The sequence below is a fragment of the Streptomyces sp. NPDC101219 genome (assembly GCF_044767675.1).
GTDB lineage: Bacteria > Actinomycetota > Actinomycetes > Streptomycetales > Streptomycetaceae > Streptomyces.
Genome location: NZ_JBIWOK010000017.1, coordinates 55,631 through 151,519, shown reverse-complemented (window position 1 = coordinate 151,519; position 95,889 = coordinate 55,631). Strand labels below are relative to the sequence as shown.

At 73.0% G+C, this 95,889-nt stretch carries 87 protein-coding genes and 2 riboswitches (1 of these 89 running past the window's edge); of the genes, 38 read left to right on the top strand and 49 right to left on the bottom strand.

Annotated features, from left to right (window positions below; all coding sequences use genetic code 11):
- Window positions 1-138: 138 nt before the first annotated feature.
- Together ACIRPP_RS27865 and ACIRPP_RS27860 are read right to left on the bottom strand one after the other, a co-directional pair.
- Window positions 139-504 carry an Rv2175c family DNA-binding protein gene (locus ACIRPP_RS27865; protein ID WP_164347511.1) on the bottom strand — a complete coding sequence of 122 codons (366 nt, stop codon included), beginning with the start codon at window positions 502-504 and terminating at the stop codon, window positions 139-141.
- A 205-nt stretch (window positions 505-709) separates the two neighbouring features.
- On the bottom strand, window positions 710-1,951 hold the full coding sequence (locus ACIRPP_RS27860; RefSeq protein ID WP_403648264.1) for an NAD(P)/FAD-dependent oxidoreductase: 1,242 nt from the start codon (window positions 1,949-1,951) through the stop codon (window positions 710-712).
- 142 nt (window positions 1,952-2,093) lie between these two features.
- A riboswitch (TPP riboswitch) is annotated at window positions 2,094-2,205 on the top strand.
- Here ACIRPP_RS27860 and thiO point away from each other — a divergent pair.
- From thiO to ACIRPP_RS27835, 5 genes are all read left to right on the top strand, one after another.
- Entirely contained in the window at window positions 2,203-3,387 is a 1,185-nt protein-coding gene (thiO, locus tag ACIRPP_RS27855; protein WP_403648262.1) for a glycine oxidase ThiO, read from the top strand. Its footprint overlaps the riboswitch before it by 3 nt.
- A complete protein-coding gene (thiS, locus tag ACIRPP_RS27850; protein WP_403648259.1) occupies window positions 3,384-3,596 on the top strand; it encodes a sulfur carrier protein ThiS in 213 nt (70 codons plus the stop codon). The genes thiO and thiS overlap by 4 nt, the downstream gene beginning before the upstream one ends.
- Window positions 3,597-3,598: 2 nt before the next feature.
- Window positions 3,599-4,393: a thiazole synthase gene (locus ACIRPP_RS27845; RefSeq protein WP_403648257.1), complete on the top strand. Its 795-nt coding sequence runs from the start codon at window positions 3,599-3,601 to the stop codon at window positions 4,391-4,393.
- 150 nt (window positions 4,394-4,543) lie between these two features.
- Complete coding sequence (pknB, locus tag ACIRPP_RS27840; RefSeq protein WP_403648254.1) at window positions 4,544-6,502, top strand: Stk1 family PASTA domain-containing Ser/Thr kinase; 1,959 nt, start codon at window positions 4,544-4,546, stop codon at window positions 6,500-6,502.
- A gap of 54 nt (window positions 6,503-6,556) precedes the next feature.
- Window positions 6,557-7,435, top strand: coding sequence for a deoxyribonuclease IV (locus ACIRPP_RS27835; RefSeq protein ID WP_403648252.1), 879 nt, complete (start codon window positions 6,557-6,559; stop codon window positions 7,433-7,435).
- A gap of 22 nt (window positions 7,436-7,457) precedes the next feature.
- Here the strand turns inward: ACIRPP_RS27835 and ACIRPP_RS27830 are convergent, their stop codons facing one another.
- A complete protein-coding gene (locus tag ACIRPP_RS27830; protein WP_403648249.1) occupies window positions 7,458-8,102 on the bottom strand; it encodes a sulfite oxidase-like oxidoreductase in 645 nt (214 codons plus the stop codon).
- A gap of 181 nt (window positions 8,103-8,283) precedes the next feature.
- On the opposite strand from ACIRPP_RS27830, the gene bfr reads away from it, so the two are divergent.
- Complete coding sequence (gene bfr, locus ACIRPP_RS27825) at window positions 8,284-8,790, top strand: bacterioferritin (protein ID WP_403648246.1); 507 nt, start codon at window positions 8,284-8,286, stop codon at window positions 8,788-8,790.
- A 28-nt stretch (window positions 8,791-8,818) separates the two neighbouring features.
- Here the strand turns inward: bfr and ACIRPP_RS27820 are convergent, their stop codons facing one another.
- The gene (locus tag ACIRPP_RS27820) at window positions 8,819-9,046 is read right to left on the bottom strand and encodes a bacterioferritin-associated ferredoxin (protein ID WP_164333662.1); all 228 of its coding nucleotides are present in this window, start codon (window positions 9,044-9,046) and stop codon (window positions 8,819-8,821) included.
- Window positions 9,047-9,236: 190 nt separating this feature from the next.
- Window positions 9,237-10,592, bottom strand: a complete 1,356-nt coding sequence (locus ACIRPP_RS27815; RefSeq protein WP_403648241.1) for a class II 3-deoxy-7-phosphoheptulonate synthase — start codon at window positions 10,590-10,592, stop codon at window positions 9,237-9,239.
- A 252-nt stretch (window positions 10,593-10,844) separates the two neighbouring features.
- Here ACIRPP_RS27815 and ACIRPP_RS27810 point away from each other — a divergent pair, with 252 nt between their 5' ends.
- Window positions 10,845-12,806 (top strand): anthranilate synthase family protein, encoded by a 1,962-nt coding sequence (locus ACIRPP_RS27810; protein ID WP_403648239.1) that lies wholly within the window; start codon window positions 10,845-10,847, stop codon window positions 12,804-12,806.
- On the opposite strand, the gene ACIRPP_RS27805 is transcribed toward ACIRPP_RS27810, so the two are convergent.
- The 4 genes from ACIRPP_RS27805 to ACIRPP_RS27790 all read right to left on the bottom strand — a co-directional run bounded on the left by ACIRPP_RS27805 (window position 12,758) and on the right by ACIRPP_RS27790 (window position 16,792).
- Window positions 12,758-13,753, bottom strand: a complete 996-nt coding sequence (locus ACIRPP_RS27805; RefSeq protein WP_403648236.1) for a 2-hydroxyacid dehydrogenase — start codon at window positions 13,751-13,753, stop codon at window positions 12,758-12,760. The two genes, ACIRPP_RS27810 and ACIRPP_RS27805, sit on opposite strands and share 49 nt — an antisense overlap.
- Before the next feature lie 151 nt (window positions 13,754-13,904).
- Window positions 13,905-14,609, bottom strand: a complete 705-nt coding sequence (locus tag ACIRPP_RS27800; RefSeq protein WP_403648233.1) for a response regulator — start codon at window positions 14,607-14,609, stop codon at window positions 13,905-13,907.
- Window positions 14,606-15,925 carry a MacS family sensor histidine kinase gene (gene macS / locus ACIRPP_RS27795; RefSeq protein WP_403648230.1) on the bottom strand — a complete coding sequence of 440 codons (1,320 nt, stop codon included), beginning with the start codon at window positions 15,923-15,925 and terminating at the stop codon, window positions 14,606-14,608. Before macS ends, ACIRPP_RS27800 begins: the two co-directional genes overlap by 4 nt.
- Window positions 15,926-15,973: 48 nt before the next feature.
- Complete coding sequence (locus tag ACIRPP_RS27790; RefSeq protein ID WP_403648227.1) at window positions 15,974-16,792, bottom strand: lysophospholipid acyltransferase family protein; 819 nt, start codon at window positions 16,790-16,792, stop codon at window positions 15,974-15,976.
- A 214-nt stretch (window positions 16,793-17,006) separates the two neighbouring features.
- Here ACIRPP_RS27790 and ACIRPP_RS27785 point away from each other — a divergent pair, with 214 nt between their 5' ends.
- Window positions 17,007-17,804 (top strand): alpha/beta hydrolase, encoded by a 798-nt coding sequence (locus ACIRPP_RS27785; RefSeq protein ID WP_403648224.1) that lies wholly within the window; start codon window positions 17,007-17,009, stop codon window positions 17,802-17,804.
- On the top strand, window positions 17,797-18,414 hold the full coding sequence (locus ACIRPP_RS27780) for a hypothetical protein (RefSeq protein WP_403648221.1): 618 nt from the start codon (window positions 17,797-17,799) through the stop codon (window positions 18,412-18,414). The genes ACIRPP_RS27785 and ACIRPP_RS27780 overlap by 8 nt, the downstream gene beginning before the upstream one ends.
- A 10-nt stretch (window positions 18,415-18,424) precedes the next feature.
- Here ACIRPP_RS27780 and ACIRPP_RS27775 read toward each other — a convergent pair whose 3' ends face one another.
- The 6 genes from ACIRPP_RS27775 to ACIRPP_RS27750 all read right to left on the bottom strand — a co-directional run bounded on the left by ACIRPP_RS27775 (window position 18,425) and on the right by ACIRPP_RS27750 (window position 23,785).
- Complete coding sequence (locus ACIRPP_RS27775) at window positions 18,425-19,180, bottom strand: endonuclease/exonuclease/phosphatase family protein (protein ID WP_403648219.1); 756 nt, start codon at window positions 19,178-19,180, stop codon at window positions 18,425-18,427.
- Window positions 19,181-19,409: 229 nt separating this feature from the next.
- Entirely contained in the window at window positions 19,410-20,363 is a 954-nt protein-coding gene (locus ACIRPP_RS27770; protein WP_164335171.1) for an ROK family glucokinase, read from the bottom strand.
- A 150-nt stretch (window positions 20,364-20,513) separates the two neighbouring features.
- Window positions 20,514-21,113 carry a DUF5304 domain-containing protein gene (locus ACIRPP_RS27765; RefSeq protein ID WP_403648217.1) on the bottom strand — a complete coding sequence of 200 codons (600 nt, stop codon included), beginning with the start codon at window positions 21,111-21,113 and terminating at the stop codon, window positions 20,514-20,516.
- A 58-nt stretch (window positions 21,114-21,171) separates the two neighbouring features.
- Window positions 21,172-22,377 (bottom strand): ArsA family ATPase, encoded by a 1,206-nt coding sequence (locus tag ACIRPP_RS27760; protein ID WP_403648215.1) that lies wholly within the window; start codon window positions 22,375-22,377, stop codon window positions 21,172-21,174.
- A gap of 68 nt (window positions 22,378-22,445) precedes the next feature.
- Window positions 22,446-22,889, bottom strand: coding sequence for an SRPBCC family protein (locus ACIRPP_RS27755; protein WP_403648212.1), 444 nt, complete (start codon window positions 22,887-22,889; stop codon window positions 22,446-22,448).
- A 140-nt stretch (window positions 22,890-23,029) separates the two neighbouring features.
- Window positions 23,030-23,785 (bottom strand): metallophosphoesterase, encoded by a 756-nt coding sequence (locus ACIRPP_RS27750; RefSeq protein WP_403648279.1) that lies wholly within the window; start codon window positions 23,783-23,785, stop codon window positions 23,030-23,032.
- Window positions 23,786-24,125: 340 nt separating this feature from the next.
- On the opposite strand from ACIRPP_RS27750, the gene ACIRPP_RS27745 reads away from it, so the two are divergent.
- Window positions 24,126-25,922 (top strand): AMP-dependent synthetase/ligase, encoded by a 1,797-nt coding sequence (locus tag ACIRPP_RS27745; protein ID WP_403648209.1) that lies wholly within the window; start codon window positions 24,126-24,128, stop codon window positions 25,920-25,922.
- 249 nt (window positions 25,923-26,171) lie between these two features.
- Here the strand turns inward: ACIRPP_RS27745 and ACIRPP_RS27740 are convergent, their stop codons facing one another.
- Complete coding sequence (locus ACIRPP_RS27740) at window positions 26,172-27,314, bottom strand: glycosyltransferase family 4 protein (protein WP_403648206.1); 1,143 nt, start codon at window positions 27,312-27,314, stop codon at window positions 26,172-26,174.
- A gap of 119 nt (window positions 27,315-27,433) precedes the next feature.
- On the opposite strand from ACIRPP_RS27740, the gene ACIRPP_RS27735 reads away from it, so the two are divergent.
- The gene (locus ACIRPP_RS27735; protein WP_403648203.1) at window positions 27,434-28,675 is read left to right on the top strand and encodes a glycosyltransferase 87 family protein; all 1,242 of its coding nucleotides are present in this window, start codon (window positions 27,434-27,436) and stop codon (window positions 28,673-28,675) included.
- A 24-nt stretch (window positions 28,676-28,699) separates the two neighbouring features.
- Here the strand turns inward: ACIRPP_RS27735 and ACIRPP_RS27730 are convergent, their stop codons facing one another.
- The 5 genes from ACIRPP_RS27730 to ACIRPP_RS27710 all read right to left on the bottom strand — a co-directional run bounded on the left by ACIRPP_RS27730 (window position 28,700) and on the right by ACIRPP_RS27710 (window position 34,264).
- Window positions 28,700-29,884, bottom strand: a complete 1,185-nt coding sequence (locus ACIRPP_RS27730) for a hypothetical protein (RefSeq protein ID WP_403648200.1) — start codon at window positions 29,882-29,884, stop codon at window positions 28,700-28,702.
- A gap of 33 nt (window positions 29,885-29,917) precedes the next feature.
- Window positions 29,918-30,931: an NlpC/P60 family protein gene (locus ACIRPP_RS27725; RefSeq protein WP_403648197.1), complete on the bottom strand. Its 1,014-nt coding sequence runs from the start codon at window positions 30,929-30,931 to the stop codon at window positions 29,918-29,920.
- A gap of 317 nt (window positions 30,932-31,248) precedes the next feature.
- Window positions 31,249-32,289 carry an NlpC/P60 family protein gene (locus ACIRPP_RS27720; protein WP_403648194.1) on the bottom strand — a complete coding sequence of 347 codons (1,041 nt, stop codon included), beginning with the start codon at window positions 32,287-32,289 and terminating at the stop codon, window positions 31,249-31,251.
- 318 nt (window positions 32,290-32,607) lie between these two features.
- Window positions 32,608-33,957, bottom strand: coding sequence for an NYN domain-containing protein (locus ACIRPP_RS27715; RefSeq protein WP_403648190.1), 1,350 nt, complete (start codon window positions 33,955-33,957; stop codon window positions 32,608-32,610).
- A 67-nt stretch (window positions 33,958-34,024) separates the two neighbouring features.
- Complete coding sequence (locus tag ACIRPP_RS27710; RefSeq protein ID WP_164333726.1) at window positions 34,025-34,264, bottom strand: hypothetical protein; 240 nt, start codon at window positions 34,262-34,264, stop codon at window positions 34,025-34,027.
- Window positions 34,265-34,422: 158 nt separating this feature from the next.
- On the opposite strand from ACIRPP_RS27710, the gene ACIRPP_RS27705 reads away from it, so the two are divergent.
- Both ACIRPP_RS27705 and ACIRPP_RS27700 read left to right on the top strand, forming a co-directional pair.
- On the top strand, window positions 34,423-35,157 hold the full coding sequence (locus ACIRPP_RS27705) for a rhomboid family intramembrane serine protease (protein ID WP_403648186.1): 735 nt from the start codon (window positions 34,423-34,425) through the stop codon (window positions 35,155-35,157).
- Window positions 35,154-35,435, top strand: coding sequence for an Lrp/AsnC family transcriptional regulator (locus ACIRPP_RS27700; RefSeq protein ID WP_030820493.1), 282 nt, complete (start codon window positions 35,154-35,156; stop codon window positions 35,433-35,435). The genes ACIRPP_RS27705 and ACIRPP_RS27700 overlap by 4 nt, the downstream gene beginning before the upstream one ends.
- 55 nt (window positions 35,436-35,490) lie before the next feature.
- Here ACIRPP_RS27700 and ACIRPP_RS27695 read toward each other — a convergent pair whose 3' ends face one another.
- From ACIRPP_RS27695 to ACIRPP_RS27670, 6 genes are all read right to left on the bottom strand, one after another.
- Window positions 35,491-36,945: an aminotransferase class V-fold PLP-dependent enzyme gene (locus ACIRPP_RS27695; protein ID WP_403648183.1), complete on the bottom strand. Its 1,455-nt coding sequence runs from the start codon at window positions 36,943-36,945 to the stop codon at window positions 35,491-35,493.
- Window positions 36,946-37,109: 164 nt separating this feature from the next.
- Window positions 37,110-37,226: riboswitch (SAM riboswitch) on the bottom strand.
- Window positions 37,227-37,301: 75 nt separating this feature from the next.
- The gene (gene trpD / locus ACIRPP_RS27690; RefSeq protein WP_403648180.1) at window positions 37,302-38,366 is read right to left on the bottom strand and encodes an anthranilate phosphoribosyltransferase; all 1,065 of its coding nucleotides are present in this window, start codon (window positions 38,364-38,366) and stop codon (window positions 37,302-37,304) included.
- A gap of 134 nt (window positions 38,367-38,500) precedes the next feature.
- Window positions 38,501-40,138: a cytochrome bc complex cytochrome b subunit gene (locus ACIRPP_RS27685; RefSeq protein ID WP_403648177.1), complete on the bottom strand. Its 1,638-nt coding sequence runs from the start codon at window positions 40,136-40,138 to the stop codon at window positions 38,501-38,503.
- Window positions 40,135-41,193, bottom strand: coding sequence for a Rieske 2Fe-2S domain-containing protein (locus ACIRPP_RS27680; protein ID WP_403648174.1), 1,059 nt, complete (start codon window positions 41,191-41,193; stop codon window positions 40,135-40,137). The genes ACIRPP_RS27685 and ACIRPP_RS27680 overlap by 4 nt, the downstream gene beginning before the upstream one ends.
- Window positions 41,190-42,002, bottom strand: coding sequence for a c-type cytochrome (locus ACIRPP_RS27675; RefSeq protein WP_164338243.1), 813 nt, complete (start codon window positions 42,000-42,002; stop codon window positions 41,190-41,192). The genes ACIRPP_RS27680 and ACIRPP_RS27675 overlap by 4 nt, the downstream gene beginning before the upstream one ends.
- A gap of 80 nt (window positions 42,003-42,082) precedes the next feature.
- Window positions 42,083-42,694: a heme-copper oxidase subunit III gene (locus ACIRPP_RS27670; protein ID WP_164338242.1), complete on the bottom strand. Its 612-nt coding sequence runs from the start codon at window positions 42,692-42,694 to the stop codon at window positions 42,083-42,085.
- Between the two features lie 200 nt (window positions 42,695-42,894).
- On the opposite strand from ACIRPP_RS27670, the gene ACIRPP_RS27665 reads away from it, so the two are divergent.
- The gene (locus ACIRPP_RS27665) at window positions 42,895-43,296 is read left to right on the top strand and encodes a hypothetical protein (protein WP_403648170.1); all 402 of its coding nucleotides are present in this window, start codon (window positions 42,895-42,897) and stop codon (window positions 43,294-43,296) included.
- Between the two features lie 35 nt (window positions 43,297-43,331).
- Here the strand turns inward: ACIRPP_RS27665 and ACIRPP_RS27660 are convergent, their stop codons facing one another.
- The 4 genes from ACIRPP_RS27660 to coxB form a co-directional block, all read right to left on the bottom strand.
- Window positions 43,332-44,594, bottom strand: coding sequence for an Ig-like domain-containing protein (locus tag ACIRPP_RS27660; RefSeq protein WP_403648168.1), 1,263 nt, complete (start codon window positions 44,592-44,594; stop codon window positions 43,332-43,334).
- A 139-nt stretch (window positions 44,595-44,733) separates the two neighbouring features.
- The gene (locus ACIRPP_RS27655; RefSeq protein WP_403648165.1) at window positions 44,734-45,132 is read right to left on the bottom strand and encodes a cytochrome c oxidase subunit 4; all 399 of its coding nucleotides are present in this window, start codon (window positions 45,130-45,132) and stop codon (window positions 44,734-44,736) included.
- Window positions 45,129-46,865: a cytochrome c oxidase subunit I gene (gene ctaD / locus ACIRPP_RS27650; protein WP_192229606.1), complete on the bottom strand. Its 1,737-nt coding sequence runs from the start codon at window positions 46,863-46,865 to the stop codon at window positions 45,129-45,131. Before ctaD (ACIRPP_RS27650) ends, ACIRPP_RS27655 begins: the two co-directional genes overlap by 4 nt.
- Window positions 46,862-47,854, bottom strand: coding sequence for a cytochrome c oxidase subunit II (coxB, locus tag ACIRPP_RS27645; protein ID WP_403648162.1), 993 nt, complete (start codon window positions 47,852-47,854; stop codon window positions 46,862-46,864). Before coxB ends, ctaD (ACIRPP_RS27650) begins: the two co-directional genes overlap by 4 nt.
- Window positions 47,855-48,146: 292 nt before the next feature.
- On the opposite strand from coxB, the gene ACIRPP_RS27640 reads away from it, so the two are divergent.
- A complete protein-coding gene (locus ACIRPP_RS27640; RefSeq protein WP_403648159.1) occupies window positions 48,147-49,532 on the top strand; it encodes a cysteine desulfurase/sulfurtransferase TusA family protein in 1,386 nt (461 codons plus the stop codon).
- Window positions 49,533-49,590: 58 nt separating this feature from the next.
- Here ACIRPP_RS27640 and ACIRPP_RS27635 read toward each other — a convergent pair whose 3' ends face one another.
- A complete protein-coding gene (locus tag ACIRPP_RS27635; RefSeq protein WP_403648157.1) occupies window positions 49,591-50,565 on the bottom strand; it encodes a carbohydrate kinase family protein in 975 nt (324 codons plus the stop codon).
- A 130-nt stretch (window positions 50,566-50,695) separates the two neighbouring features.
- Between ACIRPP_RS27635 and ACIRPP_RS27630 the strand changes: the two genes are divergently transcribed.
- Window positions 50,696-50,905, top strand: coding sequence for a hypothetical protein (locus ACIRPP_RS27630; RefSeq protein ID WP_164346525.1), 210 nt, complete (start codon window positions 50,696-50,698; stop codon window positions 50,903-50,905).
- A gap of 449 nt (window positions 50,906-51,354) precedes the next feature.
- Entirely contained in the window at window positions 51,355-53,097 is a 1,743-nt protein-coding gene (locus ACIRPP_RS27625) for a hypothetical protein (protein ID WP_403648276.1), read from the top strand.
- Between the two features lie 117 nt (window positions 53,098-53,214).
- On the opposite strand, the gene erpA is transcribed toward ACIRPP_RS27625, so the two are convergent.
- Entirely contained in the window at window positions 53,215-53,571 is a 357-nt protein-coding gene (gene erpA, locus ACIRPP_RS27620; RefSeq protein ID WP_164332385.1) for an iron-sulfur cluster insertion protein ErpA, read from the bottom strand.
- 336 nt (window positions 53,572-53,907) lie between these two features.
- Here erpA and nadA point away from each other — a divergent pair, with 336 nt between their 5' ends.
- Window positions 53,908-55,092 (top strand): quinolinate synthase NadA, encoded by a 1,185-nt coding sequence (nadA, locus tag ACIRPP_RS27615; protein WP_164332384.1) that lies wholly within the window; start codon window positions 53,908-53,910, stop codon window positions 55,090-55,092.
- A gap of 143 nt (window positions 55,093-55,235) precedes the next feature.
- Here the strand turns inward: nadA and ACIRPP_RS27610 are convergent, their stop codons facing one another.
- The 5 genes from ACIRPP_RS27610 to ACIRPP_RS27590 form a co-directional block, all read right to left on the bottom strand.
- Complete coding sequence (locus ACIRPP_RS27610; RefSeq protein WP_403648152.1) at window positions 55,236-58,361, bottom strand: efflux RND transporter permease subunit; 3,126 nt, start codon at window positions 58,359-58,361, stop codon at window positions 55,236-55,238.
- 156 nt (window positions 58,362-58,517) lie between these two features.
- A complete protein-coding gene (locus ACIRPP_RS27605; protein WP_403648149.1) occupies window positions 58,518-59,204 on the bottom strand; it encodes a response regulator in 687 nt (228 codons plus the stop codon).
- Between the two features lie 22 nt (window positions 59,205-59,226).
- Window positions 59,227-60,447, bottom strand: coding sequence for a sensor histidine kinase (locus tag ACIRPP_RS27600; RefSeq protein ID WP_403648146.1), 1,221 nt, complete (start codon window positions 60,445-60,447; stop codon window positions 59,227-59,229).
- A gap of 205 nt (window positions 60,448-60,652) precedes the next feature.
- Window positions 60,653-60,934, bottom strand: a complete 282-nt coding sequence (locus ACIRPP_RS27595) for a hypothetical protein (protein ID WP_403648143.1) — start codon at window positions 60,932-60,934, stop codon at window positions 60,653-60,655.
- 59 nt (window positions 60,935-60,993) lie between these two features.
- Window positions 60,994-61,785, bottom strand: a complete 792-nt coding sequence (locus ACIRPP_RS27590; protein ID WP_275404107.1) for a PspA/IM30 family protein — start codon at window positions 61,783-61,785, stop codon at window positions 60,994-60,996.
- A 269-nt stretch (window positions 61,786-62,054) separates the two neighbouring features.
- On the opposite strand from ACIRPP_RS27590, the gene ACIRPP_RS27585 reads away from it, so the two are divergent.
- Window positions 62,055-62,693: a DUF3043 domain-containing protein gene (locus tag ACIRPP_RS27585; RefSeq protein WP_403648273.1), complete on the top strand. Its 639-nt coding sequence runs from the start codon at window positions 62,055-62,057 to the stop codon at window positions 62,691-62,693.
- A gap of 83 nt (window positions 62,694-62,776) precedes the next feature.
- Complete coding sequence (locus ACIRPP_RS27580; protein ID WP_403648139.1) at window positions 62,777-63,514, top strand: class I SAM-dependent methyltransferase; 738 nt, start codon at window positions 62,777-62,779, stop codon at window positions 63,512-63,514.
- A 69-nt stretch (window positions 63,515-63,583) separates the two neighbouring features.
- Here ACIRPP_RS27580 and ACIRPP_RS27575 read toward each other — a convergent pair whose 3' ends face one another.
- Complete coding sequence (locus tag ACIRPP_RS27575) at window positions 63,584-63,796, bottom strand: hypothetical protein (protein ID WP_403648136.1); 213 nt, start codon at window positions 63,794-63,796, stop codon at window positions 63,584-63,586.
- 115 nt (window positions 63,797-63,911) lie between these two features.
- Here ACIRPP_RS27575 and ACIRPP_RS27570 point away from each other — a divergent pair, with 115 nt between their 5' ends.
- Complete coding sequence (locus tag ACIRPP_RS27570; RefSeq protein ID WP_403648133.1) at window positions 63,912-65,111, top strand: bifunctional adenosylcobinamide kinase/adenosylcobinamide-phosphate guanylyltransferase; 1,200 nt, start codon at window positions 63,912-63,914, stop codon at window positions 65,109-65,111.
- A gap of 86 nt (window positions 65,112-65,197) precedes the next feature.
- On the opposite strand, the gene ACIRPP_RS27565 is transcribed toward ACIRPP_RS27570, so the two are convergent.
- A complete protein-coding gene (locus ACIRPP_RS27565) occupies window positions 65,198-66,202 on the bottom strand; it encodes a class I SAM-dependent methyltransferase (RefSeq protein ID WP_403648130.1) in 1,005 nt (334 codons plus the stop codon).
- A 326-nt stretch (window positions 66,203-66,528) separates the two neighbouring features.
- On the opposite strand from ACIRPP_RS27565, the gene cobT reads away from it, so the two are divergent.
- A complete protein-coding gene (gene cobT, locus ACIRPP_RS27560; protein WP_403648127.1) occupies window positions 66,529-67,701 on the top strand; it encodes a nicotinate-nucleotide--dimethylbenzimidazole phosphoribosyltransferase in 1,173 nt (390 codons plus the stop codon).
- Between the two features lie 76 nt (window positions 67,702-67,777).
- Here cobT and ACIRPP_RS27555 read toward each other — a convergent pair whose 3' ends face one another.
- Window positions 67,778-68,542, bottom strand: a complete 765-nt coding sequence (locus ACIRPP_RS27555) for a hypothetical protein (RefSeq protein ID WP_403648124.1) — start codon at window positions 68,540-68,542, stop codon at window positions 67,778-67,780.
- Window positions 68,543-68,602: 60 nt separating this feature from the next.
- Here ACIRPP_RS27555 and ACIRPP_RS27550 point away from each other — a divergent pair, with 60 nt between their 5' ends.
- A complete protein-coding gene (locus ACIRPP_RS27550) occupies window positions 68,603-69,397 on the top strand; it encodes an adenosylcobinamide-GDP ribazoletransferase (RefSeq protein WP_403648121.1) in 795 nt (264 codons plus the stop codon).
- 77 nt (window positions 69,398-69,474) lie between these two features.
- Here ACIRPP_RS27550 and ACIRPP_RS27545 read toward each other — a convergent pair whose 3' ends face one another.
- The 3 genes from ACIRPP_RS27545 to ACIRPP_RS27535 all read right to left on the bottom strand — a co-directional run bounded on the left by ACIRPP_RS27545 (window position 69,475) and on the right by ACIRPP_RS27535 (window position 72,585).
- On the bottom strand, window positions 69,475-69,816 hold the full coding sequence (locus ACIRPP_RS27545; protein ID WP_403648119.1) for a hypothetical protein: 342 nt from the start codon (window positions 69,814-69,816) through the stop codon (window positions 69,475-69,477).
- 28 nt (window positions 69,817-69,844) lie between these two features.
- A complete protein-coding gene (gene ctaD, locus ACIRPP_RS27540) occupies window positions 69,845-71,581 on the bottom strand; it encodes a cytochrome c oxidase subunit I (RefSeq protein ID WP_403648116.1) in 1,737 nt (578 codons plus the stop codon).
- A gap of 215 nt (window positions 71,582-71,796) precedes the next feature.
- Window positions 71,797-72,585: an endo alpha-1,4 polygalactosaminidase gene (locus ACIRPP_RS27535; RefSeq protein ID WP_403648113.1), complete on the bottom strand. Its 789-nt coding sequence runs from the start codon at window positions 72,583-72,585 to the stop codon at window positions 71,797-71,799.
- 250 nt (window positions 72,586-72,835) lie between these two features.
- Here ACIRPP_RS27535 and ACIRPP_RS27530 point away from each other — a divergent pair, with 250 nt between their 5' ends.
- From ACIRPP_RS27530 to ACIRPP_RS27500, 7 genes are all read left to right on the top strand, one after another.
- Entirely contained in the window at window positions 72,836-74,377 is a 1,542-nt protein-coding gene (locus ACIRPP_RS27530) for a leucyl aminopeptidase (RefSeq protein ID WP_403648110.1), read from the top strand.
- Between the two features lie 224 nt (window positions 74,378-74,601).
- Window positions 74,602-75,990, top strand: coding sequence for a dihydrolipoyl dehydrogenase (gene lpdA, locus ACIRPP_RS27525; RefSeq protein ID WP_192232283.1), 1,389 nt, complete (start codon window positions 74,602-74,604; stop codon window positions 75,988-75,990).
- Between the two features lie 62 nt (window positions 75,991-76,052).
- Window positions 76,053-77,825 carry a 2-oxoglutarate dehydrogenase, E2 component, dihydrolipoamide succinyltransferase gene (gene sucB / locus ACIRPP_RS27520; RefSeq protein ID WP_403648107.1) on the top strand — a complete coding sequence of 591 codons (1,773 nt, stop codon included), beginning with the start codon at window positions 76,053-76,055 and terminating at the stop codon, window positions 77,823-77,825.
- A 251-nt stretch (window positions 77,826-78,076) separates the two neighbouring features.
- Window positions 78,077-78,700: a GntR family transcriptional regulator gene (locus tag ACIRPP_RS27515; protein WP_164338890.1), complete on the top strand. Its 624-nt coding sequence runs from the start codon at window positions 78,077-78,079 to the stop codon at window positions 78,698-78,700.
- Between the two features lie 289 nt (window positions 78,701-78,989).
- A complete protein-coding gene (aceE, locus tag ACIRPP_RS27510) occupies window positions 78,990-81,692 on the top strand; it encodes a pyruvate dehydrogenase (acetyl-transferring), homodimeric type (protein WP_403648103.1) in 2,703 nt (900 codons plus the stop codon).
- A 70-nt stretch (window positions 81,693-81,762) separates the two neighbouring features.
- The gene (locus ACIRPP_RS27505; protein ID WP_403648100.1) at window positions 81,763-82,737 is read left to right on the top strand and encodes a helix-turn-helix transcriptional regulator; all 975 of its coding nucleotides are present in this window, start codon (window positions 81,763-81,765) and stop codon (window positions 82,735-82,737) included.
- Between the two features lie 296 nt (window positions 82,738-83,033).
- Window positions 83,034-83,555 carry a DUF4240 domain-containing protein gene (locus tag ACIRPP_RS27500; protein ID WP_403648270.1) on the top strand — a complete coding sequence of 174 codons (522 nt, stop codon included), beginning with the start codon at window positions 83,034-83,036 and terminating at the stop codon, window positions 83,553-83,555.
- A 64-nt stretch (window positions 83,556-83,619) separates the two neighbouring features.
- Here the strand turns inward: ACIRPP_RS27500 and ACIRPP_RS27495 are convergent, their stop codons facing one another.
- Both ACIRPP_RS27495 and ACIRPP_RS27490 read right to left on the bottom strand, forming a co-directional pair.
- A complete protein-coding gene (locus ACIRPP_RS27495) occupies window positions 83,620-83,826 on the bottom strand; it encodes a hypothetical protein (RefSeq protein WP_164337745.1) in 207 nt (68 codons plus the stop codon).
- On the bottom strand, window positions 83,810-84,646 hold the full coding sequence (locus tag ACIRPP_RS27490; protein WP_403648267.1) for a peptidoglycan recognition protein: 837 nt from the start codon (window positions 84,644-84,646) through the stop codon (window positions 83,810-83,812). Before ACIRPP_RS27490 ends, ACIRPP_RS27495 begins: the two co-directional genes overlap by 17 nt.
- Before the next feature lie 288 nt (window positions 84,647-84,934).
- On the opposite strand from ACIRPP_RS27490, the gene ACIRPP_RS27485 reads away from it, so the two are divergent.
- Window positions 84,935-86,119: a MarP family serine protease gene (locus ACIRPP_RS27485; RefSeq protein ID WP_403648096.1), complete on the top strand. Its 1,185-nt coding sequence runs from the start codon at window positions 84,935-84,937 to the stop codon at window positions 86,117-86,119.
- Between the two features lie 26 nt (window positions 86,120-86,145).
- Here the strand turns inward: ACIRPP_RS27485 and ACIRPP_RS27480 are convergent, their stop codons facing one another.
- Window positions 86,146-86,637, bottom strand: a complete 492-nt coding sequence (locus ACIRPP_RS27480; protein WP_403648093.1) for a GNAT family N-acetyltransferase — start codon at window positions 86,635-86,637, stop codon at window positions 86,146-86,148.
- 74 nt (window positions 86,638-86,711) lie between these two features.
- Between ACIRPP_RS27480 and ACIRPP_RS27475 the strand changes: the two genes are divergently transcribed.
- A complete protein-coding gene (locus tag ACIRPP_RS27475; protein ID WP_403648090.1) occupies window positions 86,712-87,614 on the top strand; it encodes a TIGR01777 family oxidoreductase in 903 nt (300 codons plus the stop codon).
- A gap of 212 nt (window positions 87,615-87,826) precedes the next feature.
- Window positions 87,827-89,224: an NAD(P)/FAD-dependent oxidoreductase gene (locus ACIRPP_RS27470; RefSeq protein WP_403648087.1), complete on the top strand. Its 1,398-nt coding sequence runs from the start codon at window positions 87,827-87,829 to the stop codon at window positions 89,222-89,224.
- 582 nt (window positions 89,225-89,806) lie between these two features.
- Here ACIRPP_RS27470 and ACIRPP_RS27465 read toward each other — a convergent pair.
- A complete protein-coding gene (locus tag ACIRPP_RS27465) occupies window positions 89,807-91,273 on the bottom strand; it encodes a regulator (protein ID WP_403648084.1) in 1,467 nt (488 codons plus the stop codon).
- Between the two features lie 222 nt (window positions 91,274-91,495).
- Between ACIRPP_RS27465 and lipB the strand changes: the two genes are divergently transcribed.
- The 4 genes from lipB (at window position 91,496) to ACIRPP_RS27445 (ending at window position 94,630) form a co-directional block, all read left to right on the top strand.
- Window positions 91,496-92,296 carry a lipoyl(octanoyl) transferase LipB gene (gene lipB / locus ACIRPP_RS27460; RefSeq protein ID WP_403648081.1) on the top strand — a complete coding sequence of 267 codons (801 nt, stop codon included), beginning with the start codon at window positions 91,496-91,498 and terminating at the stop codon, window positions 92,294-92,296.
- Window positions 92,297-92,390: 94 nt separating this feature from the next.
- Entirely contained in the window at window positions 92,391-93,356 is a 966-nt protein-coding gene (lipA, locus tag ACIRPP_RS27455) for a lipoyl synthase (protein WP_403648078.1), read from the top strand.
- A 301-nt stretch (window positions 93,357-93,657) separates the two neighbouring features.
- Window positions 93,658-93,858 (top strand): hypothetical protein, encoded by a 201-nt coding sequence (locus ACIRPP_RS27450; RefSeq protein WP_403648075.1) that lies wholly within the window; start codon window positions 93,658-93,660, stop codon window positions 93,856-93,858.
- Between the two features lie 70 nt (window positions 93,859-93,928).
- Window positions 93,929-94,630 carry a DUF4191 domain-containing protein gene (locus ACIRPP_RS27445; RefSeq protein ID WP_205077219.1) on the top strand — a complete coding sequence of 234 codons (702 nt, stop codon included), beginning with the start codon at window positions 93,929-93,931 and terminating at the stop codon, window positions 94,628-94,630.
- 114 nt (window positions 94,631-94,744) lie between these two features.
- Here ACIRPP_RS27445 and ACIRPP_RS27440 read toward each other — a convergent pair whose 3' ends face one another.
- Window positions 94,745-95,212, bottom strand: coding sequence for an RDD family protein (locus ACIRPP_RS27440; protein ID WP_403648071.1), 468 nt, complete (start codon window positions 95,210-95,212; stop codon window positions 94,745-94,747).
- Window positions 95,213-95,422: 210 nt separating this feature from the next.
- Between ACIRPP_RS27440 and glnA the strand changes: the two genes are divergently transcribed.
- Window positions 95,423-95,889: the 5' end (the start) of a type I glutamate--ammonia ligase gene (gene glnA, locus ACIRPP_RS27435; RefSeq protein ID WP_164334883.1), read on the top strand. Its footprint extends 943 nt past the window's final position; only the first 467 of its 1,410 coding nucleotides appear in the window; it begins with the start codon at window positions 95,423-95,425; the stop codon falls past the right edge of the window.

Below are 95,889 nucleotides of genomic sequence, written 5' to 3'. Positions count from 1 at the left end.
CCGGGGGGGCCCGGCCGTCCGTGCGGGCCCGGCCGGCCGTGCGGGCCCGGCCGTCCGGCGCCGCGCGCCGGCGCGGCGCCGGACGGCCTGTCCCGCCGGGTCCGTCGGGAACGGTCCGGCCGGAGGGGTGCGGGCGGGTCAGACGGCGAGCGCCTGGGCGCGGCGCTTCACCTCCGTGCCGCGGTTCTCACTCAGGGCCTGGGCGGGCGTGCCCGGCAGGCTGGGGTCGGGGGTGAAGAGCCACTCCAGCATCTCTTCGACCGTGAAACCGTCGTCCCGCAGCAGCGTCAGGGTGCCCACCAGGCCCTTGACGACCTTGTCCCCGTCGATGAAGGCGGCGGGGACGTGCAGCGCGCGGTTCTCACCACGGCGTACGGCGATGAGCTGGCCCTCCTTGACCAGCTGCCGGACGCGCGTCACCTCGACGCCGAGCTGTTCGGCGATGTCGGGGAGGGTGAGCCACGCGGGGACGAGAGCATCGATGTTTGCGTCAATCTCGGTCACGGGACAAGCCTGCCACCCTGCACCGACAGTCGGAAGCCGGGCCCGCCGCCCGGGCCCGCGGGCGCGTCGCGTCCGGGGCCGTCCCGGAGCGCGGCACCGGGGGTGCGGGGGCCTGTCCCGGGAGCCCGCTGCCGCGCGCGGGCCGGGTCAGCGCGCGGGCCCGGTTCGGCGCGCGCGGGCTCGGGTCAGCGCCCGCGGGCCCGGGTCAGGCCGTCGCCGACTTGAGCGGGCGGGCCGGATCGGCCAGCAGGTCCGGGTCCATGGAGGCGCCCGCCTCGATCAGCCGGCGCCCCTGCGCCAGGTCACGGGGGCGTCCCACCGCCAGCAGCGCGACCAGCCGGGTGCCGCGCAGCCAGCAGACGGTCCAGGCCGGGTCGGCGGGGTCGCCGCGCCACACGGTGCGGTCGGCGTCCGCGTGGTGTCCCGCGTACTGGACGAAGCGGCCGAACTGCTCGGACCAGAAGTACGGCACCGGGTCGTAGACCGCGGGCGGCTCGCCGGTGCGCTCCCGGAGGATGTTCGCGGCCACCGTGCGGGGCCCCTGGAGTGCGTTGTCCCAGTGGTGCACGAGCAGGCGCTCCCCGTAGCGGGCCGACGGGAAGGACGCGCAGTCGCCCACGGCGTACACCTGCGGCGCGCCGGCCCGCAGGTGCCGGTCGGCGACGACCTCGCCCTCCGCCCCGAGCGCGATCCCGGAGCCGGTCAGCCAGCCGGTGGCCGGGCGGGCGCCAATGCCGACGACCACCGCGCCGGCGGGCAGCCGGGTGCCGTCGTCGAGCAGGACGGCCCCGGGCTCGGCGCTCCGCACGCGCGTGTGGGTGCGCAGCGCGACCCCCGCGTCGGCGTACCAGGCGGTCATCGGCGCGGTCACCTCGGCGGGCAGGGCCTGGGCGAGCGGCCGGCCGGCGGCCTCGACGACGGTGACGGCGCAGCCGGCCCCGCGGGCGGCGGTGGCGAACTCGGCGCCGATCCAGCCCGCGCCGACGACCACGACGTCGTGCCGGCGGGCCAGCAGCGGCCGGAGCCGGGCGGCGTCGTCGAGGGTGCGCAGCAGATGGACGCCGGGCACGCCCTCGGTGCCGGGCAGCCGGACCGGTTCGGCGCCGGTCGCGACGACCAGGACGTCGTAGGGGACGGGCCCGGCCTCCGTGTCGAGCACCCGGTCGGCGGGGCGCAGGCCGAGGACCTCGCAGCCGAGCCGCAGTTCGATGCCGAGGTCCTCGAAGTCGACGTCGAACGCGGAGTCCTCGGCCTTGCCGAGCAGCACCGCCTTGGACAACGGCGGCCGGTCGTACGGCTGGTGGGGTTCGGCGCCGATCAGGGTGACCGTGCCGGTGAAACCCTGCTCCCGCAGGGCGACCGCGGTCTGCACCCCCGCCATGCCGGCGCCCGCGACCACCACCCGGCGCGTGTCGGACGGTCCCGGTTCCCGCGTCTGCTCGCTCACCTGATCACCATAGGCACCCGGAAACGTGTCGGTCAGTCCCGTCGCGCCGTGAGCCGCCGCACAGCCCGGAGCCGCGCGCGGGGCGGGCGGCGCGGACCGGGCCCCCTGCAAGCGCGGTGGCCCGGGGACTAGGGTGACCGGCGTAAGCACTCGCGGGAGTCCGGACGCACCGGGCTGAGAGGGAGGCTGGCGGCCTCCGACCGTACGCACCTGATCCGGGTCATGCCGGCGAAGGGAGGGGCTGGACGCCCATGTCGCCCACACACACCTCGAACACCCCACCGACCTCGGACGTACTCGTCGTCGGGGGCGGGATCATCGGACTGGTCACGGCCTGGCGGGCCGCGCAGCGCGGTCTCACCACGACCCTGGTGGACCCCGAACCGGGCGGCGGCGCGGCCCAGGTGGCCGCCGGCATGCTCGCCGCCGTCACCGAACTCCACTACGGCGAGCAGACGCTGCTCGGGCTGAACCTCGCCTCGGCCCGCCGCTACCCCGACTTCGCGGCCGAGCTGACCGAGCTCACCGGCCGGGACCTCGGCCATCGCCGGTGCGGCACCCTCGCGGTCGCGCTGGACGCCGACGACCGCGCGCACCTGCGGGAACTGCACGCCCTCCACGAGCGGTCGGGGCTGGAATCGCAGTGGCTGACCGGGCGGGAGTGCCGTCGGCTGGAGCCGATGCTCGCGCCGGGCGTGCGCGGCGGGCTGCGGGTGGACGGCGACCACGCGATCGACCCGCGGCTGCTGGCGGCGGCCCTGGTGACCGCGTGCGAGCGGTCCGGGGTGGTGCTGCACCGCGCGTGGGCGGACCGGCTGACCGTGGTGCGGGACCGCGCGACGGGCGTGGTCACCGCGGACGGCACGGAGCTGGCCGCCGGGCAGGTGGTCCTGGCGGCGGGCAGCCTCAGCGGCCGGCTCGCGGGCGTCCCCGAGGACGTGCTGCCGCCCGTGCGGCCGGTGAAGGGCCAGGTGCTGCGGCTGACCGTGCCAGGGCACCGCGCGCCGTTCCTGAACCGGACGGTGCGCGCGGTGGTGCGCGGCAGCCACGTGTACCTGGTGCCGCGGGAGAGCGGCGAGCTGGTGATCGGGGCGACCAGCGAGGAGATGGGCTGGGACACCACGGTCACCGCCGGCGGGGTGTACGAGCTGCTGCGCGACGCCCATGAGCTGGTCCCCGGGATCACCGAGCTGCCGCTCACCGAGACGCGGGCCGGGCTGCGCCCCGGCTCCCCCGACAACGCGCCGCTCCTGGGCCCGACCGGCCTGGCCGGACTGCTGCTGGCCACCGGGCACCACCGCAACGGTGTGCTGCTCACGCCGGTCACCGGCGACGTGCTCGCGCACGCGCTGACCACCGGTGAACTCCCCGAGGAAGCCCGTCCCTTCACCCCCCGGCGGTTCACCGCCGGCGCACTCCTGGAGCAGTCCGCATGAACCACCCGGTCACCATCTCGGTCAACGGCGATCCGCTCGCGGTGGATCCCGGCACGGTCCTCGACCACGTCGTGCGCTCGCTCACGGCGGCGCCCTCCGGGGTGGCCGCCGCCGTCAACGAGACCGTCGTCCCGCGGGCGCAGTGGCCCTCCACCCCGCTCGCGGAGGGCGACCGGGTCGAGGTCCTCACCGCCGTGCAGGGAGGCTGAGCGTGGCCGATGATCCGCTCGTCCTCGGCGAAACGGCGTTCACGTCCCGCCTGATCATGGGGACCGGTGGGGCGCCCAGCCTGGAGGTGCTGGAGCGGGCGCTGGTGGCGTCCGGCACCGGGCTGACGACCGTGGCGATGCGCCGGGTGGACCCGTCGGTGCACGGGTCGGTGCTGTCGGTGCTTCAGCGGCTGGGCATCCGGGTGCTGCCGAACACGGCGGGCTGCTTCACCGCCGGGGAGGCCGTGCTGACCGCGCGTCTCGCGCGGGAGGCGCTCGGCACCGACCTGGTGAAGCTGGAGGTCATCGCCGACGAGCGCACCCTGCTCCCGGACCCGGTCGAGCTGCTGGACGCGGCGGAGACCCTGGTCGACGACGGGTTCACGGTGCTGCCGTACACGAACGACGACCCGGTGCTGGCGCGGAAGCTGGAGGACGCCGGCTGTGCGGCGGTCATGCCGCTCGGGTCGCCGATCGGGTCCGGGCTCGGCATCCGCAACCCGCACAACTTCGAGCTGATCGTGGAGCGGGCGGGCGTGCCGGTGATCCTGGACGCGGGCGCGGGCACGGCCTCCGACGCGGCGCTGGCGATGGAGCTGGGGTGCGCGGGCGTGATGCTGGCCTCGGCGGTGACCCGGGCGCAGGAGCCGGTGCGGATGGCCGCGGCGATGCGGTACGCGGTGGACGCGGGGCGGCTGGCCCGGCTGGCCGGGCGGATCCCACGGCGGCACTTCGCGCAGGCCTCGTCCCCGGCTGAGGGCAGGGCGGCGCTGGACCCGGAGCGGCCCGCGTTCTGACCGCCCGTCCCGCGCGCCGGGTGCCGGCGCGGCCCGCGCACCGGCCGGCGCACGGCCTCTCGTGCGTTGCGTCACAGGTCGGCTGCAGTCCCGCCCCGATCGGGGGCGAACCGGGCGGGGCTGTGGGCGGCGGCTCGTAGACTCACCCGCGTGGACACGACCCTTCAGGACCCTCTGGTCGGGCAGGTGCTCGACGGCCGGTATCGCGTCGAGGCGCGGATCGCGGTCGGCGGTATGGCCACGGTCTACCGGGCCGTGGACACCCGGCTGGACCGCGTGCTCGCGCTCAAGGTGATGCACCCGGCGCTGGCCGCCGACGCCTCCTTCGTCGAGCGGTTCATCCGCGAGGCGAAGTCGGTCGCCCGCCTGGCCCACCCGAACGTGGTGCAGGTCTTCGACCAGGGCACCGACGGGGCGTACGTCTACCTGGCGATGGAGTACATCGCGGGCTGCACCCTGCGGGACGTGCTGCGCGAGCGCGGGGCGCTCCAGCCGCGGGCCGCGCTGGACATCCTGGAGCCGGTGCTGGCCGCGCTGGGGGCCGCGCACCGGGCCGGGTTCGTGCACCGGGACATGAAGCCGGAGAACGTGCTGATCGGGGACGACGGCCGGGTCAAGGTCGCCGACTTCGGGCTGGTCCGGGCGGTCGACACGGTCACCAACACCACCGGCACGGTGCTGGGCACGGTGTCCTACCTGGCGCCGGAGCAGATCGAGCACGGCACCGCCGATCCGCGCGTCGACGTCTACGCCTGCGGGATCCTGCTGTACGAGATGCTGACCGGCGAGAAGCCGCACGACGGCGACTCCCCCGCGACGATCCTCTACAAGCATCTGCACGAGGACGTGCCGCCGCCGTCGGCGACGGTGCCCGGCATGGCCTACGAGCTGGACGAGCTGGTCGCCACCGCGACCGCCCGTACCCCGGAGATCCGGCCGCACGACGCGGTGGCGCTGCTCGCGCGGGCCCGTGAGGCCCGCGCCGGGCTCACCGAGGCGCAGCTGGACGCGGTGCCCCCGCAGGCCCTGTCCGAGGAGCACGACAACGCCGACGACCGGACGAGCGTCATCCCGCGCGCGCTGACGATCCCGCGCCCGCTGCCGGTCGACGGGGACGACGAGGGCGACGCCGACGGGCAGGCCGCCGGCGGCGGGGCGGGGCCGGTGCACCGCACCAGCCGGCTGCAGGCGCCGCCGCCTCCTCCGCCCGGGCGCCGTCCGGTGCTGCGGGCCGGCCCGATGGCGATCGTGGTCGCCGTCCTGCTGGTGCTGGGGGTCGGCACGGGCGTCTGGTACATCAACTCCGGCCAGTTCACCAAGGTGCCGCCGCTGCTGGGCAAGACGGAGCAGCAGGCCCGGGACCGGCTGAAGGACGCCGGGCTCGGGGTCGGGCAGGTGGAGGAGGAGTTCAGCGACACCGTGGAGCGGGGCACCGTGATCAGCACGGACCCGAGGACGGGCGCCCGCATCCGGGGCAACGACTCGGTGTCGCTGGTGCTGTCCAAGGGACCGCAGACGGTGCGGGTGCCGGACATCGACGGGTACCGGCTGGACGAGGCGCGGTCGCTGCTGAAGGACGACGGCCTGGAGCCGGGCATGGTGACCCGGGAGTCCAGCGAGGACGTGCCGCGCGGCTCGGTGATCGCGACGAAGCCGGTCAAGGGCACCAAGGTCCGGGCGGGCTCGGCGGTCGCGCTGACGGTGAGCAAGGGCCGGCCGGTCGACCTGCCGGACGTGACCGGTGACGAGCTGGACGACGCGCGCGCGGAGCTGGAGGAGGCCGGGCTCGTGGTCGAGGTGGCACCCGAGCGGGTCCACTCGGAGCACGACGCGGGCGAGGTCGCCCGGCAGTCCCCGGCCGCCGGACGCGAGGTCGCCGAGGGCGACACGGTGACGCTGACGCTGTCCAAGGGCCCGGAGATGGTGGAGGTCCCCGATGTCGTCGGCGACAGCGTGAACGAGGCCAAGGAGAAGCTGACGGGCGCCGGGTTCGACGTCAAGGAGGACCGGGGGCTGCTCGGTCTGTTCGGCGACACGGTGAAGGGCCAGTCGGTGGAGGGCGGCGAGACGGCGCCGCGGGGTTCGACGATCACCCTCCGCATCCGCTGACGCCGCCCGGGACCTCGCGGCGGGCGGGCCGCGGGGTCATGACACCCTGGACGCGTGAAGAATCACCCGTCCGGCCGTGTCCGCAATCCGATCGGCAGCCATGTGCCCGTGGCGGGCGGCCTGCACTCCGTCGGTGTCTCCTACGCCCGTGACCTGGGCGCGGAGGCCCTGCAGGTGTTCGTCGCCAACCCGCGCGGCTGGGCCACTCCCGTCGGCAGTCCGGCGCAGGACGAGGCGTTCCGTGCGGCCTGCGCGGCGGAGTCGCTGCCGGCGTACGTGCACGCCCCGTACCTGATCAACTTCGGCTCGCACACCGAGGCGACCGTGGAGCGGTCCGTGGAGTCCCTGCGCCACTCGCTGCGGCGCGGCAGGCAGATCGGGGCGCTCGGTGTGGTCGTGCACACGGGCAGCGCGACCGGCGGGCGGGAGCGGCCGGTGGCGCTGCGGCAGGTGCGGGAGCGCCTGCTGCCGCTGCTCGACGAGCTCACCCACGACGACGACCCGTTCCTGCTGCTGGAGTCGACGGCGGGCCAGGGGGCCTCGCTGTGCTCCCGGACCTGGGACTTCGGGCCGTACTTCGAGGCGCTGGACGCCCACCCGAGGCTGGGCGTGTGCCTGGACACCTGCCATGTGTTCGCGGCCGGGCACGACCTGGCCGGCCCGGACGGCATGCACCGGACGCTGGACCTGCTGGTGGACACGGTCGGCCCGGGCCGGCTGAAGCTGATCCACGCCAACGACTCGATGGACGTGGTGGGCGCGCACAAGGACCGGCACGCGAACATCGGCGCCGGGCACATCGGCGAGGACCCGTTCCGTGCGCTGATGACCCACCCGGCGACCGAGGGGGTGCCGCTGGTCATCGAGACGCCCGGCGGCAAGGAGGGGCACGCGGCGGACGTGGAGCGGCTGAAGAAGCTGCGGGACTCCTGACGCGACCGTCCGGCGGCGGGCGTCAGAGTTCGGGGCCGTCCCCCGGTTCCTCCTGGTAGGAGTAGCGCTGCTCCTTCCAGGGGTCGCCGAGGTTGTGGTAGCCGCGTTCCTCCCAGAAGCCGCGCCGGTCGGCGGTCATGTACTCGACGCCGCGGACCCACTTCGGGCCCTTCCAGGCGTAGAGGTGGGGGACGATCAGCCGCAGCGGGAAGCCGTGTTCGGCGGTCAGCAGTTCGCCGCCCTTGTGGGTGGCGAACAGGCTCCGCTCGGAGCTGAAGTCGGCGAGCCGCAGGTTGGAGCTGTATCCGTACTCGGCCCACACCATCACATGGGTGACGTCGGGGGCGGGCGGGGCGAGGTCCAGGACGGTCCGGGCGGGGACGCCGCCCCACTCGGCACCGATCATGCTGAACTTGGTGACGCAGTGCAGGTCGGCGACGACGGTGGTGTACGGCAGGGCCGTGAACTCGTCGTGGTTCCAGCAGTGCTTGCCGCCGTCGGCGGTCGCGCCGAACACCCGGAATTCCCAGCGTTCGGGCCGGAACTTGGGGACGGGCCCGTAGTGGGTGACCGGCCAGCCGCGCTGCAGGCGCTGTCCGGGCGGGAGGTCGAGCCGTTCCGCTGCGTGTGCTGTGCGCTCCCTCGGTTCTCGTTCCGGCTGACCCATGCGTCCATCCTGACAGACGGGGGACGATGCGCCCGACCCGGGCCACGCAAGAACGGACAATCAGCTCAAACAGTACTAAGCAAGGCTTTACTTACTAAGTGCGGGCTTACTGGACGATCTTCCCGTGCCGGTGCAATCATGCGCGCAATCTGCCTGTCCCCGCGCGGAAGGAACCCACGCCATGCAGGGCGACCCCGAGGTCATCGAATTCCTCAACGAGCAGCTGACCGCCGAGCTGACCGCGATCAACCAGTACTTCCTGCACTCGAAGCTGCAGGACCACAAGGGGTGGACGAAGCTCGCCGAGTACACGCGCGCCGAGTCCTTCGACGAGATGCGCCACGCGGAGGTCCTGACCGACCGCATCCTGCTGCTCGACGGGCTGCCCAACTACCAGCGGCTGTTCCACGTCCGGGTCGGGCAGACGGTCACCGAGATGTTCCAGGCGGACCGGGAGATCGAGGTCGAGGCCATCGACCGGCTGCGCCGGGGGGTGGAGGTGATGCGGAGCAAGAACGACATCACGTCCGCGAACATCTTCGAGGCGATCCTCGCCGACGAGGAGCAGCACATCGACTACCTCGACACCCAGCTGGAGCTCATCGACAAGCTGGGCGAGGCGCTCTACCTGTCCACGCTGATCGAGCAGTCCCAGCCGGACTCCTCGCTGCCGGGCAGCATGAAGTGAGGCGCGCGCCGACCCGGCCCGGAGCCGGCTAGGCGGCTTCCGGGAGGTCGGCGGTGAGGGGCGGGCGGCCCTGGTCGGCGAGCTGCCGGCGGGGGCAGGAACCCCGGCCCAGCAGCGCCTGGATGCGTCGTACGCAGCCACCGCAGTCGGTGCCCGCCTTGCAGGCGGAGGCGATCTGCCGGGGGGTGCAGGCGCCCGCTTCCGCGTGGCTCCTCACCTGTTCCTCGGTGACGCCGAAGCAACTGCAGACGAACACGCGGATTCACCTCCCGCGGGGTGGCGCTGGGTCATGCCGTCCCCGACCGGGGTCGGTGAGGCAAACCTAACCTTACTCACCGGGCGGGAGTGCACGAAAGGGGGGTGGGGCCCGGATCGGTGTGATCCGGGCCCCACCCCTTCGCGTGGTCACCGCCACGGCACGGCCGGTCACCGGCCCCGTGCGGCGCCTACTGGTCGCGGTACATCTCGGCGACGAGGAACGCCAGGTCCAGCGACTGGCTGCGGTTCAGCCGGGGATCGCAGGCCGTCTCGTAGCGCTGGTGGAGGTCGTCGACGAAGATCTCGTCGCCACCGCCCACGCACTCGGTGACGTCGTCGCCGGTGAGCTCCACGTGGATGCCGCCCGGGTGGGTGCCGAGCTCCTTGTGGACCTCGAAGAAGCCCTTGACCTCGTCGAGCACGTCGTCGAACCGGCGGGTCTTGTGACCCGAGGCCGCCTCGAAGGTGTTGCCGTGCATCGGGTCGGTCACCCAGGCGACGGTGGCACCGGACGCCGTGACCTTCTCGACCAGCTCGGGAAGCCGGTCCCGGATCTTGTCGGCGCCCATCCGGACGATGAAGGTCAGCCGGCCGGGCTCCCGCTCGGGGTCGAGGCGCTCGATGTACTGGAGCGCCTCCTCCGCCGTCGTCGTCGGGCCCAGCTTGATGCCGATCGGGTTGCGGATCTTCGAGGCGAACTCGATGTGCGCGTGGTCCAGCTGCCGGGTGCGCTCACCGACCCACACCATGTGGGCGGAGACGTCGTACAGGTGGCCGGTGCGCGAGTCGACGCGGGTGAGCGCCGACTCGTAGTCGAGCAGCAGCGCCTCGTGCGACGAGAAGAACTCGACGGTCTTGAACTCCTCCGGCTCGGCGCCGCACGCCTGCATGAAGTTCAGCGCCTGGTCGATCTCCCGGGCCAGCTGCTCGTAGCGCTGGCCGGACGGCGAGGACTTCACGAAGTCCTGGTTCCAGGCGTGCACCTGCCGCAGGTCGGCGTAGCCGCCGGTGGTGAAGGCGCGCACCAGGTTCAGCGTCGAGGCGGAGGCGTGGTACATCCGCTTCAGGCGCTGGGGGTCCGGGATGCGGGCCGCCTCGGTGAAGTCGAAGCCGTTGACGGAGTCGCCGCGGTAGGTCGGCAGGGTGACCCCGTCGCGGGTCTCGGTCGGCTTGGAGCGCGGCTTGGAGTACTGGCCGGCGATACGGCCGACCTTCACCACGGGCACGGAGGCGGCGTAGGTGAGGACGGCGCCCATCTGGAGCAGCGTCTTCAGCTTGGCCCTGATGTGCTCGGCGGACACGGCGTCGAAGGACTCGGCGCAGTCGCCGCCCTGGAGCAGGAACGCCTCTCCGCGCGCGACGGCGGCCATCCGGGCACGCAGCTGGTCGCACTCGCCGGCGAACACCAGCGGCGGATACGTTTCGAGCTCGGCGATCACATCGCGCAGAGCCTGGGCATCCGGGTACTCGGGCTGCTGCGCCGCGGGCAGGTCTCGCCACGTCGCCTGAGCGGCGACACTTCGGGAATCAGCGTTCACGGTCACGCCTCAACATTACGGGGTGAAGCCGCCCGCTCCGGGCCATGCCCAGCAAGTGAGACGCACCGTACGCTCCGCGGACATGCGCTAAGGTGCTCGGCATGTTCGCGCACTCGCACCTCACCTGGTGGTGGACCGCTCCCCCGGCGGCCCACTGACTGCGCGTACGCACAGACTCCGCGAAGGCCGCCCGAGGGCGGCCTTCGGCGTTTCGCGGCGTCGGTCGGCCGGCCTCCCGTCACCGAGGGACCCGGACCGATGAAACCGACCGACCTGCTCGCCGACCTCCTTGCCGACCCCCGCCCGTTCGCCCTGCTGCGCCGCCGCACCCCCGGCCACGACCACGGCGTGGTCGAGCTGCTGCTCGGCCCCGTCACCGCGCGCGAGCGCCTGGCGGACCTGCCCGACGAGGGCCTGGCGCTCGTGCCGTTCCGGCAGATCCGCGAGCGCGGCTTCGACGTGCGGGACGACGGCACCCCGCTGCTGGTGCTGACCCCCGAGGAACGCCACGAGATCCCGCTGGAGGACGCCCTCGCCCTGCTCCCGGCGCACGACGTGCGGGTGGAGGACGGCGGCTTCGACGTGGACGACGAGGAGTACGCCGGGATCGTCGGACGGGTGCTCCGGGAGGAGATCGGGCGGGGCGAGGGCGCCAACTTCGTCATCCGGCGGACGTACACGGGGCACCTGCCCGGCTTCGTGCGGGCCGACGCCCTCGCCCTGTTCCGGCGGCTGCTCCAGGGCGAGCGGGGCGCGTACTGGACGTTCGTGGTGCACACCGGACAGGAGGGGCCCGAAGGGCCTTCCTCGGAAGGGCGGGGGTGGGAGACGGGCGGGCGCACGCTGGTCGGGGCCAGCCCGGAGGTGCATGTGCGGGCGTCCGGCGGCACGGTGGTGATGAACCCGATCAGCGGCACCTACCGCTACCCGGCCGGGGGCCCCACCGCCGACCGGCTGCTGGACTTCCTCGCCGACGGCAAGGAGACCGAGGAACTGTCGATGGTCGTCGACGAGGAACTGAAGATGATGTGCACCGTCGGCGACCGGGGCGGCGTGGTCGTCGGCCCCCGGCTGAAGGAGATGGCGCACCTCGCGCACACCGAGTACGAGCTGCGCGGCCGGTCCTCGCTGGACGTGCGGGACGTGCTGCGGGAGACGATGTTCGCGGCGACGGTGACCGGCTCGCCGGTGCAGAACGCCTGCCGGGTGATCGAACGGCACGAGGCGGGCGGACGCGGCTACTACGCGGGCGCGCTCGCCCTGATCGGCCGGGACGCGGGCGGCGCGCAGACCCTGGACTCGCCGATCCTCATCCGCACCGCCGACATCGACGCGGCCGGACGTCTCCGCGTCCCGGTGGGGGCCACGCTGGTGCGCGGCTCCGACCCGGCCGGCGAGGTGGCGGAGACGCACGCGAAGGCGGCCGGGGTGCTGGCCGCGCTGGGCGTGCGTCCGGGGCGGCCCCGCGCCGAGCGGGCCCTGCCCCGGCTGTCCGACGACCCCCGGGTGCGGACCGCCCTGGACGGACGGCGTGCCTCGCTCGCCCCGTTCTGGCTGCGCATGCAGGAGCCGTCGGGCCCGCCGACGGGCCACGCCCTGGTGGTGGACGGCGAGGACACGTTCACCGCGATGCTGGCGCACGTGCTGCGTTCGGGTGGCCTGGAGGTGACCGTGCGGCGCTTCGACGAGCCCGGGCTGCGGGAGGCGGCGCTGGCGCACGGGGGTCCGCTGGTGCTCGGGCCCGGCCCCGGTGACCCGTCCGACACGTCCGACCCGAGGATGCGCTTCCTGCGCTCCCTGACGGCCGAGGCACTCGGCAGGCACCGGCACGGTGTCCTCGGGGTGTGCCTGGGGCACGAGCTGATCGCCGCCGAGCTGGGGCTGGACATCGTCCGCAAGGAGGTGCCGTACCAGGGCGCGCAGACGGAGATCGACTTCTTCGGGCGGCCGGAGACGGTCGGCTTCTACAACAGCTTCGTGGCGCGCTGCGACGACGGGACGGCGGCGGAGCTGGCCGCACACGGCATCGAGGTGAGCCGCGCGGCCGACGGCGAGGTGCACGCGCTGCGCGGGCCCGGCGGCACGCCGGGCGGCGCGTTCGCCGGGGTGCAGTTCCATCCGGAGTCGGTGCTGACGCTGAACGGCGCGGCGGTGGTCGGGGAGCTGATGGCTCAGCTGCGCGGCACCAGCACGTTCTCCGAGCGGCGGCCGGCCGTGTAGTCGAGGACGTTGTCCACCGTGGTCGCGATGATCTGGCCGACGGCGTCCTCGGTGTAGTACGCCTGGTGGGACGTGACCAGCACGTTGGGGAAGGTGACGAGGCGGGCCAGGGTGTCGTCCTCGACGGCCTCCAGGGACTTGTCGAGGAAGAACAGGCCCGCCTCCGCCTCGTAGACGTCGAGGCCGACGCCGGTGAAGCGGCCCGCGCGCAGCTCGCTCACCAGGGCGGCGGTGTCGATCAGGCCGCCCCGGCTGGAGTTGACCAGGATCGCGTCGTCCTTCATCGCCTTCAGCGCGGCGGCGTCGATGAGGTGCTGGGTGGCGGGCAGCAGCGGGACGTGCAGGCTGACCAGGTCGGACTCGGCGAGCAGGCGCTCCTTGGGGACGTAGGTCAGGCCGAGCTCCCGGCAGGCGGGGTTCTCGGTGACGTCCCAGCCGAGCAGCCGCATGCCGAAGCCGTGGGCGATGCGGGCGAACGCCTCGCCGATCTTGCCGGTGCCGAGGATGCCCACGGTGCGGCCGTGCAGGTCACGGCCCATCAGTCCGTCGAGACGGAAGTCGAAGTCGCGGGTGCGGGTGGAGGCGCGGACGATCCGGCGGTTGACCGCCATGGCGAGGGTCCAGGCGAACTCGGCGACCGAGTACGGCGAGTAGGACGAGACGCGGGCGACGGTGAGGCCGAGGCGTCCGGCAACCTGGAGGTCGATGTTGTTGAAGCCGGTGGACCGCTGGGCGACCATCCGGGTGCCGCCCGCGGCGAGCTGCTCCAGGACGCCCGCGCCGAGGTCGCAGTTGACGCTGGTGGAGATCACCTCGTGGCCGGACGCGATGGGGGCGGTGTCCTCGTCGAGGAAGACGCCGAGCCCGCGGACCGCATGATGGCCCTCGAAGGCCCGTTCGATCAGGGGACTCTCGTCGGCCTGCACACCGAATGCCAGGATCTCCACGCGTTCCCTCCGGGGTCGTGCCGGTGCCGGCGACTGCCGTCGCGGCGAATATACGGGCCGGGGCGCGGCACACGCGTGAGCCGGACGGCCCCGGCGGGTGGGCCGGCCGGCCGTGGACACGAGGTCGGGCCCCGGCCCCGCGCGGGCCGTACTAGCCGTCGTCGAGTCCGCGCTCGATGGCGTAGCGGACGAGTTCGACGCGGTTGTGCAGCTGCAGCTTGCCGAGGGTGTTCTGCACGTGGTTCTGCACCGTGCGGTGGGAGATGACGAGGCGTTCGGCGATCTGCTTGTAGCTCAGGCCCTTGGCGACCAGGCGCAGGACCTCCGTCTCCCGCTCGGTCAGCCGGGGCGCCTTCGACTCGCCGTCGTCGGGGGCCGGCGCCGGTTCGGAGGCGAGGCGGCGGTACTCGCCCAGGACCAGTCCGGCCAGGCCAGGGGTGAACACCGGGTCGCCTGCGGCGGTCCGGCGCACCGCCTCCTGCAGTTCCTGCGTGGACGCCGACTTCAGCAGGTAGCCGGTCGCGCCCGACTTCACCGCCTCCAGCACGTCGGCGTGTTCACCGCTCGCCGACAGCACCAGCACCCGCAGGGCGGGGTGGGCGGCGACGACCTCCTTGCAGACCTGCACGCCGGGCTTGCCGGGCAGGTTCAGGTCGAGGACCAGCACATCGGGGGCGGTGGCCTTGGCGCGGCGCACCGCCTGTTCGCCGTCGCCCGCCGTGGCGACCACCTCGAAACCGGACTCCGACAGGTCGCGGGCGACGGCGTCGCGCCACATGGGGTGGTCGTCGACCACCATCACCCTGACCGGTGCCCGCTCCTCGCCGTCCTGCCGCCGCGTCGCCGTGTCCGTCATCGCTGGTCCGCCTTCCCCCCGGGGTCGTCCGTGTCTGTGCCGGGCTCCCGGCCGTCCGTGAGCCCGCTGTCGTGTCCGGGGCCGCCGTCCTTCCGGCCGCCCGCGCGGGTGCCGCCGTCCCCGGCGGTCCTCGGGAGCCGCAGCTCCACCTCGGTGCCCTGCCCGGGGACGGAGATCAGGTCCGCCCGGCCGCCGAGGTCGCGCAGCCGCCCCCGGATGGACAGGGCCACGCCGAGCCGGCCCTCGCCCTCGGCCTCCGCGAGCCGGCCCTCGGGGATGCCGGGGCCGTCGTCGCGGACGGAGACGATCACCTCGTCGGGCTCGTCCTCGACGAGGATCCAGGCGCGTGCCTCCTCCCCGGCGTGCCGGCGGACGTTGTCCAGGGCGGCCCCGACGGCCGCGGCCAGCTCGCGGGCGGCGGCGGGCGCGAGCAGGACCGGGGCCCCCGGTTCGGCCAGGGCGGTCCGGGCGCCGGCGAACGGGGCGAGCAGCGCCCGCAGGTCGACCGGCGCGTCGCCGTCGTCCTCCCGGGCCGTGGCGGGCGCGGCGGCGCCCCGGGCGGTCTCCCGCGGCGCGCGGGCGGCCGGCACCAACCCGCCGGAGACCAGGGTGCGCAGCGCCACCTCCTGTTCCCCGGCCATCCGGCCCAGTTCGGCCGCCTCGCCGCCGATGACGGCGCCGCGCCGCTGCACCATGGCCAGCACCTGGAGCACGCTGTCGTGGATGTCCCGCGCGAGACGCTCCCGTTCCCTCGTCGCGGCCTCGATCTCCAGGGCGCGGGCCAGGGTGCGCTCGGAGGCTCGGGCGACCTCGACGACGTAGCCGATGGCGATGGAGGCGATGCTGACGAGGATCACGTTGTGCACGGTGTCGCGGGCCGGGGTGCCCCGCTCGACCAGGTTGGCGACGGCGACGAGGACGGAGGCGCCGGCCGCCCAGCGCCAGCCGCCCTTGATGGCGAACGCGAGCACGGCCCCGGCGGTCCATATCGACGGCAGGGTGGGGCCGCCCGCGTGGACCCGTTCCGGCGTGTCGGCGAGCGGGGTGAGCAGGATGCCGGTGAGGGCGATGGTGAGGTCGGCGGTGAGGAAGCGCTTGGTGCAGGCCGCCTCGTTCGCGACCTTGGGCAGCGTGGCGAGGGTCCAGCCGGCCAGCACCGCGAAGTAGCCGACGGCGAGCCAGGGGCGGGTGAACTCCTCGTAGGCGGTGGCGAAGAGTCCCACCGCGTAGACCAGGGTGAGCACCCGGTAGCCGGCGAGCGCGCGCCACAGCGGCTGCTCGACCGACATTCTCATGACCTTCTCGCGCCCCGGCATCGTCCCCGTCCCCCCACTTCCGGCCCGCGCCCCCGCCGGCCGGCCCGCCTACTCGGTGCGGTCCCGGCCGGAGCGCTCCGGCCCGGTCCGGTCCTGCCCGGCCTGCTCCATCGCGGACCGCAGCTTGGCCGCCTGCTCCTTCTCCGCGCGGGCCAGTGCGGCCCGAGCGGCCTTCTCGGCCTCCTTGTCGGCCTTGGCCGCCTCCGCGAGCTGCCGCTTCATGGCGGTGGCGTACATGTCGACGTACTCCTGGCCGGACAGCTTCATGATTTCGTACATGACCTCGTCGGTCACCGCCCGGAGCACGAACCGGTCGTGCTCCATGCCCTGGTAGCGGCGGAAGTCCAGCGGGCGCCCGATGCGGATGCCCGGCCGCATGAGCTTGGGCATCACCTTGCCGGGCGGCTGGATCTTCTCCGTGTCGATCATGGCGACCGGAAGCACGGGCGCGCCGGTGGCCAGCGCCACGCGCGCGAGGCCGCCCGGCTTGCCGCGGTAGAGGCGGCCGTCGGGCGAGCGGGTGCCCTCGGGGTAGATGCCGAACAGCTCACCGCGTTCGAGGACCTCTATGCCGCTCTTGATCGCGGCCTCCCCGGCGCCCCGCGTGCCGGACCGGTCCACGGGGAGCTGGCCCACTCCTTTGAAGAAGGCCGCGGTGAGACGGCCCTTCACGCCCGGCGTGGTGAAGTACTCGGCCTTGGCGATGAAGGTGACCTTGCGGTCCAGCACGGCCGGCAGGAAGAAGGAGTCGGAGAACGACAGGTGGTTGCTGGCCAGGATCGCGGGACCCTCCGCGGGTACGTTCTCCAGGCCCTCCACCCAGGGCCTGAAGGCCAGCTTCAGCGGCCCCCCGATGGTGACCTTCATGGTGCCGTACAACAACCGCGTGCCTCCCGTGTGTGTGGCACAGACCTTATCCCGGCGTGCCGCCAATGGGCCCGACGGCCCTGGTCGGTGTCAGTGCGGTCGCGTACGGTGAAGGTCCTGCACGTCGTGCGGTCTCCTGCCCCGGCGTGCCGGCCCCTTTGATCGGCGCTGTACCGCACGTGTGCCCGTCCCTCTCACGAACAGGAGGCCGAAGGTGCCGCTCCTGACCGGAGCCGAGCCGTTCCGCCACGAGGGCGGCGAGACCGCTGTCCTCCTGTGCCACGGGTTCACTGGTTCGCCGCAGTCGCTGCGCCCCTGGGCGGAGCATCTCGCCGGACGCGGCCTGACCGTCTCGCTGCCGCTGCTGCCCGGCCACGGCACGCGCTGGGAGGACCTGCGGATCACCGGCTGGCAGGACTGGTACGCGGAGGTGGACCGCGAGCTGCGGCAGCTGCGGGACCGCTCCGCGCGCGTGTTCGTGGCGGGGCTGTCGATGGGCGGCGCGCTGGCCCTGCGGCTGGCCGCACGGCACGGGGACGCGGTGAGCGGCGTCCTGGTCGTCAATCCGGCGAACCGGATGCACGGCGTGGCCGCGCACGCCCTGCCGGTGCTCCGGCACCTCGTCCCCGCGACGAAGGGCATCGCGAGCGACATCGCCAGGCCGCAGGCCGGGGAGCTGGGCTACGACCGGGTGCCGCTGCACGCCGCGCACTCCCTGCGGACGTTCCTGCGCCTCCTCGACGGCGAGCTGCCCCAGGTCACGCAGCCGCTGCTGCTGATGCGCAGCCCGCAGGACCATGTGGTGCCGCCCGCCGACTCGGCGCGGATCCTCGGCCGGGTCTCCTCGACCGACGTGACGGAGGTCCTGCTGGAACAGAGCTACCACGTGGCGACGTTGGACTACGACGCGGAGCGCGTCTTCGACGAGAGCACCGCGTTCATCGGGCGGCTCGCACCCGGCGCCGTCACGGAGGCCGGTCTCGGCAAGGAAGGGACGACCGCAGGTGGCTGAGCACGACTCGGGCCGCGAGGACCGCGAGGGCCAGGAGGGCCGCGAGCCGGAGGAGAAGGGCGTGCCCTTCGACGAGGACGCCGCGTGGGAGGCGATCGTCGCCGGGTACGGCGACGAGCCGCCGGACCCGCCCGGTGCCAAGCCCTTCAAGTCGGTGGAGGACCTCGCGCTGCTGGAGAGCGGCACCAACGACTCGGGCGACTCCCGTGACGAGGGGGTGCAGACGCAGGCCCCCGCCCCGGCCAAGGCCGACGAGGAGCCGGCCGGACCGCTGGGCAGCTCGGTGTCCTTCGCGCCGGGTGTCGGCCCGCGCGACTACAGCGTGCCCGAGCCCTCCGACGACGACCTCGACGAGACCGACGAGGGCCACTTCGTCCCGCCCGAGCCGCCGCCGCTGCCGGAGACGGACCCCGCGGCGAAGCTGGCCTGGCTCGGCGTGCTCGGCGGCCCGCTGCTGCTCCTGCTGGCGGTGCTGCTCGACTGGTACATGTCCTGGTGGCTGACCACGCTCAGCATCGGCGGGTTCCTGGGCGGCTGCGCCACCCTCGTCATGCGCATGCGCACCGATGACGAGGACGACGACGATCCGGGGCGGGGCGCGGTGGTCTGACCGGCGGCGGCTACGCGGCCGGCACCCTGAGGGCGGCCAGGACGGGAAGGTGGTCGGTGGCCGCCCTCAGGTCCGCCCCGTCGACGCCCGGCTGGTCCAGCGGCACCCCGCAGCCCAGGACCTCGACGCCCCGGGTCGCGAAGATCGCGTCGATGCGGCGGTGCGGCTCGTTGCGGATCCAGGTGTGCTCGCCGCCCCAGGGCGCGGCGGCCCGGCAGTCGGTCAGTGACTCCGCCAGCCGCCGGAAGGTCCGCCCGCCCGGCCGCTCGTTGACGTCTCCCCCGGCGACGGCGTGCTCGACGCCCATCCCGGCGAGCCGGTCCAGGAGCATCCCGCCCTGCGCGTGGCGCTCGTCGCCGTCCAGCGACAGGTGACAGCTGAGCACCCCGAGCCGGGCCCCGCCGAACCGGACGACGGCGGTGGCGAAACCCCGCCGGTGCCGTCCCGGACGGAGCGGCAGCAGGACGTCCTCGGTCCGCTCCACGGTCGCGCGCAGCGAACACAGCAGCGCGGGGCCGGCCGCCGTGGCGCCCCCGGACAGGATCACCAGTCCGGAGTCCGAGGCCAGCCGCGCCAGCTTCTTGCGCCAGCGGAAGAACCGCGGCGCCTCCTGCACGAGGACCAGGTCCGGCGCGCAGGCGGTGATCACCCGGGCCAGGGCGTCCGTGTCGTCGTGCATCGAACGGATGTTGTAGCTCAGCACCCGGATCACGGCCGAACCGTCCGGCTCGGTACGGGAGTCGGGCAGCAGCCCAGTGGTCGCCATGCCGGTCAAGATACGCCGCCCCGCACCGGCAACCCGTACACGCGCGCCGGTACGGGTCCCCGCCGGCCCGCCTCGGCTCCCGGCGGCCGGCTCCGGGGAACGTGACACGCGCGAGTGGGTCAGCAGCGGTCCTCGTCCCTCACGGTCACGCCTGCGCGCGGCGGAAACGGCTGCGCCCGCCGTCCCCCTCGTCGGGGTGGGCGGGCGCTGCCGGGCTGGTGGGGGTCGGTCACATGATGGGGTCGGGCTCCCGGGCCAGGTCGGCCGCGCCGACGAGGCCGGCCTTGTTGCCGAGGCGGGCGCCGAGGACGTCGGCGACGGGGCGCCAGTTGCCGCCGACCAGCCAGCGCTTGTACGACTTGCGGATCGGCTCCAGGACCAGCTCGCCCTCCTCGGAGAGGCCCCCGCCGACGATGAACGCGGACGGGTCGAACAGGGAGGCGAGGTCGGCGAGACCCGCGCCGACCCAGCGGGCCAGCTCGCGGTAGGAGTCGACGGCCACCCGGTCGCCCTGGCGCGCGGCCATGGACACGTGCTTGCCCTCGATGCCGTCGGGGGTGCCGTCGCCCAGCGAGAGCAGCGTCTCCGCGTTCTCGGGGGTGGCGTTGGCGCGCTGCCGGGCGTAGCGGACCAGGGCGCGGCCGGAGGCGTACTGCTCCCAGCAGCCCTGGGAGCCGCAGCCGCACAGGAGGCCGTCGGGCACCATGCGGATGTGGCCGAACTCGGCGGCCACGCCGAAGTGGCCGCGGCGCAGCTTGTTACCGATGATCACGCCGCCGCCGAGGCCGGTGCCGAGGGTGATGCAGATGACGTTGCGGTGGCCCTTGCCGGCCCCGAACTTGTACTCGCCCCAGGCCGCCGCGTTGGCGTCGTTCTCCACGACGACCGGGAGGTCGACGCGGGCCTCGACCTTCGCCTTCAGCGGTTCGTTGCGCCAGTCGATGTTGGGGGCGAAGTAGACCTCGGAACGCTGGCGGTTGACGTAACCGGCCGCACCGATCCCCACGCCGACGATGTCGTGTCCGGCTCGCGCGCCCTCCACCGCGGAGGCGATGGCGTCCACGATGCCCTCGGGTGTACCCGGGGTCGGCACCTTGTGGGTCGAGAGGATGCTGCCTTCCTCGTCGACCACGCCGGCCGCGATCTTCGTGCCGCCGATGTCGACGCCGATGGTGAGTCCCATGAATCCCTCAGTTTCGGTCGAGCCCCGCTACCGCCCACGGTACCCGAGCCGATGCCCCCGGTTACGCGGCGTCCGCACGGTGGGCGGGCTCCGGCCGGGGTGAGGGAGGGTGCGGCGGCCGGTCCGGGAGGGCTCCCGCCGGCCGCCGTGTCAGTCCAGGTCGATGCGCTCGCCGGGGCCGGTCCCGTCGTCGCCGTCGCGGCCTTCCCCGAGGTCACGGGGGTCGGTGTCGCGGATGCCGGTGTCCCGGGCCGTCCAGCGGCGCTCCTGGTCCTGGACCGCGGAGCGGTAGGCGGCGAGGAGTTCGTTGCCGGCGGCGGCGAGGTGGTCGAAGACGTCCGGATTGCGCTCGATGACGGGCTCCACGGCGGCCTTCGCCTGCTGGACGACCTGTCGCACGACCTGCTGCGCCGCGGGCCCGGCGACCGCGCCGAGCAACGGGGACTGCAGACCGGACAGCTTGTCGGCGACGGCGTCGACCAGCTTCCTGAGCTCCTCCGCGGCCGAGCCGGCGGGCGGCCCGTACTGTGCGCGGCGGCGGGCCTTCTCGGCCTCCAGGTCCTCGGCGCAGGCGGTCGCCCAGGCGTCGGCGTCGGGCAGGTCGGCGGTGGTGCGGGCACCGGTGGCGGCGGGGGGCTCGGCCGCCGGGGCGGGCCGGGCGTCCCCGTCGGGCCGGCTTGCGTCCGCGGCCCGTGCCTCGTTCACGGCTTCGCCCCAGGCGTCGTCGGACGGGGGGAGCTGTTCGCTCATGACGGGACTCCTGACTACGGATGGCCCTTCCGACGGTACCCGAACGGGGGTGGCGGCTTCACCGGTCCTGCGGCCACAGTGCGGGATCGGGCCGGAACCTGATGCGCAGCTCGCCCTCGCGCAGCGCGGCGCCGTCGACGGTGCAGCGGCGCAGCGCGGAGGGGAGGGCGACGATGCGGCGGAACGGTCCGGCGGTGACGACGATCTCGTCGCCGCGCCGGATCAGGTCCAGCTCCTCGCGCCGGGCCCCCGGAAGGGGGATGTGCCAGACCAGGACGCCGTCGGCGGCGGTGGGGGTCGCCCCGCTCGAGCGGAGCCGCGAGTGGGGGAGGCCGGTGACGGGCCAGTCGACGGCGGCCGGGGCCGGGCCGGCGCCGGGCAGGGCGAGCGCGCCGAGGTCGTCGGTGCCGCGCGGGTCCCGTCCGAGGTGGGCGACGGCGTCGACGGTGTACGTCTCGCGCCACTCGGCGAGCGTCTTGCGCTGCTGGGCGACGGGGCCGGCCAGCCAGCTGTCCTCGACGTCCTCGGGCAGCACCCGGGTGGCGACGAGGCGGTCGGCCCGCAACCCGCGCAGGGCGAGGCCGAGAGCCGCGGTGCGCACCGCGTCGGCCCCGGCCGGGGAGGGCTCGGCGACCAGGCGCACCGTCGTGGACCGGTCGGCGAGGACGGCCTCGACGGCGGCGAGCTGGAGGTCCCAGCGGGCGGCGGTCTCGTACAGCCGGTCGGCGGGCAGCGGCACCCCGGCGAGGCGGCCGAGCACGGGCCGCAGCGCGCGGGCCGCCTGCCGTTCGGGCGGGAGGAGGCGGCGCAGGTAGCGGCGCAGTTCGCCGGGGAGGGCGAGCAGGGCCAGGGCGCGCTCGGCGGGCGGGAGGTCGACGACGAGGAGGTCGTACTCCTCCGACAGGGCCGCGTCCCGCAGGGCGCGCAGCAGGGCGAGTTCCTCGGCGCCGGGCAGCGGGGTCAGTTCGTCGGGTTCCAGGCGGGAGGCGCCGAGCAGGTCGAGTGCGGCGCCGGCGCGGTCCTGCAGGGCGGTGAGGTCCGCCCGGAAGTCCGCGTCGGCCTCGACGCGGCGGGCGGTGAGCCCCGGGGCGGCCTCGACGGGCGCGGCCCCGACGGGCACCCCCAGCACCGCGCCCAGGGTGTCCGTCCGGTCGGTGCCGAGGACGAGGGTGCGGGTGCCCGCGCGGGCGGCGGCCAGCGCGGTGCCGGCCGCGACGGTGGTACGGCCGCTGCCGCCGGGGCCCGTGATCAGGAGGGTACGCATGAGGGTGAACGCTACCCGTGCGTCACCGGCGCGAACGGCGCGCGCGCCGCGGCGCGGGAGCCGGCGGGCTACTTCAGCCCGGACTCCACCCGCTTCTTCAGTCCCGCGAGGGCGCGGTCGATGATGACCTTCTCGGCCTTGCGCTTGATCATGCCGAGCATCGGGATCTTGACGTCGACGGTGAGCCGGTAGGTCACCTCGGTGGTGTCCGCGCCCGCGGGCTTCAGGACGTAGGACCCGTCGAGAGAGCGCAGCATCTGGGACTTCACGAGGGTCCAGGAGACCTCGTGCTCGCCGGTCCAGGTGTAGGCGAGGGTCTGGTCGTCCTTGATCGCACCGGCGTCCATGACGAGGCGCACCTGCTCGGCGCGGCCCTGGCCGTCGGTCTTGAGGACCTCCGCCTCCTTCACCTCGCCGGTCCAGTCCGGATAGCGGGCGAAGTCGGCGATCACCCCCATGACCTCGGCCGGTGCCGCCTCGATCGTGATGCTCGAGCTGGTGTGTTCCGCCATCGCCGTGGCTCCTCCAGGTGCGGGCCGGTCGTCGGATCGCCGTGCACGGGCTCCCCGCGCACGCCCGTGCAGCGGAAGGCTATCGCGCAGTGCACCGGCACAACGCACCCGACCTGGGACATCCTGGCCGGATCCGGCGGTCACCACTCGAGGGCCCACGGGCGGCCGGTGCTCGCGAAGTGGCCGACGTTCACGCACTCGGTGGCGCCGACCCGCATCCGGCGCACCAGCGGCTGGTGGACGTGCCCGAACAGCGCGTAGCGGGGCCGGGTGCGGTGGATGGCGTCCAGCAGGGCCCGGCTGCCGCGTTCGAAGCGGCGGGCGACGGTGTCGTAGACCAGTTCCGGCACCTCGGGCGGGATGTGGGTGCACAGCACGTCGACCTCGCCGACCGCCTCGATCTTCGCCGCGTACTCCTCGTCGCTGATCTCGTAGGGCGTGCGCATCGGGGTGCGCAGGCCGCCGCCGACGAAGCCGAAGACCCGGCCGCCGATCTCCACCCGCTCGCCGTCGAGGACGGTGACGCCGGGCCCGGCGTACTCCGCCCACAGCGGCGGCATGTCGACATTGCCGTACGTGGCGTACGTCGGCGTGGGGAACGCGGCGAACAGCTCGGCGTACTGCTTGCGCACGGCCTTCTCGATGGCGGCGGCCCGGTCCCCCTCGATCCCCGCCCACAGCCGCGCGCCGAAGGCGCGGGCCTCCTCGAAGCGGCGCGCGGTGCGCAGCTCCACGATGCGGTCGGCGTTCTCGACACCGAACAGGTCGGGGAAGATGCCGCGCGAGTGGTCGGCGTAGTCGAGGAAGAGCACCAGATCGCCCAGGCAGATCAGGGCGTCGGCACCCTCGCCGGCCCGGGCGAGGTCACGGGCGTTGCCGTGCACGTCGCTGACCACGTGGACGCGGGTCCGCCGGTTTCGGTCCTGTGCGGTTGCCATGCCGATCAAGGGTAGGCAGCGTTCGCAGCGGTGAACAGGGGCGCCCCGCGGCAGCCGTCGTTTGGCCCGTCCTACGGCGGGTGGACTACGCTCCGCAAGTAAAGCCCCATCTGTGTGACGCAGCGAACATCTCACCGGGACCCCCTGTCGTAGAAGCCATACCGGCGGGTAACGTCCGGGCAGTCCAGTCGTGCTCGGGATTTCAACCGTTGACTTCGCGAGCACCCTCCCGAGCCTTGGACCGCACCGTCGCATCGCACAACGTCGTGGCGCCGGCGCCCTAAGAGGAGCAGCAGTCTTGCGCGAGTTCAGCCTTCCGGCTTTGTACGAGGTCCCTGCGGACGGCAACCTGAGCGACATCGTCCGCCGCAACGCCGCGCAGCACCCCGATGTCGCGGTCATCGCCCGCAAGGCCGGCGACAGCTGGCTGGACGTGACGGCCACGACCTTCCTCGCCGAGGTGCTGTCCGCCGCGAAGGGGCTCATCGCCGCCGGGGTGCAGCCGGGCGACCGGGTGGCCCTGATGTCCCGGACCCGCTACGAGTGGACGCTGCTGGACTTCGCGATCTGGAGCGCGGGCGCCATCACCGTGCCCGTGTACGAGACCAGTTCCCCCGAGCAGGTGGCCTGGATCCTCAGCGACTCCGGCGCCACCGCCTGCGTGGTGGAGCTCGACGCCCACGCCGCCGCCGTGGAGTCGATGCGCGACCGGCTGCCCGAGCTGAAGCACGTGTGGCAGATCGAGGCCGGCGCCCTCGACGAGCTCGGGCGCCTCGGCCAGGACGTCACCGACGCGGTCGTCGAGGAGCGCAGCTCGGTCGCGAAGGCCGACGACCCGGCGACCATCGTCTACACCTCCGGCACCACCGGCCGCCCCAAGGGCTGCGTACTCACCCACCGCAGCTTCTTCGCGGAGTGCGGCAACATCGTCGAGCGCCTGCGCCCGCTGTTCCGCACCGGCGAGTGCTCCGTGCTGCTGTTCCTGCCCCTCGCCCACGTCTTCGGGCGGATGGTGCAGATCGCGCCGATGGTCGCGCCGATCAAGCTGGGCCTCGTGCCCGACATCAAGAACCTCACCGACGAGCTGGCCTCCTTCCGGCCGACCCTGATCCTCGGGGTGCCGCGGGTCTTCGAGAAGGTCTACAACTCGGCCCGCGCCAAGGCGCAGGCCGACGGCAAGGGCAAGATCTTCGACAAGGCGGCCGACACCGCGATCGCCTACAGCCGGGCCCTGGACACGCCGTCCGGGCCGTCGCTCGGCCTGAAGCTGAAGCACAAGGTCTTCGACCGGCTCGTCTACGGCAAGCTGCGCGCGGTCCTCGGCGGGCGCGGCGAGTACGCCATCTCCGGCGGCGCGCCGCTCGGCGAACGCCTCGGCCACTTCTTCCGCGGCATCGGCTTCAGCGTCCTGGAGGGCTACGGCCTCACCGAGTCCTGCGCGGCCACCGCGTTCAACCCCTGGGACCGGCAGAAGATCGGCACGGTCGGGCAGCCGCTGCCCGGCTCCGTGGTGCGCATCGCCGACGACGGCGAGGTGCTGCTGCACGGCGAGCACCTGTTCAAGGAGTACTGGAACAACCCGGCCGCGACCGCCGAGGCGCTGGCCGACGGATGGTTCCACACCGGGGACATCGGCACCCTCGACGAGGACGGCTACCTGCGGATCACCGGCCGCAAGAAGGAGATCCTCGTCACCGCGGGCGGCAAGAACGTCGCCCCGGCGGTCATCGAGGACCGTATCCGGGCGCACGCGCTGGTCGCCGAGTGCATGGTGGTGGGCGACGGGCGGCCCTTCGTGGGCGCGCTGGTCACCATCGACGAGGAGTTCCTGGGCCGCTGGTGCGTCGAGAACGGCAAGCCGGAGGGGTCCACGGCGGCGGCGCTGAGCGAGGACCCGGATCTGCTGGCCGCGATCCAGGCCGCGATCGACGACGGGAACGCGGCGGTGTCCAAGGCGGAGTCGGTGCGGAAGTTCCGGATTCTGCCGACGCAGTTCACGGAGGAGTCGGGGCATTTGACTCCGTCGTTGAAGCTGAAGCGGAATGTTGTCGCCAAGGATTATGCGCACGAGATCGAGGCGATTTACGCGAAGTAGGGTTTGCGTAGTTCCTCGCGCTCCTGAGGGGGAGGGTGCCCCTGGGGCTTGTAGGTGACCCCCCGTTTTCGTGAGGTGCGCGGTCCTCGCGCCCCTGAGGGGGCCCCCGGGCGGGGTTTGCGTGTGACCCGGTGATTTGCGGGGTGCGCGGTTCCTCGCGCCCCTGGTGGGCGTGCCCCCGGGCTTGTAGGTGACCCCCTGTTTTCGTGAGGTGCGCGGTTCCTCGCGCCCCTGGGGCGGGGCCCGGGGTTACAGGAGGGTTTTGAGGTTTTCTGCCAGGAGGTCCCAGCGCCACTTCTGTTCGATCCACTGTCTGCCGCGCTCGCCCATGCGGTGGCGCAGGGCCGGGTCGGCGAGGAGGGTGACGATGCAGTCGGCGGTGGGTTCCGGGGTGGCGCCGTGGACGACCCAGCCGGTCTCGCCGTCGAGGACGGCGTCGGGGGCGCCGCCGGAGTCGCCGGCGACGACGGGCAGGCCGGTCGCGGAGGCCTCCAGGTAGACGATGCCGAGCCCCTCCACGTCCAGTCCCCCGCGCCGGGTGCGGCAGGGCATCGCGAAGACGTCGCCCGCGCCGTAGTGGGCGGGCAGCTCGGACCAGGGGACGGAGCCGGTGAAGCGGACCGAGGCGGCGACCCCGGTGTCGCGGGCCAGCCGGCGCAGGTCGTTCTCGTAGGGGCCGCCGCCGACGATCAGGAGCACCGCGTCAGGCTCGGCGGCCAGCACGGCGGGCATGGCGCGGATGAGGGTGTCCTGGCCCTTGCGCGGCACCAGGCGGGACACGCAGACCACGACCGGCCGGTCCGTCAGGCCGAGCCGGGCGCGGACCTCGTCGCCGCCCGAGCCGGGGTGGAAGGTCTTCTCGTCGACGCCGGGCGGCAGCTGGACCATACGGGCCGCCGCGTCGGGTGTGAGGGCGCGGGCGATGCGCTCGCGCGTGTACGCGCCGAGGTAGGTGATCGTGTCGGTGGACTCGCCGATGCGGCGCAGCAGCTGCCGGGCGGCGGGCAGCTGGGCCCAGCCCGCCTCGTGGCCGTGGGTGGTGGCGACGATCCGCTCGGCGCCCGCGCGGCGCAGGGCCGGGGCCATCAGGCCGAGGGGGGCCGCCGCCCCGAACCACACCGAGGTGCAGCCGTGCTCGCGCAGCAGGCGGGCCGCCCGGCGGGTGACCGCCGGGGTCGGCAGCAGCATCGTGGTGCGGTCGCGCACGACGGTGAAGGGCTGCTCGGCGTCGAAGGCGGCGGTCGCCTCGACGCCCTCCCGGGAACGCTTCCAGGTGGAGGCGTAGACGACCAGCCGGCCGGGGTCCAGGCGCAGCGCCATGTTGTGCAGGAAGGCCTGGATACCGCCGGGCCGGGGCGGGAAGTCGTTGGTCACGATCAGGGTCTTGTGCATCGCCGCCGACCCTACCGAACCCCCGCGGCACGCCCGGCCGGGCGCCTCGGTGGCACGCGCGGCGGGGTCCGGGACATCATGGCTGCCTCGGGACCCCCACACCGACGGACAGGAACCACGTGAAGACGACGGGCGCGGCACGGTCCCTCACCGGACTGCTGACCGTGTGGGGGCTGACCCGGGCGTTCCTGCTGCTGTGTGTGCTGAAGGCGGTCGTCTTCCCCGGCCCGGACGTCACCACCGACGTGTCGGTGATCTATCACGACTGGTCCACCGTACTGCGTACCGGAACGTTTCCGCTGAACGACGTCACCTGGCAGTATCCGCCCGCGGCGGCCCTGGCGGTGCTCTCCCCCGCGCTGCTGCCGTTCCTGGAGTACACGACCGCGTTCTTCGTGCTGGTGTGCCTCGCCGACCTGGTGACGCTGGCGCTGCTGTGCCGTGCCGGGACGCGGTCAGGGCGGTCGCGGGCAGGCGCCTGGGTGTGGGTGGCCGGGGTCCCCCTGCTGGGGCCGACGGTGTACGCGCGCTACGACGTGATGGTGACCGCGGTGGCGGTGGCGGCGCTGCTCGCCGGGGTCCGCCGGCCGCGGCTGATGGGGGCGCTGGTGGCGTTCGGGGCGCTGCTGAAGGGCTGGCCCGCGCTGTTGCTGCTCGGGGTGCGGCGGCGCTCGGTGTGGGTGTCGGCGGCGCTGACCGGCGCGGGCGTGGCGGCGCTGTTCGCGGTGGCGATGCCCGGCGCGTTCGCCTTCCTGACGTTCCAGCGCGACCGGGGCACGGAGGTCGAGTCGCTGGGCGCGCTCGTCCTGCACGTGGCCCGGCACTTCGGCTGGGACGGGGAGGTGCTGCTCAACTACGGCTCGGTGGAGTTCGTCGGCCCGTACGTGGGGTGGGTGAGCACGGGCGCGCTGCTGCTGAGCGCGGCGGGCTTCGGCTGGCTGGTGCTGTGGCGGCTGCGGGCGACCCGGTTCGCGCCGCACACGGTCGCCGACGCCGCGTTCGTGGCGGTGCTGGTGTTCGTCACGACCAGCAGGGTGATCAGCCCGCAGTACATGGTGTGGCTGGTCGGCCTCGCGGCGGTGTGCCTGGGCTTCCGGGCGAGCCGGATGCGTCTGCCGGTGGGGCTGGTGCTGGCCGCGTGCCTGGTGACGGTGCTGGAGTTCCCGGTGTGGTTCGCGCACGTCGTGGCCAGTGACCGGCTGGGCATCGGACTGCTGGCGGTGCGCAACGGCCTCCTGGTCGCCGCGACGCTCCTGGCGGCCCGCGCCCTGTGGTCCGCGACGGTGGTGCCCCGCCGGCCGGCCCTGCCGTTCGCGCCGCACCCGAGCCGTACGGACGGCACGCGGGTGTCCTCCTCCTGACCGCCCGGCCGCTCCCCGGCGGTCTCAGCCCAGTTCGCTGCGCAGGTGGTCGCGCCACTGGGCGGTGAAGTCGGCGTGGGTGGTGCCCAGGACGTCGCGCAGCGCCTGTTCGACCGCGCCGTCGCGCCGGTCGTGGGCGCCCACCGCCCGGTAGAAGGCGCGCAGGCGGTCCTCGCCCCAGCGGTCGGCGATGAGCCGGCAGGCCGTCCAGCCGCTCTCGTAGGCCCGGGCGAGGCCTTCGGCGTCGCCGGAGAAGCCGAAGTCGTCGTCGGCCGGGAGGGCCTCGGGGACGTCACCCCGGGCGACCGCGCGGGCCAGTTCGGGCGCCGTCTGGGCGGGGGTGCGGGCGCCGTCGCGGTAGCCGATCCAGTCGGCGAAGCCCTCGGACAGCCACAGCGGGGTGGAGGCGCTGGTGTGGGCGCGGGTGGCGACGTGGGTCGCCTCGTGGGTGAGGACCACCTGCCGCCCGGAGTCGCCGAGGAGTCCGAAGGCGTCGGGGTTGACGATGATCCGGTCGGCGGGAGCCCGTTCCCCCGCACCCGTCTCGCCGGTGGTGACCGCGGCGATGCCCCGGTAGGACGAGGCGGGCGAGTTCAGCAGCCCGGCCATGTCCTGGAGGGAGGTGGGCACCAGGACGACGAGGTGCCGGGACCACCGCCGCCCCCACGCGTCGGACACCGCGGGCACCGCCCGGTCGGCCAGCCGGGCGTAGTCGCGCAGCCGGGCGCCGGACTGGCCGACGCCGAGCACCAGGCTGCCGCCGCCGCGGACGGCCCGTACCCGCCCCTGGTCCCACAGCTGCTGGCCCGACGACCCGGCCGGCCGGTCCGCGTCGACGCTCCACCGGCCGTCGGAGTCCCGGCTGAGCCTCAGGGTGCGGGCGGTGGTGACGGGCGACGGGTCGTAGCCGTCGACGCGGTAGCTGAGGTCGGCGTCGGCCGTGGCGGTGTCGCCGGTGCGGTGCACGGAGGTGACCCGGTAGGACCACTCGGCCAGCGGCACGGCACGCACGTTGTCGTATCCGGCACGGGTCCCGGTGCGGGCGTGGGCGGCGGCGTCGCCGTCGAGCAGGGCCCGCGCGCGCCGGTCCAGCAGGGACTGCACCTCGGCCCGGGCACCGTCCGGTGCGCCGCCGCACGCCACCAGGGACGCGAGCAGCAGACACAGCGCCACCACGGACGCCCCCGGACCCCGCCTACGACCTGCCACCTTCCCGAGGGTACGGGCGCGGGGCCGCCGGAGTCAGACCCTGGTGACCGACGAGACGGGCATCATGCCGACCGGGTCGTGGCGCACGGGCGCGCCGGGGTACGGCGCGTGGATCACCTGGCCGTTGCCGACGTACATGCCGACGTGGCTGGCGTCGGAGCGGTAGACGACCAGGTCGCCGGGCCGCGCCTCGGACAGCGGGATCTGCCGTCCGGCGTGCCGCTGGGCCTGCGAGGTGCGCGGGATGGCCACCCCGGCCTGGGCGTACGACCACTGGGTCAGGCCCGAACAGTCGAAGCCGCTGGGCCCGTTGGCGCCCCAGACGTAGGGCTTGCCGAGGGCGGAGCGGGCCGCGGCCACGGCGGCGGCCGCGCGGCCGGAGGCGGCCTCGCCGCCGGGGCCGTACAGGCCGGCGCGGCCGGAGCGGGTGGCGCGGTCGTAGGCGGCGCGGGCGTCGTCGGGGAGGGAGTTGAGCAGGCGCCGGGCCGCGGCGAGTTTGCGTTCGACGGTCTTCTTGTGGCCCGCGACGGCCTTGCGGCTGCGTTCGAGTTCGCCCAGCTTGCGGGTCGTCTCCGCGCGGTCCTGCGCCAGGGTGCGCAGGGCCTTCTGCAGTTCCCGCAACTGCCCGGCCTGGCGGGTGCTGACGCGGTCGAGGACGGAGGCCTTGTCGAGGTAGTCCTCGGGGTCCTCGGAGAGCAGCAGTTCCAGGGAGGGGTCGAGACCGCCGGAGCGGTACTGGGCGCCGGCCAGTGAACCGAGCCCGTCGCGCATGGAGTTGACGCGCTCCTGCTGCCGGGCCAGGTCGTCCTGCGCGGTGCGGACCTGCGCGCGGAGGGTGTCGGCGCGTTCGTCGGCCTCGTTGTACGCCTCGGTGGCCCGCTCGGCCTCCTCGTAGAGGCGGTCCACCTCGGTCCGGGCGTCGTCGTGCGGTGCTGCGGCGGCCGGTACGGCGCTCAGGACGGCGGCGGCCGCCGAGAGCAGGCCGACGGCGACGGTGGTACTCCGGTCGGAGCCGGAGGACGGTGCAAGGCGGCGATGGGACCCCACGGGAAGCCGCGCTCCTTCCGCTGACGGACGGGAAACGCGGCAGACAGTAACCCCGCGGCAGTGGACGGGCCAACGACCGGGGCGGGCACGCACGGTGACGCCCCGCCTCCGACGCAGGTCACAGGCGGGGCACGGGCCGGACGGCGATGTCGTGATTCCCCCGAACGGGGGCACCCCGTCCCGGTGCCGGGGCCCGGGTGCCCGGGCGGGACGGCCGGGCTTCAGGGGCGCAGTGTCCCGGCGGGACAGCCGGCTTCAGGGGCGCGGTGTCCCGGCGGGACGGCCGGGCTTCAGGGGCGCGGGGGGCGTCCCGCGGGTCAGACGCGCACGCCGAACATGAACGGGCCGCCGATGGTGTTCATCGACTCGTAGCGCACGACGGTGCCGGTGCGGGGGGCGTGGATGATCTGGCCGTTGCCCGCGTAGAGACCCACGTGGTGCAGGTCGTTGAAGAAGAAGACCAGGTCGCCGACCTTGAGATCGCCGACCGAGTAGATCCTGGTGCCGGCCCCGGTCTGCGCCTCGGAGGTGCGCGGGATGCCGACGCCGGCCTGGGCGTAGGCCCAGGAGGTCAGGCCCGAGCAGTCGAAGGAGGACGGGCCGGTGGCGCCGTAGACGTAGGGCGTGCCCAGCTTGCTCTGCGCGGCGGCGAAGGCGGCGGCGGCACGGCCGGAGCCGGCCGGGACCTTGGCGGAGAGGGCGTCGCGCGCGCTGGCGCGGGTGGCACGGTTCTCCTCCTCGGCGAGCTGGGCCTTCTGCTCGGCGGTGAGGCTGTTGAGCAGCTTCTGCGCGGAGGCCAGCTTGCCCTGGACCTCCTTCTTCTTCTTGCCCAGTTCGGAGCGGGTGGAGGCGAGGTCCTTGAGCTTCTCGGTGGCCTCGGAGCGCTGCTGGGCGAGCTCGCGCTGCTTCTCCTGGATCTTCTTCAGCCCGTCGACCTGCTGGGTGCTCAGCTGGTCGAGGGTGGACGCCTTGTCGAGGTAGTCGTCCGGGTCGGCGGACAGGAACAGCTGCACCGAGGGGTCGATGCCGCCGCTGCGGTACTGGGCGCTGGCCATCGAACCGAGGCCGTCGCGCAGCTCGTTGAGCTCCTGCTGGCCGCGGGCGACGTTGTCCTGGATGGTGGAGATCTCCTTCTGGAGCTTCTCCTGCTTCTCCTTGGCGCCGTTGTACTTCTCGGTGGCCTGCTCCGCCTGCTCGTAGAGCTTGTCGACCTTGGCCTTCACCTCGTCCTTGCTCGGCTTCTCGGTGGGCGCGGCGTTGGCACCCTGCGAGCTCAGGACGACGGCAGCTGCTGCAGCGGTGGTGAGCACGGTCACACGTGCGCGGTTCGGCTGCTTGGGACGACGGTGGGACGCCACGGAGGCGAGCTCCTTCTTCCTCCAGCCGCCTACCGACACGCCGGTGGGCGGGGGCCTCCGCCGTCGCCACCCCATGTGAACGATCACCCGAGCGGAGGTTCGAGGCCCGACCCTAGTGATTGCCTTGTGATCAGTTCAAATCCCTGGACCCGAAATCTCCGTCACAGCGCGTTTCTTTGCCATGAACTCACGTGCAGTGATATGGAGCTGACACTACGTTGCGTGACGATCCCACCAATTCGGGCAATCGGCGGGTACGTTGCGGTTGGGGCTTAGGGTCCCGATGGGGCGTAGGGGCGCTTTACGGCCCGGCGGGCCTCACGCCCTGGAGAACCGCTTCAGAAGCACCGCGGAGGCAACCGGCCGGGCACCCGCGCGGGCCACCCCGTCGGCGACCTCGCGGTCGGTGGAGACGACGATGACCGGCCGGCCGGGCGGCTCGGCGCGCACCAGCTGGCGGATCAGCTCGTCGGCGGTGACGCCCGGCTTGGAGAACAGCACCCGCACCCCGCGCGGCGGGGCCAGCAGCACCGGCGCGGCCAGTTCGGCCCCGTCGAAGACACAGGTCACCTCCGCGCCGGTCTGCGCGGCCACCTGGGCGAGTTGGCCCAGCAGCCGCAACCGCTGCTTCTCCAGGGGCATCTGGGGATAGCCGGTCTTGGTGACGTTGTAGCCGTCGACGACGAGATGGGCCTGCGGCAGGGCCAGCAACTGGTCGAGGATCGCCGGGTCGTCCTCGGACAGCGCGCGGGCGGCGATGTCCTTGGGCGTCATCCGGCCGGGCTCCACGGCGTCCACGGTCTCGGCGGGCCGCACGGACACCGGGGGCAGGGCCAGTTCGCGCCGGAGCCCCTGGGCGGCCTCCAGGACGGTGTCCAGCAGCAGCCGGACCCGCATGTCCTCGACGCTGCGCCCCTCGCGGGCGGCGCGACGGGCGGCCTCCAGGGCGGCCTCCGTCTCGCCGAGGCGCGCTTTGATCCGCCGGGTCTCGCTCTCCGCGGCCGACACCTGCGCGTGGCTGTCGGAACGGACCGCCTCCAGCTCCGCCTGCACTTTGCGCAGGGCCGCCTGACCCCGTTTGACGTCGCTGAGCGCGGACCGCAGCTTGCGGTGCAGCGACTCGGCCTCTTTGCGCGCCGCGTCCAGTTCCGAGCGCAGCCGCTCGGTCTCGGTGCGGGTGTGCTCGCGGGCGCGCGCGAGCTCGGCCCGCAGCCGCTCCAGCTCGGCCCGGTTCTCCTCGTCGGCGCGCTCGGCGTCGGCGCGCTGGGCCTCCTCGCCGGCCGCGGCGACCAGCTTCACCCAGCCGGCCGGCCGCAGCACGTAGGCCGCAGCCGCCACGTCCAGGGGGTCCGCAGCCGGGGGCGGCGAGCCGGAGTCGAGGGCACCGGTCAGTTCCGGCTGGGCCTCGCGGAGCTTCTCCCCGATGCGCTGCCGGAAGAGCGGGTCGGTCTCCAGGGCGGAGGCCATCGCGTTCCCGGCGAACTTGATCCGGCGGTTGGGCGCGAAGCGGGCGTACTGCCTCAGCTGGGCGGGCAGCTCGCCGACGGTCAGCCCGCCGAAGCCGTCCGAGACGATCTGGACGACCCGGCGGCGCACCCCGTCGGGCAGCGGACGGTCGAGCACCTCAGCGGCGCCGTCCTGCGGCCCCCCGCCCGTGGTCTCCACCATCCGTCACACCCCAATGCCTGTGTGCCACCCCGCGTACGGGGTCACCGTCAGCGGAGCCCGCTCCCGGTCAGGAGCCGGCACCCGGCCTGTCCACGAGTTCCACCTGGTCCACGGCGTTGCACCAGCGGCACCGCACCGACTCGATGGTCTCACTGAGCACCTCGCGCTCCTCGACCTTCGGCTCGCCGGCCAGGTCCAGGTGGACGTACTCGACGACCTTCGAGGAGCGGGTCACGTCGAAGCGCGTGAGGTTGCCGCAGAGGGTGCAGCGCCACCGCGTGGCGGCGGTCGGCAGGGGAACCGTCATCGTGGCTGTTCGCCTTCCTTTCCGGTCTCCGGGGCGCGCCGGGCACCCCGGTGGGTCAGGGTCGTAACCCTACGGCCTGGCGGGTCCCCGCCGCCCGCCCGTCCACGGCGGCGAGGCGGTCTGCGTGGTTGCGTCCCGTTGCGTCATGCTCTGTGACCATGGTCCGCAACTGGAGACCCCCTCTCGTCCGGGCGGTCCGGCTGCCGTCGGCACCGGTGACCCACACCCTCGTCGTCGTGTGCTGCCTGGTCTTCCTGTTCGGCCCGGCCTCCGGGCTGAACCCGGCCCACGGGACCGGGGAGGAGCTGCTGGCCGTGCAGCGGGCGTACTTCCGGCGCTGGGGGGTGATCCCCGCAGACCTGTTCGAAGGGTCCCTCCGGGCGGCCCTGACCCCGGCCACGGCCCTGTTCGTGCACGGCAGCTGGGTGCACCTGCTCGGGAACATGCTGTTCCTCCACGTCTTCGGCACGATGACCGAGGCACGGATGGGCCGCGCCCGGTTCACCCTGTTCTACGTCGGCTGCGGGTACCTCGCCCTGCTCGGACACGCCCTCGCCGACACGGGCTCCCCGCAGTCGGTGGTGGGGGCGTCGGGGGCGATCTCGGCCGTCCTGGGCGCGTTCCTCTTCCTGTTCCCCCGGGCCCGGGTGACCAGTCTCCTGCCGTTCCTGTTCTTCCTGCCGGTCCGCTTCCCGGCCTGGGTGGTGCTGCCCTTCTGGGCGGCCCTGCAGTGGCTGGGGGCGGGGCGGGCGTCCGACGGGCCGGGGATCGCCTACCTGGCCCACCTGGTGGGCTTCGGCCTGGGGCTCGCCTGCGCGTGGGTCTGCTCCGGGCGGACGACTACAGTGAGGGCCACCCCTGCTCCGGCTCCCGAGGGAGAGAACCAACCGTGATCACCGCGATCGTCCTCATCAAGACCAGCGTGGACCGGATCCCCGAGATCGCGGAGCGGATCGCCGCGCTGGACAGCGTCAGCGAGGTCTTCTCCGTCACCGGCACCTACGACCTGATCGCGATGGTCCGGGTCCGGGAGCACGAGGACCTGGCCGAGGTCATCCCCGGCCGGATCAGCAAGATCCCGGGCGTGGAGGGCACGGACACGCACGTCGCGTTCCGCACGTACTCCCAGCACGACCTCGAAGCCGCGTTCGCCATCGGGCTGGACAGCTGACGCACCCGCCGGGCGGGACCGGCCGGCGGGCCCCCGTCCGGTCCCGCCGGCCGGGTCAGGCGGCGGGGGTGTCCGGCACGCAGCGGCCGTCCACCGTGCGGTAGGTCCAGCGGGCCCCGTCCCGGACGAGTTCCCGCACGGCGCGCACGAACCGCTCCACGTGCTCGTCCGGGGTGCCCGCCCCGAGGCTGACCCGGACCGCGTTCAGGGACCGCTCCCCGGGCGCGGCGTCCGGGGCGCCGCACTCGCCCCGGTGCCCCGCCGCGCCGCCCAGCAGCCTGCGGACCAGCGGGTGGGCGCAGAACAGGCCGTCCCGTACGCCGATGCCGTACTCGGCGGACAGCGCGGCGGCGAAGTGGGAGCTGTTCCAGCCCTCGACGACGAAGGAGAGCACGCCGACCCGCGGGGCGTCGTCCCCGAACAGCGACAGCCACCGCACCTCGGGCACGTCCGCGAGCTCCTCGCGCACCCGGCGGATCAGCCGCTGCTCACGGGCGACGAGGGTGTCGAACCCGGCCTCGGTGAGCGTCCGGCACGCCGAGGCGAGGGCGTGGACGCCGATGACGTTCGGCGAACCCGCCTCGTGGCGGGCGGCGTCGGTGTGCCACTCCACGTCCACTCCCCCGTCCGCGCGGCGGCCGACCCTGCGGCTGGCGCCGCCGCCCGCGAGGTAGGGCTCGGCCGTGCGCAGCCAGTCGGCCCGGCCGGCCAGCACCCCGGAGCCGAAGGGGGCGTACAGCTTGTGGCCGGAGAAGGCCACCCAGTCGACGTCCAGGTCCCGCACGCTCACCGGGTGGTGCGGGGCGAGCTGGGCGGCGTCCAGCACGATCCGGGCGCCGTGCGCGTGGGCGACGGCGGCCAGTTCGCGCACCGGCCACAGCTCGCCGGTGACGTTGGAGGCGCCGGTGACGCAGACGAGGGCGGGCCCGTGGGGGTCGCGGTCGGCGAGGGCGCGCTCCAGGGTCTCGACGGCCTGCCGCGGGCTGTCCGGCGCGTCGAGGACGGTCACGTCACGGCGGGGCCAGGGCAGCAGGGCCGCGTGGTGCTCGGTCTCGAAGACGAAGACGCGGCAGCCCTCGGGCAGGGCGGACGCGAGCAGGTTGAGGGAGTCGGTGGTCGACCGGGTGAACACCACCTGGTCGCCGGTCCGGCAGTCGAGAAAGTCGGCGACGGTCCGGCGGGCGCTCTCGAACAGGTCGGTGGAGAGCTGGGACAGGTACCCGGCGCCCCGGTGGACGCTGCCGTAGTACGGCGCGTAGGCGGCCACGTCGTCCCAGACCCGCTGGAGGGCGGGCGCGCTGGCGGCCTGGTCGAGCGCCGCGTAGGTCACCTCCCCGCCGGTGACGAGCGGAACGGTGACGTCCCGTCCGAGGACGGGCAGCGGGGCACAGCCGGCCAGGTCGGCGGCGGTGTCGGCGGTGACGGTCGCGGAGGGGGCGGCGGTAGCGGAAGGGGCGGCAGCCGTGGAAGGGGCGGCGGTCGTGGAAGGGGCGGCGGTGGCAACGGACATGGCGAACTCCCGTACGCGGCAGGCGGATCCCCCGGGCGAGCGACGACGGCTCGAGCCCGGTGGTGAGAGGGAAAGAAGGGCTGCGGAGGCGGGGCTCTGCGGCCCTAGCACATTCGCTTGCTCATGTCCGGCTCCTCGACGACCAGGACCCCTGGTTCGCGAGGGGTCCGCGCTTGCCGTGGACCTTGCTGTCCACGGCCTGGTCCTCACCCGGGGCACCCCGCCACGGACGGAGGGTTGCCGGACAGCCGGCCGGGGCCTGATGGCTGTCACTCATGACCTGGACAGGAACGTACGGGAAGAAATCGGGGTCCCGCAACCCGTGTCCGGATCGCGGGACCCCAGGGGCGGTCCGCTCAGGCGTTGCTGACGGCCACCCAGCGGTCCAGCACGCGCCGGGCGGCCCCCGAGTCGATCGACTCGGCCGCCTGCTCCATCCCGGCGCGGATCTGCTCCGTGAGGGAGCCCGGTGCGGGCTCCAGCGCCACCAGCGCCGCCGCCGAGTTCAGCAGCACGGCGTCGCGCACCGGGCCGCGTTCGCCGTCCAGCAGCCGCCGGGCGACCTCCGCGTTGTAGGAGGCGTCGGCGCCGCGCAGCGCCGACACGTCGACGAGGTCCAGGCCGACGTCGCGCGGGTCGAAGACCTCCTCGGTGACCTTGCCGCCCCGGACCACCCAGACGTGGGAGGTGCCGGTGGTGGTCAGCTCGTCCAGGCCGTCGTCGCCGCGGAACACCAGCGACGAGTGGCCGCGCCCGGCGAACACCCCGGCCATGATGGGCGCCATCCGCCGGTCGGCGACCCCGACCGCCTGGGCCTTCACCCGGGCGGGGTTGGCCAGCGGGCCGAGGAAATTGAACACGGTGCGGATGCCCAGCTGGCCGCGGGCGGCCGCCACGTGGCGCAGCGCGGGGTGGAACTTCACCGCGAAGCAGAAGGTGATCCCGGCCTCCTCGGCGACCTGGGCGACCCGCCGCGGGGTCAGCTCCAGGTTGACGCCCAGCTTCTCCAGCACGTCGGAGGCGCCGGACGCGGAGGAGGCGGCCCGGTTGCCGTGCTTGACGACCTTCGCCCCGGTGCCGGCCACCACGATCGAGGACATGGTGGAGATGTTCACCGTCTTGGCGCCGTCGCCGCCGGTGCCGACGATGTCGACCGTGGCGCCCGGCACGTCGATCACGTTGGCGTGGTCGTAGAGCGCCCGGACGCAGCCGGTGATCTCCTCGACCGTCTCGCCCTTGGCCCGCAGGGACACCGCGAATCCGGCGATCTGTGCGTCGGTGGCCTCACCGCGCATGATCAGGTCCATCGCCCAGGCGGTGTCGTCGGCCGACAGGTCACGGCCCTCCAGCAGGCCGTTCAGCAGGGCGGGCCAGGAGCGGCCCGCCGCGGTGTCGCCTCCAGCGGGGGTCACAGCGCTCATCAGCCGCTCCTGTTGTCGTCCTGCATGTCCGCTCCCACCCTATCCAGCGGCGGGCACGGCGAAGGCCCCCGTCCGAGTACCGGACGGGGGCCTTCGACCGTGGTGTGGCGACTGTCGGTCAGCCGGAGAGGGGATCAGTGGTGGCCGTGGCCGCTGGTGATCTCCTTGTACTCGTCGGCGGTCGGCTTCGGAATCTGGGACTCCTCGCCGTAGTAGGCCTTGCTGAGCTTGGCGCGCAGCTTCTCGGTGGCCTTGACCTTGCGCTCGACGCCGTTCTCGTCGACCGTCGGGCCGATCTCCGCCGGCTTGTACTGCTCGTGCGCGGTGAGCGTGTAGAGCTGCTCCTGGCTGAGCGGCTCGTGCACCTCGATGAACTCACCGTGCGGCAGACGCTTGATGATGCCCGACTCGCGGCCGTGCAACACCTTGTCCTTGTCGCGGCGCTGGAGGCCGAGGCAGATCCGCTTGGTGACGATGAACGCCACGACCGGGCCGAGGAAGAACCCGATGCGCACGAACCAGGTGACCGCGTTGATCGACAGGTGGAAGTGCGTGGCGACGATGTCGTTACCACCACCCACCAGCATGATCAGGTACGCGGTGACCCAGGCGACACCGAAGGCGGTGCGGGTCGGGGCGTTGCGCGGGCGGTCCAGGATGTGGTGCTCGCGCTTGTCGCCGGTGATCCAGGACTCGATGAACGGGTAGAGCGCCAGGACCCCGAGGAAGAGACCGAACAGGACCAGCGGGATGAACACGCCCAGGACCAGCGTGTGGCCCCAGAAGTTGATCTCCCAGCCCGGCATGGCGCGGACCAGACCCTCGGCGAAGCCCATGTACCAGTCCGGCTGGGCGCCCGTCGAGACGAGGTCCGGCCGGTACGGTCCCAGGTTCCAGATCGGGTTGATCGTGACCAGGCCGGCCACCAGCGAGATGAAGCCGAAGACCAGGAAGAAGAAGCCTCCGGCCTTGGCCATGTACACCGGCATCAGCGGCATGCCGACGACGTTCTTGTTGGTCCGGCCGGGACCCGCGAACTGCGTGTGCTTGTGGTAGAAGACCAGGATCAGGTGGGCGACCACCAGACCCAGCATGATGCCCGGCAGCAGCAGGATGTGGATCGAGTAGAACCGGGCGACGAAGTCCGTCCCCGGGAACTCCCCGCCGAACAGGAACATCGAGATGTACGTGCCGACGATCGGCACGGACAGGATCGCGCCCTGCGTGAAGCGGACACCCGTACCGGACAGCAGGTCGTCCGGGAGCGAGTAGCCGGTGAAGCCGGTGAACATGCCCAGCACGAACAGCAGGAAGCCGAACAGCCAGTTGATCTCACGCGGCTTGCGGAACGCGCCGGTGAAGAAGACGCGCATCATGTGCACGAACATGCCGGCCAGGAAGATGACCGCGGCCCAGTGGTGGATCTGCCGGATGAGCAGGCCACCGCGCACGTCGAAGCTGATGTCGAGGGTCGAGGCGTAGGCCTGCGACATCAGCTGGCCCTGCATCGGGACGTAGCTGCCGTGGTACTCCACCTCGGCCATCGACGGGTGGAAGAACAGCGTCAGGTACACACCCGTGAGGATGATGATGATGAAGCTGTAGAGGCAGATCTCACCGAGCATGAAGGACCAGTGGTCCGGGAAGATCTTCCGCATGTTGGCCTTGGCCAGGGAGTAGATCCCCAGCCGGCCGTCGGCCCAGTCGGCGACGCGCTCGCCGGCCGGCGCCTTCCCGCGAGAGCGGGAGTCGGTGGTCGTCGTGGTGCTCATCCGCGCTCCCAGAATGAAGGGCCGACGGGCTCGTCGAAGTCGCTGTGCGCTTCGAGGTAACCCTCGTCGTTCACGCCGATGCGCAGCTGCGGCAGCGCGTGACCGGCGGGACCGAAGATCACCTTGGCGCCGTCGGAGAGATCGAAGGTGGACTGGTGGCAGGGGCACAGCGCGTGGTGCGTCTGCTGCTCGTACAGCGAGATCGGGCAACCGACGTGGGTGCAGATCTTCGAGTACGCGAGGATCCCCTCGTGCGACCACTCGAGAGCGCGCTTGTCCTTGATGTTCTCCGGCTGGATCCGGACGAGCATCAGCGCGGCCTTGGCGATCTCGTTCTGGAACCCGTGCTCGTGCGGGTCCAGGCCCTCGGGCTGGGCGAAGACGAGCGAGCCGACGATGATGTCGGACGGGCGCAGCGGCTCGTTGGTGTTCTGGTTGATGAGCAGCTTGCCCTTCGACCAGGCGGTGTGACGCAGCTTGTCCTCGGGCAGCGGGCCGAGGTCGCGCAGCAGCACGACGCCGGACAGCGGGAAGAGGGCCAGCGCGCCGAACATGGTGTTGCGGATGAGCTTGCGACGGCCGAGGTCCGACTCCTTGGCGCCCTGCCGGAAGTCGTCCATGACCTTGGCCTTGACGTCCGGCGCGGCCTGGATCGGGTGCCGTTCGTCGGTGAGCTCCACGTCCGACATCAGGGTGCGGGCCCAGTGGACGGCGCCCGCGCCGATGGCGAACAGCGCGATGCCGAGCGTCACACCGAGCGCGAGGTTCAGGGCGCTGATGTGGCCCAGCGTCCAGACGTAGACGATCTTGTCGACCGGGATCGCCACGAACGCGGCGATGAAGCCGATGGTCGCCAGCATCGACACCGTGAACAGCAGGGCCACCGTGCGCTCGGACCGCTTGGCGGCCCGCTCGTCGATGTCCTGGATCCGGTGCTCGTGGGGCGGCAGCCCCGGGTCGGCGAACGGGTCCTTCTGGTCCGCGACGCCGACCGCGCCGTGAGCGGTGTCCTGCGCGGTGGGCAGGTTCTCTTCGGGAATGTCTTGGCTACTCATGACTTCTTGGCCTTTGCGGTCCGAGCGGCGACCCACACAGCGACGGCGATCAGTCCGCCGAGGCCGAAGACCCAGCCGAAGAGGCCCTCGGCGACCGGGCCCAGCGAGCCGAGCGCCAGGCCGCCCGGGCTCTCGGAGTCGTCGCTGTTGACCTCCTGGAGGTACGCGATGATGTCCTTCTTGTTCTGCACCGTCAGCACGCTGTCGGGGAACGACGGCATGTTCTGCGGGCCGGTGAGCATGGCCTGGTACACGTGCTTCGGGTCGACGTCCTCGAGGTCCGGAGCGTACTTGCCGTGCGTCAGGGCGCCACCCTTACCGGTGAAGTTGTGGCACTGCGCGCAGTTGGTGCGGAACAGTTCACCGCCCTTGGCGATGTCGGCGCCCTGGGGGCCGTACTCCTCCTCCGTCGGGACGGCGGGACCGGCACCCAGCGAGGCGACGTAGGCGGCCAGCTGGTCGATCTCGGCCTGGCTGTACACCGCCGGCTTGCGCGGCGCCTGAGCGCTCTGCGAGGTGGCGGCCGGCATGCGGCCGGTGGCCACCTGGAAGTCCACGGCCGCGGCGCCCACGCCCACCAGGCTCGGCCCGTCGGAGGTCCCCTGACCGCCGGTGCCGTGGCAGCTGGCGCAGCCGACCGCGTAGAGCTTCTTTCCCTCCTCGATGGTGAGGGACTGGGCGGTTTCTTCGGCCTGCGCCTTGTCCGCGGGCGCGAACACGGCGTACAGCCCCCCGGTGCATGCCAGCGCGAGGAGGAGAACCACGAGCGCCGCCAACGGGTGGCGTCGTCGTGCGGAGAGCTTTTTCACGGATTACCCCGGTGTCAGGATCTTCTGCGTCGATGCTTCTGGTTGGTGCGCGTCAGGAGCGCGCGCGGTGATGAGCCCGGCTACTTGATCATGTAGATCGTCGCGAACAGACCGATCCAGACGACATCGACGAAGTGCCAGTAGTAGGACACGACGATGGCGGCTGTGGCCTGATCGTGGGTGAACCTCCGAGCGGCATAGGTCCGGCCCAGGACCAGCAGGAAGGCGAAGAGTCCGCCCGTCACGTGCAGGCCGTGGAAGCCGGTGGTCAGGTAGAACACCGAGCCGTACGGGTCGGAGCTGAGGGACAGACCCTCGTGCTTGACCAGCTCGGTGTACTCGACGATCTGACCGCCGATGAAGACCGATCCCATGATGAAGGTGACGATGAACCACATCCGGAGCTTCTTCACGTCACCGCGCTCGGCGGCGAAGACGCCGAGCTGACAGGTGAGCGAGGAGAGCACCAGGATCGTGGTGTTCGTCGCCGCGAACGGGAAGTTCAGCGTGTCGGCCTTCTCCGTCCAGAAGTCTGGTCCGGTCACCGATCGCAGGGTGAAGTACATCGCGAAGAGGGCCGCGAAGAACATCAGCTCGGAACTCAGCCAGATGATGGTTCCGACGCTGGTGAGGTTCGGTCGGTTGACCGACGGGTGCGCGTGCCCGGTATCTACTGTCGTTGCTGTCGCCACGCCGACATTATGTCGGTCGCTTATCCCGCCCTCACCCCGGGGGGTGCCGTTCGGAGTGTCCGCCCCTCCTGTACTGCCCGGATGGCCCATCGAAGCCGTGTCCGAACCGGTGTTGACGAGCGGCCCGAAGGGGTAGCATCCGCGCCATCGGGACCCGATGTCCCCGACGAGGCTGCCCTCTCTCGGAGTGTGGAGGAACCATGCAGGCGACCGCCACGGTGCTGGTCTACAGCGACAACGCCAACACGCGGGAGCAGGTGCGGCTCGCCACCGGCCGGCGGCCCGCCCCGGACGTGCCCGTCGTGGAGTTCGTGGAGTGCGCGACCCAGGCCGCCGTGCTCAAGGAGCTGGAGCGGGGCGGCATCGACGTCTGCGTGCTGGACGGCGAGGCGGTGCCCATCGGCGGCATGGGGCTGTCCAAGCAGATCAAGGACGAGATCTTCAACAGCCCGCCGGTGCTGCTGCTCATCGGACGGCCCCAGGACGCCTGGCTGGCCACCTGGAGCCGTGCGGAGGCCGCTGTGACGCTCCCGGTGGAGCCGGTGGAGTTCGCCTCGGCCCTGGCGTCCCTGCTGCGGCAGAAGCGGCTGCAGAGCGCCTAGGGGAGCGTCCGGGGGCGGTGAGGGCCTCCGGGGCCTCACACCGACTGCGGGCGCAGCCGGGCCTGTTCCTGCGGGCCGGCGGACTGCGGGTTGCCGGTCACCAGGGCGCTGCCCTCGCGCCACTGGGCCCAGGTGAGGTTCCAGTCGCCGAAGCCGTTGCCGAAGGGCTCCATGGTGTCGCCGCCCGAGTTCACGACCTCGACGAGGTCGCCCTCCCGGACGGTGTCGAAGAACCACTGGGCGTTGTCGGTGCTCATCCCGACGCAGCCGTGGCTGACGTTGGCGTAGCCCTGGGAGCCGACGGACCAGGGGGCGGCGTGCACGTATTCGCCGCTCCAGGTGACGCGGGTGGCGAAGCGCACGTCGAGGTCGTAGGACTCGGAGGAGCCCTCGGCGATGCCGACGGTGCTGCTGCGCATGCGTACGTAGGGTTCCTTGGCGAGCACCACCTTGACGCCGTTGCGGGTCTCGAAGCCCGGCTTGCCGGTGGTGACGGGGATCGACTTGACCTCTTCGCCGTTCTTGTACAGCGTCAGCCGGTGCGAGGCCGCGTCGGTCACGGCTATGACCCGGTCGCCGGTGCTGAACGTCAGCGGCTCGGCCTTGCCGCCGCGCAGGCGGTCGTTGACCTTGATGCCCTCCAGATTGCTGCGGACCCGCACGGTGGCGTTGGCGGGCCAGTAGTCCTGGGGGCGGTAGTGGAGCTTCTTGTCGTCCACCCAGTGCCAGGCGCCGCTCACCGCGGGCGTGGACTCGACCTTGAGGGCGCGTTCCACGACGGCCCGCTGCGCGGGGTCCTTCACCGGCGTGTTGAGCTCTGCGGTGACGGGCTGGCCGACGCCGTAGGTGCCGGCCTCAGGGCCGAAGGTGACGCCCAGGTGCTTGGTCGTGGTGGGCTTGCCGGTGGTGAAGGTGAGGACCTTGCGGCCGGGGGCGCCGTCCTCGTCCTCCGTGCTCACCCGCACCGTGTAGGCGGCGTCGGCGGCGAGCGGGGAGGTGCTGTGCCAGCGGCTGCCGTCGGCGGCGAGTTCGCCGGCCAGGTAGCGGCCCGAGGAGTCGACGGCGGTGACGTCCGTGATGCGGCCGCCGGAGTCCTCGGCGACGATCTCGAGCGGCTTGTCGGGGTCGGCCGTCCGGTTGTCGCCCTTGGGGCCGTTGAAGGAGATCTGGTCCGCCGCGTCGTAGGGCTCGGCGGACAGCGGGTTGCCGTCGGAGGAGCAGCCGGTGACGCCCGCACCGAGGGCGATCACCAGCAGCGTGCAGCCGACGACGGTGCGGATGCGCGGGTCGTGTCTCATGACCTCACGCTAGGAAGCCGCGTCAACCACGGCGCGCTGGGCGCCTCGAACGAGTGACGTGTATTGCGGCAGACGCAGGGGGCCCGGACGCTCCTGACGGAGTGTCCGGGCCCCTGAGTGCCTCGCGCGTGGTACGGGACTACTGGGTGCGGTTCTCACCGCGGTAGTACTCGAAGGTCCAGCCCCAGATGCCGGCCACGATGAGCGGGATGGAGAAGTACATCAGCCACCAGCCCACGGCGATCGCCGTGAAGGCGAAGGCACCGCCGAGCGCCAGGAACAGCGGCTGCCAGCTGTGCGGGCTGAAGAACCCGACCTCGCCGGCGTCGTCCGCGACGTCCGCTTCCTTGTTGTCCTGCGGACCGGCGTCGACCCGCTTGGCCGTGAAGCCCAGGTAGAAGCCGATCATCACGGCCAGGCCGAAGGCCAGGAAGAGGGCTGTCGTGCCGACCGCTTCCTTGGACCACACACCGTAGACGATCGCCACGATGAGCAGGAAGACGCTCAGCCACATGAACATCTTGCCCTGGATCTTCACTTGCCGGCCTCCTTGCCGCCGGAGAGGGCCTTCTCTCCCTGACCGACGTTCTCGAGCTCGTCGAGGGCGGCGATCTCCGGGTGGTGCAGGTCGAAGGCCGGGGATTCACTGCGGATGCGCGGCAGCGTGAGGAAGTTGTGCCGCGGCGGCGGGCAGGAGGTGGCCCACTCCAGGGAGCGGCCGTAACCCCACGGGTCGTCGACACCGACCGGCTTGCCGTACTTCGCCGTCTTCCAGACGTTGTAGAAGAACGGCAGCAGCGACATGCCCAGCAGGAACGAGGCGATCGTGGAGACCGTGTTCAGGGCGGTGAAGCCGTCGGCCGCCAGGTAGTCCGAGTAGCGGCGCGGCATGCCCTCGGCACCCAGCCAGTGCTGGACGAGGAACGTGCCGTGGAAGCCGATGAACAGCGTCCAGAACGTGATCTTGCCGAGCCGCTCGTCGAGCATCTTGCCGGTGAACTTCGGCCACCAGAAGTGGAAGCCCGCGAACATCGCGAACACCACGGTGCCGAACACGACGTAGTGGAAGTGCGCCACCACGAAGTAGGAGTCGGTCACGTGGAAGTCCAGCGGCGGCGACGCCAGGATCACACCGGTCAGACCACCGAAGAGGAAGGTGACCAGGAAGCCCACCGACCACAGCATCGGCGTCTCGAAGCTCAGCGAGCCCCGCCACATGGTGCCGACCCAGTTGAAGAACTTCACACCGGTCGGGACCGCGATGAGGAAGGTCATGAAGGAGAAGAACGGGAGCAGCACACCGCCCGTGGCGTACATGTGGTGCGCCCACACCGTCACCGACAGACCCGCGATCGCGATCGTCGCGCCGACCAGACCCATGTAGCCGAAGATCGGCTTGCGGGAGAAGACCGGGACGATCTCACTGACGATGCCGAAGAACGGCAGCGCGATGATGTAGACCTCGGGGTGACCGAAGAACCAGAACAGGTGCTGCCACAGCAGCGCCCCGCCGTTGGTCGGGTCGAAGATGTGCGCCCCGAACTTCCGGTCCACCTCCAGCGCGAGCAGTGCCGCCGCCAGCACCGGGAAGGCGAGCAGGACCAGGACACCGGTCAGCAGCACGTTCCAGGTGAAGATCGGCAGCCGGAACATGGTGAGTCCCGGTGCGCGCATGCAGATGATCGTGGTGATGAAGTTGACCGAGCCGAGGATGGTGCCGAAGCCCTGGAAGGCCAGGCCCATGATCCACAGGTCGGAGCCCAGACCCGGGGAGCGGATCGCGTCCGAGAGCGGGGCGTAACCGGTCCAGCCGAAGCTGGCCGCGCCGTCCGGCGTGAGGAAGCCGGCCAGGGCGATCAGCGAGCCGAACAGGTAGAGCCAGTAGGCGAACATGTTCAGCCGCGGGAACGCCACGTCGGGCGCGCCGATCTGCAGCGGCATGATCCAGTTCGCGAAGCCGACGAACAGCGGGGTGGCGAACATCAGCAGCATGAGCGTGCCATGCATGGTGAACGCCTGGTTGAACTGCTCGTTCGACAGGATCTGCAGGCCCGGCCGGGCCAGCTCGGCGCGCATGACCAGCGCCATGATGCCGCCGATGACGAAGAAGATGAACGACGTCGTCAGGTACATCGTGCCGATGGTCTTGTGGTCGGTGGTCGTCAGCCACTTCACCACGATGCTGCCCGGCCGCTTGCTGCGGACCGGCAACTCGCTCTCGTAGGAGCCCTCGGCCGCCGTGACGCCCTGGGGTTCGTTGATGATGCTCACAGGACGCTCACCTCCCGGTTCTTCTCGGGACCCGACTGCTCGATGCCCGCGGGCACATAACCGGTCTGCCCCTTCTTGACGAGGTCGTTGAGGTGCTGCTCGTAGCGCTCGGGCGAGACGACCTTCACGTTGAACAGCATCCGGGCGTGGTCCACACCGCACAGCTCGGCGCACTTGCCGAGGAAGGTGCCCTCACGGCTGGGGGTCACCTCGAAGGCGTTGGTGTGGCCCGGGATGACGTCCTGCTTCATCAGGAACGGCACCACCCAGAAGGAGTGGATGACGTCCCGCGAGGTCAGGATGAAGCGCACCCGCTTGCCCTCGGGCAGCCACATGGTGGGGCCCGGGTTGTTGGTCTGCGGGTTCCTCGTCGAGGGGGTACCGCAGTCGTGGACACCGCCGGCGTCGGCCGGGAAGGCGTCCCGGTACCGGTCCGGAATCGGGTCCAGTTCCTTGGCGGTCTTGGCGTCGCCGGTGGAACCGTCCACGTTCTCGACGTAGTTGAAGCACCAGCTCCACTGGAAGCCGACCACGTTGACCGTGACGTCGGGCTTGCTTTCGAGCTTCATCAGCTCGGATTCGTCACGGGCCGTGAAGTAGAACAGCACCGAGACGATGAGGAGGGGGACCACCGTGTACAACGCCTCGAGGGGCATGTTGTACCGGGTCTGCGGAGGGACCTCCACCTTGGTGCGGCTGCGCCTGTGGAAGAAAGCACTCCACAGGATCAGACCCCACACCAGAACGCCCACGGCGAGCGCGGCCGCCCACGAGCCCTGCCACAGGGAGAGGATCAGCGGAGCCTCTTCCGTGGTCGGGGTGGGCATACCAAGGCGGGGGAAGTCCTCCCAGGTGCAACCGGTGGCGGTCGCCAGGACCAGGCCCGCGGTCGATGCCTGCAGCAGCTTCCGCCGCATCGGGCGCCGCGGCTTGGGGGTACCGCCCACGCCCTTCAGGCGGTGGGGGAGGTCGGAGCCGTTGGGACTCACGTAGCGCCTTCCCGAGAGTCTCGCCCGCGCTGTACGGCTGCGGCCTGGCCTTCTCGCTGGTCGGTCGCCGCCCTGCGTCGGGCAGGGGTTTGGATGTTTATGCGGACCAAACCCTAGCCGACGCTCTTCGGGGGGTCGCGGGGAGGGTGGCATACGCGCCGCGGGTCACCCTGAACGGGTGGGACGAGCCGCCGTCGAGGGCCGGTTCACCGGTCCCGGGCGGGACCCCGCCGGCCCGATCCTACGGCTCCCCGCGCTGCCGGGACACCGGCACACGCTCTACCGTTGCCGTGTGGGTTACTTCGACGCGGCTTCCGCCGCTCCCCTTCATCCCGTGGCCCGTCAGGCGCTGTTGGCCTCCCTCAACGAGGGCTGGGCCGACCCCGCGCGGCTGTACCGGGAGGGCCGGCGCGCGCGGATGCTGCTGGACGCGGCGCGCGAGGCGGCGGCGGAGGCCGTCGGCTGCCGCCCGGACGAACTGACGTTCACCTCGTCCGGCACCCGGGCGGTGCACGACGGGATCGCGGGCGCGCTGGCCGGGCGGCGCCGGACCGGACGCCACCTGATCGTGTCGGCGGTCGAACACTCTTCGGTGCTCCACGCGGCGGACGTTCACCGGGCCGGCGGCGGCGAGGTCACCGAGGTGGTGGTGGACCGCACCGGCGCCGTCGCCGCGTCCGCCTACGCCGCCGCGCTGCGCCCGGACACGGCGCTGGCCTGTCTGCAGTCCGCCAACCACGAGGTGGGGACCGAACAGCCCGTCGCCGAGGTGGCCGGGCACTGCCGGGCGGCCGGTGTCCCCCTGTTGGTGGACGCGGCCCAGTCGCTGGGCCGGCATCCGGTGCCGGACGGCTGGTCGCTGCTGGCGGCGAGCGCCCACAAGTGGGGCGGACCGCCCGGGGTGGGACTGCTCGTGGTGCGCAAGGGGGTGCGGTTCGCGCCCCAGGGGCCGGTGGACGAGCGGGAGTCGGGCCGGGCGGCAGGCTTCGAGAACATCCCGGCGATGGTGGCCGCGGCGGCCTCGCTGCGGGCGGTGCAGGCGGAGGCGGCCCAGGAGGCCGCCCGGCTGCGGGAGCTGACGGACCGGATCCGTACGCGGGTGCCGCGGCTGGTGCCGGACGTGGAGGTGGTGGGCGACCCGGAGCGGCGGCTGCCCGGGATCGTCACCTTCTCGTGTCTCTATGTCGACGGGGAGACGGTGCTGCACGAGCTGGACCGTGCGGGTTTCTCCGTCTCGTCCGGTTCGTCCTGTACGAGCAGCACCCTGACGCCGAGCCACGTCCTGAAGGCGATGGGCGTGCTCAGCGAGGGCAACGTCCGGGTCTCGCTGCCGCCGGGGACGTCCGAGGAGGACGTCGAGCGGTTCCTGTCCGTGCTGCCCGGGGTGGTCGCCGGGGTGCGGGAGAAGCTGGGCGCCCCGCCCGCCGCTCCGGTCCGGCCGGAGGGCGGGGACGACGCGCTGGTGGTGGACGCGCTGGGGCGGCGCTGCCCGGTCCCGGTCATCGAGCTCGCCAAGGTGATCGGCGACGTGCCGGTGGGCGGCACGGTCCGGGTGCTCTCCGACGACGAGGCGGCCCGGCTCGACATCCCCGCCTGGTGCGAGATGCGCGGCCAGGAGTACGTGGGCGAGGAGCCGGCGGAACGGGGCTCGGCCCACGTGGTCCGGCGGCTCGACTAGACACGGCGGGACCGGACCGGGTGGTCCGGCCCCGACGCTGAGTGCGGGGTGCGGGCGGTCAGGACAGGTGCTTCTTCACCTCGGCCGCCGCCTCGTCGCCGTAGGCCTGCGCGAAGCGGTCCATGAAGTGGGCGCGGCGCAGCTGGTACTCCTGGGTGCCGACGGTCTCGATGACCAGGGTGGCGAGCATGCAGCCGACCTGGGCGGCACGCTCCAGGGAGACGTCCCAGGCCAGGCCGGACAGGAAGCCCGCGCGGAAGGCGTCGCCGACGCCGGTCGGGTCCGCCTTGCGCTCCTCGGCCGGGCAGCCGACCTCCACGGACTCCTCGCCGGCCCGCTCGATGCGGACGCCGCGCGCGCCGAGGGTGGTGACGCGGTGGCCGACCCGGTCGAGGATCTCGGCGTCGCTCCAGCCGGTCTTGCTCTCGATGAGCCCCTTCTCGTACTCGTTGGAGAAGAGGTAGGTCGCCCCGTCCAGCAGTATCCGGATCTCCTCCCCGCTCATCCGGGCGATCTGCTGGGAGAAGTCGGCGGCGAACGGGATCTGACGGGCCCGGCACTCCTCGGTGTGGCGGAGCATGCCCTCGGGGTCGTCCGCGCCGATGAGGACCAGGTCGAGGCCGCCCACCCGGTCGGCGACCGTCTTCAGCTCGATGAGGCGGGCCTCGCTCATCGCGCCCGTGTAGAAGGAGCCGATCTGGTTGTGGTCGGCGTCCGTGGTGCACACGAAGCGGGCCGTGTGCAGGGTCTCGGAGATGCGGACGGACTCGGTGTCGACGCCGTGCCGGTCCAGCCAGGCCCGGTACTCGTCGAAGTCGGCGCCCGCCGCGCCGACGAGGATCGGTCCGGTGCCGAGCTGACCCATGCCGAAGGCGATGTTCGCTCCCACACCGCCCCGGCGCACGTCGAGGTTGTCGACCAGGAAGGACAGCGAGACCGTGTGCAGCTGGTCCGCGACGAGCTGGTCGGCGAAGCGGCCGGGGAAGGTCATGAGGTGGTCGGTGGCGATGGAGCCGGTGACTGCGATGCGCACGGCGTGGATTCTCCTGGGGGGAGGGGGTTTGACACTTCACGCTACCGGGTGGGGACCGCCCGTAGAAGCAGCCAAAACTACCCGATAGTAGATCTTTCTTCGTGACCTTCGGCGTGCCTACGGTGCGAACATGACGAACCTCAAGGTCCACACGACCGCGCAGGCCGACTTCGAGGGCGACCTGGCGTCGCTGCGCGGCGACTGCGCCCGGATGGCTCCGCACTGGGCGGTGCCCGACCGGGGCGCTCCCCGTCCGGTGTCCCCGTCCCTGATCCACGGCGTGTCGGTGCCGACGTCGTCGGCCCGGCTGCTGGACGCGATGTCGGAGTACGGCGACTGAGCGGGTCCCGGCCGGGGCGCTACCCGGCCTGAACCGTCCCCGGGGCCCGCAGGGCGGGTCCCGGGGGAACCGTGCGCTCCCCCGCTGCGTCCCATCGCTGTCCCCCGTAAAGGGGATGCGGGATACGACCCTCAAGGAGTCCGGACACGACCGGGCAGGGTCTTCCGGGACAGCTGTGCAGCCGAAGGAGCGATGCGGTGAACACCGAGCGACCCGACAACGACGACGCCGGGGCCGAGGCACGGGCCGCCGGCCACGCGCGCGACACCGGGGGCGCTCCGGCGGGCGACGAGGAGAAGGCCGCCGCTCGGGACCAGGAGCACGGGGAGCGCGAGGAGCGGGACGAGCGCGCGGAGCGGGACGAGCAGGCCGGGCGCGAGGAGCAGGACGAGCGCGCGGGCCGGGAGGGCTCCGGGACGGTCGACGGCTCCGGCGGCCCGCGGGACGAGATGGGCGAGGCCCGGGCCGATGCGGGCGAGGCACGGGGCGACGACGGTCCGGCCGCCGAGGACCCTGCGCGTGCGGACCGGACCGCCGGAGAACCCGCTGGTGAGGCCACGGACGCGGCCGAGGACGGCGCGGACCGTTCGGGCAGGCCCGCCGGGACCCCCGCCGCCGACGACGACGCGTCCGCCGCGCAGGACGGCGCCGACAGCTCCGGCACCCCCGACGGCTCCCACCACCCCGATCACTCGGATCACTTCGACGGCTCCGACGGCTCCGACGGCTCGAGGAGCCGGTCCGGGGCGCGCTCGCGGACGCCCGTGCTGATCGCCTCCGTGGCCGCCGCCGTGCTGCTGGTCGGGGGCGGCGGGGCCTATCTCGCCACGAGCCTCGCGGGCGGCTCCGGGTCCGGTACGACTCCGGGAGCCAACGGCGACCCCACTCCCCCGCCGCTCGCCCTGGACGGCTACGCCGAGGGCGGCGTGCCCGGTATCGCGCCGGGCGAGCCCAACCCCTACGGGGCCACCTACCGGGCCGACGGCTCGCTCCCCGAGGGGCCCGGTTCGGCGCCGGTGTACCGCACGCGCGGGCAGGTCACCCAGGACCAGGTCGCCACGCTGGCGAAGACGCTCGGGGTCGAGGGCACGCCCGTGTCGGAGGACGGGAACTGGCGGATCGGCGGCAAGGACGGCTCCGGGCCCGTGCTGCGGGTGGAGCGGCAGGCACCCGGTGCCTGGACGTACAGCAGGAACGCCCTGGGCACCGACAACTGCAAGGGCGACTCCTGCAAGGTGCCGCCGGTCAATGTGCCGCCGGTGTCCGAGGAGGCCGCCGAGAAGGCCGCCGGGCCCCTGCTGAAGGCCCTCGGCCAGGACGGGGCGAAGCTGGACGCGAGCCGCGCCGTGGGCATCAACCGGACCGTGAACGCCAGCCCCCGGATCGGCGGGCTGCCGACGCACGGCTGGGACACCGTGGTCACCGTCGGCGCCGACGGTGCCGTGGGCGGTGCCCAGGGCCGGCTGCTGAAGCCGGAGAAGTCGGACACCTACCCCGTGGTGGGCGCCGAGGAGGCGCTGAAGCTGATGAACACGGCGCCGGGGGCCGACGGGCGCGGCGGCATCGGCGGCTGCGCCACCCCCGTGCCGCTGGAGGGCGGGGAGACCCCGGAACCGGCCTGCGCGGAGCCCGCGGTGCCGCCCAAGGACGGCGGCGGGCAGACGCTGACCGTCGACGAGGCGGTGTTCGGGCTGGCCCCGCACTCCGTGGACGGCCGGCCGGCGCTGGTGCCGTCCTGGCTGTTCGAGGTGCGCACGCCGGGCGTCCGGGAGACGTCCACGGTGACGTACCCGGCGGTCGACCCCGCGTACCTGGCCTCCGCCTCGCGTTCCGGTGAGGCCAGCCCCGCGCCGTCGCGGCCGGGTGACGAGCCGACGTCGGCGCCCGCCGAGCGCAGCGTCCACGTCGAGGGCTACACCGCCGAGGGCGAGGAGCTGACCGTGACGTTCACCGGCGGCGTGTGCGCCGACTACCGGACGACGGCGCGGGAGAGCAGCGGCGAGGTGACGGTCACCGTCACCGAGAAGCCGTGGGCGGGCAAGGTCTGCATCCTGATCGCCCGGCAGTACCAGCAGACGGTGCGCCTCGACGCGCCGCTCGGCGACCGCCGGGTCGTGGACGAGGACGGCGAGTCGGTGCCGTTGCGGAAGGACGGCGCGCGGCTTCCTGCGCCGCCCGAGCAGACCGGCTGACGCCGGGACGGGCGTCCGGGAACGGACGAAGGCGGCGGCCTCCCGTGGAGGGGGCCGCCGCCTTCGTCGTGCACCGTCCCGGGAGGTCCCGGCCCGGCCGCCCGGCTTCGGGGCGGGTCAGCTGAAGGAGTCGCCGCAGGCGCAGGAACCGGTGGCGTTCGGGTTGTCGATGGTGAAGCCCTGCTTCTCGATGGTGTCGACGAAGTCGATGGTGGCGCCGCCCAGGTACGGGGCGCTCATGCGGTCGGTGACGACCTTCACGCCGTCGAAGTCCTTGACCACGTCGCCGTCGAGCGAACGCTCGTCGAAGAAGAGCTGGTACCGCAGGCCGGAGCAGCCGCCGGGCTGGACGGCGACGCGCAGCGCGAGGTCGTCACGGCCTTCCTGGTCGAGCAGGGCCTTGACCTTGCCCGCGGCGGCGTCGGTCAGAACGATGCCGTCGGTGACGGTGGTGGTCTCGTCCGATACGGACATCTACATCTTCTCCCGGGTTGTACGGAGACTGCTTGCCGACGGTTGCAACCGGCGGGGCCGCGGATTCATTCCGGGCCGGGAGCTCGTTTTCCCGCTCCGTCTTCATGCTCGCACACGCCCCCGCCCGGGGAGAACGGCCCTTGTGCCCCGTTCGTGAATGTCCGCGCAGCCGCCGGGATTCACGTCACATGGACGCTATGGCCGTCGTCAAAGTGACGTGAAGCGGTTATGATAGATAGCGTCAATTCGACGAAAAGTCGAAACGGTGTCCCGCATGTCCCGCCGGATCCGGTCCAGACGGACCCGGCGAGCCGCAGAACAGAAAGGGTGCGTGTCGTGACCACCGCCCAGACCCAGGAGCTCGACGTACAGCCGACGCCCCTCGCCCTGCTGCTCCTCGGCCGTGAGGCCGACCCCAAGAGCGAGCGCGGTGTGGAGTGTCCCGGCGACCTGCCCTCCCCGTCCGACCCGGACCTGGTGGAACGCGCCCGCGCGGCCAAGGAGAAGCTGGGCGACAAGGTCTTCGTCCTCGGCCACCACTACCAGCGTGACGAGGTCATCCAGTTCGCCGACGTCACGGGCGACTCCTTCAAGCTGGCCCGGGACGCCGCCGCCCGCCCGCAGGCCGAGTACATCGTGTTCTGCGGTGTGCACTTCATGGCCGAGTCCGCGGACATCCTGACCGGCGACGACCAGAAGGTGGTCCTCCCGGACCTGGCGGCCGGCTGCTCCATGGCCGACATGGCCACCGCCGAGCAGGTCGCCGAGTGCTGGGACGTGCTCACCGAGGCCGGGATAGCCGAGCAGGTCGTGCCGGTGTCGTACATGAACTCGTCCGCCGACATCAAGGCGTTCACGGGCAAGCACGGCGGCACGATCTGCACCTCCTCCAACGCCCGCCGCGCCCTCGACTGGGCCTTCGAGCAGGGCGAGAAGGTGCTGTTCCTGCCCGACCAGCACCTCGGCCGCAACACCGCGGTGCGGGACATGGGGATGTCCCTGGAGGACTGCGTCGTCTACAACCCGCACAAGCCGAACGGCGGACTGACCGCCGGTGAACTGCGCGCCGCGAAGATGATCCTGTGGCGCGGGCACTGCTCGGTGCACGGCCGGTTCAGCCTGGACTCGGTGAACGACGTGCGCGAGCGCATCCCGGACGTCAACGTGCTGGTCCACCCCGAGTGCCGGCACGAGGTCGTCGCCGCGGCCGACTACGTCGGGTCGACCGAGTACATCATCAAGACGCTGGAGGCGGCCCCGGCCGGCTCCAAGTGGGCCATCGGCACGGAGCTGAACCTGGTCCGCCGGCTGGCGAACCGGTTCGCCCCCGAGGGCAAGGAAGTGGTCTTCCTGGACCGCACGGTGTGCTTCTGCTCCACCATGAACCGCATCGACCTGCCCCACCTGGTGTGGGCCCTGGAGTCCCTTGCCGAGGGCAACCTGGTCAACCGCATCGAGGTGGACAAGGAGACCGAGTCGTTCGCCAAGCTGGCACTGGAGCGCATGCTGGCGCTGCCGTAGCCGACGACCGGGCCGCGCGCCCGGCCGCCCATGAGGAAGGCCCACCCGGACCTCGGTGCCGGGTGGGCCTTCTCTCGTACGGACGCGACGGACTCTCGTACGGACGCGTACGGACTCTCGTACGGACGCGTACGGACGGCCGGTCAGACCTGCGCCGGTTCCGCCTCGTCCGAGGACGGGGCGGCCTGCTCCGGCACCGCCGTGCCCTTCTTCAGCTCCCGCTTCTTCGCGCGCCGCTCCTTGCGGAGCTCCAGCATCGCGTAGAGCGTCGGCACCAGCAGGAGGGTGAGCAGCGTCGACGTGACCAGACCGCCGATCACCACGACGGCCAGCGGCTGGGCGATGAAGCCGCCCTCACCGGTGACGCCGAGCGCCATCGGCAACAGCGCGAAGATCGTCGCCAGGGCCGTCATCAGGATGGGCCGCAGCCGGTGGCGACCGCCCTCCAGGACCGCCTCGACGACGCCGTGGCCCCGTGCGCGGTACTGGTTGATGAGGTCGATCAGCACGATCGCGTTGGTCACCACGATGCCGATCAGCATCAGCATGCCGATCATCGCCGGGACCCCCATCGGGGTTCCGGTGACGAGCAGCAGGCCCAGCGCACCGGTCGCCGCGAACGGGATGGACACCAGCAGGATCAGCGGCTGGGCGATCGACCGGAAGGTGCCCACCAGCAGCATGAAGACGATCGCGATCGCCGCGAGCATCGCCAGGCCCAGGTTGAGGAACGCCTCCTCCTGGTCCTCGGTGACCCCGCCGATCTCGGCCGTCGCACCCGCCGGGAGCGTCAGCGAGCTGATCTTCGCCTGGAGGTCCGCGCCGACCGCGCCGGTGTTGTCACCGGTCGGCTTCGCGCTGACGGTGGCCGCGCGCTGACCGTCGATCCGGGTCATGGAGACCGGGCCGTCCACCAGCTCGACGGTCGCGACGTCACCCAGCTTCACCGGGCCCAGCGGCAGCTTCTTCAGCTCCGCCAGGGTGGTGGCCGACTGCGCCGAGCGGATCACGACGTCACGCTCGGTGTCGTCCAGGATCACCTTGGCGGCGGGCGTGCCGCGCACCGCCTGGGCGACGGCGCCGCCGAGGCTCTGGTCGTCGAAACCGGCCGCCGCGGCCTTCTCGTTGGCCCGCACCGAGATGCGGGGCACGCTCTGCGACAGGTCGCTGCTGACATTGGTGACGTCGTCCAGCGAGGCCACGGCCTCCTGGACCTGGTCGGCCGCCTTGCGCAGCACCTGCGCGTCGGCCGCCTTGACGACGACACTGAGGTCCTGGGCGCCGAAGCCGTCCCCGGCCGACACGGTGGTGGTCCCGATGCCGTCGAGTCCGGCGAGACCCTTCTCCAGGGCGCTCTCGACCTCGTCGGAGGACGCGGAGTCCTCCAGCATCACCTGGTACGTCGCCTGGTTGGTGTCGGTGCCGCCGCCGAAGGCCGCCATGAAGCCGGACGAGCCGACCGTCACCTGGAAGTCCTTGACGCCGTCGGTGTCCCCGAGCAGCTTCTCGACCTTCTCCGCCTGCGCGTCGGTCGCCGCGAGGCTGGTGCCGGGGTCGAGCTCCTGCCGGACGGTGAGGACCCGCTGATCGCCCTGGTCGAAGAAGTTGGTCTTGAGCAGCGGCGCCATGGCGAGCGTGCCGATCAGCACGACGACCGCGATGGCCAGGCTGGACAGGCGACGCCGGGTGGCGAAGCGCAGGACGGCCAGGTAGCCGCGCTGGAGCTTGCTCTTCGCCTCCTTCTCCTCGGCCAGCCGGCGGGCCTCCGCCGCGTCGTCGGGGGTGCCCTTCGGCGCCCGCAGGAACCAGTACGACAGCACCGGCACCACCGTCAGCGACACCAGCAGGGACGCCAGCAGCGCGGCCGTCACGGTGAGGCTGAAGGAGCCGAACAGCTCGCCCACCATGCCGCCGACCAGGCCGATCGGCAGGAACACGGCGACGGTGGTGAGCGTCGCGGACGTGACCGCCCCGGCCACCTCCCGCACGGCCTTCATGATCGCCTCGTGGCGCTCCTCGCCGTAGCCGAGGTGCCGCTTGATGTTCTCCAGGACGACGATGGAGTCGTCCACGACACGGCCGATGGCGATGGTCAGGGCGCCCAGCGTCAGCATGTTCAGCGACAGGTCGCGGGTCCACAGCACGATCAGGGCGAGGACCACGGACAGCGGGATGGAGACCGCGGTGACCAGGGTCGAGCGGACCGAGGCCAGGAACACCAGGATCACCAGGACCGCGAAGAGCAGACCGAGGGCGCCCTCGGTGGTCAGGCCCTCGATGGCCTGGGAGACGGCCGGGCCCTGGTCGGCGACGACGGTGAGGGTGGCCCCGGAGCCCAGGTCCTCGCGCAGCTCGGGCAGCTTGTCCTGGACGGCCTCGGAGATGGCGACGGCGCTGCCGTCGTGGTCCATGGTGGCCATCACGGCGAGGCTCGGCCTGCCGTTGGTGCGGGTCAGGGAGGACGCGCGGGCCTCCTCCTGCGTCACCTCGGCGACGTCGGCGAGCCGTACCGGCTTGCCCTTGCCGGGTTCGGCGGTGACCCGCAGGTCCTCGATCTGGCGCAGCGAGGTGAAGCCGCCGCCGACCTGCACGGTGCGGTTGGCGCCGTCCTCGTCGAAGGAGCCCGCCGGGACGGTGGCCCCGCCGGCCTGCAGGGCCTGGGACAGCGCCTGCGGGGTGAGACCCGCCTCGGCCAGCTTCGCCGGGTCGGGGGTGACGGTGACCTGGAGGTCGCGGACGCCGTCGACCATGACCTGGCCGACTCCGTCGATGTCCTTCAGGGCGGGCACCACGGTCCGGTCGAGCTGGTCCGCGAGGGCCTGCTGGTCCTTGTCGGAGGTGACGGCGAGGACGACGGTCGGGATGTCGTCCGTGGAACCGGCGACGACCTGCGGGTCGACCGTGTCCGGCAGCACGGCCCGGGCCCGGTTGACGGCCTGCTGGACGTCGGCGACCAGCTGCTTGGTGTCGTTGCCGTAGTCGAAGGACGCCATGATGACGGCGTTGCCCTCGGAGGCGGTGGAGGTGACGCCGGAGATGCCGTCGACGGCCTCGAGGCTGTCCTCGAGGGGTTCGACGACCTGCTTCTCGACGACCTCCGGTGACGCGCCCTGGTAGGGCGCCAGGACCGACACCATGGGCAGTTCGATGGTGGGCAGCAGCTGCTGCTTGAGCTGGGGTATCGCGATCGCACCGAAGACGAGCGCGATGATCGACATCAGTCCGATCAGCGCCCGTTGCGCGAGGCTGAATCTGGACAGCCAGGACATGGGTTACGGGTCTCTCTTCTGTGAGCGGCAGAAGTGCATGGACGGGCGCGACGGCGCCCGCCGTACACACTGGGCCATGGGAACGGAACGATCCGTCGCCCCCTGGTCCATTTCCTTCTACAGCCCCTACTCCCGCCGCAGTACACCGGGGGCGGGTCAGTCCACCCTCGGACGTACCAGCCCGGACTCGTAGGCGATGACCACCAGTTGGGCCCGGTCGCGGGCGCCCAGCTTGCTCATGGCCCGGTTGACGTGCGTCTTCACGGTGAGCGGGCTCACCTCCAGGCGTTCGGCGATCTCGTCGTTGGAGTGGCCGCCGGCCACCTGGACCAGCACCTCCCGCTCACGCACGGTGAGCGAGTCGAGCCGTGCGGCGCGGGCCGGGTCGAGGTCGCTGCCGTCGGCCGGGTCGCGCTGGGCGAGGAAGCGGGCGATGAGGCCCTTGGTGGCGGCCGGGGACAGCAGGGCCTCGCCCTCGGCGGCGATGCGGATGGCGTTGAGCAGTTCCCCGGGCTCGGAGCCCTTGCCGAGGAAGCCGGAGGCACCGGCGCGCAGCGACTGCACGACGTAGTCGTCGACCTCGAAGGTGGTCAGTATGACCACGCGGACCGCGGCCAGTTCGGGGTCCGCGCTGATCAGGCGGGTGGCGGCGAGTCCGTCGGTGCCGGGCATGCGGATGTCCATGAGGACGACGTCGGCGCGCCGTTCGCGGGCCAGCTCGACCGCCTCCGCGCCGTCGGACGCCTCCCCGACCACCTCCATGTCCGGCTCGGAGTCGACGAGGACGCGGAAGGCGCTGCGCAGCAGGGCCTGGTCGTCGGCGAGCAGGACGCGGATGGTCATACGGTCTCCCCCGGTGCGCGGGTCACGGGCCGTCGGCGGCCGTGGTGGTGCGGGTCTGGACGGGCAGGATCGCATGGACGCGGAAGCCGCCGCCGTAGCGGGGACCGGTGGTGAGGGTGCCGCGCAGGGCGGTGACCCGTTCCCGCATGCCGAGCAGCCCGTGCCCGCCGCCGGGGGCCTGCGCGGGGCTCTCGTCGGTGCCGTCGTCGAGCACGGTGATCTCGATGTTCGGCCCGACGCGGACGACGCTGATCTCCGCCCTGGCCCCGGTCCCGGCGTGCTTCTGCACGTTGGTGAGGGCCTCCTGGACGATGCGGTAGGCGGCCGTGTCGACGGTGGCGGGCAGGGTGGTGTCCCGGATGTCGCGGGCCACCTCCACGTGCAGCCCGGCGCTGCGGAAGGTGCCCGCGAGCTCGTCGAGGCGGTCCAGGCCGGGCGCGGGCTCGGTCGGTGCCTCGGGGTCCCCGGACTGGCGGAGCAGGCCGACGGTGGCGCGCAGTTCGTCCAGGGCGGAGCGGCTGGCCTCGCGGACGTGGGCGAGGGCCTCCTTGGCCTGGTCGGGCCGCTTGTCCATGACGTGGGAGGCGACCCCGGCCTGGACGTTGACCAGGGCGATGTGGTGGGCGACGACGTCGTGCAGGTCGCGGGCGATGCGCAGGCGTTCCTCGGCGACCCGGCGCCGGGCCTCCTCCTCGCGGGTGCGTTCGGCGCGCTCCGCGCGTTCCCGGATGGCCTGGACGACGGCGCGGCGGCTGCGGACGGCGTCTCCGGCACTGGCGCCGATGCCGGTCCAGGCGAAGATCGCGAGGTTCTCCTGCGCGTACCAGGGCAGCGGTCCGGCGGCCATGGCGGTGCCGGTCAGGACGGTCATGGTGAGCAGCCCGAGACGCCAGGTGGTGGGCCGGTCGGTGGTGGAGGCGACGGTGTAGAGCGCGATGACGGCGCACATGGCGACGGGGGCGCGGGGGTCGCCGGTGAGGGAGTCGAGGACGGAGAGGGCCCCGGTGACGGCGAGGACGGTCCGTGGGGCGCGGCGGCGGAAGGGCAGCGCGGCGGCGCCGAGGGTCATCAGGACCAGCCCGAGCGGGCCGGGGGTGCGCAGGCTCCAGGTGACGCCGTCCGGGCTGTGGGGGTCGACGAAGGAGCCGGCCACCATGCAGACCAGGACGAGCGCAGCCAGGGCGGTGTCGAGGGCGAAGGGGTGGGCGCGCAGCCGGCGCCGGGCGCGCGTCAGGGTGCTCACGGCCGTCCACGGTAGCCGGGCCGGCCGCGCCCGGGGACCGTGGGCCGTCGGCATCCGGTCCGTTCCACGGCGCCTCCTGGGCGGTCACGCGCCGCTGCCCGGCGGCACCGGGCGGCGGGGCGTGCGCCGCCGCCCGGTGCCGCCGGGCAGGACAGGACACGTCCCGCGCCCCGGCGGGCCGGGGTGCGGGACGGTCACGGTGTCGTCAGACGCCGGGGATGAGTCCGTCGTCGCTGAGCAGTTCCCTGACTTCCTCGATGGTCGCGTCCGGGGACGGCAGGATGAGGTCGGAGGGCTCCAGGGAGTCGTCCGGCAGGGGCTCACCGAGCTCGTGGACCTTGGCGAGCAGGGCCTGGAGGGTGGCGCGGAAGCCCGGCCCGTCGCCGTTGTCCATCTCGGCGAGGAGTTCCTCGTCCAGTTTGTTCAGCTCGGCCAGGTGGCTCTCGGCGAGAGCCACCTGCCCCTCCCCCATGATCCGTACGATCACGTCGCCCTCCTAAGGCGTGGATCCCGGCGGTGCGGTGGCTGCTGCGTGCGGTGCGCGGGCTACTGCTTGTCGAAGCGGGGGGTGTCCTGCGGCTGCTGCTGGGTCCGCGGGTCGGCCTGACCGGTGCCGCCCTCGATGGCCTGCTGCCCGGCGCTCGGGCCGCCCGCCAGCTCGGCCTTCATCCGCTGCAGTTCCAGCTCCACGTCCGTACCACCGGAGAGGCGGTCCAGCTCGGCCTGGAGGTCGTCCTTGTGGGTGCCCGACGGGTCGTCGAGGGCGCCGGAGGCGAGCAGTTCGTCGATGGCGCCGGCCCGCGCCTGGAGCTGGGCCGTCTTGTCCTCGGCCCGCTGGATGGCCAGCCCGACGTCGCCCATCTCCTCGGAGATGCCGGAGAAGGCCTCGCCGATGCGGGTCTGTGCCTGGGCGGCGGTGTAGGTCGCCTTGATGGTCTCCTTCTTCGTCCGGAAGGCGTCCACCTTGGCCTGGAGCCGCTGGGCCGCGAGGGTGAGCTTCTCCTCCTCGCCCTGGAGTGTCGCGTGCTGCGTCTCCAGGTCCGTGACCTGCTGCTGGAGGGCGGCGCGGCGGGACAGCGCCTCACGGGCCAGGTCCTCGCGGCCCAGGGCGAGCGCCTTGCGGCCCTGGTCCTCCAGCTTGGAGGACTGCGACTGGAGCTGGTTGAGCTGGAGCTCCAGGCGCTTGCGGCTGGTCGCCACGTCGGCGACACCCCGGCGCACCTTCTGGAGCAGCTCGAGCTGTTTCTGGTACGAGTAATCGAGGGTTTCGCGAGGGTCCTCGGCCCGGTCAAGGGCCTTGTTCGCCTTCGCGCGGAAGATCATCCCCATACGCTTCATGACACCGCTCATGGGCTTCGCGCGCCCCCTTCTGACGGACTCCAGCTCACAGGTCTGCGACAGAACCCACAGTACGGGCCCTGCATCCATTACCGCACTGTTCGGGGACGGATGCGCTCATCCCCAAGGACGACTGACCCTCCTCCCCGTCCGGCGCAGGGAGTAGGTGATCCCCGGGTGCCGGCACGGTGACACACCCGGAGGCCGGACACAACGTCCCCTCTGTCCCCTTACAGACGTCCGGTGTTGCCGGATCGTTCCCCACCGGACTGTGGTCCAACCCCGAGTACCCCGTACCCTTGGGTTTTGTGTTCCGTAGCCGTGCCAAGGAAGAGAAGGCCCCGGCCGCCGACAAGGCGACGGTGACCGACTCCAAGCAGCCCCGTCATCCGGAGGCCCCCAAGGGGCGTCCCACGCCCAAGCGCAGCGTGGCCCAGTCCCAGCGCCGCAGCGTGGCCAACACCTCGATGTCGCGCAAGGACGCCGCCAAGCGGCAGCGCGAGGAGCGCCGAGCCGCGTTGGAGCGTCAGCGCCAGGCGCTGGCCACCGGCGACGAGCGTTACCTGCCCGCCCGTGACAAGGGTCCGGTGCGGCGGTTCGCCCGTGACTTCGTCGACTCGCGGTTCAACATCGCCGAGTACTTCCTGCCGATGGCCGTGATCATCCTGGTGCTCAGCGTGGTCCGGCAGCCGCAGATCCAGAACGTGGCCCTGCTGCTCTGGCTGGTCGTCATCGTGATGATCGTGCTCGACTCGTTCGTCACCGGTTTCCGGCTGAAGAAGCGGCTGGCGGAGCGCTTCCCCGACGACAACCGCCGCGGTGCCGTCGCCTACGCGCTGATGCGGTCGCTCCAGATGCGGCGGCTGCGGCTGCCCAAGCCCCAGGTGAAGCGCGGGGAACGACCCTGAGCACGACGCCGTTCGCGGACGGCGCGGCGGACGTCCGGCCGGCCCGGTCCGGCGAGCTGCGTGACGTCGTCCGGCGGGAGCTGGTGGCCCGCCAGCTGGAGGAGCAGATAGTCGGGCGGTTCCCGGTCGGCAAGCGCCTGCGGGTGCTCGACGTCGGCATGGGCCGGGGCACCCAGGCGCTCCGGCTCGCCCGGGCCGGCCACCAGGTGACCGGGCTGGAACACGAGCCCGGCCGCATCGCGGCGGCCCGGGAGGCCCTGGCCGGGGAGCCGGAGGGCATCCGGGAGCGGATGCGGATCATCGAGAGCGACGGCCGGGACACCGGCGTGCACTTCCTGCCGGGCAGCTTCGACGTGGTGCTCTGCCACGGCGTGCTGATGCACGTGGCGGAGCCCGACCCGCTGGTCGCGGGGCTGGCCCGGATGCTCGCTCCCGGCGGCCTGCTGTCCCTGCTGGTGCGCAACGGCGACGCGCTCGCGATGCGGCCCGGCCTGTCCGGTGACTGGCCGGGCGCGCTGGCCGCGTTCCGGACGACGGCCCGGCTGCCGCACTCGCGCACCGACGCGGACGAGGAGGCCCCGGCGCGGCCCGGGGCGGAGGGCCGGGCGGACCGGCTGCAGAAGCTGACGGCGACCCTGGCGGGCATCGGGGCGCCGCTGCACACCTGGTACGGCGTGCGGGTGTTCACGGACACCGCGGCGTCCGGCACGGCCGTGCCGGACGACCTGGAGACGCTGCTGGCGGTGGAGGAGAAGGCGGGCCGCACCGACCCCTACCGGGGGGTGGCGGCGCTGCTGCACCTGTGCGGCGTGCGCGGCTGAGACCGCGGCGGACCGGCCCCGCCCGGGCCGGGTGACGGGCGAGGGCCGGACGGCCCCCGCCCGCGGGGCTCACGCGTCCTGGGCGTGAAGGCTCATCGGCCCGTAGATCTCGGTGGTGTCCTCGAACAGCCGCACCTGGTCGGCGCCGCCCTCCAGCAGGCCCTTCCAGTGTTCCCCGATCCAGGACTCGGCGTCGCCCTGGGTGGTGAAGTCCTCCGGCGGCACCGCGGGCTCGACCTGCGTCCCGTCGGCCTTCTCGAACCGCCACGTCCATGCCGCCATGTACGCCTCCCATGGGTGTGAGCACACTGCACAGCAGAAGCCGGATCTCGGTCCGGCTCCTGCCCAAAGCCTAGTCGGGCGGGCAGTGCCTGTGGGGAGGGGTGAAAATCGGGGCGTGGAACTGACTCTGCTCGGCACCGGTGCCCCCGCGGGCCTGCCCCGCCCCGACTGCCCCTGCGCCGCCTGCGCCCGCGCCCTCGGGCCGGACGCGCGGGCGGCCACCTCGCTGCTCGTCGACGGCGCGCTGCTGCTGGATCTGACGCCCGGCGCGGCGTTCGCGGCGGCCCGGGCGGGCCGCTCGCTGGGGGGCGTGCGCCAGGTGCTGCTGTCGCACCCGCACGACGGCCCGGCCGTGGAGGTGCCGGCCGGGCTGCCACAGCCGGGGCGGGTGCCGGACGGGCGGGAGCTGGCGCTGATGACGGGCCACCGGGTCCGTGCGGTGGCGCTGGACGCACCCGGCACCGGATACGCGGTGACCGGCCCGGACGGGCACCGGCTGCTGTACCTGCCGCCGGGCGGGGCGCCGGCCGGGCTGGAGGAACCGGCGGAGCGCTACGACCTGGTGCTGCTGGACGCCGTGGGCCGCCCGGACGCGCTGGCCCGGCTGCGGGCGGTGGGCGCCGTCGGGGCGGCCACCGACGTGGTCGCCGTCCACCTCGACCACGACCTGCCGCCCGGCCCGGAGACCCGGCGCCGGCTGGCGGCGGCCGGCGCCCGGACGGTCCCGGACGGCACCACCCTGGAGGTGGGCGCCTACGAGGACGTGCCCGACGTGCCCCGGCGGACGCTGGTGCTGGGCGGGGCCCGGTCGGGCAAGTCGGTGGAGGCGGAGCGGCGGCTGGAGTCCTTCCCCGAGGTGCTGTACGTGGCGACCGGCGGGTCACGCAACGGGGACACGGAGTGGGCGGCGCGGGTGTGTGTGCACCAGGAGCGGCGCCCGGGGTCGTGGCGGACGGCCGAGACGTGCGACCTGGTGCCGCTGCTCACGGACGACGGGCCGCCGCTGCTGGTGGACTGTCTGTCGCTGTGGCTGACCGACGCGATGGACGCCGTCGGGGCGTGGGACGACGCGGAGTGGGCGGGCGGCGGCGAGAAGGCGTTGCGGGAGCGGGTGCGGGAGCTGACCGACGCGGTCCGCGCGACCCGGCGGACCGTGGTGGCGGTGTCCAACGAGGTGGGGTCGGGCATCGTGCCCGCCACCGCGTCCGGCCGCCGGTACCGGGACGAGCTGGGGCGGCTGAACGCGGCGTTCGCCGAGGAGTGCGAACAGGTGCTGCTGGTGGTGGCGGGGCAAGCGCTCGTCCTGCGCGGCTGACGGGTTGCCCGGAGCCGGCGGGTCCGGGCCGCCGGGCGTCCCCACGGGCTGCCCGCGTCCGGCGGGCCGGCGTCGCCGGGGCGCCCTCAGCGGGCCGTCCTGACCGGCTTCCGGGCGATGATCCGGTGGCCGTTGGCGAACGGGGTGTGCCGCAGCAGCGGGGCCAGGGCGAGGTCGGCCACCAGCGCGCCCGCCACCAGTGGGGTCCCCGCACGCAGCAGCGCGGCGCGCAGCTGCCGGTGGAACGGGGCGGGCGGGACGGCCCGCCAGGGGGTGTCCGGGGCGGGCAGGGCGTGGGAGAGGGCCAGGGCGGTGGCACCCGCCAGATCGTGCGGCACGTGGCCGGCCCGGCGGCCCGCGGCGACGATCACGCAGCCGCGTTCCTCCAGGACCGCGCGCAGGTTGCGCGGCGGCAGCAGGTGCAGCCGGCGCGGCTGGTCGTGGGGCAGCCACCAGCGGCCGAACAGGGCGGCGAACAGGCAGCCCGGGTCCAGGGTCTCGACGAGCAGGTGGCCGCCGGGGCGCACGGCGTCGAGGGCGGCGTGGAGCTCCGCGCGCGGGTCGGTGGTGTGCTCCAGGTGGTGGAGCACGCTGACCACGTCGTAGCGGCCTGCCAGCCGGGCGCGGATCCGCGGGTGGGTCAGCGGGCCGACGTGCGCCTCCTCGACGCGGCCGAGGCCGCGGGCGCGTTCCACGCGCGCGGTGAGGTCGGTGCCGTCGAAGGCGGTGTAGGGGAAGAACTCCCGCGCGGTCGCCGGGAAGCGGGCGTGGCCGGTGCCGACGTCCAGCCAGCTCTCCGGCTCGCCGAAGCGGAGCATGGCGCGCGCGGCGGCGCGACGGCGGCGCGGGGCGGCGTACAGGCCGAGCACCCACTCGGTGGCCGGGTCGCGGGGGGCGCCGCGCACGGCCCGCTGGTAGAAGGCCAGGCCCTCGGCGGTGAGGCGCGGGTTCTGGAAGGTGTGGCCGCAGTCCTCGCACACGTCGACGGTGAACAGGCCCGGCCGGTGCTGCCGCAGGTCGCCGGTGCGCAGCCGGTTCCGCAGCCGCGCGGAGCCGCACCAGGGGCAGTCCGCGCGGCGCGGCTCGTGCACCCGCGTGCTCCCGGCGGGGGCGGGCACCGCGGCGCCCGGCGCGGGGACGACGGGGGGTGCCGCGGGGAGCGGCGGCGCCGGGCGCGCGGGGGGAACCGGGGGCATGGGAGGCATGGGGGGCACGGGCGGTACGGGGGGCACGGGCGGCAGTACGGACATGGGCGGCTCCCGTTGCGGTGGGCGTACGGCAATCCATCGCAAAGCATGACGTACCGGACGACCACAGGGGGTGCAACGGCGCCGGGGTGGCGTGGTGGCGGCGGGACCCGGCCGGCGGGCGGGCCGGGGCCGGGTCCTGTTCGAGCCGGGCCGGTACTGTTCGGCGAATGAGCTCGCTTAATCTCGACGACTTCACCGATCTGATCGAGCGCCCGGACGGCGGAGTGCGCCGTGACGCGGAGACGCGCCGGGAACGCCTGGCGGTGCCGCCCGGCTCGCTGGGCCGGCTCGACGACCTGGGCGAGTGGCTGGCGGCCGCGCAGTCCGCGGTGCCGGTGCGGCCGGTCGAGCGGCCGCGGGTGGTGCTCTTCGCCGGGGATCACGGCATCGCCGAGCTGGGGGTGTCGGCCCGTCCCGCGGGCAGCGCCGTGGAGCTGGTGCGGGACGTGCTGGAGGGCGGCCGTCCGGTGGCCGTGCTGGCCCGGCGCCTCGGCGTGCCGGTGCGGGTGGTCGACATGGCCCTGGACTGCGACCCCGCGGCGCTGCCCGCCGACGTCGTGCGGCACCGGTTGCGGCGGGGCAGCGGGCGCGTGGACCGCGAGGACGCCCTGACCCTCGCGGAGGCCGAGGCGGCGTTCCGGGCCGGGGTCGCGGTGGCCGACGAGGAGGCCGACTCCGGTACCGACCTGGTGGTGCTGGGCGATGTGAGCGTGGGCGGGACCACCGTGGCGGGGGTGCTGGTCGCGGCCCTGTGCGGGACGGACGCGTCGGTGGTGACCGGACGCGGCGGGCTGCCCATCGACGATCTGGCCTGGATGCGCAAGTGCGCGGCGATCCGGGACGCGCTGCGGCGGGCCCGGCCGGTGCTCGGTGACCAGCTGCGGCTGCTGGCGACGGTCGGCGGCGCGGACTTCGCCGCGATGACGGGCTTCCTGTTGCAGGCCGCGGTGCGGCGCCTGCCGGTCGTGCTGGACGGCGTGGTGTCGGCGGCGTGCGCGCTGGTGGGCCAGCGGGTGGCGTTCCGGGCGCCGGACTGGTGGCTGGCCGCCCACGACAGCGGTGAGCCCGGCCAGGCCAAGGCGCTGGACCGGATGGCGCTGGAGCCGTTGCTGACCCACGGCGTCACGGTCGGCGAGGGCACGGGCGGCCTGCTGGCCCTCCCCCTGGTGCAGGCGGCGGCCGCGCTGGCCGCGGAGCTGCCGGAGCCGGCAGAGCCGCAGCCCGGCCCGGCGGAGGCGGAAGCGGCGGAGGCGGAAGCGGCGGAGGCGGAAGCGGTCGAGACGGAAGCGGCGGAGGCGGCGCGGACGGAGGCGTCCGAGGCGCCTGACCTCCGGGCCTGACCGGCTCGGACGCCGGGAGCCCGCCCGAACGGCCGCCTGGCCGCACCGGCCTGCCCGCCGGGCGCGGCCCGCGGGCTCACCGGTGTTCGAGGGAGCGCGGCGGGTCCGGATCGGGCTTGCCGCCGATCCAGTCCTGCACGGCCCGCCGGGGGCCGGACCACCGCCGGTCGTGGTGATAGGCCCGCAGCACCGACTTGGCGCGGGCCCGGTGGCGGCGCCGGTAGAACCGCTTGGCCCACGGGGAGCCGGGGCGGGCCAGCCGGATGGCGCCGATCAGGGCGACGACGGGAACGACCACGCCGAAGACCGCGAGGCGCGCCTTTCCCTTGCTCAGGGCGATGAGGGCGAAGAGGAAGTTCGCCGTCACGGTGGAGATGACGTTCGCGCGGTTCTGCTGTTCGTCCGCGGTGAGGTCGTCGACGCCGAACGGGGAGAAGCCGCCCAGCAGCAGGCCGACCAGGGCGGCGGTCAGGACGACCATCTCGACGCTCTGCCGGCCCGCCTCGCTCCAGTAGACGTCGTCGAGGTGGAGGATCAGCGCGAACTCGTCGAGGACCAGGCCGGCGCCGATGCCGAAGACCACCGCGGCGAGGGCCGAGCCGAATCCGTGCCGTCCCCCCGCGACCGCGGCGAAGCCGCCGATGACGGTGAGGATGACGCCGGGCACGACGTGGTGGATGTGCAGGTCGCCGGCCTTCACGTTGCCGAAGGGGCCCTTGCCCGCGCGAATCATGCGGGTGATGACCCGGGTGATGACGAAGGTGAGGACGAAGGCGGCGAGTGCGAGGAGCAGCGGCAGCTTGCCCGGCTCGATGATGTTCCGCTCCAACCAATGTCCCATATGCGCACTTTAGCCATGCCCGCCGGGGCTGCCCTGCTGACCGCCGGGTAATCTGCGCCGGTGCCCGCGCCCCTCTCCGCTTCCCCGGCCGACGGCCTCCGGTTCGCCTTCGGCACCCTCACCGTGCTCCCGGTCCGGGTCACCCGCTGGGACCGCCCGGCGGCCCGCGCCGGGATGCTCTGCGCCCCGCTGGCCGGGCTGGTGGTCGGCGCGGTGGCCGCCGCCGCCGGACTGCTGCTGCTGTTCCTCGGCTCGGGTGCCGCGCTGGCCGCCGTCGCCTCCGTCTCCGTGCCGGCCGTGCTGACCCGGGGTCTGCACCTGGACGGGCTGGCCGACACCGCGGACGGGCTGGGCAGCGGCAAGCCGGCCGAGGACGCGCTGCGGATCATGAAGCAGTCGGACATCGGTCCGTTCGGGGTGATCACTCTGGTCCTGGTGCTGGCGGCCCAGACGGCCGCGCTGGCCCGGGCCTACGACGACTCCTGGACGCGGGGCGCGCTCGCGGCGGTCGTCGCTGGGGTGGTGGCCCGGCTGGTGATGACCCTGGCCGCCCGCCCGGCCGTGCCGTCCGCCCGCCCGGAGGGGCTGGGCGCGGCGGTCGCGGGGGTCGTGCCGGTGGCCGCCGCGGCCGGGGCCGCCCTGGCGGTGACCGCCGCGGCGGCCGCGGCCGGCGGCCTGCTGCTGGGGCCGGCCGGCCTGGTGCGTGCGGTGACGGCGGTCGTCCTGTCCGTCGCCGCCGCCGGCCTGCTGCTGCGGCACTGCGTGCGCCGCTTCGGCGGCGTCACCGGGGACGTGTTCGGCGGCCTCGCGGAGACCGCGGCGACGACGGCGCTCGTCGTCGCGTCCCTGGGCTGACGGGCGACCGCGGACCGGCACAGCACCCCTACCGACCCCGCCCCGGCTCGGCACCGGCACCGGCACCGGCGGGACGGTCAGTTCCGGGTGAGGAGGGCGACGGCCGCCGTGCCGACGCCGCTCGCCGCGGCGACGACGGCCGCGGCCACACACCGGATCCGCAGCCGCCGGTACCGCTCCTCGTACTCCTGGCGCAGCTCCGCCACCCGGTCGCGGATCCGCAGCAGGTACGCCCGGGAGGCGGCGACCCGCTCGGCGGTGTAGACGCGTTCCACGTCCTCGCGCTGAGCGGTCGTCAGCCACGGCAGCTGCTCGGCGAAGGCACCCGCCCGTCGCCGGGCGTCCTCCAACTCCGCGGCCCACAGCAGGTGGCCTTCGAGCCGGACCAGACCGCGCGCGCTCTCCTGACTGGGGTCCACGGGCTCCTCCACGCTCCGGCCGGCGGGGTCAGCTGTGCTGGTCGCCGGGGGCCACGGTCTTGGAGGTGTCGGGGCGGTTGTCCGCCCAGTCGACCGCGGAGATCTGCGGGTGGTGCAGGTCGAAGGCGGGGGATTCGCTGCGCACCCGGGGCAGGGTGACGAAGTTGTGCCGCGGCGGCGGGCAGGAGGTGGCCCACTCCAGGGAGCGGCCGTAGCCCCACGGGTCGTCGACGCCGACCGGCTTGCCGTACTTCGCGGTCTTCCAGATGTTGTAGAAGAACGGCAGCAGCGACATGCCGAGCAGGAACGCGGCGATGGTGGAGACGGTGTTCAGGGCGGTGAAGCCGTCGGCGGCGAGGTAGTCCGCGTAGCGGCGCGGCATGCCCTCGGCACCCAGCCAGTGCTGGATCAGGAACGTGCCGTGGAAGCCGGTGAACAGCGTCCAGAACGTGATCTTGCCGAGCCGCTCGTCGAGCATCTTGCCGGTGAACTTGGGCCACCAGAAGTGGAAGCCGGAGAACATCGCGAAGACGACGGTGCCGAAGACGACGTAGTGGAAGTGGGCGACCACGAAGTAGGAGTCGGTCACGTGGAAGTCCAGCGGCGGCGACGCCAGGATCACGCCGGTCAGACCGCCGAAGAGGAAGGTGACCAGGAAGCCCACCGACCACAGCATCGGTGTCTCGAAACTGAGGGATCCCTTCCACATGGTCCCTGTCCAGTTGAAGAACTTCACCCCGGTGGGGATGGCGATGAGGAAGGTCATGAACGAGAAGAACGGCAGCAACACCGCCCCGGTGGCGAACATGTGGTGCGCCCACACGGTGACCGACAGGCCCGCGATGGCGATGGTGGCACCGATCAGACCGAGGTAGCCGAAGATCGGCTTCCGGGCGAAGACCGGGATGACCTCACTGACGATGCCGAAGAACGGCAGCGCGATGATGTAGACCTCGGGGTGGCCGAAGAACCAGAACAGGTGCTGCCACAGCAGGGGCCCGCCGTTGCTCGCGTCGTAGATGTGCGCCCCGAACTTCCGGTCCACCTCCAGCGCGAGCAGCGCCGCCGCCAGCACCGGGAAGGCGAGCAGGACCAGGACACCGGTCAGCAGCACGTTCCAGGTGAAGATCGGCATGCGGAACATCGTCATGCCGGGCGCCCGCATGCAGATGATCGTGGTGATGAAGTTGACCGAGCCGAGGATGGTGCCGAAGCCCTGGAAGGCCAGGCCCATGATCCACAGGTCGGAGCCGAGACCCGGGGAGCGGATCGAGTCGGACAGCGGGGTGTAGCCCGTCCACCCGAAGCTGGCCGCGCCGTCCGGCGTGAGGAAGCCGGCCAGCGCGATCAGCGAGCCGAACAGGAACAGCCAGTACGAGAACATGTTCAGCCGGGGGAACGCCACGTCGGGCGCGCCGATCTGCAGCGGCATGATCCAGTTCGCGAAGCCCACGAACAGCGGGGTGGCGAACATCAGCAGCATGACCGTGCCGTGCATCGTGAACATCTGGTTGTACTGCTCGTTCGACACGATCTGCAGGCCCGGCCGGGCCAGTTCGGCGCGCAGCACCAGCGCCATGATGCCGCCGAGGACGAAGAACGAGAACGCGGTGGAGAGGTACAGCGTGCCGATCGTCTTGTGGTCGGTCGTGGTCAGCCACGAGACGACGATCGCGCCTGGCTTTCTGCTGCGGACCGGCAGCTCGTCCTCGTAGGACTCCGTGGACTCCTTGTCCAGTGAGCCCACCGTGCTCTCGTTCGCCACTGTTCCGCTCCTCGCTGAGGGCTCGGGATGGTTCCGGGAGGCAGCATGGCGCGACCGCTGCCGACTCTGGCAGAACTCGGGACGAAACGGCGCGTCGTGGCGCGCGTCCAGTTGACTGGCGTACTGCGTTCGGGTGAGGAGGGCCCTCGCGGGTGACGTCGGGCCGCCGCCGGACGGGCCCGGGCCGGCCCGTTCGGGCCGGCCACCGGCTCCGGTCAGCAGGCGCGGCGCCAGGGCCCGAGGTCGTACTTCTTGAGCAGCGAACTCAGGCCCAGGCGCCGGGACTCGGTACAGAAACGGTCGGTGGGCAGCTCGTACTCGACGTGGAAGACGGCCTTGCCCGCCTCGACGAACGGGGTCAGCTCCGCGCACTCGCCGTACTGCGCGCACTGCTCGTTGACGGCGAAGTCGAAGTCGCCCACCAGCCGCGGGATCTGGTCCAGGTCGTTCTTCAGCCCCACCGACAGGCCGCGTTCGTGGGCGAGCCGGGCGATCAGCCGGTGGTAGCGGAGCTGGTCGGCCGCGGTGAGGGGGAAACCGGTGCGGTTGCGGTAGCCGTCCATGTTGTCCGGTTCCACCGCGTCGAAGCCCTTGTCGCGGCACATGTCGAGGCGCTTGGCCATCAGCGGGCCGAGGACGTCGGTGCGGCGGACGTCCAGCCAGCGCTCGCCCTCCCAGCCGTTGCCGCGGCCGATCACCGAGGCGGGGAAGTCACCGGCGTCCGGCCGGAAGTCCTCCCAGGCGCCGGTGGACAGGTAGCAGATGACCTTCCGGCCGTCGCGGTGCAGCGCCGCCACCGTGTCACGGGAGTGGTCGAAGCCGTCGATGTCGTAGACCGGCACGTCGACGGACGTGTCCAGCCGCCCGCTGAGCTGCCACTGCCAGCCGGTGCCCGGCCGGGGCCGCCAGCGGTCGCCGTCCTCCCCCGCCGGGCGGCCGGGCGGCGCGGCGCAGCCGGCGAGCAGCAGCAGGAGCAGCACGACGGACAGGGTCGGTCGTCTCACCGGGGTCCTTCTCGTGAACGGGCGGCCGCGGGAGCGGCCGGCGGGGCGGGCCGGGGCCGGGGAAGCGGAGGGGACCGCAGGAATGAGCGAGCGTACATACGCGCGTAGGCTCGTCCCGGGTGTCCGCCGTACCGGGGAAGGCCCCGCCGTGACCGCGCCCTCGCGTCGCAACTAGGGTCGGCTGCCGGGCCCGGTCGACCCACACCGTTCGGCCACAGCAACTTCACATCGGAAGCGAGAATTCACCACCGTGACTGCTCTCACTCTCAGCACCGCCGCGGTGCCCGGCCTGCGGGCCGACGCGATCGTGATCGGTGTCGCCAAGGGCACCGCGTCCGGGTCCGGGACGCCGGTCGTCGCACCCGGCGCCGAGGCCGTGGACCACGCGTACGACGGCGGGCTCGCCGGCGTCCTGGAGACGCTCGGCGCGTCCGGTGCCGAGGGCGAGGTGACGAAGCTCCCCGCGCCGTCCGGCTTCAAGACGCCTCTCGTGGTGGCGGTGGGCCTGGGTGCCCAGCCCGAGAAGGACTCCGGTTACGCCCCGGAGGCCCTGCGCAAGGCGGCCGGTGTCGCGGCCCGGGCCCTGGCGGGTGCCAAGAAGGCCGCCTTCGCCCTTCCCCTGACCGACGCCGCCGACGCCGGAGCGGTCGCCGAGGGCACGCTGCTCGGCGCGTACTCCTTCGACGCGTACAAGGACAAGGCCGAGGACGCCAAGAGCGGTAAGAACGGCAAGGCACCGCTCGCCGAGGCCGTCCTGCTCGGCGGCAAGCCGCGCGACCGCGCCTACAAGGCCGCCCTGGAGCGGGCCACCGCGGTCGCCGAGGAACTGAACCGGGCGCGCGACCTGATCAACACCCCGCCCAACGACCTCGACCCGGAGGCGTTCGCGGCGGTCGCGCAGGCGGCGGCCAAGGAGCACGGCATCAAGGTGCAGGTGCTGGACGAGAAGGCCCTGACCAAGGGCGGCTACGGCGGCATCCTCGGGGTCGGCGCCGGCTCCGCCTCCGGTCCGCGCCTGGTGAAGCTGTCCTACACCTCCAGCAAGGCGAAGAAGCACCTCGCCTTCGTCGGCAAGGGCATCACCTACGACTCGGGCGGCATCTCGCTGAAGCCGGCCGGGCACAACGAGACGATGAAGTGCGACATGAGCGGCGCCGCCGCCGTGTTCGCCGCGGTCGTCGCCGCCGCCCGCCTGGGCCTCGACGTCAACGTCACCGGCTGGCTGGCGCTGGCCGAGAACATGCCGTCCGGATCGGCGACCCGTCCCGGTGACGTGCTGCGCATGTACAGCGGCAAGACGGTGGAGGTGCTCAACACCGACGCCGAGGGCCGCCTGGTCCTCGCGGACGCCCTGTGGGCCGCCTCCCAGGAGAAGCCGGACGCCATCGTGGACGTGGCGACGCTGACCGGCGCGATGATGCTGGCGCTGGGCAACCGCACGTTCGGGATCATGGCCAACGACGACGCCTTCCGCAGCGCGGTGCACGAGGCCGCCGAGGAGGTCGGCGAGCCGGCCTGGCCGATGCCGCTGCCCGAGCACCTGCGCAAGGGCATGGACTCCGCGACGGCGGACATCGCGAACATGGGCGAGCGGATGGGCGGCGGACTGGTCGCCGGCCTGTTCCTGCGCGAGTTCGTCGGCGAGGGCATCACCTGGGCCCACCTCGACATCGCGGGCCCGGCGTTCAATGAGGGCGGCCCCTTCGGGTACACGCCCAAGGGCGGCACGGGCACGGCCGTCCGTACGCTGGTCCGGCTCGCGGAGCTGACCGCGTCCGGCGACCTGGCCTGATGTCCGGCCGCCGGGGCCTCGCGCGCGGGTAGAGCGAGGCCCCGGCGGCGGACGTGGGACGTCTCACACCACGGCCCCACGTCTCGAACGGGCTCGACAAGTGCGAGGATAGGGCTCGGCAGGACAGGGCCCCCACCGAAGGGCCGAGAACCAACAGCGGCCGCACACCAGCCGCCGACCGGTCACAGGAGACCGGCGTGGCGCACATGCATGGAGGACGTGACGTGGCGAACGACGCCAGCACCGTTTTCGACCTAGTGATCCTCGGCGGTGGCAGCGGTGGGTACGCCGCGGCCCTGCGCGGGGCTCAGCTGGGCCTGGACGTCGCCCTGATCGAGAAGGGCAAGGTCGGCGGTACCTGCCTGCACAACGGTTGCATCCCCACGAAGGCCCTGCTGCACGCGGGCGAGATCGCCGACCAGGCGCGCGAGAGCGAGCAGTTCGGTGTGAAGGCCACCTTCGAGGGCATCGACATGGCGGCCGTCAACAAGTACAAGGACGACGTGATCGCCGGCCTGTACAAGGGCCTGCAGGGGCTGATCGCCTCGCGCAAGGTCACCTACATCGAGGGCGAGGGCCGGCTGTCCTCGCCGACCTCGGTCGACGTGAACGGTCAGCGCGTCGAGGGCCGCCACGTCCTGCTGGCGACCGGTTCGGTGCCCAAGTCGCTGCCCGGCCTGGAGATCGACGGCAACCGCATCCTCTCCTCGGACCACGCCCTCGTCATGGACCGCGTGCCGAAGTCCGCGATCGTGCTGGGCGGCGGCGTCATCGGCGTCGAGTTCGCCTCCGCGTGGAAGTCCTTCGGCACCGAGGTCACGATCATCGAGGGCCTGAAGCACCTCGTCCCGGTCGAGGACGAGAACAGCTCGAAGCTGCTGGAGCGCGCCTTCCGCAAGCGGGGCATCAAGTTCAACCTGGGCACCTTCTTCGAGAAGGCCGAGTACACCCAGGACGGCGTCAAGGTCACCCTCGCCGACGGCAAGGAGTTCGAGGCGGAGGTCCTGCTCGTCGCCATCGGCCGCGGCCCGGTCTCCCAGGGCCTGGGCTACGAGGAGGCCGGGGTCGCCATGGACCGCGGCTTCGTCCTGGTCGACGAGTACATGCGCACCAACGTCCCGACCATCTCCGCCGTCGGTGACCTGGTCCCCACGCTCCAGCTCGCGCACGTGGGCTTCGCCGAGGGCATCCTGGTGGCGGAGCGTCTGGCCGGCCTGAAGACCGTTCCGATCGACTACGACGGTGTCCCGCGGGTGACGTACTGCCACCCGGAGGTCGCCTCCGTGGGTATCACCGAGGCCAAGGCCAAGGAGATCTACGGCGCGGACAAGGTCGTCGCCCTGAAGTACAACCTGGCGGGCAACGGGAAGAGCAAGATCCTCAAGACCGCGGGCGAGATCAAGCTGGTCCAGGTCAAGGACGGCGCCGTGGTCGGTGTCCACATGGTCGGCGACCGCATGGGCGAGCAGGTCGGCGAGGCCCAGCTGATCTACAACTGGGAGGCGCTGCCGGCCGAGGTGGCCCAGCTCGTGCACGCCCACCCGACGCAGAACGAGGCGCTCGGCGAGGCGCACCTGGCGCTGGCCGGCAAGCCGCTGCACTCCCACGACTGACGCCTTCCGTCTTCGGGCGCGACGACACAGACTTCCGCAATTCGTAAGGAGCAACCGAAACCATGGCGGTTTCCGTAACCCTTCCGGCGCTCGGCGAGAGCGTCACCGAGGGCACTGTCACCCGGTGGCTGAAGGCCGAGGGCGAGCGCGTCGAGGCCGACGAGCCGCTGCTCGAGGTCTCCACCGACAAGGTCGACACCGAGATCCCGGCGCCCGCATCCGGCGTGCTGTCCTCCATCAAGGTCGCCGAGGACGAGACGGTCGAGGTCGGCGCCGAGCTGGCCCTGATCGACGACGGCAGCGGTGCGGCCGAGGCCGCCCCGGCGCCCGCGGCCGAGCAGGCCGCTCCCCCGGCCCCGGCCCCCGAGCCGCAGGCCCAGCCGTCCACCGAGCAGTCCGCCCCGGCCCCGGCTCCCACCGCCGAGGCCGCCGCCGGCGGCGGCTCCGCCGAGGGCACGGACGTCGTCCTGCCCGCGCTCGGCGAGTCCGTCACCGAGGGCACCGTGACCCGCTGGCTGAAGTCGGTGGGTGACAGCGTCGAGGCCGACGAGCCGCTGCTGGAGGTGTCGACGGACAAGGTCGACACCGAGATCCCCGCCCCCGCGTCCGGCACCCTGCTGGAGATCGTGGTCGGCGAGGACGAGACCGCCGAGGTCGGCGCCAAGCTGGCTGTCATCGGCGAGGCGGGTGCCGCTCCGGCGGCCGCTCCCGCCCCGGCCGCGCCCGAGGCCCCGGCCCAGCCCGAGCCCGCCCCGGCTCCGCAGCAGGCCGCCCCGGCGCCCGCTCCGGCTCAGGCTCCGGCCCCCACGCCCGCTCCGGCTCCGCAGCCGGCCGCTCCGGCTCCCGCGCCGGCCGCTCCCGCCCCGGCCCCGGCTGCCGCTCCGGCCGCCGCGAAGCCGTCGGACGAGGGCGCCTACGTGACCCCGCTGGTGCGCAAGCTGGCCGCCGAGAAGGGCGTCGACCTGTCCACCGTCAAGGGCAGCGGCGTCGGCGGCCGGATCCGCAAGCAGGACGTCGAGGCCGCCGCCGAGGCCGCGAAGGCCGCTCCGGCTCCGGCTCCGGCCGCCGCCACGCCGGCCGCCACCCGGAAGGCCCCGGTGCTGGAGGCGTCCCCGCTGCGCGGCCAGACCGTGAAGATGCCGCGGATCCGCAAGGTCATCGGCGACAACATGGTCAAGGCCCTGCGGGAGCAGGCCCAGCTGTCCTCGGTCGTCGAGGTCGACGTCACCCGGCTGATGAAGCTGCGCAACCAGGCCAAGGACGCGTTCGCGGCGCGCGAGGGCGTCAAGCTCTCCCCGATGCCGTTCTTCGTCAAGGCCGCCGCGCAGGCGCTGAAGGCCCACCCGGTCATCAACGCCAAGATCAACGAGGCCGAGGGGACCATCACCTACTTCGACACCGAGAACATCGGTATCGCGGTGGACTCCGAGAAGGGGCTGATGACCCCGGTCATCAAGAACGCCGGTGACCTCAACATCGCCGGCATCGCCAAGGCCACGGCCGAGCTGGCGGGCAAGGTCCGCGGCAACAAGATCACCCCGGACGAGCTGTCCGGCGCGACCTTCACCATCAGCAACACCGGTTCGCGCGGCGCGCTGTTCGACACGATCATCGTGCCGCCGGGCCAGGTCGCCATCCTCGGCCTCGGTGCCACGGTCAAGCGTCCGGCCGTCATCGAGACGGAGGAGGGCACGGTCATCGGCGTCCGCGACATGACCTACCTGACCCTCTCCTACGACCACCGCCTGGTGGACGGTGCCGACGCGGCCCGTTACCTGACGGCGGTCAAGGCGATCCTGGAGGCGGGCGAGTTCGAGGTCGAGCTCGGCCTGTAGTCAGCCGCCGCACAGCCAGCACGGTGCCCCCGTCCGGAGAATCCGGGCGGGGGCACCTGCCGTCCGGGCACCAGCAGTCCGGGCACCTTCCGGTGCGCGCGGGGCCGTGCGGCGTCACAGGCGTCGTGTAAGTCTCGTCTCACCTGGGCGAAAGCGCCCCCGTGCGCCCCACCGGGACGGCGCGGCGGCCGTATTGTCTAAGCGTCGAACGCCCTCAGGGGACCGGTGGGGCCCCCGCGTAAGGAGCTCTCATGACCGCGCCCGTCGTCCACTCGCTGCGCGAACAGATCCGCGAGCACATCCTGGAAGGGATCATCAGCGGGCGCTGGCAGCCGGGTGAGCGGATCGTGGAGCGGCGGATCGCGACGGAGCTGGAGGTCAGCCAGACGCCGGTGCGCGAGGCGCTGCGGGAGCTGGAGTCGCTGCGGCTGATCGAGTCGGCGCCGAACAAAGGCGTACGGGTCCGCAATCTGACGGCCGCCGACCTGGAGGAGAGCTACCCGGTGCGGGCCGGCCTGGAGGCGATCGCGGCGGAGCTGGCGGCGGACCGGCTGGCCGAGGACTGCTCGGCGCTGGAGCCGCACGTGGCGGCCCTGTACGAGGCGGACCGCATGGCCGACGGGACGGGGCAGGTGCGGCACACGGTCGCCTTCCACCGCGAACTGGTGCGTGCGGCCGGGAACTCGGTGCTGCTGCACACCTGGGAGGGCCTGGGCATCGAGGTGTTCACGGCGCTGTCGATCCGCTGGCTGGGCACGGTGCAGCAGTCCTACGCGGAGGAGCACGAGGAGCTGGTGGCCGCGTTCCGGCGCCGCGACCCCCGCATTCCCGAGATCGTCAAGGCCCACGTCCTGGGGTGCGCGCCGAGGGCGTGAGCCCCGGGCGGCCCGGCCGCCAACCGAGCGATGCGGCGCTCATCCGCTGCCCCACCTGCGAAAACCAGGCATTTCATGGTCACCGAGTGCCACTCTCCAAGGCACCCCGTGCCGACTTTCTCGTCATCAAGAGATATTTCACCCAGAACCTTTGATCGATCATCGATCAGGGAGTTATTGTCGCCGACGGGCTTGCACCCGAGCCCTCAGCCCTGTCCTGCCAAAGACCTAGGGCACCCCCGAACCCTTGCTGACGAGGGAACCCCCTTCGACTGAGGAAGGCGGCGACATGACCGACCCCATGGCTGTCCGGCCGAGCGAGCTCGACCAGCTTCCGGACCGCGACCCCGAGGAGACCGCCGAGTGGCGGGCCTCCCTCGACGCCGTCACCGAGGCGGCCGGCCCGCACCGTGCCGCGTACCTGATGCGCCGCACGCTGGAGCGTGCCGAGGGCGCCGGCGTGCCGCTGCCGAAGCTGCTGGAGACCGACTACGTCAACTCCATCCCCACCGCCGCCGAGCCCGCCGTGGACGGTGACGAGGAGCTGGAGGCCCGGATCACCGCGTGGAACCGCTGGAACGCGGCCGCGATGGTCACCCGCGGCAGCAAGTACGGCGTCGGCGGGCACATCGCCACCTTCGCCTCCGCCGCCTGGCTCTACGAGACCGGCTTCAACCACTTCTTCAAGGGCAAGGAGGCGGACGGCTCCGGCGACCAGCTCTACATCCAGGGCCACGCCTCCCCCGGCATCTACGCCCGCGCCTTCCTCGACGGCCGGCTCACCGAGGCGCAGCTGGACAACTTCCGCCGCGAGGCCGGCGGCGACGGCCTCCCGTCGTACCCGCACCCGCGGCGCCTGCCCTGGCTGTGGGAGTTCCCCACGGTGTCGATGGGCCTCGGCCCTATCTCCGCGGTCTACCAGGCGCGGTTCAACCGCTACCTGACCAGCCGCGGCATCAAGGACCTGTCGGACTCCCACGTATGGGCGTTCCTCGGCGACGGCGAGATGGACGAGCCGGAGTCCACCAGCGCGCTGACCCTCGCCTCCCGCGAGGGCCTGGACAACCTGACCTTCGTCGTCAACTGCAACCTGCAGCGCCTCGACGGTCCGGTCCGCGCCAACTTCAAGATCGTGCAGGAGCTGGAGGCGCAGTTCCGCGGCGCCGGCTGGAACGTGGTCAAGACGCTGTGGGGCACCGCCTGGGACGAGCTGTTCCAGCTGGACACCACGGGCGCCCTGGTCCGCCGCCTGCGCGAGGTCCCCGACGCCCAGGTGCAGACGTACCAGACGCGCGACGCGGCCTACATCCGCGAGGACTTCTTCGGCAAGGACCCGGCGCTCGCCGAGATGGCGAAGCTGCTGAGCGACGACAAGATCCTCGAGTGCTTCCACGTCTCGCGCGGCGGCCACGAGGCCCGCAAGGTCTACGCCGCCTACCGCGCCGCGGTCTCCCACAAGGGCGCCCCGACGGTGATCCTGGCCCAGACGGTCAAGGGCCACACCCTCGGCGAGGGCTTCGCCTCGAAGAACGCCAACCACCAGATGAAGAAGCTCTCGGTGGACGAGTTCAAGGCGATGCGCGACCGCCTCGGCCTGCCGATCAGCGACAGCGCCTTCGCCGACGGCGAGGTCCCCTACGCCCACCCGGGCGCCGACTCCCCCGAGGTCCGCTACCTCCAGGAGCGCCGGGCCGCGCTCGGCGGCCCCGCCCCGGCCCGCCGGGTCCACCCGGTCGCGCCGCTGCCCCAGCCCGCCGAGAAGGCGTTCACCGCCTTCGACAAGGGCTCCGGCTCGCAGAACGTCGCCACCACCATGGCGTTCGTCCGCCTGGTCAAGGACCTGGTGCGCGACAAGGAGACCGGGAAGCGCTGGGTGCCGATCGTGCCCGACGAGGCGCGCACCTTCGGCATGGAGTCGCTGTTCCCGTCGCTGGGCATCTACTCGCCCAAGGGCCAGACGTACGAGCCGGTCGACCGCGACCAGCTGATGTACTACAAGGAGGCCACGAACGGCCAGATCCTCAACGAGGGGATCACCGAGGCCGGGGCCATGGCCGAGTTCATCGCCGCCTCGACGTCGTACGCGACGCACGGCGAGACGATGATCCCGTTCTACATCTACTACTCGATGTTCGGCTGGCAGCGCACCGGCGACCAGATGTGGCAGCTCGGCGACCAGCTCGGCCGCGGCTTCCTGGTCGGCGCCACGGCGGGCCGCACCACGCTGACGGGCGAGGGCCTGCAGCACGCGGACGGCCACTCGCCGGTCATCGCGGCGACCAACCCGGCCGCGCTGACGTACGACCCGGCGTTCGCGTACGAGATCGCCGTCGTCGTCAAGGAGGGCCTGCGCCGGATGTTCGGCGAGGGCCGGCCGGACGAGGACCAGAACGTCTTCTACTACCTGACGGTCTACAACGAGCCGCTGCCGCAGCCCGCCAAGCCGTCGGTGGCCGGGATCGACGAGGGCATCGTCAAGGGCCTGTACCGCTTCAACACGGCCGAGTCGGCCGGGCTCACCCCGGCGGCGAACGCCCCGCGGATCCAGCTCCTCGGCTCCGGCACGGCGATCCACTGGGCGCTGAAGGCGCAGCGGCTGCTCGCCGAGGAGTGGGGCGTGGCCGCCGACGTCTGGTCCGCCACCTCCTGGACGGAGCTGCGCCGGGACGCCATGGAGGCGGACGAGGCGCTGCTGCGCGGCGAGGAGCGGGTGCCGTACGTGCGCCAGGCGCTCCAGGGTGCCCAGGGCCCGGTGCTGGCGGTCTCCGACTACATGCGCCAGGTCCCCGACCAGATCGCGCAGTGGGTCGAGCAGGACTACTCCTCGCTGGGCGCCGACGGCTTCGGCCTGTCGGACACCCGGGAGGCCGCCCGCCGCCACTTCGGCGTCGACGCCGAGTCGATCGTCGTCGCGGCGCTCGCCCAGCTCGCCCGGCGCGGCGAGGTCCGGGCGACGGCCGTGAAGGAGGCGCGCGAGCAGTACGGCCTGTGACGGCCGGTACGGCTGTGTGAACCGGCAGAAGGCCCCCGCGTCGGCGGGGGCCTTCTTGCATGATGGGCGCATGCGTGCTGCCCGGCTGATCAAGATGGTGCTGCTGCTCCAGTCCCGCCCGTCCATGACCGCGGCCGAACTGGCGCGGGAGCTGGAGGTGTCGGAACGCACCGTCACCCGGGACGCGCAGGCGCTGTCGGAGGCCGGGGTGCCGGTGTACGCGGACCGGGGGCGGGCCGGCGGCTACCGGCTGATCGGCGGCTACCGCACCCGGCTGACCGGGCTGGCCCGCGGGGAGGCGGAGGCGCTGTTCCTGTCCGGGGTGCCGGGCGCGCTCCGGGAGATGGGGCTTCAGGACGCGGCCTCGGCGGCCCGGCTGAAGGTGTCGGCCGCGCTGCTGCCCTCGCTGCGGGACGCCTCCCGGACGGCCGCGCAGCGCTTCCACCTGGACGCGCCCAACTGGTTCCGCGAGGCGCGGACACCGGAGCTGCTGCCGGCCGTGGCGGACGCGGTGTGGGACGACCGGCTGATCACCGCCCGCTACCGGCGCGGCGAGGACCAGGTGGAGCGCCGGCTGGAGCCGTACGGGCTCGTCCTCAAGGCGGGTGTCTGGTACCTGTGCGCGCGGGTCGCGGGGCAGGGGTCCTTCCGGGTGTACCGCATCGACCGGTTCACGGCGGTGCAGGCGGCCGGGGAACGCTTCGAGCGGGCGGCGGACTTCGACCTCCCGGCGTTCTGGGAGGAGCGGGCGGAGCAGTTCGCGCGTTCGCTCCTGCGGGCGCGGGTGGTGGTCCGGCTGTCGCCGGAGGGGGTGCGGCGGCTGCCGCACGCCGTGGACCCGCTGTCCGCGCGGGAGGCGCTGGCGGCGGCGGGCGCCCCGGACGCGGCGGGGTGGGTACGGGTGACCCTGCCGGTGGAGTCCGAGGAGGTGGCGCACACGCAGCTGACGGCGCTGGGGGCGGGCGTGGAGGTGCTGGAGCCGTCGTCGCTGCGGGAGCGGTTCGCCGAGGAGGCCGCACGGCTGGCGGAGCTGTACCGGCGGTGAGGGACGCGCCGCCACCGACCGTGCGGAGCGTGCACCGCGGCCTCTCCTCGGCTTCCGCCCGCCGCCACCGACCGTGCGGAGCGTGCACCGCGGCCTCTCCTCGGCTTCCGCCCGCCGCCACCGACCGTGCGGAGCGTGCACCGCGGCCTCTCCCGCTCCCGCACCGCCCGCACCGGGCGCCTTCGGCGGGCGGTGCGGGCGGGCGGTGGGCGCGCCGGGCGGCCGGATCCGGGCCCGTCCGGGGCGGCGCACTGCGGGTGCGTCCGGGGGGCGCAGGGCCGATGCTGGACAGCGTGATGGACGAGACGGAGTTCTGGGAGCTGGTGGACACCGCCCGGCAGGACGCCGAGGGCGACCCCGAGGAGCAGGCCGACCTGCTCGTGGAACGGCTGCTGCGGCTCGATCCGGACGCGGTCATGGACTTCGCCCGTCACTTCGAGGCCCGCTACCACCGCGCCTACCGCTGGGACCTGTGGGGGGCCGCCTGGGTCCTGCTGGACGGGGCGAGCGACGACGCGTTCGACTTCTTCCGCTGCTGGCTCATCGGCCAGGGCCGGGAGGTCTTCGAGGGCGCCCTGCACGACCCGGACGCGCTGGCCGACCTGCTGGACGACGACTTCGACGAGGAGGTCGACGGCGACGGCGAGGAACTCGGCTACGCGGCGGACGAGGCGTACGAGCAGCTCACCGGCACGATCGCGCCCGACCTGGGGCTGCCGCCGGGGCCCGCCGAGCCGGAGGGGACGCCCCTCGACTTCGAGAACGAGAAGGTCCTGGCGGAGCGCTACCCGCGTCTGTGGGCCCGTTTCCGGGACTGAGCCGGGGAGATCGACGTGCGGAGCCTCCGGGCCCCTTTCGGGGGTCCGGAGGCTCCGTGCGCCGTCAGTGGACCGGATGGCGGCGGACCGGACGGCGGTGCGCCGGGGCCGGGGTGAGGGAGGGGTGGCGGGGCGCCGCGTTGGCCTGGGTGAGGGTGGACGCGGTGTGGGCCGGGGGGCCGAGGATGACGGCCGCGGCGGCGCACAGGGCCGTCCAGGGGGCGCGCAGGGCGCCGGCCCGGGCGGTACTTCGGTCATGACTGTCGTTCATCGGCCCTTCTCCGGTCTGCTTCGGTGCCGGCCGGCGGGGCGGCGGAACGTGCCTCCCCGGCGGCCCGGCTGTGTACTCGTCGCACGTCGGACGCGCGCCCCTGCATCTCGGCCGCCATCTCCCGGATGTCCGGGAGTCGGGCGTGCAGGGCGGCGCCCGGGCAGCTGGTCATGTAGCCGTCGTTGTGACCCGCGACGGCGGGCAGGGTGGCGGCGGTGCCGGCGGCGTAGCGGCTGGCACCGTTGCTGGACACCAGACGCACCTCGGCACGCGGATCGACGCCGGAGGGGGCCAGCTTCCAGGCCGCCAGGGAGGCGATGGCGTGCAGCATCGGCTGGGGCACCGGCGTGCCGGCGGTGAAGGTCCCGATGGCGGCGACGCCCGCGGTGCGGTGGTTGAACCCCTGGGTGTGGGCGCCGGTGACGGGCCGGTCGGTGCCGCCCGCCCGGCCCTCGTAGATGACGCCGCAGCGGTCGACGAGGAAGTTGTAGCCGATGTCGTCCCAGTCCCGGCCCACGGTCTGGCCCTCGTACAGGTGCTGGATGACGTCGGGCGTCTCGGCGCAGGCGTAGTCGTTGGGCGAGTCGGTGTGATGGACGAAGACGGCCACGATCGCGTCGTCGTAGCGCGGGGGCGGCTGCTCGCGGGCGGCGTCCCCGACCCACTGGGCGCGCGGCACGATGTGGGGCCGGGGCGCCGCATGGGCAGGTGCCTGGCGTGCGGCGGGCTGCGCGGTGGGCTCGGCGGCGCGTTCGACGCCGTAGGCGCACAGCACCAGGGCGACGGCGGCGGCCACGCCCGGCAGACAGCCGAGCGGCACCGTGACCGCCCTGGGCAGGCCCGGGGTGCCGGGCCGGCCGGGTATCCGGGAGGCGCGGCGCTTCCGCGCCCCTCGCGGTCTCCTGGGGACACGCATGGATCCACTGTGGGTCCGATCGGCGCCGCCCGCGATGTGTACTGTGCCACCCGGTGGAACCATCGTCCGGGTCCGCGGCGTTTTCCCGGGTGTACGCGCGCGGGACGGCCCGGTCGGTGACCGTTCGCGCGCGTGGCTGATCACCGGGCCCCTCCCCCACGTATTGGGGGGCCCGAGAGAAAGGCGGCGTGCGTGGACCTGCTCGACATCCTGCTGTTGCTGATCGTCCTGGCCTACGCGGCGTCCGGCTACCGGCGCGGGCTGCTGGCGGGCTGCGTCTCGCTGGCCGGTTTCGTGGGCGGTGCGGTGATCGGCGTGTGGCTCCTGCCCTGGGTGATGGATCTGGTGACGCCGGGCACGACCACGGCCACGGTGACGGCGGTGTTCACGGTGCTGCTGCCGGCCGTGGCGGGCCACGAGCTGGCCGGGCGGCTGGCGCTGCGGCTGCGGCGGGAGCTGGACCGGGGGCCGCTGCGGGTGGCGGACGGGATCGGCGGTGCCGCGGCGAACGCGGTGGCGGTGCTGATCGTGGCGTGGGTGGCCGCCTCGGTGCTGGGCGCCTCCTCGTCACCGCTGCTGACCTCGGCGATCCGGGACTCCCGGCTGCTCGGCGCGGTGCAGGACGCGATGCCGGACACCACCCCGGGCTGGTTCTCGCGGGCCACCTCGGCGCTGACCGAGGCCGGTTTCCCGCAGGTGTTCAACCCGTTCGAGAACGAGTCGACGGCCGAGGTCGCCGAGCCGTCCGGGGACAGTGTCACGGCCGCCGCCACCCGGGCCGCCCAGCGCAGCACGGTGAAGGTCGAGGGCGTGGCCGGCACCCAGGGGCGGGAGGGCAGCGGCTTCGTGTACGCGCCGGAGCGCGTGATGACCAACGCCCACGTCGTGGCGGGCATCGACCGGCCGACGGTGCAGGTCGGCGGGGTCGGGCGGGCGTACCGCGCGCAGGTGGTGCTGTTCGACCCGCAGAAGGACGTCGCGGTGCTTCAGGTGCCGGGGCTGCGGGCGCCGGTGCTGCGCTTCGAGGACGACGCCGAGCGCGGCGACTCGGCGGTCGTGGCGGGCTATCCGCAGGACGGGGACCTGAATCTCCAGGCGGCGACGGTCGCCAGCCGCGTGCAGGCCCGGGGCCGGAACATCTACAACGACGCCACGGTCACCCGCGAGATCTACTCGATCCGCTCCACGGTCCGCCCGGGCAACTCCGGCGGTCCGCTGCTCACCACGGACGGCAAGGTGTACGGGGTGGTGTTCGCCCGCTCCACGTCGGACGCCGAGACGGGCTACGTGCTCACGGCGGCGGAGGTCGCCGAGGACGCGCGGCGGGCCGCCGACGCGACGACGCCGGTGGACACCGGCGACCTGGTCACCTCGTAGGGCCGCTCGTTCCGATCACGCCGGGCTCAGACCAGGGGCCGCCCCATCATGACGTCGTCGACGTAGGCGCCGCCGACGAGGAACTCCTCCGGCTGGACGCCCTCGACGACGAAGCCCTCGGAGGCGTAGAGCGTGCGGGCCGGGGTGTTGTGGCCGAGGACGCGCAGGGTGATGCGGCGGGCGCCGCGGGCCCGGGCCTCGGCGACGGCGGCCCGCACCAGGGCCCGCCCGACGCCCAGGCCGCGGGCGTCCTCGGCGACGGCGAGGCCCGCGATCTGCCGGACGTGCGCGTTGGAGGCGAGGGGGGTGGGGAAGCCGAGCCTCACGTAGCCGACGACGCGGCCCCCGTACTCGGCGACGAGGTGGTCCCCCGGTCCGCTCCGCTCGGAGAAGAAGGGCGGGTGGGGCGGCTCGGGCCGGGGCGTGACGGCGTGCAGCGGGGACCAGGTGTCCCGGTCGAGCCGGGCGAGCGGCTCCTCGTCGTCGAGGCGGGCGGGACGTATGTGCGGCGCGGGCATGCCGGTCACTGTACGTGGGGGGCGCGCCGTGGCCGTCCCGGTTTTCCGGGAGCGCGGGACGGCAGGATGGGGGCATGGAACAGTCCCGAATCGCGGTGGCCGGCGCGTCCGGTCTCATCGGTGGTGCCCTGGTCCGGTCGCTGACGGCGGACGGGCACCGGGTGGTCCGTCTGGTCCGGGGGACGCCCCGGGGCCCGGACGAGGTCCGGTGGGACCCGGAAGGGGGATCGGTGGACGCGGCCGGGCTGGCCGGCTGCGACGCGGTGGTGAACCTGGCCGGGGCGGGGGTCGGCGACCGGCGCTGGACGCCGGCCTACAAGGAGCGGATCCGCTCCAGCCGGGTGAACGGCACCGCGGCGCTCGCGGCGGCCCTGGCCTCGCCGGCGGACGGTGAGCGGCCCCGGGTCTTCGTCAACGGCAGCGCGATCGGCTACTACGGGGAGACCGGTGACCGGGAGATCGACGAGAGCGCGCCGGCCGGCGAGGGGTTCCTGCCGTCGGTGTGCCGGGAGTGGGAGGGCGCCGCGGCACCGGCCGAAGAGGCGGGAGTGCGCACGGTGTTCACCCGGACCGGTCTGGTGGTGTCCCGCGACGGCGGGGCGTGGGGCCGCCTCTTCCCGCTGTTCCGGGCCGGGTTGGGCGGGCGGCTGGGCGACGGGCGGCAGTACTGGTCGTTCGTGGCGCTGCACGACGTGGTGGCCGCGCTGCGCCATCTGCTGGAGACCGACGGGCTGTCGGGCCCGTTCAACGTGACCGCGCCGCATCCGGCGACCAACGCGGAGATCACCCGGGTGATGGCCCGGGTGCTGCGCCGCCCGGCGGTCTTCGCGGTGCCCGCCCCGGTGCTGCGCACGGTGCTGGGCGAGATGTCGGGGGACGTGCTGGGCAGTGCCCGGGTGCTGCCGAAGCGGTTGCTCGAATCGGGCTTCCGGTTCGCCTTCCCGGACGTCGAGGGGGCGGTCCGGGCCGCGTTGTGAACGGGTGCGACCGGTCCGCGACCGGCCCGCGCCCCCTGCGGCCCCTTCCCGCACGGGTGTTGGCGGTATGCGACCGTCGTGCGCCCGTGCCCTGGCGATGCGCGACTGCCCCGGACCGATCACGGGCCTAACCTCGGACCGAACTCGGGTATCCCTGGGGCCTGTTGAGGGCATGACGTCTCCAGCGCCCGCGCAACCTCGAGGAGGGGCACGTGCTTGAGCCCACGGAGCAGGCGGACGTCGTCGTCGTGGGAGCCGGGATCGCCGGACTCGCCGCGGCACGCCGACTGACCAGCGCAGGAATCACCACCACGGTTCTGGAGACCGCCCATCAGGCGGGCGGCCGCATGGCGACCGAGAAGATCGACGGCTTCCGGCTCGACCGGACCGGGCAGTTGCTGTCCACGGCGTACCCCGAGCTACGGCTGAATCCGGCCCTGGACGGGCTCGTCCTGCACCCCTTCGCGCCCGGCGTCCTGCTGCACAGTGACGGACGTCACCACCGGGCCGGCGCACCCCCGGGCGCCGGGGGCGCAAGGGGCGCACTCCATGCGGTGCGCGCCCTGGCGAGCGCCCCCCATACCCGGGCCGCGCCGAGGCGGCCGGCCGCGGTGCCCGGACGTCAGGTCTCGGTGCCCCGCAGCCGCACCGGCGCCCCGCTGGGCACGGCCGTGGACCAGGCGCGGCTCGGGGCCGCGTTCACCCGGCTCGCCGGCACCCCCGTGGAACGTCTGCTGGCCCGGCCCGAACTGACGGCTGCCCAGGCGCTGGTGGCGCGGGGCCTGCCGGCCCGCACCATCGACGGCTTCCTGCGCCCCCTGCTGGCGGCCCTGCTGTGCGACCCGGACCTCACCACGTCGAGCCGGTGCGCCGACCTCGCCCTGCGGGCGTTCGCCCGGGGACGGCTCTGCCTGCCCGAGGGCGGCGCCGAGACGCTGCCGGAGCTGCTGCTGCGCGGTCTGCCGCCGGGCACCGTGCACACCGGGGTGCGGGTCACGTCCGTGTCGACCACCTCGGTGACCACCGCGGAACACGGCGAGTTCCGCTGCCGCGCGGTGCTCGTCGCGACCGACGCGCGCTCCGCCGCGGAGCTGCTGCCGGGGCTGCGGGTGCCGGACTTCCACCCGGTGACCGTGGTGCACCACGCGACCGACGAGCCGCCCGCGACCGGCACCGCGCTGCTCCTCGACGCCGACCGGGGCGGACCGGTCGCCCACACCGCCGTGGTCAGCCGGGTCGACCCGTCGCGGGCCCCGGCCGGCCGCGCGCTGGTCACGTCCACGGTGCTCGGCACGCCCCCGGCCCAGGTCGACACCGCCGTCCGCATGCACCTGAGCCGCCTGTACGGCACGTCCACCAACCGCTGGGAGACGCTCGCCGTGCACCACGCGCCGCACGCCGTCCCCGCCATGCGCGCCCCGCACGACCTGCGCCGGCCGGTACGGCTCCTGGCCGGCCTGTACGTGTGCGGCGACCACCGGGACACCAGCACGGTGCAGGGCGCCCTGTACTCGGGCCGACGCGCGGCCACCGCCCTGCTCAGCGACCTGGGCGTGGGCCGGCCGATGCACACGGCGGACCCGCTGCCCACGGCGCCGCGGGCGGCCTGACCCGGCGGACACCCGACCTCCGCGGGCCCGGAGCCGCGTCCCGGCTCCCGGCCCGCGGTCCAGCCGCGCACGGCCCGCGGCCGTCCACGGCGATGGACGGCTCCCGGGCGGCCCCCGGCCCCGAGGGCCGTCCGCCGGCACCCCGCGGGGCGCTATCCCAGGGCCGCCACCTTGTCCCGGTACGTGCGCACCGGACCCAAGTCACGCTACGGCTCCAGCCGGCGCTCAAAATCGCGCACGTACTCCACCACGCCCTCCCGGCTCCCGGCCCCCGGTTCAGCCGCACGGCACGCAGCCGACCACGTCACGGCACGACCCCGGGCGGCCCCCCGGCCCCAAGGGCCGCCCGCCGGCACCCCGCGGGGCGCTATCCCAGGGCCGCCACCTTGTCCCGGTACGTGCGCACCGGACCCAAGTCACGCTCCGGCTCCAGGCGCCGCTCGAAATCGCACACGTACCCCACCACGCCCTCCCGGCTCCCGGCCCCCGGTTCAGCCGCACGGCACGCAGCCGACCACGTCACGGCACGACCCCGGGCGGCCCCCCGACCCCAAGGGCCGCCCGCCGGCACCCCGCGGGGCGCTATCCCAGGGCCGCCACCTTGTCCCGGTAGGTGCGCACCGGGCCCGCGTCGCGGTACGGCTCCAGGCGGCGCTCGAAGTCGCGCACGTATTCCACGGCGCGCACCGAGCGCATCTCCGCCGCCTGGCCCGCCGCCTCCACCGCAAGCTGGCACGCCTGGTCGAGTTCGCCTAGGCCCAGGCGGGCGGTGGCCAGGACGACGCGGCAGAACAGCCGGCTGCGGGCGTAGGCCGGGGCGCGCAGGTGCAGGGAGCGTTCGGCGTGCTGGGCGGCGGCCCGGAACTGCTGGAGGTCGCGGTGGCAGTGGCCGAACTCGTCGGCGAGCTGCGCCTCGTCGAAGAACCGCGCCCAGTACGGCACCTCGTCGCCGGGACGGGCGCCCGCCAGGGCGCGTTCCGCGCGGACCAGCGCGGTGGTGCAGGCCCGCACCTCGCCGAGCACCCCGTGGCCGCGGGCCTCGGCCGCGTGCAGCATCGCCTGGACGACCGGCGGGACGGAACCGCCCGCGCCCTGCTGTGCGACCCGGGCGAGCTGCACCGCCTCGCGCCCGTGGCCGAGGTAGACGGCCTGGCGGCTCATGGTGACCAGGATGTAGGCGCCGTAGGCCCGGTCCCCGGCCGCCTGGGCGAGCCGCAGCGCCTGCACGAAGTAGCGCTGGGCGAGCCCGTGCGCGGCGATGTCGTACGAGGTCCAGCCGGCCAGCCGGGTCAGGTCGGCGGCGGCGGCGAACAGCCGGCGGCCGGTCTGCTCGCCGTAGGTGCCGCGCAGCATCGGCTCGCACTCGTGTTCCAGGTAGCGCACCAGGGCCTGGCGCGCGTGGCCGCCGCCGTAGGCGTCGTCGAGGGTGCGGAACAGTTCGCCGACCGAGCGCAGGGCGGCGATGTCGCCGCCGGTGACCCGCTGGCCCGGTCCGCGCTCGGCGGCGCCCCGGACCCGGCGGGCCCCGATCGCGCCGGGTCCGGGGGGCCGGACGGCGGGGCGGCCCTGGGCGGGGACGCGGACGGGCGGCTCGGCGCGGGCGACCTTCTCGTCGGGGCGGCCGATGAGCCAGTCCCGGCTGGGCACCACCAGGCCGGCGGAGGTGAAGGCGATCTTGCGCAGTTCGGCGTGGCTGCCGGAGTCCTTGCGCCAGAGCCCGCTGACGATGTCGACGGCCTCCTCGGGGGTGGCGGCGAACTCCAGGCCGGCGTAGACGGGCGCGCAGGCGTCCAGGCCGAGGTCCTGGGCGGTGAGGCGGCGGCCGAGGCGCCGGGTGAAGACCTCGGCGATCAGCGCGGGGGTGGTGCCCCGGGGCTGCTGTCCGCGCAGCCAGCGGGTGACGGACGTCTTGTCGTATCTGAGGTCCAGCCCGTGTTCGAGACCGAGCTGGTCCACGCGACGGGCGAGTCCCGCGTTGGAGAACCCAGCTTCTGCGATGAGCGCGGCGAGCTGGCGGTTGGGGGTGCGCTGCGCGGGTCGTTCCGTCATCTGCGGTGCGGTCTCCTGCCTTCCGGGCGAGCTGTGAGCCGGGCGCCTGTGAGCAGCCCAAATGGCCTCATGGTCGGCGCGAATGTAGCGGAGAGTAAGCGCGCGATCGCACATTCCGTCAGGCATTCATCCGATCGTGTGAGGATTGGCCCGAAGGCTGACGGACGTACAGTGGCGTGGGCACGTTGCGTGCCTTACGAGCTTTCCAGGGAGGCGCTTGCCGTGGGAGAGGTGCGGTTCGTCCGGATGGGCTTCGGGACCCAGGCCGTGGACTACCAGGTGGCCTGGGACGAACAGCGCCGGGTGCACGCGGCCCGGTTCGCCGACGAGGTGCCCGACACCGTGCTCCTGCTGGAGCACCCGCCGGTCTACACGGCGGGCCGGCGGACCGAGGAGAGCGAGCGCCCCCTCGACGGCACCCCCGTGATCGACGTGGACCGCGGCGGCAAGATCACCTGGCACGGCCCCGGCCAGCTGGTGGGGTACCCGATCCAGAAGCTGCCCCGCCCGGTGGACGTGGTCGCCCACGTGCGCCGCCTGGAGGAGGCCCTCATCCGCACCTGCGCCGACTTCGGCCTGGAGACCAGCCGGGTCGAGGGGCGCAGCGGCGTGTGGGTGCTGGGCGACCCGGTCGAGCGGCGGCCGGCGCTCGGCGGACTCTCCCTCGACTTCGATCCCCGGCTGCACGACGAGGAGTTCGACCCGCGGCTGAACGGCCCGGAGTACGCCCCGTCCAACGCCGGGCAGCGACGCGAGGACCGCAAGATCGCCGCCATCGGGATCCGGGTGGCCAAGGGCGTCACCATGCACGGTTTCGCGCTCAACGTGAACCCGGACAACGCCTGGTTCGACCGCATCATCCCGTGCGGCATCCGGGACGCCGGGGTGACCTCCCTTGCCAACGAGCTGGGGCGCGACGTCACTCTGGAAGAGGTGCTGCCGGTGGCCGAGCGGCATCTGAAGGACATTCTGGAGAACGCGGACCTCAAGCCGCGGGAGATCGAGACAACACCCGCGGCCTGACCGGCCCGGCCGAGGTGGCCGACACCGACGCCGGCCACCAAATCAACGGGCGTACCCTGGGGAACGCCGAAGAATCAAACGCTAGGGAGCCGATGTGTCCGCAGTCGCACCCGACGGACGCAAGATGCTGCGCCTGGAGGTCCGCAACAGCCAGACCCCCATCGAGCGCAAGCCCGAGTGGATCAAGACCCGGGCCAAAATGGGCCCCGAATACTCCAAGATGCAGAACCTCGTCAAGAGCGAGGGCCTGCACACGGTCTGCCAGGAAGCCGGCTGCCCGAACATCTACGAGTGCTGGGAGGACCGCGAGGCCACGTTCCTGATCGGCGGCGACCAGTGCACCCGGCGCTGCGACTTCTGCCAGATCGACACCGGCAAGCCGGAGGCGCTCGACCGTGACGAGCCCCGCCGGGTGGGCGAGTCCGTGGTCACCATGGATCTGAACTACGCCACCATCACCGGCGTCGCGCGCGACGACCTGGAGGACGGCGGCGCCTGGCTGTACGCGGAGACCGTGCGCCAGATCCACGCCCAGACGGCCGGACGCCAGGACGGCCGCACCAAGGTCGAGCTGCTGGCCCCCGACTTCAACGCGGTGCCCGAGCAGCTGGCGGAGGTCTTCTCCTCCCGGCCCGAGGTCTTCGCGCACAACGTGGAGACGGTGCCCCGGATCTTCAAGCGGATCCGCCCCGGCTTCCGCTACGAGCGCTCCCTCGACGTCCTCACCCAGGCCCGCGACGTCGGCCTGGTCACCAAGTCGAACCTGATCCTCGGCATGGGCGAGACCCGTGAGGAGGTCAGCGAGGCGCTGAAGCAGCTGCACGACGCCGGCTGCGAGCTGGTCACCATCACCCAGTACCTGCGGCCGTCGGTGCGTCACCACCCCGTGGAGCGCTGGGTGAAGCCGCACGAGTTCGTGGAGCTGAAGGAGGAGGCCGAGCAGATCGGCTTCTCCGGGGTCATGTCCGGCCCGCTGGTCCGCTCCTCGTACCGCGCGGGGCGGCTCTACCGGATGGCCGTCGAGAAGCGCGGCAGCTACGTGGCAGCCCAGGCGGTCTGACGGCGCTCGCACGCGCGGCGGCCGGCGGAGCGGGCGGGGGCCCGCTGCCCGGCTCCGGCCGCCCGCATGCGTGTGAAGTCGCGCACAAGTAATTACTGGCCAGTAATGGCCGAGAGCACGCGGTCCCGGCCGTCCTCGCAGATGAGGGCGTACGCCGGGGCCGCGTTCTCGTTCGCGGGCCCGGAACCGGCGCTTCATGGGTGTTTGACCGGCCGGTCACGCCCTGGTAACACCAAGCAGTGACCCTGGAATCACAGCACGTACATCCGTCACCGGAACCGTACCGAGAGGGACCCCCGTCATGCAGGCCGCGCCCGTCCGCGCCACCGCCATCCCGTCCTTCACCACCGCCCTGCGGGCCGTCGAGTCGCTGCTCATGAGCAGCGGCCAGCGCACCGCCCGCCGCAACGCCTGGACCTCCGTCCTGGAGGACCGCCGCCGTGCCAAGGACCGGGTCGAGACCGAGCGCGTCCTCGAGCGGTCCCTGCCCGTCCGCCGCTGAACCGCCCCCGCGCGGGCCGGGCCGGGCACTGCCGTCGTTCGCGCTTCCGGGGGCACGTAGACTTCGGGGCATGGCGAGGAAGGAAACCGCAGCGGACGCTGCGAACCCCGGGCGACTGAAGCAGATCGCTCTGACCTACAAGATGACCCGCAGGGCCGACAAGAAGATCGGTCTTGTACTCGCGGCTGTCGGAATCGTCACCTTCGGTGTCTTCCTCGCGATCGGTTTCTTGATCGGGCACCCCATCTATCTCGGCATCCTGGGCTTCCTGCTCGCCTTCCTCGCGACGGCGATCGTGTTCGGGCGCCGGGCCGAGCGGGCGGCGTTCGGACAGATGGAGGGCCAGCCGGGTGCCGCGGCGGCCGTGCTGGACAACATCGGCCGGGGCTGGACCACCACCCCGGCGGTGGCGATGAACCGCAACCAGGACGTGGTGCACCGCGCGGTCGGCAAGGCCGGCATCGTGCTGATCGCGGAGGGCAACCCGAACCGGGTGAAGACCCTGCTGGCCGCGGAGAAGAAGCGGATGAACCGCATCGTCGCCGACGTCCCGGTGCACGACCTGATCGTGGGCAACGGCGAGGGCCAGGTCCCGCTGAAGAAGCTGCGCACGACCATGCTGAAGCTCCCCCGGGTGCTCACCGGCCCCCAGGTCACCGCGACCAACGACCGGCTGCGCGCGCTCGGCGACCTGATGAACAACATGCCGCTGCCGAAGGGCCCGATGCCCAAGGGCATGAAGCTGCCGAAGGGCGGCCCGCGACAGCGCTGACCTCCTGCCGTAGCCGTATACGACGCGCTGAGGGGCGCCCGGAGTGATCCGGGCGCCCCTCGTCGCGTCGTCGCTCACGGCTCCCGCCGGTTCCCCGGGGGGACGGGACAACCGTCAGATCCGCACCTCGACCGTGCCGGCCAGCCGGTCGTGCAGACCCCGGCCGTCGCGGTCCCAGATCAGCGCGGGCAGCGCCAGGCAGAGCAGCAGGCTGCGCAGCAGCGCACGCGCGGGCTGGACCCCGCCGGTGCTGAGGGCGACCACCCGCAGACCGAAGAGCCGCTTGCCGGGCGTGCAGCCGATCGTGCCCACGGTGAGCACGCTCATCACGAAGAAGATGAGCAGCGCCCAGTTGGACGACGTCTGTCCGTAGCTGCCGGTGATCAGCTGGGATGCAATCAGGGCGCACATCGCCCAGTCCACCGCCAGCGCGCCGAGCCTGCGGCCCGGGCGGGCGATCGAGCCCGGCCCGTCCTCCGGCAGCCCGAGCTGCTCGCCCCGGTACCCGAAGTCGGCACCGGCGTCCTCCATGGCCGCACGGGGGCCGGAGAGCCATGATCCGATTGCTTGCCTGTTGTCCACCCGTCCACGGTACTGCGCCCGCATATGACCGGAGGAGGGCGGGGTGCGTCCGGGGTTTCGCCGACGATGTCGCGGTTAACGTGTGCGAAACAAATGGGTCACGCCCGAGAAATCACCCGTCCCTAGTGTCGAGCACAGCGTGTGCCACCCGCACTGGCCGCACGAACGATCTACCACCCCGGCGGGACGGTCGGGAGTAGGAGGAGCTGGATGTTCCAGAACGCCGACGAGGCCAAGAAGTTCATCGCGGACGAGGACGTCAAGTTCATCGACGTCCGGTTCTGCGACCTCCCGGGTGTGATGCAGCACGTCACGGTCCCCGCCGACGCGTTCGACCCGGACGAGGAACTGGCCTTCGACGGATCCTCGATCCGAGGGTTCCAGGCCATCCACGAGTCCGACATGTCGCTGCGCGCCGACCTCTCCACGGCCCGGGTCGACCCGTTCCGCCGCGACAAGACGCTGAACATCAACTTCTTCATCCACGACCCGATCACGGGCGAGCAGTACTCCCGCGACCCGCGCAACGTGGCCAAGAAGGCCGAGGCCTACCTGGCCTCCACCGGCATCGCCGACACCGCGTTCTTCGGCCCCGAGGCCGAGTTCTACGTCTTCGACAGCGTGCGCTTCAAGACGTCCGAGAACGAGTCCTTCTACCACATCGACTCCGAGGCGGG

Bases quoted from the DNA above. Each gene is read 5' to 3' on its own strand.
- thiO (WP_403648262.1), top strand. From the start codon at position 2,203: ATGTCGCCCACACACACCTCGAACACCCCACCGACCTCGGACGTACTC.
- thiS (WP_403648259.1), top strand. From the start codon at position 3,384: ATGAACCACCCGGTCACCATCTCGGTCAACGGCGATCCGCTCGCGGTG.
- ACIRPP_RS27830 (WP_403648249.1), bottom strand. From the start codon at position 8,102: ATGGGTCAGCCGGAACGAGAACCGAGGGAGCGCACAGCACACGCAGCG.
- bfr (WP_403648246.1), top strand. From the start codon at position 8,284: ATGCAGGGCGACCCCGAGGTCATCGAATTCCTCAACGAGCAGCTGACC.
- ACIRPP_RS27810 (WP_403648239.1), top strand. From the start codon at position 10,845: ATGAAACCGACCGACCTGCTCGCCGACCTCCTTGCCGACCCCCGCCCG.
- ACIRPP_RS27800 (WP_403648233.1), bottom strand. From the start codon at position 14,609: ATGACGGACACGGCGACGCGGCGGCAGGACGGCGAGGAGCGGGCACCG.
- macS (WP_403648230.1), bottom strand. From the start codon at position 15,925: ATGCCGGGGCGCGAGAAGGTCATGAGAATGTCGGTCGAGCAGCCGCTG.
- ACIRPP_RS27790 (WP_403648227.1), bottom strand. From the start codon at position 16,792: ATGAAGGTCACCATCGGGGGGCCGCTGAAGCTGGCCTTCAGGCCCTGG.
- ACIRPP_RS27775 (WP_403648219.1), bottom strand. From the start codon at position 19,180: ATGGCGACCACTGGGCTGCTGCCCGACTCCCGTACCGAGCCGGACGGT.
- ACIRPP_RS27770 (WP_164335171.1), bottom strand. From the start codon at position 20,363: ATGGGACTCACCATCGGCGTCGACATCGGCGGCACGAAGATCGCGGCC.
- ACIRPP_RS27765 (WP_403648217.1), bottom strand. From the start codon at position 21,113: ATGAGCGAACAGCTCCCCCCGTCCGACGACGCCTGGGGCGAAGCCGTG.
- ACIRPP_RS27760 (WP_403648215.1), bottom strand. From the start codon at position 22,377: ATGCGTACCCTCCTGATCACGGGCCCCGGCGGCAGCGGCCGTACCACC.
- ACIRPP_RS27755 (WP_403648212.1), bottom strand. From the start codon at position 22,889: ATGGCGGAACACACCAGCTCGAGCATCACGATCGAGGCGGCACCGGCC.
- ACIRPP_RS27740 (WP_403648206.1), bottom strand. From the start codon at position 27,314: ATGCACAAGACCCTGATCGTGACCAACGACTTCCCGCCCCGGCCCGGC.
- ACIRPP_RS27715 (WP_403648190.1), bottom strand. From the start codon at position 33,957: ATGGTGGAGACCACGGGCGGGGGGCCGCAGGACGGCGCCGCTGAGGTG.
- ACIRPP_RS27710 (WP_164333726.1), bottom strand. From the start codon at position 34,264: ATGACGGTTCCCCTGCCGACCGCCGCCACGCGGTGGCGCTGCACCCTC.
- ACIRPP_RS27705 (WP_403648186.1), top strand. From the start codon at position 34,423: ATGGTCCGCAACTGGAGACCCCCTCTCGTCCGGGCGGTCCGGCTGCCG.
- ACIRPP_RS27695 (WP_403648183.1), bottom strand. From the start codon at position 36,945: ATGTCCGTTGCCACCGCCGCCCCTTCCACGACCGCCGCCCCTTCCACG.
- trpD (WP_403648180.1), bottom strand. From the start codon at position 38,366: ATGAGCGCTGTGACCCCCGCTGGAGGCGACACCGCGGCGGGCCGCTCC.
- ACIRPP_RS27685 (WP_403648177.1), bottom strand. From the start codon at position 40,138: ATGAGCACCACGACGACCACCGACTCCCGCTCTCGCGGGAAGGCGCCG.
- ACIRPP_RS27680 (WP_403648174.1), bottom strand. From the start codon at position 41,193: ATGAGTAGCCAAGACATTCCCGAAGAGAACCTGCCCACCGCGCAGGAC.
- ACIRPP_RS27665 (WP_403648170.1), top strand. From the start codon at position 42,895: ATGCAGGCGACCGCCACGGTGCTGGTCTACAGCGACAACGCCAACACG.
- ACIRPP_RS27660 (WP_403648168.1), bottom strand. From the start codon at position 44,594: ATGAGACACGACCCGCGCATCCGCACCGTCGTCGGCTGCACGCTGCTG.
- ACIRPP_RS27630 (WP_164346525.1), top strand. From the start codon at position 50,696: ATGACGAACCTCAAGGTCCACACGACCGCGCAGGCCGACTTCGAGGGC.
- ACIRPP_RS27625 (WP_403648276.1), top strand. From the start codon at position 51,355: ATGGGCGAGGCCCGGGCCGATGCGGGCGAGGCACGGGGCGACGACGGT.
- erpA (WP_164332385.1), bottom strand. From the start codon at position 53,571: ATGTCCGTATCGGACGAGACCACCACCGTCACCGACGGCATCGTTCTG.
- ACIRPP_RS27610 (WP_403648152.1), bottom strand. From the start codon at position 58,361: ATGTCCTGGCTGTCCAGATTCAGCCTCGCGCAACGGGCGCTGATCGGA.
- ACIRPP_RS27605 (WP_403648149.1), bottom strand. From the start codon at position 59,204: ATGACCATCCGCGTCCTGCTCGCCGACGACCAGGCCCTGCTGCGCAGC.
- ACIRPP_RS27590 (WP_275404107.1), bottom strand. From the start codon at position 61,785: ATGAAGCGTATGGGGATGATCTTCCGCGCGAAGGCGAACAAGGCCCTT.
- ACIRPP_RS27575 (WP_403648136.1), bottom strand. From the start codon at position 63,796: ATGGCGGCATGGACGTGGCGGTTCGAGAAGGCCGACGGGACGCAGGTC.
- cobT (WP_403648127.1), top strand. From the start codon at position 66,529: ATGAGCTCGCTTAATCTCGACGACTTCACCGATCTGATCGAGCGCCCG.
- ACIRPP_RS27555 (WP_403648124.1), bottom strand. From the start codon at position 68,542: ATGGGACATTGGTTGGAGCGGAACATCATCGAGCCGGGCAAGCTGCCG.
- sucB (WP_403648107.1), top strand. From the start codon at position 76,053: ATGGCGGTTTCCGTAACCCTTCCGGCGCTCGGCGAGAGCGTCACCGAG.
- ACIRPP_RS27515 (WP_164338890.1), top strand. From the start codon at position 78,077: ATGACCGCGCCCGTCGTCCACTCGCTGCGCGAACAGATCCGCGAGCAC.
- aceE (WP_403648103.1), top strand. From the start codon at position 78,990: ATGACCGACCCCATGGCTGTCCGGCCGAGCGAGCTCGACCAGCTTCCG.
- ACIRPP_RS27505 (WP_403648100.1), top strand. From the start codon at position 81,763: ATGCGTGCTGCCCGGCTGATCAAGATGGTGCTGCTGCTCCAGTCCCGC.
- ACIRPP_RS27500 (WP_403648270.1), top strand. From the start codon at position 83,034: ATGGACGAGACGGAGTTCTGGGAGCTGGTGGACACCGCCCGGCAGGAC.
- ACIRPP_RS27495 (WP_164337745.1), bottom strand. From the start codon at position 83,826: ATGAACGACAGTCATGACCGAAGTACCGCCCGGGCCGGCGCCCTGCGC.
- ACIRPP_RS27480 (WP_403648093.1), bottom strand. From the start codon at position 86,637: ATGCCCGCGCCGCACATACGTCCCGCCCGCCTCGACGACGAGGAGCCG.
- ACIRPP_RS27475 (WP_403648090.1), top strand. From the start codon at position 86,712: ATGGAACAGTCCCGAATCGCGGTGGCCGGCGCGTCCGGTCTCATCGGT.
- ACIRPP_RS27465 (WP_403648084.1), bottom strand. From the start codon at position 91,273: ATGACGGAACGACCCGCGCAGCGCACCCCCAACCGCCAGCTCGCCGCG.
- ACIRPP_RS27450 (WP_403648075.1), top strand. From the start codon at position 93,658: ATGCAGGCCGCGCCCGTCCGCGCCACCGCCATCCCGTCCTTCACCACC.
- ACIRPP_RS27445 (WP_205077219.1), top strand. From the start codon at position 93,929: ATGGCGAGGAAGGAAACCGCAGCGGACGCTGCGAACCCCGGGCGACTG.